Raw genomic sequence first — 89,401 nt, 5'->3', positions numbered from 1 at the left:
TCACGTGACGGCGGCAGTTGCTTATGGCATTTATAATTATGTGAAAATAACCAGAGACATAGATTTTTTACTGAACGAGGGAGTGGAGATTTTAACAGAAACAGCAAGGTTTTGGGCCAGCCGGTGTGAATATGTCGCAGAAAAGGACCGCTATGAGATTAACCAGGTAACCGGCCCTGATGAATGGCATGAACCGGTAAATAACAATCTCTATACCAATTACCTGGCGAAATGGAATCTGCGCTATGTGATTGCCTTAATTGATACCCTTAAGAAAGAACATGCCAAAGAATATGATACGATAATCCGGAAAACAAGATTAACAGCCGGAGAAATCAAAAATTGGGAGATCGTCCAGGAAAAGATGTACCTTCCGAGAAAAGAAGGCGGGGGCCTTTTAGAGCAGTTTGAAGGTTACTTTAAGCTGGATGATGTGGTGATTGAAAAATACGACGAAAATGACTGGCCGATTCGTCCGGAAGCCTTAAAGACCAAGAAGGCAAGACAGACACAGATTATTAAGCAGGCGGATGTGGTCATGCTTCTTCACTTAATGGGAGAAGAATTTTCAGAAGATGAGATAGGTCAAAATTACGAGTATTATGAGAAACGTACCCTTCATGGATCTTCTTTAAGCCCAAGCATTTACTCTGTTATGGGGTTAAAGGTTGGAGACGATTCCAAGGCGTACCGGTATCTGAAAAGAGCCGCTTTCCTGGATTTACTGGACTTACAGAAAAACACGAGGGAAGGGATCCACGCTGCCAATACCGGAGGCGTATGGCAGACCGTGGTATTTGGCTTTGCCGGGGTTTCCATTGGGGAAGACGGTATGCTGACTGTTTGCCCTCACATACCAAAGGAATGGGAGGGGCTGGACTTTAGCCTCCACTATCTGAATTCCTGGTTAAAGATCACCATCAGCAGGGATAACAGCGTCTTAGTGAAGGTACTGGACGGGGAAGCCCTGGAAGTAATGGTGAATGGGCAGATTATAAAGGCATCCAGGGAATAGAAAGGACATATTCATGAAAAAAAGGCTTGCAATCGGGGGGCTTATCTTAGTAACCATCATATGGGGCGGCGGCTTTGTTGCCAGCGACATGGCGCTGGAAAGTATGAGACCATTTCAGATTATGGCGGTCCGTTTTCTGTTCGGCACTATTTTAATGGGGATGATCAGCATCCGTACCTTAAAAGGAATCACAAAATCAGAAGTTAAGGCAGGGGGGCTCATGGGACTCGCCCTCTTTGCCGGATTTGCATTTCAGATTGTGGGGCTTCAATACACCACACCCTCTAAAAATGCTTTTTTAACAGCTTTAAATGTGGTGATTGTTCCGTTTATTTCATTTCTGATCTTAAGAAAGAAGATAGGAGCAAGAGGGATAGTCGGGGCAGTGATGTCCATAGCAGGCGTGGCCCTTCTGTCATTAGACCGAAGTTTTACCTTAGGCCTTGGAGACGGACTGACTCTTATCTGCGCTGTTGGGTTTGCATTTCAAATATTTCTAACAAGTGAATTTATAAAAAAATACCGTGGGACTGTATTGAACTTTATTCAGATGATAACCGCATTCTTTTTATCTTTCATCAGCTTAATAGCTTTTGGAGAGACACAATTTCACGTGACTGGGAAAGGAATATTAAGTGTTCTTTATTTAGGAGTAATCAGCACAACGGTATGCTACCTGCTTCAGACAGCAAGCCAGAAATATGTAGATGAAACAAAAGCAGCCATTATTCTGTCCCTGGAGTCTGTATTCGGAACACTGTTTTCTATTATGATTCTTGGGGAAATGGTTACCCCCCGCATGTTGGTGGGCAGCTTGATCATCTTAGGAGCAGTTGTAATATCAAACCTTTCAGAAGCCGGGCAGGTAGAATAGGAGGAATCCCTTATGAAATATAAGGCAGTTATTTTTGATTTGGATGGGGTGATCTGCCATACGGACAAATACCATTATCAGGCATGGAAGCAGATCGCAGATGAACTTGGCGTTTATTTTGATGAAGAAATCAATAACCGGTTGCGGGGAATAAGCCGCATGGAAAGTCTTGAGATCATTTTAGAGAATTATCACGGGAACTTAAATCAGGAAGAAAAGACGTTTCTAGCAGAAAAGAAAAATGAAGTCTATAAGGAATTATTGAAGCATATGAGCCCGAAGGATCTTTCCCGTGAAGTAAAGACAACACTGGATGCCCTCCGCTTACAGGGACTGAAGCTTGGCATTGGCTCTTCCAGTAAGAATGCAGGATTTATCTTAGAGCGTCTCGGACTTTTTGGGTATTTTGATGCTATTTCTGACGGAAATAATATTACTAATTCCAAGCCTGACCCGGAAGTGTTCCTAAAAGCAGCCAGGTTCCTTTCAGAGGACCCGGAAGGCTGCCTTGTGGTAGAAGATGCCAAAGCCGGATTAGAGGCTGCCAAAGCCGGAAATATGGACTGTGGGGCAATTGGGGATGGGATATCCTGCAACATTGCAACTTATCAATTAAATACATTCTCCGATCTGCTGAATATCGTAGAACCTTGATGGATCACAAGGCCGGACCGTAACAGATTTGGCATTGTAACAGAATATGATGATAGTTGCGGCACGAAAACAGATATGATAAAATTAGGACAATATAAGAAGCGAGGAAGGAAAAAATAGTGGCAACAATTAAAGAAATAGCTGAAATGGCAGGTGTTTCTGCTGCGACCGTATCTCGTGTCCTTAATTTTGATGACACGTTAAATGTACAGGACGAGACGAAACAAAGGGTGTTTGAGGCCGCAGAACGATTAGAATATCAGATGCGGGACAAGAAGAAGTATAAAAAGAAATTAAAGCTTGGCATGATATCATCCTATTCCCTGGAAGAGGAATTAGAAGATACCTTTTATCTATCTGTACGCATTGCAATAGAGAGGAAATTAGAAGAGGAAGGGTTTAAAAAGTTTCCGGTCAATTTAGGGGATTCTGTGGAAAGCACATCGAATCTGGACGGATTGATCTGCCTTGGGACATTTAGTGAATCCATGGTAAACAAGGTGAAATCCTTTCATAAGCCGGCTGTTTTTGTGGATGCATTGGGTGACTTGGATTTGTTTGATTCCGTGGTAACAGATTTAAGACACTCTGTAAAGAAGGTGCTCAGCTATTTTTTACAGGAAGGCCACAAAAAGATCGCATTTATTGGAGGCCGTGATGTGGATGTGGATGGGAAAGAAGTGGTGGATTTAAGGGTTCCTATTTATCGTTCTTTCATGGAAGAGAGAGGGATTTTAAATGAGGAATATATTAAAATAGGCGGCTATACCCCCAAGCATGGATATAGGCTTGGAAAGGAACTTTTGGCTATGGAAGAAAGGCCAAGCGCTATCTTTACAGCAAATGATTCTTTAGCCGTTGGTTGTTATAAAGCCATACAGGAGGCAGGGCTTTGTATTCCGGAGGATATCAGCGTGATTGGATTTAATGATATCTCCATTGCTAAATATTTGGTTCCTCCTCTTACGACCGTTCATATTTATATGGATTTTATGGGCTCTCAGGCGGTAAGTATACTGGCGGAACGGATATATTCCGGCCGTGAGATCAGTATGCATATTTCCTTACCTACAAAATTGATGGTTCGGGGAAGTGTGAGTAAATGGAAAGGTGAGAATTAAGGGCTGCCAGCTCTTTCAAGATGCTGCTTCTCCGCGTTTATGCGGGAGGAACAGCATCTTTTTTTGGATTTTATTAATCTGCTTGACAAGTATCTGAACTCAGACTAATCGTTAAATGTCCGAAATCGGATACTTTATGATAGAGGAGATTCTGGAATGAATGAAAGGATCAAAAAGCAACAGGGAATTTTAAACCAACAGGAAAAGGAACTTACAGCCATCTATCGCAGTGCTGCTATAAAATACGGGATTTCTGACAGTGAACTTTGGGTATGGTATGCCCTTCTGGTTTTGGGAGGAGAGTATTCCCAGCAAAACATCTGTGATATATGGTCTTTGCCGAAACAGACCGTCAACTCCGTGATCGCAAATTTAACAAAAAAAGGCTATGTATTTCTGGAAGCAGTTCCTGGAACACGTAACCGGAAAATCATCCGTCTGACCGAAGAAGGAAAAGCGTTTGGTGAAAACAGGGTACTGCATATATATGAAGCAGAAACGAGAGCCATTGAAAAGATGCCGGAGCAGGAGCTTATGACATTCATCGCATTGATGGGGAAGTATATTACCCTTTTGCGTGAAGAAATAAATAAAGAGTAATGAAAATAAGCAGAAAGGAGAATTATGAATCGAGAACCCCATACCGTTATTACGGAGATAATGAATGATATCAGTCGTGTAAGGCTGGGTACCGAGCATGACTATTACAATACCGGGCGGTTCTTCATTTCTGCGGAAAGAGAAAACCCTGGGCAGCATCCTATTCCCATCGCTTTGGGGCTTTGTATAAGCATTATATGCAGGCTGCCGCCAGATAACAGTTAGAAACCGCAGGTGTGATTGTGCGGCATAATATCAGCGAATACAACAGCAAAACGGCATAGTCAAAACTGACTATGCCGTATGATGTACGAACACTTCTTTCACTTATTCTTCAATGACCTGAATTTCAAGAAAATCAAAATCAATATGTTCTATAAAATTATCCTGGGTAAACCGGGCCTTGGAATGTTTTTGAAATTCATGAACGGTAGCATCAAGCCACATAGGTTTTCCAAGATCGAACTGGAGGCAGATGTCGTCAAGCGCCTGAAAGACCATAGTAGTTCTGGAAAGGCTGTAGTCGGAGATACAGATGACAGTGTCTTTCATGATCCTGGTATCTTTCATTATTTTTGCCCACATGCGAAACATAAACGAATTTTCCTTTCTAAAATAAGGGGATGCCATCAGTTGCTTTTATAATGCAACGATTATAGCATTATTGCACAGAAAAAGGCAAGAAGGAAAATGGCGGACATTGTAAAACAATGAAAAATATGATAGAATCTTTGTAGGAAAAACCGAAGGAGGAAGACTTAAGATGGCGCAACCCATAACAGATCAGGTTGGTTTTCTTGGAGAGGCCTGCAGGGCTGTCCAGGAGCTATCTGCAAGCAGGAGTTTATTAGAAAAGTTCCGTCTGGAGGAGAAACGTCTGGATAAGGAACTGGATGCAGAAAGGAAGGCTGTGACAGATGCCATCAGCCTTACGGTGAGGAAACGGATCGAGGAAATTAATGATACCTATGACAAGGAAATAGCCAGGGAACAGGACCGCTTAAAACGGGTGAGGGGAAAGCGGGAGAAGGCAAAAACCCAGGGAGTCAGGGAACGGATCGAAGAGGAAACGGCAGAGCTTAAAGGAAATAACCGGGAGTTAATGCTTCAGATGAAGTCAGTTTTCCAGCAGGACAGGGTTCCTGGCCTTTGTAAAAGCGGCTGGTATTATGCTCTGTATCTTCCCAGAGGATTTTCAGAGTTCTTTGTGCTGCTATTAAATGTTTTCTTGTTCTTTCTTGCAATCCCCTGCGGGATCTATCTGTTGCTTCCAGAGAAATCTCCTTTTTATCTAATGGGGATTTACTTTGTGGCCATCTTGTTTTTTGGGGGCCTTTACATCCTCATCAATAATCTTACCAAGGTGAGGCATCAGAGTGCATTAAGGAAAGGAAGGTCCATCAGAGACCTTATTAAGTCCAACAAACGAAAGATCAAGGTTATCGTCCATTCCATAAAAAGAGACCGTGATGAAGCTGTATACAATCTGGAGAAATACGATGATGAGATCGCCCGGATCGATCAGGACTTATCCAATATTGCCGATAAGAAGCGGGAAGCTTTAAATACCTTTGATAAGGTGACAAAGACCATCCTGTCCGATGAGATCGCCGGCAACAGCAGGGAAAAGATTGCAAAGCTTGAGGAAGAATATGAAGCGGCAGCAGCTAATGCCAATGAGGCGGAAATCAGGGTAAAGGAGCAGACCCTGTTTATCAATGATAACTATGCATCCTATATTGGAAAAGAATTTATGGTTCCGGAGAGGCTTGACGAACTGGCAGATATGATCCGGATGGGCAGGGCTTCCACCATCAGTGAAGCAAAAACTCTTTATAAGAGTATTAAAGAATAAAATCAAGGTGCAGGATAAAAGCGTTTGTTTTCCTTTTTCCTGCGTCTTTTTTAATATAATCACTTTCATGAAGGCAATTTTCCAATGATATTTCATGTCCCTGTAAATGAATAATTCCATAAATGGCGGCTTATAATAGAACAGAGAAAATATGGACAGCAAGGCAGGATATTATGAAATTATGGGAAAGAATTGCGATTCGCGGAAACCGGGACGTTTTTTATTATGATACAAAGCAGGTATTCCAGGCAGAGGAGTTTGCTTCCAGGCTTTACGACATGATACGTATGGAACAGGAAAACGGAAAGGCGGCAGGAGTGCTGTTCTTGTGCATTGGAACCGACCGCTCTACGGGAGACAGTCTTGGACCGCTCATTGGCTACAAGCTGAAGGAAAAGGAGTTGGAATATCTGGAAATTCTGGGGACACTGGAACGTCCGGTCCATGCCATGAATCTGGAGACTTACCAGACCATTTTAAAGCTTCGCTATCCGAATCATGTAGTGGTGGCAGTGGATGCTTCTGTGGGAAGTATGGAGCATATCGGCTATATAACACTGGGAAAAGGAGCGTTAAAGCCAGGCCTTGGTGTCAGCAAGGAGCTTCGGGCCGTAGGAGATATTTTTATTACCGGGATCGTAGGGAGCTGCGGAAATTATGACCCTCTGATGCTGCAGAGCATCCGGCTTTCCGTTGTTATGCGCATGGCTGACTGCATCAGCTATAGTATTTATCTTGTCGAAAAGTTATGGGAAAACACTGCCCTGCTTTGACACGATTTTCACCTGTTTCATGCTATGATTCATTGGATTAAAAAGAATAGCGAGGTGAGCCAATGGGTGAATTATATAATCCGTTCCCGAAGCTGCCGAAGAATATAAGGCAGATCGGGGAAAGGGATCAGATTGTAAAATTGTATATGGAAGATTATGTAAATACGTATTTGAAACGTCTGTATCCTGCGGGTGGACAAGAACTCCGGGTTGGTCTTCTGTTAGGCGGCATGGAATTCAATGACGGAACGCCATATATCTTCATTGACGGAGCTTTGGAAATGGAGGATGTGACGGAGGCCGGAGGCCGGGTGGTGTTTTCGGAGCTGTCCTGGAAAAGGGCCTATCGGAATATGGAGCAGCTTTTTCCAAAGCGGTCCATTCAGGGCTGGTTTTTATGCGGCAGGCCGGGAGATGATCTAAGTCCCATCAATTATTGGAAACAGCATATTCAGTATTTTGGGGGACCCAACAGGCTGATGTATTTAAGCAATGGATCTGAGGTCGACGAAACAGTTTACATAACTTCGGAGGACGGATTTTACAGGCTTAAAGGATACAGCATTTATTATGAGCGAAATCAGATGATGCAGGACTATATGGTGCTGCGAAAGGATGTAAAACGTATCGAAACCGATACAAATGATAAGGTAATCGAAGAATTCCGCAAGCGGATGGACGAGCATAAGGTAGAAGTTACGGACCGGCATCAGACGGTAGGGCTTCTCCGGGGCATGTGTATGGCCATGTCAGTCGTCATATTAGCTGGCGGAATTGTTATGTTTAACAACTATGAACGGATGCGGAGTATGGAAAGTGTGATCGCATCGGCCATTCCGGCCAAGGCGGAACAGATTTTAATTGGGAAAAAGGGCACGGAAAAAGGAGGTAACGGCGAATCAAAGGTAGTTGTGGAAGAGGCAGAGGGAGGCGTTTATCCTACTACTGCAGTAAGTAAGGAGACTATGTCTGAAACAATGCCGGAACAATCCCAGGCAGAGACCATGGCCGAGAGCAAAGCAGCAGAAACGATGCCTCAGGAGACTCCGGCGGCGACACAGGCGCCGACTCAGGCAGAAACTCAGCCGGCCGTCCAGGAAACAGAGGCCGCTGCAAATGGAACTCCGCGGGTCCATGTGGTACAGGAGGGAGAAACTCTTTACGGTATCTGTATAGCCGAATACCATACGGTAAATAAATTAAAAGAAGTCTGTGAGCTTAACGGTCTGGATGATGAAAATAAGATTGTAGCTGGCCAGAAATTACTTCTTCCATAGAAAAATATAATGCGTTTATTCCTGAAATGATGTATACTACCAGTATATATGGGCATTTTTGGGAGAAAAGAGCATGATTGACAGGAACTCTATGAATAGAGAGATTAAAAAAAACCAGCTTCGGCGGCAGATTGTTTCATCTTCTCCTCAGGAGGGCACAGACAGCCAGGAGATCATAAAAAAAGCCCTCACCAGGGTGAAGAAAAGAAGGATCAGGATCGCTCTGGTGCTGCTTTTGGTGTTTATAGCAGGAGCCATAGGTGTTTATGAATATTTTACCCATTATCAGTATACCCAATATGGCGTAGCCTGGAGCAAAGATATAAATGAGGGAAGCTATGTGGGATATCTTAGCTTTGGTTCTAATGTGTTAAAATACAGCAAGGACGGTGCCTCCTATCTGGATTCCCAGGGGAAAGAAGTCTGGATACAAAGCTATGAAATGAAATCTCCCAGGGCATGCGTAAACGGGAATTATGCGGCTATTGCGGACCAGCAGGGAAATTCCATTTACATCTTTGATAAATCAGGACCTACTGGTGTGGCGACTACGGTGCTTCCTGTTGTGAAGGCAACGGTGTCCTCTTATGGAGTGGTGGCCGCAATCCTGGAGGACTCCACATCAAATTATATTTATTTCTTTAAGCGGGATGGAAGCGTCCTTGATGTAAAGATCAAGGCCCTTTTAGGAGGGGATTCCGGTTATCCAGTGGATATCAGCTTGTCCCCTGACGGCACCCAGCTGATCGGTGCATATGCATATTTGAAAAACGGAACGTTAAACGGCAGGGTGGCTTTTCACAATTTTGCGGAAATCGGCAAAAGCGATCCTGACAGACTGGTGGGCGGTTTTGATGAGCCTTATGACTCTTCCCTTGTTGCCCAGGTCCAGTTCCTTGACGATACATATTCCTGTGCCTTTGCTGACAACAGCGTATCTTTTTATTCCACTAAGAATGAGCTTTCTCCGGAACTGATCCGGCAGGTGGCTGTGGAAGAAGAGATAAGGAGTGTGTTTTATTCGGAAAAATATGTTGGGCTTATTGTAAACAACCCGGATGGAGAAAATCCCTACCGGCTGGATGTGTACAAGCCCAATGGGAGTCTTGTATTTTCCAAAGGTTTCCAATATCAGTACACCCATGCGGATATTGACGGGGACCATGTAATTTTGTATAATGAAGATTCTTGCAGAGTCTATAACATGTCCGGAAGGCTTAAGTTTGCCGGGACATTTGATTTTCCGATATCTAAGATTCGAAACGGCAGGTTCCCTAATACTCTGATCGTAACCGGCACCCAAAACATGAAAGAAATAAGATTACAAATAGGAGGACAATACCAATGAGCAACATCGATACCATGTCAGTCAATGCAATCCGTGTCCTATCAGCGGATGCCATCCAAAAAGCCAATTCCGGACATCCGGGACTTCCCTTAGGCTGCGCATCAGCAGCGTATGAATTATGGGCAAACCACATGAACCACAATCCAGCAGATCCAGACTGGGCCAACAGAGACCGCTTTGTCTTATCCGGAGGCCATGGTTCCATGCTTTTGTATTCCCTGCTCCATTTATTTGGTTATGGGAATTTATCGAAAGAGGATGTGATGAATTTCCGCCAGCATGGCTCCAAGACTCCAGGACATCCGGAGTATGGTCATACCGTAGGCGTGGAAGCTACCACAGGGCCTTTGGGTGCAGGTATGGGTATGGCAGTTGGTATGGCCATTGCCGAGAAACATCTGTCCTCCGTATTCAACAAAGAGAATTATCCGGTTGTTGACCATTACACCTATGCACTGGGCGGAGATGGATGCATGATGGAAGGCATTTCCTCTGAGGTATTTTCTCTGGCTGGTACCCTTGGCCTTGGAAAATTAATCGTTCTTTATGACTCCAACCAGATCTCCATTGAAGGAAGCACTGACATCGCATTCACTGAGGATGTGAAAAAGCGCATGGAAGCCTTCCATTTCCAGACCATTACGGTTGAGGATGGAAACGATTTAGAAGCCATTGGACGAGCCATCGAAGAAGCGAAAGCAGATACCGAACACCCCTCCTTTATTACCATCAAGACCCAGATCGGCTATGGCTGTCCTGCTAAGCAGGGAAAAGCCAGCGCTCACGGAGAGCCTCTGGGAGCTGACAATGTGACAGCCCTGAAGGAAAACTTAGGCTGGCCTTCCATGGAGCCATTCTATGTTCCTGAAGAAGTATACAGCCATTATCAGAAGCTCGCAGAAGATAAGGCAGAAACAGAAGCGGCATGGAATGTGATGTTTGCTGCATACTGCCAGGAGTATCCTGATATGGAAGAACTCTGGAACGCTTACTATGACCCGGATGCAGGAGAAAAGGCCATTGAAAAATGTGAAGACTTCTGGAAACGGTCTGAAAAGGCGGATGCAACCAGGAATTTATCCGGACAGGTTTTAAACCGTTTAAAGACTTATATGCCAAACTTAATCGGCGGTTCTGCGGATCTGGCTCCTTCCAATAAGACTAATATGTCCGATATGGGCGATTTTTCAAAGGATAACGGCGGCGGCCGCAACCTGCATTTTGGCGTAAGAGAGCTTGGCATGACAGCGATCGGAAACGGAATGATGCTTCACGGAGGCCTTCGCACCTATATAGCAACCTTTTTCGTGTTCAGCGATTATACAAAGCCAATGGCACGTTTATCCTCGTTAATGGGCGTTCCGCTGACCTTTGTATTTACCCATGACAGCATCGGCGTTGGAGAGGATGGACCAACCCATGAGCCGATTGAACAGCTTGCCATGTTAAGGGCAATGCCTAATTTCCATGTGTTCCGTCCCTGTGATGAGACAGAGACAGCTGCAGCCTGGTATTCTGCACTGACCTCTAAGAAAACACCTACCGCTCTTGTTCTTACAAGACAGAACCTAACTCCTATGCCGGGAAGCAGCAAGGAAGCTTTAAAGGGAGGCTATGTGATCGATGACTGTGAAGGCACACCTGAGATCATTCTGATTGCAAGTGGTTCTGAGGTGGAACTGGCAGTCAATGCGAAGAAGCTTCTAGCCGACAAAAAGGTACGTGTGGTTTCCATGCCTTGCATGGATCTGTTCGAGGAACAGACCGAAGAGTATAAGGAATCCGTCCTTCCAAAAGCAGTTCGCAAGCGTGTGGCAGTAGAAGCATTAAGTGATTTCGGCTGGGGCAAATATGTAGGCCTGGACGGAACGTATGTGACTATGAAAGGCTTCGGTGCCAGCGGTCCTGCAAATCTTTTATTTGAGCATTTCGGATTTACAGCAGAAAACGTGGCAAAGGCTGCACAATCCATATAAGCAAGGACCATATAAGCAAGGTCCACTGCGGACTTACGGTACGAAAGTAAAAAGGAGTGTATATAAAATGGGAATGAAATGTGTCGGTGTTGATGTAGGCGGTACATCTGTAAAAATCGGAATATTTGAAATAACAGGAGAGCTTATCCATAAGTGGGAAGTTCCCACCAGACAAGAAGAAGGCGGGAAACACATCCTTAGCGATACCGCCGCTTCCATACTAAAAACCCTTAAAGAGCTGAATATTCCCCTGGAAGAGGTAAAAGGAGCAGGCATGGGAGTCCCAGGCCCAGTCATGCCCAGCGGATATGTAGAAGTCTGTGTAAACCTAGGCTGGCGTGATATGTATCCAGAAAAGGAACTGAGTGAGATGCTTCACGGCATCCCAGTAAAAAGCGGCAATGATGCCAATGTTGCAGCACTTGGTGAGATGTGGCAGGGAGGCGGAAAAGGCTATGATGATATCGTTATGGTCACCCTGGGCACCGGAGTAGGCGGCGGCGTAATCATTGACCAGAAGATCGTTGCCGGAAAGCATGGCCTGGCCGGAGAGATCGGACATGTCCATATCCGTGACGATGAAACAGAAAGCTGTAATTGCGGAGGCGTAGGCTGCGTGGAGCAGATCGCCAGCGCAACAGGCATTGCAAGAGAAGCCAGAAGAAAAATGGCTGCAAAGGATACCCCATCCATTCTCAGGACATATGGGGACAATGTAACGGCAAAGGATGTGCTGGATGCCGCCAAGGAAGGGGACGCGCTGGCTTGTGAGGTCATGGAGGTTGTAGGCCATTACCTTGGCCTTGCCCTGGCCCAGATTTCCATGGTAACAGACCCAGAAGTCTTTGTTATTGGAGGCGGCGTTTCAAAAGCCGGATCCTTCTTAATTGATATCCTATATAAACATTTTGACAAGTACTCACCTATTTCCAAAAATAAGAGCGGAATCGTCCTGGCGAAGCTGGGAAATGATGCAGGAATTTATGGAGCAGCAAGGCTGATCCTGGATTAAGAGTGAAAAGGCGGATTCTTTCGAATCCGCCTCTTTTTTAATTAACGAATACAAACGTTACTGGCAAAGAGCCCTGGCAACCTCCGCCGCCTTATGAAAATCCTCTTCTTCCGGATTCCAAAGGCATTTGGCTTCGGTCTCCACCACTGAGAAGCCGGCATCCGTCAGCCGTTCCCGAAGGACTTTTGTTCCCTCTCCGCTCCAGCCATAGCATCCGAACACCGCCGCCTTTTTGCCCTTATACTTCAGTTCCTTCAGGAAATCAAGCCATCCTCCCACAGAAGAAAGGATGCTGCCACCTACGGTTGGGGAACCAAGGGCAATGGCTTTTGATTTAAACACCTCTGTCATAATATCATTCTTATTTATCTTGGAAATATTATAAATCTTCACCCTGGTATCCGGTGAAATCCGTGCAATTTCGGCACTGATCTTGTGGGCCAGCTGTTTTGTCCCATCCCACATCGTATCATAAACAATGGTGATTTGATCCTCCTGATAATTTTGTGACCATTCGTAATATTTTTCCACGATCTGCAAAGGATTTTCCCTCCAGATGGAACCGTGGCTGGTAGCAATGATATCGATGGGCAGGTTAAGCCCCTGTATTTCCTCAATTTTCTTTTTCACAAGAGGAGAAAACGGAGTCAGAATATTGGCATAATATTTGATAGCCTCCTCCCAAAGCCTGCATTGGTCAGCTTTGTCATTAAATAATTCCTCCACAGCAAAATGCTGTCCAAAAGCGTCATTGGAAAAGAGGATATTATCCCCTGTCAGGTAAGTAGCCATGCTGTCAGGCCAGTGGAGCATTTTCATTTCCACAAAGACCAGCTTCTTTCCATTTCCGATATCAATGGAATCCCCTGTCTTTACCACCTGATAATTCCATTCCGGATGGTGATACTGACCGGTAAGAGATTTCACTCCGTTTGCCGTACAGTAAATAGGTGTGCCCGGTATTTTCTCCATCAATGCAGGAAGGGAACCGCTGTGATCCACTTCTCCGTGGTTGGCAACAATAAAATCAATTTCCTTTAAATCAATCTCTTTTTCCAGATTATCTATAAATTCCGTGGAATGCGGCTTCCATACCGTATCGATGAGTACTGTCTTTTCTTCTCTGATTAAATAGGCGTTCTGGCTTGAGCCATGATTAATGGAGTAATCCGCTCCATGAAAGGATTCCAGCTCCCAATCCATGATACCAACCCAATCCACATTATTTTTCACAAGTTTTTTCATGATCAATTTCCTCCTTCATATTTTGGAAACAGCAGTGAGTTTTCAGTAAATATATGAATATACACATCATTAATCAGCTCCTGCAGCTTTTGAAATGCCAGGCGGTAAGAAGCACAGCCGTCTTTTGGCGCAGTAAAATCATTGGTGCAGGCTGTGATTTCTTTTATCAGGTTTCCGGCTGCTTCATGTTCATCCTCTAAATCCTTCACATATCCGGCGCTCATGTCACCAGCAAAGCTTTTTTTCATATAAGGGAAAATAAGCTTTTCTTCCTTTGCGAAATGCTCCTGGAGCTCCTTTCTCAAGTCTGAAAAAAGCCCGTGTAAGGGAAGAAGCTGTGCTTCATGATGCTCGTAATGAGCCAGCAAGACCTTGTTGATCAGCTCATCGATTTCTGCCAGCAGGATTCTTTCTTTCAAATGATGAGTGTCAATAATATAATCAATCAGGTCCGGGACATCCATTTCTGTCAACCGTTCCACGGCCAGCACTTGTCCCTTATTTGATCTATTAGGTTGATTCACAATCTTTTTATTCAGCAGTTCGATAAAGCTCTTTGATTCGATTCCCAGCTTCTGTATGGCTTCTTCCAAGGAATCCTTTCCGCCGCAGCAATAATCAATATGAAAGTCATTAAAGATCTCAATGGCTTCCGGATAGGCCTTAACCACATCGGTCACTTTCATTTTACCTGTAATCATATTCTCCTCCTCTTTTCTGAATTTTATGTTATTCAGAAACGTTTGTTTTTGTTTGTAAGGCCAGTATATCCGGAAAAGAGAATAAAAAATGTGATTTAAATCATTATTTTAAAACTTTTTATTTTTTATGTTTCATTATCAAAAATATCTCTTAAAATATCCTTGTTTCTGACGTGGATCTTACGATTCCCTTCTAACTCAATAGCGCCTTCTTTGCGAAGTTCTCCAAGCTTTCTGCTTATGGTTTCTCTTCTGACATTAATATAAGCGGATATATCGTCCCTGGTCAATTCAATGGTTTCTCCCTTGATCCGGCTGCTTCTGAATAAAAGAAAACCAGCGACACGGGCCTTGGCATCGTTGACAGATAACAGCTGCACCAGCTCATTTGCCGCTGACAGCTTTTGTCCTACCACGTTCAATAGTTTGACTCCGATTTCAGGTTTTTTTAATATCAGTTCCTGGATATCTGTCAAGGAGATAAGACATACCCCGCATTCTCCCAGGGCAATGGCATTTGCTTCAAAGGCTGTTCCGCCGAATATGTTCTGCTCTCCATAGATATCTCCTTCTGCCAGTATATCAAGAACGTATTCTTTTCCTTCCAGGGAATAGCGGCTGACTTTAACCTTTCCGTAACGGATGACCAGTATTTTGTCTGCCGGGTCATACTCATGAAAAACCGTTTCTCCTCTTTTGTAATCCAGATGCCGGGCCCTTGATACCAGTTCCTTCTGCTCTTCTATAGAAAGTGGCTCAAAAAGAGGGATTTTTGAAGTGCACAATTTATTACAGCAACTACACTTAAGTTCCATGCCATTCTCCTTTCGGGTATTTGACTATTATATGGATAATTATATTATAATAAACAAAGAGAGTATGGCAAGAGGGATGACGCTTTTAACTATGAAATATGGTACCGGATGGTCCTGAAAAACGGCTGTTCCGGGGTGGTGAGCCGGTAATTGCCGGGCAGCAGATGCATCACATCAGGAATATCCTGTGCCTCCAGTGCAATGGCGCAAGAAGAAGAGGATTGCGCACCGCCGCACAAAGTCATTCCAGGGGATAAAAACCCTCCGGAATACAAAACCAGGGCAGGTGCATCCGTCATTACTTTCAGGGTTCGTCCGGTCCTCCTATCCCGCAGGATGCAGGCCTTATTAATCTCTGCCGTCCGTTTCGCAGACCGCAGCGGACGGAACGTCTGATTTCTATTAAGGATGTAGGCGTTATTGTATCCCCTTCCAATAGAAAGCTGCTCCTTGCAGACAGGGCTTTTAACAGAACGGATAAGGGATAGAAGCTGCCTGGAAGACCGGAAGTCAAAAACGGTATCTGCGGCATGAATGATATCGGCGGGCAGATGGTCTTTAGTATTTAAGCACACGTTATTTGCAAATATCTGGATCTCCTGTTCCAGCCCGGAGACAGAAAAATCACCGGAAAGATTCCAGTAGGTGTGGTTGGACATGTTGATATAGGTGGGAGCGTCCGTCACCGCGGTGTATTCTATGGTAAGCCAGTTAGTGTCTTCCAGGGTATAGTTGACGTGATAGATCCTGTTGCCCGGATACCCATCCAGGCCGTCAGGCTGGACTGCAGACAGAAGGATAGAGGCCGATTCCAGGCCGGAAGCCACAGAAGCTACCTGCCAGAGTTTGGCTGATAAGTGATTAATCCCTCCGTGGAGCTGATTTTTTCCGTCATTTTTTGAAAGCCGGCATATCTGCGGCCCTACAGGAAGTAAGGCTTCCCCAATTCTTCCGGCATTAGGTCCAAGGGTGGCTCCTGCATAGTAGATACAGTTTTCATATGGTTCCATATTCTCAAAGCCCAGGGTGACTGGCTGATCCCTGCCGCTTTCCTCTCTTAAGGAAATCCGTTGAATGGCCGCTCCAAGCGCCGTTACGGAAACCGTCATGCCCAGGCTGGTGCTCATATCATAAACCGTATAAGCGGTTCCCGCCTGATTCCATAATTCTCTGGTTTTGATTTTCATACGCATATCCTCCATTAAAACCAGTATAAGGATTTGCCCCTGAAAGGGAAAGGGCAAAAAAATAGAAGAGCAATTTTTCAAAATGACAGAGCAAGAGAAAGCAATGGGATCCAGATAATAAACGGTCAGAAAGAACAGGTGCGGAAAGAGAGCCCGGGTGCAATTTGTGGTAAAAAAGAGGATTGATGGCAAAATTTTGAACGGAAGTAAGCCGTTTCATCATATTGAAAGGAGGGACAGGAATAAATGAGAGCAATTTTTCGCAACGATAGAGCAAACCTACATAATGATGAATTTTGGTTCGATGATATAATGAACTTATTAAAACGTAAAGCTGGAATAAAAAAGAGGAGGTAAGACATGGGGAGCGTATTGGAATTCCAGAATATATCCAAATATTTTCCCGGAGTAAAGGCGCTTAACCAGGTATCCTTTCAGGCGTATTCCGGGGAGGTTCTGGCATTTTTAGGGGAAAACGGGGCCGGCAAGTCCACTCTGTTAAAGGTGCTCAATGGGGATTACCAGCCTACCGGGGGAAAATATCTCCTGGATGGAGTCCAGAAGCATTTTCAGTCTCCACATGAGGCCATTGAGGAAGGGATTTCCGTCATATATCAGGAGCGTCAGATTCTATTGGAATTATCCGTGGCGGAGAATATTTATCTGGGGAGGATGCCTGTGAGCAGGCTGGGCTTCATCGATATCCGCAGAGCAAATGAGATGACTGCAAAAATTATAGAGGATTTTGGCCTTCCCATCAGTCCAGCCACTAAGGTAAAGGATTTAAGTATCGCCTATCAGCAGATGGTGGAGATTATGAAGGCCTATTCCAGAGAAAATCTAAAGGTGATCTGCTTTGACGAGCCTACGGCCTCCCTGTCGGATTCGGAGATCGAATCCCTGTTTAAGATCATAGGGAAGTTAAAGGAAGAGGGAAAAATCATCATCTATGTATCCCACCGCATGGACGAGCTTCGGAGGATTACGGATAAGGTGGCGATTTTTAAAGACGGGCGCTACGTGGCAACGGTGGAGACAGGAACGGTGCCGGAAGCGGAACTGATCCGCATGATGGTGGGCCGTGACCTGGGAGATATTTATAGAAGCTTAGACAGGAATAAGGTGATCGGAGATGTACTTCTGGAGGTGAAAAACTTATCCTCAGACTATGTGAAAGAGAATTCCTTTGTACTGCGAAAAGGAGAGGTGCTGGGCTTTTCCGGCCTTGTAGGGGCGGGAAGGACGGAACTTATGAGGGCCGTCATTGGAGCTGACGAGGTAAAAAGCGGTGAGATTTATCTGGAAGGGAAGAAAATACGCAACCGCTCTCCTCACGAAGCCATGGAGCATGGGATTGTTCTGGTGCCGGAGGACCGGAAGCTTCAGGGGATCCTTTCGAATTTAAGCGTCAGCGATAATATGAACATCGCCATGCTGGATGCCAATTCCAACAGGCTGGGGTTTGTAAACGGGGAGAAGGAAGAGGAGCTGGCACAAAAGGGAATCCAGGATTTTAAGATCAAGACTCCGTCTCCTGACAAAAAGATCGTAGAGCTTTCCGGCGGAAACCAGCAGAAATGCATTGTGGCCCGCTGGATCAGCACGAATCCAAAGGTGCTCATCCTGGATGAGCCAACCAAGGGAATTGACGTAGGCGCCAAATCGGAGTTTTATCATATGATCTGTAAGTTTGCCAAGGAAGGACTGGGGATCATTCTGATATCCTCCGAGCTTCCTGAGGTGATCGGTCTGTCGGACAGGATCATCGTCATGAAATCACTGAGAATCACAGGAGAAATAGCGGCAAAGGAAGCGACCGAGAGCAAGCTTCTGAGTCTGGGTATGATTGGGGAGGTACAGGAATAATGGGAACAAATAAGAAAAGCAGAATCAAAATAAATGGTGACAAGATCGTACTGCTTGCGGCAATCGTGGTGGTATTTGGACTTTTTACCTCCCTGAATAAGAACTTTCTTTCGGTTACGAACTTAATCAATATTCTGGTGGCGGCTTCCCTTGTAGGGCTGGTGGCCGTGGGCCATACATATTTAATCATTGCAGGGCAGAATGACTTGTCCCCCGGATCTGTGGCTGCGTTTTCCGGCGTTATGGCGGCTCTTTTGGTAGGCAAGGGAGTTCCTTTCGGGGTTGCTCTGATTCTTACCATTGGCTGCGGGGTCCTCATCGGATTTTTCAATTCCTTTATGGTGAACCGGATTCATCTGGAGGCCTTTATTGCAACCCTGGTGACCCAGTCCATTATCAGAGGCTTTGCCTATATCGTATGCGGCGGTAAGCCGGTTTCCATCAGCAACAGGACCTTTCTCATCCTGGGAAAAGCAAGGATCTTGAACATTCCCCTTTCCGTATGGATCATGGTGGCCTGTATCATTATCTTTGGCATCATTCTTTCCAAAACAAAATTCGGAAGAAGCGTATATGCCATCGGCGGCAGCATGGAAGCTGCCAGACTTGCCGGATTAAATCCCAAAAGGATCATTACCACCTGTTATGTGATGATGGGAATCCTCTGCTCCATCGGCGGAATCATTTTCGCGGCCCGTATGAATTCCGGCCAGCCGGCGGCTAATGTGAACCTGGAATTTGATGCTATTACGGCGGTTATTCTGGGCGGAGTATCCTTTATCGGGGGAGTGGGAAATATGGGAGGAACCATCCTTGGAATCATACTGATCCAGTCCTTTAATACAGGTCTTACTATGGTAAATGTCCCCAGCTTCTGGCAGTTTGTGGCAAAGGGAGGGCTTCTCTTATTCGCCCTGGCAACAGACTATTTGAGAAAGCAGAAGAGAGAGCGGGATTTACTGGCAGCATCCATGAAGAATTTATAACGTTCCAAAGGAAACCGTCAGGTTTTCTGAAGATAGAGCAAAAATTAAAACAGGAGGGTTTAAATCATGAAAAAAACAGCAGCGGTTATTTTGGCAGCAGCAATTGCAATGGGGTTAACAGCCTGCAGTGGATTTAACGATGAAAAGCCGGCGGAAACCACGACAGCAGGTACGGCAGAGACAACAACAGGCGGGACCCAGACGGAAGCAGGGGCAAAGGGTGTCGTTTATGGAATCTACAAGGCCGGGGATCAGACATGGTTCATAGACGAAGGAGCAGCGGCCCAGAAGGCAGTGGAAGAAAAGGGAGATGAATTTATCTATGTGGATGCAAAAATGAATCCGGAAGAATACTTAAAGGCCATTGACAATGCCATTGCAAATAAGGCAAAGGGAATCGTTACCTGTATCCCGGACCAGACCATGTCCCAGGCTGTGGTTGACAAATGCAAGGAAGCTGGCATCCCGATTGTATCGGCCGATGATGCGCTCCAGACGGAAGCGGGAGAAAAGATCGCTCCATGGGTGGGCATTAATGCATATGTAATCGGACAGGCCAACGGCCAGTGGCTGGCGGATTATGCCAATAAAAATGATCTGGCAGGAGATCCGGAATGTGGGCTGATGATTCTGACCATGGATACGGTTTCCTCCTGTGTTCCCAGGGCAGAAGGAGAATTCGACAAGTTTACGGAGGTTTGCCCTGATTTTCCGAAAGAGAGGATTTTCAAAGCCGATCATGACGGAACTACCGATAAGGGAAATGTAGCCGCTACATCAGTCATCACCGCCCATCCGGAAATCAAGAAGTGGCTGGTGACGGGAGCCAATGAGGAAGGAACTGTGGGTGCAGTCCGCGCTTTGGAAAGCGCAGGATTAGACGCCAATGCAACTGCAGTAGGCCTGGGAGGTTATATGGCAAAGGATGAGTGGAACAACAAGGGAGCCGACGGAACCTGCATGAAGGCAGCAGCCTATTTCTCCTCTGATTCGGTAGGAGCCGGCTCGGTCAATGTTTTATACGATGTGATCAGCGGGAAAGAGGTTCCTATGGAGACAGCCGTAGACGCGGTGATCGTTACCCCCGAAAATTACAAGGAAGTGATGGGGAAAGCAGCGGAATAAACGGATTGCCTGGTGATGAAAAAAAGCAGCCTCTGCAATGCAGGGGCGCTTTTTTCAGTTCCTGATAGAAAAACGGTATTCGGAAGGTGTGATTCCCGTCACCTTTTTAAAGGTGGTGCAAAAGCTGCTTTCACTGGTAAAGCCTGTGCTGAAGCAGATGTCCTTGATGGAGATGTCCAGGGACTTTAGAAGGAACTTGGCATTGTTGACTCTGGCAGCGATCACATATTCGTGAGGTGAAAATCCGGATTCCTTTTTAAACAGCCGGCTGAAATAAAAGGGGCTTAAGGAAGCCTGGTCCGCCAAATCCTTCAGGGTAAGGGGATCGGTCAGATGTTCGTTGATGTAGGCAATGGTGTCCTCAATGATGCTGGAGGAGACGTTTTCTGAATGCTCAAAGTCCCTGTTAACCAAAAGCTCTGTTAGAATATTAACAATGTAATTGTTCAGCCAGGCCTCCTTGACGGAGATACATTCCCGAAACTGCAGATAAATTTTGTGTAGATATTTTTCCAGACGGTAGGTATCCCTCAGGGTAATGACCGGAGGGCCGCCATCCAGGATTGCATCATAATATCCTGCCGCACTTATGCCGTCAAAATGGAGCCATTCCGCTTCCCAGCCCGTTGTCGTCCAGTAGGCGTGAGGCTCAAAGCAGTTTAGTATCACTACCTGCCCTTCGCCTGCATGAAAGACTCGTCCGCCTGTTTCGACCTGGCATTCTCCTCTCCGGATGAACATGATGAGGAAGCTGTCATAGGAATTCCGATGAAGGGAATATCCGGATTCATACCGGAAAAGTCCCATGTTGATGGGATATAGGAAAATTCTTTTTGCCTGGGCACTGGGCGTATAAACATAATAATCCGACCCTGAGATGACCCCGCGTTCTGTAGACAGCATATATGGGCCCTCCTTTTTTTTTATGAAACCATTATAGAGAATAAACGGTAATTCGTCAATTGAATTAGAGCAATTTTTATAAACTAGTAAGCAACTAAAGCTAATGAAAACCATGATAAAAGATTATATAGTATAGGCAAGAACTTAAAAGGAGGTCTAAGTATGGAAGCAGTTAAAATATGGGAGGAGTCCATCGTCATACCCACCTATGAGGTGGGGGAAGCGGATAAAAATCCGATGTTTCTGGAAAGCCGTGTTTATCAGGGAAGCTCGGGAAAAATTTACCCTTATCCTACCATTGAGAAGATCCATGATACCAGGACGGACAAAGCCTATCAGGCAGTCTGGCTGGAAAATGAATACTTAAAGGTAATGATACTCCCGGAGCTTGGCGGAAGGATCCAGCGGGCCTTTGACAAAACGAATCAATATGATTTCGTCTATTACAACCATGTCATAAAACCCGCCCTGGTAGGGCTCTGCGGGCCCTGGATCAGCGGCGGGATTGAATTTAACTGGCCCCAGCACCACCGGCCAACCACCTATTCCCCTGTGGACTATATGCTGTTAGAACATGAGGATGGTTCTAAAACCTGCCGGATCTGCGATGTGGACCAGATGTACGGAACCAAGGGGGAGGCCAGTTTTACCCTGTATCCCGGAAAGGCTTATATCGAGATAAAAGGCCAGCTTTACAACCCCACTCCAATGCCCCAGACCTTTTTATGGTGGGCAAACCCGGCGGTTCCGGTCAATGATTACACTCAGTCCATCTTCCCGCCGGATGTCCATGCCGTTATGGATCATGGAAAAAGGGATGTATCCCGTTTCCCCATTGCAACAGGAGTTTATTATAAGCATGACTACAGGGAAGGCATTGATATTTCCCGTTATAAGAATATTCCGGTTCCTACCTCTTACATGGCTGAAAAGAGTGAGTTTAACTTTGTAGGCGGCTATGATTACCAGGTGGGGGCGGGAATCCTTCATGTGGCAGACCATCACATTTCGCCAGGAAAGAAGCAGTGGACCTGGGGCTGCGGGGATTTCGGAAAGGCCTGGGACCGGAACCTGACCGATGAGGACGGTCCTTACATTGAGCTGATGACCGGTGTTTACACGGATAACCAGCCGGATTTCACCTGGTTAAAGCCAATGGAGGAAAAGACTTTTACCCAGTATTTCATGCCTTATAAAGCCGTTGGTCCCGTAAAAAACGCCTCCATTCACGCCGTCATAAACCTGGAGACAAGGGAAAATGAGGTCCATATAGTTGCATACGGAACCCAGGAGTATCCGGATGCGAGGATTCTGCTGACTTACGGTAAGGAGACACTTCTTGATGAAACCACCCTTCTTTCTCCGGTCCATACTTATGAAAAGACGCTGCATACTGGTGTGGAGGATGAGACAAGGCTGACTCTTAAAGTACTTTCCGGCGAAAGGGAGCTGGTTTCCTATACCCCCTTAAAGAAGGAGGTTCCAAAGCTTCCAAGCCCTGCAAAAGCGGCCGATGATCCGGAAAAGCTCATGACAAATGAAGAGCTGTATCTTACCGGGCTTCATATCGAGCAGTACCGCCATGCTACTTACAGACCGGATCCTTATTACATAGAAGGCTTAAAAAGGGATCCTGAAGATATCCGCATCAATAATGCCTATGGCTCCCTGCTCATGCGCAGAGGCTGCTTTGAGGAGGCAGAGGAGCATTTCAGGAAGGCTTTAAAACGGGCCGTGAGGAAAAATCCCAACCCTTATGACTCTGAACCTTACTACAATCTGGGCCTGGCGCTTTTGTATCAGGGAAAGACCGGGGAAGCCTTTGAAGCCTTTTATAAGGCTACGTGGTCAGGTGAGCAGCAGGAAATGAGCTTTTATTATCTTTCCTGCATCGAATCCATGAGAGGAAATTATGAAAGTGCCTTGGAATTTGCGGAAAAGGGACTGGTGAGAAATTCTCATAATGTAAAGGCCAGAGCCTTAAACGTCTATCTCTTGCGCAGGCTGGACAGGACGGCAGAAGCCAGGGCTCTCGTTGCGGAGAATTTGAAGGTGGACTCCTTTGACTATATATCCCGTTTGGAAGCAGCTTATCTGGAGCTAGAACGTCAGGAAGAAATCCGGCTGGAGATAAGCCGGCTGGCCAGAGGCTTTCACGAAAACTACTTAATGGCAGCCAGACATTATGCGGAATTTGGTGCATACGAAGCCGCCGTCCAGACTCTGGACCAGTGTTCTAGTAAATGGCCCATGCTCTATTACTATAAAGCCTATTATCTGATGCTTATGGGAAAAGACAGATCGGAAGCTGTAAAAGAAGCGTTAAAGCAGGCGGAGGATTGCAGCACGGATTACTGTTTCCCTAATAAGCTGGAGGATATCTCAGTGCTTAAGTTTGCGGCGGAAAGGAATCCGGAAGGAGCCAACGCCAATTATTATCTGGGAAATTTATATTATGATAAGCTTCAGTACCGTACTGCTCTTTCTTATTGGGAGCAGTCCGCCCGGTTAAATCCCCGGTTCCCAACCGTGTGGAGAAATTTATCACTGGCTTATTACAACAAGGAAAAGGACAGGGAAAAGGCAAGAGAGGCTATGGAAAAGGCCTATGGCTTAAACCCGGCCGATGCAAGGATCTTTCTGGAATTGGATCAGCTTTACAAAAAGCTGGATATGCCTGCGGCTGAACGTCTGGAAAAATATGAAGCTGCTAGAGACGTATTTATGAAGCGTGACGATCTGATGATTGAATATGCAACACTTTTAAATCTTTTGGGACGTTATGGAGAGGCATACGAATTCATTATGAGCTATCAATTCCATCCATGGGAAGGCGGAGAGGGAAAAGTGACCGCCCAGTATGTGGTCTCCCTTGTGGAGCTTGCCAGGCAGGCCATGGATGCAAAGGAATGGGACAGGGCGGAAGAATACTTATCAAAGGCCCTGAAGTATCCGGAGAATCTGGGAGAAGGAAAGTTAGAAGGAACAAAGGACAATCATATCAATTATTATCTGGGCGTGGTCATGGAGAATCTGGGGAAAATTGAGGCAGCAAGAGCCTGTTATGAAACGGCCAGTGTAGGAACGGATGAACCGGCAGGCATGATGTATTACAATGACCAGCCTGCGGATATGATCTATTACCAGGGGCTGGCTAAGGAAAAGCTGGGAAAACCGGTGGAGGCCAGGGCCAGGTTCTATAAGCTGCTGGATTACGGAGAACAGCATATGTTCGATCACATGAAGATCGAATATTTCGCCGTATCCCTGCCTGATTTCCTGATTTATGAAGATGACCTGGATAAGAAAAACAAAGCCCATTGCAACTATCTTATAGGGCTTGGAAAAATGGGGCTTGGAGATATAAAGGGGGCGAAGGCGGCTTTCATGGAGACCATACGGCTGGATAACGCTCATTTAAATGCGATCAGGTATTTGAATATGATATAAGCCTTGCCCATTATAATAGAAAAGTAAAAGCGGTCCCTGTGATTTTGCAGGGGCCGCTTTTGTAACTTTAAATCCGGATATGCTATGTTTCATTTTTAAAAGGTTATGAGGCGGTTTATGGAAATCAGAAAGTCGCTTTTTTTCAATACGAAAACAGGAAAATTACATTTCCATATTATTTGATTTCATATAAAATAAGAAATAGCAGGCTTTTGCCGGAAAAACCCTGGGGGTATACCCTTATTCCCAGAAAGCGTGGGCTGGAAAGTTGAAAGGAGTTAATTTGTGATGAACGGATTTATTTTAAACCATGAAACAACCATATATTCAAACTATAAAAGTGAGCCGGTTATCCGTGGAATAAATCGTTTTTACAGGGACATGGATATGACTTTAAGACCACCTCTGGATAATAATACGGAACCCGGTCAGGGAAAGATCATTTTAAATAAAGGTCCTTTGGGAAGAGAGGAGTTTGTGATCCGGGTTAATAGCCAGAATGAACTCGTCATTGAAGCAGCAGATGATTTGGGGTTCCTCTATGCACTTTTCCATATCAGTGAACATTATCTGTGCATTCTCCCCTTCTGGTTCTGGAATGACCAGAAGTTCACAAAAAAGGAGAGTGCCGTAATTCCTGTATCTGAATACCATTCCGCCCCTAAAAGAGTAGCCTTCAGAGGCTGGTTTATCAACGATGAAGTCCTGTTAAGCTGCTGGGATGGGGGAAAGGATGCAGCCTATCCCTGGGAAATGGCTTTTGAAGCACTGCTGCGCTGTGGCGGAAATGTTGTGATCCCAGGAACGGACAGGAATTCTAAGGTGTATGCAGGATTGGCCTCCTCCATGGGGTTATGGATCACCCATCACCATGCAGAACCCCTGGGAGCGGAAATGTTTTTGCGGGCCTACCCGGATAAGAATCCATCTTTTAAAGAGAATCCCGAGCTTTTCCGCCGACTATGGGCGGAGGGAATTAAAAGGCAGAAAGAAGAGCGCATTATCTGGAATCTTGGGTTTAGGGGACAGGGAGACACCCCTTTCTGGGAACAGGACCCTTACTATGATACCCCTGAGCGGAGGGGAGAGCTTATAAGCAGCATCATGAAGGCGCAGGCCGACCTGGTAAAGGAATACGTGGAAGATCCCATCTTCTGCACCAACCTCTACGGAGAAACCATGGAATTATACCAACAGGGCCATTTGACCCTGCCGGATAACGTGATTATGATATGGGCGGATAACGGCTATGGGAAAATGGTATCCAGAAGGCAGGGAAACCACAACCCCAGGGTGACGGCGCTTCCGGGAAAAAACCTATGGGACCAGCGCCACGGCGTCTATTATCACGTCTCCTTTTATGATCTTCAGGCTGCCAATGTACTCACTATGATTCCCAATTCCATGGAATTTATTGAGAAGGAGTTAAACCATGCTTACAACTGCGGTATAAAGGATATGTGGCTGATTAACTGCTCCAATATAAAGCCTCACGTTTATCCTCTTGATTTCATTTCCTCCCTTTGGAATAGCGGACCGGAAACCATGGAATGCCATTTAAAGCGGTATTTAAAATCCTACTATATAGACGAAGCTTCTTCCAGCCGTCTGGAGAAACCGTTATTTTTGGAAATGGAGAAATGTTTTTATGAATATTTCAACAGTACCATTCCCTATGGAACCAGAGAGGATGAGCACGCAGGGGAACAGTTTTACAACTATGTGACAAGGGTTTTCATCCACGGCTGGATGAAGGATGGGGGTGTAAAGCCCTGTGAGGAATTAAATTGGTGTATCCCATCGGAACGATTTTCCTATCAGGTCATATGGTATCAGAAAAAATGTGAAAGTGGATATCCTCGCTTTAAAAAGCTTTTGGAAACCTGCACCAGGCTAAAGGAGGAAGCCGGGAGGCTGTGGGAGGATTCCCTCCTGCTTCAGGTCAGGCTTCATACGGAATGTCTGGCCGGGGCCATCCATTTCACGAAGGGGTATGCTTCCTTTGAGAAGGAAGATTATCTAGGGGCCTTTTATGAACTGGGACAGGCTGCGGATTGTTATCAGGCGGCTGATGAAGCCATGAAAAGCTGCTGTCACGATAAATGGAAAGGCTTTTACGATAATGACTGCCAGACGGATATCAAGGAAACGGCATACCTCTTAAGGCTGCTTATGGGGTATGTGAGAAACTTAGGGGATGGACCATATTTTTATGAGTGGCAGAGGCTGGTTATTTACCCGGAAAAGGACAGAAAAATTCTTCTTCTTACGAATGAAGAAAATCATTTGACGGACGAAGCGCTATATCTGGCTATGAAAGAGAATGGTTTTCCCTGCCCGGTGTGAATGGGTATGGTATAATAAGATTTCTTTGGAGGTGGGTCCTGCATGAAGATAAAACGCGGTTATTGGTATGAAAAATACCGGGATTTGAAATTGGCGGGGAAGATGATCGCCATTTATGTCATAATGCTGGGAATCTGCTTTATCATAAGCATAACGGCCCTTCAGTACAGCTTTGATATCTATGATGGGAAGCTGTACGAAAAATCCTTACAGGAACTGGATTACTTCACACAGCAGGTCAACAGAAGCTTAGATGAAGTTGAGGGCCTTTCCTATTACATTGCCATTGACACAAAGATCCAGGAGCAGCTTTCTAAAATCCAGAGTCTGAAGCATTACACGGCAGAATATTCCTATGAAACTTACCAGCTTCGGATGCTTATGGCGAATGAGCTGGCTAATTCCAACATTATTACCAATATTCTTTATACGGATGGGGAGGATACCCAATTTCTGGTGGGGACGGCAGCCGGAGAAATTGATAAGGACTTATATGAATCGGTTATGGAACGGATCCATGAGGCCAAAGGGGCTTATGTGGTCCAGCCTCCGGCCAGAGGCTACCCCTATCTTTTATCCGGAAGAGATATCCGAAAGCATATTGACGTCAGCTTAGACTATTTGGGCACCCTGCTGATTACCAGCAATGTGTCAGGAATGATTGAGAAAAATATTGATGAGCTGGAGGCGGAAAGCACCGCCCTCTGTGTTTATTCCCCTGAAGGAGTTATATATGAGAACCAGGAAAATATGATGGAAAGCATTCCTCCCGTTTTGGGGGATAAGGGATACCGGATCATTAAAAACCAGGGACAGCGGTATTTTCTATGTTATTTAAGATCCTCGAAAACCGGCTGGACCTATGTGAATATGTTTCCCTATTCGGAAATTTATGGACAGAACCAGAACTTAAGGAACATGATGTTAGGTGGATTCATGACCTTATTTCTGGCCGCCGGTTTAATCTTAAAAAAATTGGCCCATATGATAACAAAGCCCCTGGAAAACCTTACAAAGAGCATGGAAATCGTGGAGATTGGGGATTTCAGCGGAGCTAAAAGCTTTCTTCAGACCAGCAAAAGAGCTGATGAAATCGGGCTGCTGACCCAGGAATTTCAGGTCATGCTGGACAAGATCAACAACTTAATCCATGAAAATTATGAAAAACAGCTTCTTATTAAGGATACAAAATACAAGATGCTGCAGGCTCAAATCAACCCTCATTTCCTATATAATACCTTAAACAGCATTAACTGGATGATCCGCGGGAATAAGAATGACGAAGCGGCTGAAATGACGGTTGCCTTAGGTGTGATTCTCCGATCAGCATTGAGTAAGGAGCAGTTTTTCACCCTGGAAGAGGAGTTGGACATATTGAAGCGGTATATTATCATTCAGGAGTTTCGTTACCGGAAACGGGCGGTATTTCATGTCAGCTCCCATGTCTCCGGCTCTTATCTCATTCCCCATATGACAATACAGCCCCTTGTTGAAAATTCCATTTATCATGGAGTGGAAAAGATGCTGACGCCTTGTACCATTTCCGTGTCCTTAAGAGAGGAAATAAATCGCATCCTGATCCAGGTTTCAGATGACGGCCCGGGAATGACTGCAGATGAGCTTCAGGCTGCGCGTACCTTTTCCATAGAATCCAAGGAGCATGGGATCGGACTTAAAAATATTTATGAGCGGCTGAAAATGGCATTTGACCAGGAAGCGGAGTTTGATATAAGCAGCAGTCTGGGAAAGGGAACGACAGTAACTATAAGGATTCCAAAAGCAGAGGCTGGTGAGAAGAATGTATAAGGTATTACTTGTAGATGATGAAGATATTGAGCGGGAGGCCATGGCTGAGATCATTCCATGGAAGGCCCTGGGCATGGAGCTGGCGGACATGGCCTGGAATGGGATAGAGGGCCTGGAAAAAATAAAAACCCATTTGCCGGATATTGTGATCACGGATATTAAAATGCCGGTTATGGATGGAATTGAGCTTATCAGAAAAACCCATGAGCTGTATCCTGGCATATTTTTTGTAGTCTTGTCCGGCTATGGGGAATACGAATACACCAGTAAAGCCATGGAGCTGGAGATCCGTCATTATATATTAAAGCCCTGCGATGTGGATAAGATTGTGGAAGTACTTTTGAACGTAAAGAATGAGCTTATGAGCAGAGAAGAGAAGCTTAAGTCAGAACGGGAATATCAGAGCAGCATTCAGCGCATGGTTCCTCATATTAAAGAGCGGATCCTTCATGAGCTTATGACAAAAAAGGAGCTTTCAGTTTCGGATAAGTTCCTTCTTGCCAATTTTACGGAAGATCTTGAAGGAGATTTTATCCTTTTATCTGTCAGGGGGCAAAAGGAGTTTGATCAGCTGGACCGCTTTGCCCTGACGAATATTTTAAAGGAGTTGGTGGGGGAAGATCAGGTTTATATGAGTGCAGGATTAAAAAAGGAGATGGTCTATCTTTTGCCCGGAGCATTTTCAGCTTCGCTTCCGGCTTTGATGACAAAAGCCCATAAGGAGTACTATAAATATAAAAAAGTCAGGCTTTGTTCCGCCGTCAGCAAAAGAGGGGCGGTCAAAGAGTGCTTTCAGCTTTATTGCCAGATTCAGGAACTGTTTTATTTTCAGGAGCTGGAAGAAAACCGGGAATTTCTGCGGTATGAAATGTATGAGGATGAGTCTGAAAGCTCTTTTCTCATGGTGAACTATGCCAGAATACGGAATGCAAAAAGTCAGGAAGAGCTGATGTTTGAAATATACAGCTCTTTCGTTAAAATGGAGATCCGTCAGATCCCGCCAGAGCGGATGGCAAAGGTGTTTGGTTTTGCTTTGAAAATCCTGTTTGGGGAAGAGGAAAGGAACCTGGACCTGGAAAAGAACGAGGCGTGGGAACTGCTTAAGGAGGTCATAGAACGGTGCTCATTTCATATGAATCTTGCCTTTCCAGACACAAAGGATGGGAGGCGGATGAAGGAAATCCTGTTCATGATTTACCGGAATATTAAGAATCCGGATTTAAATCTTCAGTACATGGCTCAGAATGTTCTGTATATGAATGAGGATTATTTAGGCCGTTTTTTTGCCAGGAATATGAATGAGAGGTTTTCTGCCTTTCTTGTGAGAATCCGTCTTTCTTTGGCATTGAGGCTTCTGGAGAGTCAGCCGGATATAAAGGTATCGGAGCTGGCGGAAGTTACAGGTTATCCGGTTGACGGGCAGTACTTTACAAAGGTCTTTAAAAAGCATACGGGAATGGTGCTGTCGGAGTACCGCAGGTCTGTAAAAGGAAAAGGAGAGGAAGGCGTGGAATAAAAGGTACCGCGCCTATTCTTTTGGGTTTTAGTCGGATATTTACTAAAACCTGGTCTGTTAATTCCATTCAGTTTCCCATTTAAAGTCTTTATAATAAACTTATCAGTACGAAACCACATGAAATTCAGTAAATCCAAAAGGAGAGGTATCATTATGAAAAAGGAATGGAAGAAATTGGCGGCACTGGGCATAACGGCTGTAATGGCATTATCCGCAGCCGGCTGCAGCCCCGGAGATAAGGCGGCTTCCCCGGATAAGGAAGCATCTGCGGCAGGAACAGAGGCAGCAGGTGCAGGAAATGAAGCCAAGGGTACAGAAACCTCCGTCGGGGACCCGGTCACTATTAAAATCACCTGGTGGGGCGGCCAGGGGCGTCACGATTATACCCAGAAGCTTCTGGACCTTTATACCCAGTCTCATCCAAATGTAAAATTCGAGGCCATTCCTGCAGGCTGGGATGGATATTTTGATAAGCTGGCAACCCAGGCCGCATCGGGCTCCATGCCGGATCTGGTGCAGATGGATTACCTGTATATAACGACTTATGCAAAGAACAATTCCCTGGCTGATTTACAGCAGTTCATTGACGACAAAACGATTGATGTATCAAAGATTGATGAAAAGCTTTTAAATACCGGAAAAATTAACGGAAAAGTAGCCGGGCTCGTGCTGTCCAACTCCTATCTCTCCGTGGGATATAATCCAGAAGTGCTGGCAGAAGCAGGCGCAGCCGAGCCGGACAGCGGCTGGACCTGGGATGAGTTTATAGCCACGGCAAAAATGGTAAAGGAAAGGACCGGAAAATACGGACTTTCCATGGGTCCGGTAGATGATACCAATCTTTTCAATTACTGGGTAAGACAGAAAGGGGAAAGCTTGTTCAGCCAGGACAAAAAGTCCCTGGGCTATAAGGATGACAAGATATGCTCTGATTTTATCCAGATGTGGGCGGACTTAATGAAGGACGGCGTGGTTCCAAACCCCGATGAATATGCAGCCATCCAGGCTCTGGGCCAGGAAGCAGGCCCTGTGGTGACCGGAGACGGAGCAATGATGACGGAATGGAACAACTATGCATCAAAGGTAAGCGGTGTTAATGATAAGATCAAAATGGTCACTCCCCCGTTATCCGCAGATTCCAAAAACAAAGGCCTTTGGTTGAAGCCGGGCATGTTTTTCTCCGTGGCGGAGACCTCCAAGGTAAAGAAAGAGGCGGCAGAATTTATGGATTGGTTTGTAAATTCGAAGGAAGCAAATGACATAATCATGGCAGAACGCGGCACTCCGGTTTCCTCTGAAATCCGGGATTACATGGTCGATTCCGGCAGGCTTGCCCCTCAGCAGTTGGCAATGTTTAAGAGTGTGGAAGCTGCCCTGCCATTTTGCGGAGAAACACCTGAACCTGATCCTGTAGGAATGTCAGAGGTCAACGAAGCCTTTAAGAATGCGGCTTACAGCGCATTTTATGGGCAGATCACTCCCGAGGATGCTGCAGCCAAATTCAGAAAAGACGCAGATGCCATTTTATCCAGAAGCAACTGATGAATAAAAAAGCAGAGAGGCCTTGTCATGCGGGCCTCTCTGATGTTAAAAAGAGGAGAAATCATGAAAAATAAAAAGAAAAAAGCCGTGTATAAGCCCATGGATAACCTGGTGGGTTATCTTCTTATGAGCCCATGGATCCTAGGCTTTATCGGCATGTGGCTGATCCCGGCGTTTATTTCCCTTTATTACTCCTTTACGGATTTCAACCTGTTAAACACTCCGAAAATCATTGGATTTTCCAACTATACCCGGGCATTTACACAGGATGATACATTTGTACAGGCCTTAAAGGTCACGTTTACCTACGTTCTTATACTGGTTCCTTTACGTCTGGCCTTCGCCCTGTTCGTGGCTATGCTGTTAAATAAAAAGCATAAATTCCTGGGGCTGTACCGGACCCTGTATTATGTTCCCTCCATTATAGGAGGAAGCATTGCCGTATCTGTGGTGTGGAAACAGATTTTCGGGAATAAGGGTGTTGTGATGACTCTTTTATCCGTTTTCGGCATTCCGCAGACCCTATCCTTTTTGGGGAATCCAAGGACAGCTTTAAGCGTCATTATTCTCATGGGTGTCTGGCAGTTCGGCTCCTCTATGCTCATATTTTTATCCGCATTAAAGCAGATTCCTTATACCCTCTATGAATCGGCTATGGTGGACGGAGCCCGGCCCCATTACACGTTTTTAAAAATCACTCTGCCGATGTTAACGCCTACGATTTTCTTTAACCTGATCCTGCAGATCATAAACGGCTTTCGGGTGTTCACGGAAAGCTTTGTCATCACGGACGGAGGTCCCTTGGACAGCACCCTGTCTTACGTGCTTTATTTATACCGCCGAGCATTCACTTTCTTTGATATGGGTTATAGCTGTGCTCTGGCCTGGATTCTTGTAGCCATTATCGCAGTCTTTACAGGTGTTCTTTTCAAGACGCAGAAAAACTGGGTTTATTATGAGTCAGAGGAGGGTTAAACCATGGGAATGAAAGCAAAGAGAAAGATCAATTCCGCAGGGTTTCATATTGTAGCATGTCTGATCGGGTTTTTAATGATTTACCCTCTGCTCTGGCTTCTGGCCAGTTCTTTTAAGAGCAATGAAACCATGTTTTTAGATACATACTCTCTCATCCCCAAGGTATGGGCTGGGGCAAAAAACTATCAAAGCGGCCTGGCAGGTGTGAGCGGCGTAACGTTTGTCACATTCTTTATAAACTCTCTGACAGTAACGGTAATAGGGACCGTTGGCTGTGTAATAACTTCCCTGCTGGCTGCCTATGCCTTATCCAGAATCAAATTTAAATTTTCCGGTTTCTGGTTTGGCTGTGTGATGCTGACCATGATGATCCCAGCCCAGGTAATGGTGGTACCTCAGTATATTATTTTAAAAAAGCTGAACCTAATCGATACAAGGGTGGCCCTTATTCTGCCCTGGTTCTTCGGCGGCGCGTTTTTTATATTTCTGATGGTCCAGTTTTTTAAGGGAATCCCAAGGGAACTGGATGAGGCAGCTGAAATTGACGGCTGCGGAAAAATAGGGATACTGTTCCGCATTCTGGTGCCGGTGGTGAAACCTGCCATCATTACATCGTCTATTTTTGCATTTTACTGGATCTGGCAGGATTTTTTCCAGCCGCTGATTTTCATGAACAGTGCAAGGAAATTTACGATACCTCTGGCGCTTAATATGTATCTGGACCCAAATGCCTATAATAACTATGGCGGCTTGTTTGCAATGTCCGTGATCTCCTTGCTTCCTGTGATCATCTTCTTTATTATTTTCCAAAGGTATCTGGTGGATGGGATTGCTATGGATGGGATTAAGGGATGAGGGAAAGCTTACCTTGGAGACAGGGAAATGGATAGGGATATTTCGTTTTAAGAGAGAGAAACGGGAGGGAAGGATGTTTTTGTGACATCCTTTCCTCCCGTCCTCTTATTTACAATTTACTAAATTATGATATAATGGGAATACTTCACAAAGAAAAAGCCTCATAAAATGAGGAGACCCCGATTGGCAGGCAATCGGGGCAATTATGAAAAATCTATGTGCAATTTGACGATTAAATCAATTTGACTCATATATTTTCTATGTATTTAGTATAAAAAATATATATGAACGGAATATGAACGACCTGTAAACACATTATGAAAAAAGGAGGAAAGTATGGGAGAAAATTATAAGAACAGAAAGACTATCGTAATAGGCCATAAAAATCCAGATACAGATTCCATCTGTTCTGCCATCTGTTATGCAAATTTAAAAAGAAAGCTGACCGGAGAAGAATATCAGCCAGGCAGGGCTGGTCACGTCAACGAGGAGACACAATTCGTGCTCCATTATTTTGAAGTGGAAGCGCCGGAGCTTGTGGAAAATGTGAAGACACAGGTCCGTGATATTGATATTCGTAAAACAAAGGGTGTAAAGAAAAACCTGTCCTTAAAAAAGGCCTGGAAACTGATGCAGGAAGCAAACGTAGTCACCATTCCGACGGTAACCGAGGATGGGATGCTGGAAGGACTGATCACGGTAGGTGATATTGCCAAGTCTTATATGAACGTTTATGACAGCAGCATTTTATCAAAGGCAAATACCCAGTATGAAAATATTGTGGAAACCTTGGAAGGGGCCATGGTAGTTAGTGGTAAGAGTGAATATTTCAACCATGGCAAGGTCCTTATCGCAGCGGCCAATCCTGATATGATGGAATATTATATTTCCAAGGGCGACTTAGTGATCCTTGGGAACCGTTATGAATCCCAGCTATGCGCGATTGAGATGGAAGCGGCCTGCATCATTGTATGCGAAGGTGCAGCGGTATCCATGACGATCAAAAAGCTGGCTCAGGAGCGTGGATGTACGGTCGTGACCACCCCTTACGACACATATACGGCCGCCCGTCTGGTAAATCAGAGCATTCCTATCAGCTATTTCATGACTACCGAAGGGTTGATTTCCTTTGAGGAAGACGATTATATTGATGAAATAAAAGATGTCATGGCAAGCAAGCGCCACCGGGATTTCCCGATTCTTGATAAGGACGGAAAATACATGGGAATGATTTCCCGCCGGAATTTACTTGGTGCAAAAGGTAAACGCCTGATCCTGGTGGACCATAATGAGAAAACCCAGGCGGTTGAGGGCATGGAAAGTGCGGAAATTCTGGAGATCATTGATCATCACAGGCTCGGAACCGTAGAAACCATTGCTCCTGTATTTTTCCGCAATCAGCCGGTTGGCTGTACAGCTACCATCGTATATCAGATGTATATGGAAAATAACGTAGAAATTGAACCGAAGATTGCGGGCCTTTTATGCAGCGCCATTATCTCTGATACCCTTTTATTCCGTTCCCCTACCTGTACGGAGTCTGATAAAAAGGCAGCTCTTATCCTTGCGGATATCGCAGGGATCCAGGTGGAGAAATACGCTTCCTCCATGTTCGCGGCAGGAAGTAACCTAAAGGGAAAGACGGATGGGGAGATCTTTTATCAGGATTTCAAAAAATTCACACTTGGCAAAGTATCCTTTGGAGTCGGACAGATCAGCTCCTTAAACGCCAGCGAACTTGAGGAATTGAAGGACCGGATGCCTCATTACATGAAAAAGGCAAGAAAAGAGCATGGCGTTGACATGATGTTTTTCATGCTTACCAACATTCTGACGGAATCTACGGTATTGTTATGTGAGGGTCAGGGAGCAAAGCAGATGGTTCTCGGAGCTTTCCGCGCAGAGGAAGAGGAAGGGACGGCCGAAGACCATATCGTAAGTCTGCCCGGCGTGGTATCCAGAAAGAAACAGCTGATTCCTGGTATTATGCTGGCGGTTCAGGAATAGGAGGCTGTCGTCAATGAAGAAGAAAGAAACCAATGATTATAGAAAAGCAAATGAAAATATAAAGACTGTAAAAAACAGCAGGGTCACCTGGAAGCCTGGAAACATGCTTTACCCGGTTCCGGCGGTTATGGTAAGCTGCCAGAGGGAAGGGGAAAAACCCAATATCATTACCGTGGCATGGGCAGGAACCATATGCTCCACCCCGGCCATGCTGTCCATATCCATCCGTCCGGAACGGCACTCCTATGGAATTATAAAAGAAACCAGAGAGTTTGTGGTAAATCTGGTGACAAAGGATCTGGTGCGGGCTGCCGATTACTGCGGGGTGAAATCCGGCAGAGAGGTGGACAAATTTGCAGAAATGAGGCTGACGCCTTGTTCCCTGGAACAGGTAAAAACACCCGGAATAGAGGAAAGTCCGGTGAATTTAGCCTGCAGAGTTGTGGAAATCAAACACTTGGGAAGCCATGACCTGTTTTTGGCAGAGGTGGTTGGAGTGACCGTAAACAGCCGGTACATGGACGAAAGAGGGAAGTTCCACCTTAATGATGCAGGGCTTATATCCTACTCTCATGGGGAATATTTTGAACTGGGGAAAAAGCTTGGAAGTTTCGGCTATTCTGTGAAAAAGGCAGGAAAGAAGGCGCCGGGCAGGAGGAAGAACAAATGACGAGTAAGCTTAATAACATTACGCTGATCGGTATGCCGGCTTCAGGTAAAAGCACAGTAGGCGTTTTGCTGGCGAAACGCCTTGGATATTCTTTTGTGGACGTGGATATTGTAATCCAGGAGCAGGAAGGCCGCCTTTTAAAGGAAATTATCGAAACAGAGGGCCAGGATGGCTTCCTGGCTGTGGAAAACAGGATCAATGCCGGCCTTAATGTCCGTCATAGCGTCATTGCCCCTGGAGGAAGCGTGATCTATGGAAAAGAAGCTATGGAGCATTTAAAAGAGATCAGTACAGTAGTTTATTTAAAGCTCAGCTATGAAAGCGTGGAAGAACGGCTGGGTAATCTGGTAGACCGGGGAGTCGTCTTAAAGGATGGAATGACCTTAAGAGACTTATATGAGGAACGGGTCCCTTATTATGAAAAATATGCCGACATAACCATTGATGAAAACGGCCTTGATGCAGGAAAGACGGTAGACAGGCTAAGATCCATTATGGAGGAAAGGTTCGGCCTGACTACATAATATCCGGTTTTCAATCGACCTGAATATTTACGGAAAATTTAAAAGGTGTCTCAAAAGTCAAATCTCGACTTTGGGACACCTTTTTTGTTTTAGACTTTTAACTGAAACTTTCCAATTAAAAGCTTCAGCATCTGAGCCTGTCCGGCCATTTCCTGACTTGCGGCAGCACTTTCTTCCGATGTGGCGGAATTGGTTTGAATTACGCTTGATATCTGATCAATTCCCTGAGTTACCTGGGCAACTGCAAATGCCTGATCCTTTGATGCGGAGGATATCTGGTATGCTAAGTCTGCTGCTGTTTTGGAAGACTGGACAATGCGGTCTATGGATCTTGCAGTCTCCTTGGCAATATGATTTCCGGCCTCAATGGAAGCCAGGGTATGCTCAATTAATGCAGAAGTATTTTTGGAAGCTTCCTGGCTTTTATTGGCCAGGTTGCGGACCTCGTCTGCCACAACTGCAAAGCCCTTTCCGGCCTCTCCTGCCCTTGCTGCTTCTACGGCTGCGTTAAGGGCCAGGATATTGGTTTGGAAGGCAATGTCCTCAATGGTTTTGATTACTTTTCCAATTTCTGAGGAGGCATTGCTGATATCCTCCATGGCATTTGTCAGATCCTGCATCTGAGTTTTACCAAATTCCAGCTCTGATGCGGTATTGCTCACCTGCTGGTTTGTTTCCTTTGCATTTTCCGCATTATGGTTTATGTTATTGGAAATATCATTGATGGTGGCGGCCAGCTCTTCAATAGAGGAGGCCTGTTCGGTCGCACCCTGGCTTAGAGCCTGAGCGCTGCTTGCCACCTGTTCAGCTCCTGAGGCCACTTGGTCTGAAGACTGGGTTATTTTAGCCATGACATCATTTAAGGAATCAGTAAGATTTTGTATGGAGAGCTGTACGGAACGAAACTCCCCTTTAAATTCCTCCGGGTCATGAGGAATATCAAAATTTCCCTGGGCCATCTGGCTTGTGGTGGAAGAAATATAATCCATATAGTAGGATAAACGCCCCATCATCGTCCTCATGCTGTCTGCAAGATGTCCTAGTTCATCTTCTGAACGATATTCCAGAAGGCATTTTAAATCTCCCTGGGCCATCCGGTCTGCAACCACTTTCAGTTCGTCAATGGGTCGGGTGATCCCCCGTGTAATGGCAATTGCAATGATAACGGATGTAGCAATGGAAATAAAGATGATGATGCCCATAATTGCTATGAATACGGAAGTCTGGCGGGAAAGCTGGGCAGATTTTATATCTCCGGTTGTTGATTTATCCAACAGCATGGCATTGATGGTATCTGCGATTTCCCCTGCTAACGGTGCGGCATGGCTTCGGAAAAAAGCCATAGACTCCTGTGAAGATTTTGATGCAAGTTCGATCGTCTGGCTGCGGATACCTTCATAGGATTTCATCTTCTCTGAAAGCTGGTTGTAAAGCTCTTTTTCCGAGGTTGTCTTCATCCTTGCCTGTACTAATTGCATCTTTTCGTTTATCACATCGATCTGTTTGGTTAAGTTTTCCTTCTGCTTGGCGGTTTCCGCGGCGTCTTCTGAATAGATTATGTATAAGACTGTGGCGCGGTGGGCCTGAAACGCCTGTCCCAGGCTTCCGATATCGCCCTGGGCAAATCCATAATCCTGCAGCTCCACATGATATTCCTTATTAACGGCCCGAATGAGCAGGATCCCAATGGTTCCGGCTAAACCTGAAAACAATACAGCGATGAGAAATGCAACAAGAAGCCGGTTCCCAACCTTTAGTTTTTTTAACATACAATTTCCTCCCAGTTTTAAAGTTAAGTTTCAGTAAGTTTATTCCCATGAATTTTTGGATAAATGTCAGATTTGGCGCAATATTAAGTAATTATGTAATATTATGTCGTTTCGTGAATTTCCTGAATATGGAATTACTAATAATTATAGTTATCTTTTCTATTTTAGTCAATATGGTAGATGGATACGTGCAAAATTTACTTCAAAAAGCATACAGAAAAAAATAACAGGAGGTTAATGAGGAAGTTTCTGGAAGAAAGAATTCTATTAAAATCAGCATATTTTTCCATCCAAAATTAACTAGGGGACAAAGGTTGAAGTTGAGTGTATATTTAAAACACATGCTTCAATTTTTTTTGAATGAAATTAATTATAAAAGAAACGGGAACTGAGATGAAACAAACGATTGTATTGATTCCCTCTTTAGAACCTGATGGAAGGCTTCCGGTTTATGTAAAGGAGCTGGGGGAATACGGACTGTCCCACATTGTAATTGTAGATGATGGATCTGGAAACGATTATCAGGATATTTTTAAAGAATTAGAGGAGTTCGGTTGTACCTTACTCCGCCATAGGGTAAACCGGGGAAAGGGCCTTGCGCTTAAAACTGGATATGAGTATATCAGGAGGAATATGCCCGGCTATACATGCATCGTAACTGCAGATGCTGACGGACAACATGCCCCGGAGGATGTTTATAGGCTGGCAAATGCAGCCGAAGGCCATCCCGATACGCTGATACTTGGGACAAGAGACTTTAAAAAAGCCGGCATACCTGTCAAGTCCTTCATTGGAAACCGTGTTTCATCTGCAATATTTGCTGCGCTGTACGGAAGATCTCTTCCCGATACCCAATCAGGACTCAGAGCCTTTGGCCCGAAGCTGGCCGACCGGATGCTCGGTATAAAAGGAGAACGGTTTGAGTATGAAACCCAGGTCCTGATCACCTTCATACGGTCTGAGATACCCGTCCTTACGGTTCCTATTCAGACCATCTATGAAGATGAAAACAGAGGCACACATTTTAATGCCGTAAGGGACAGCTTAAAAATTATGGGTATCCTTGGCGCTGATTTTATGAAGTTCCTTTCCTCTTCCATCACCTGTTCTTTTATTGACATTGGGATAGCCTGGGCGCTGCTTGACTGGTTAAAGCCTTATATGCAGGGAAAAGACTTACTTAGAATCATGATAGCCACAGCGTTTGCCAGATCAGTTTCAATCGCTGTGAATTATTTACTTAATAAAAATTTGGTGTTTAAGAGCAAGAATGCTGCTGGACACAGCCTTATCCGTTACCTGGGTTTGTGCGTATTTAACATACTACTTTCAGCTGCCGGTGTGTACATATTACATATAAACCTGGGATTCAATGAGAAGATGGCAAAGGTCCTCTGTGATGTGTGCCTGTTTCTCCTTGGTTATCAAATACAACAGCGCTGGGTATTTTCCCGCGCAGGGGACTGGTTCCATGAATAAAGAAGAGAAAAAACAAAATACAATTTTTATCCTCAGTATGGCCCTGATGACTATTTATCTGGGCTGGCGTATGATATTTACCTTGCCGTTTCATGAGGGGATACTGAATCTGATATTTGGATTATTGCTGCTTGTGGCAGAGACCGTAACGGTATTTACTACCTTTGAGTTATTTTATCTAAAGATGCAGATGAATAAGTTTCATTTGGAGTGTCCTGAGATACCCGATGAATCTTATCCGGATGTAGACGTTTTCATTGCAACCCATAACGAACCAGCCGATATTCTGTATAAAACAGTCAATGCCTGCACGTTCATGACTTATCCGGATAAAAGCAAGGTACATATTTATATCTGTGATGATGGAAACCGTAAAGAGATTGCAGAACTGGCCGGGCAGTTTGGAGTCGGATACCTGGGGCTTTCTGATAATAAGGAAGCAAAATCAGGTAATTTAAATCATGCTTTAAGGAAAACCTCATCTCCCCTGATTGCTACCTTTGACGCAGATATGATTCCGCAGCATACGTTTCTTATGAAGACGGTTCCATATTTCCTGCTCTCCAGGTTCTTAAAAGAAGACGGGAAGTGGAGGCTGAGAAAGGAAGAGGAGATTGATCAGAAGTTTAAGCTTGGACTAGTTCAGACGCCTCAAAGCTTTTATAATCCCGATCTTTTCCAGTTTAACTTATATGCGGAAGGAAACATCCCCAATGAGCAGGATTTCTTTTCCAGAGAAGTGAATATCATGAGAAATACTTCTAACGCGGTTGCCTATACCGGCAGCAACACGGTCATTTTAAGGAAGGCCATGGAGGAAATAGGAGGTTTTCCCTTAAAAACCATAACAGAGGATTTTGAGACAAGCATACGGATACAAAAAGCAGGATACATAACCTATGCGACGGATGAGATTCAGGCCGCAGGATTAACCACCACAACGGTAAGGAGCATGATCAGGCAGAGGGTGCGCTGGGCAAGAGGAATCATTCAGAGCCTTCAGAATACCCATGCCATTATTACTCCAAAGCTTCCCCTGCTTGCAAGGCTTACTTATTTAAACAGCTTTTTATACTGGTGGTCTTTTTTTAGCAGGCTCATATTCATTATGTCCCCCATCCTGTTCGCCCTGTTTGATTACCGGATCGTAAACAGTCATTTCTGGGATGTGATTGTGTTCTGGCTTCCTGCGTACTTTTTTTACAGCATGTCCATGCGTTACCTTTCAAGTAACGTGAGAAACCAGAGATGGAGCCAGATCATAGATACCATATTTATGCCTTATTTGATTATACCGGTATTGCTTGAGACCTTTCACATCCATCAAAGGAAATTTAAGGTTACCAATAAAAAGAAGGAAGGAAGCGGCATTGGCATTGAGTTTGCCGTTTATGCGATCCCTCATCTGGTTTTGCTGGCGCTTTCCGCAGCAGCCATGATACGCTTTGCCCATGGGAAATATGGCTGGGCTTTATTTTACAGCAGCATTATCCTGTTCTGGATCACCTATAACATGGTTTCGCTATTCTATGCCGTATTTTTTATGCTGGGTAGGCGTGCTTACAGAAGCAGCGAGCGGATCAGGGCAGAGGAAGATATTACCATACAATATAAATCCTTAAGCTATGAAGCGAAGACGGCAGACGTTTCCGAAAACGGATTAGCCTTCTGGACAGAGAAGCCCATCTATCTTCCGGAAAATAAGACTATGAATTTTGCGGTCAACACGCCTTTTTATAAAGCCAGACTTAAGGGCAGGATTGTTTATGTGAAAGAGCAGGATATGGGCTGGCGTTATTCCGCAGCCGTCCGGGCAATTGATGATGATAATAAACGTCAGTACTTTCAGGTTATATATGATAGGACCCATTCCCTCCCAAAGCAGTTGGATTTGTGGGTCACCGCTTATGACGATATGCTGAGAAATATAAAAAGACGGTTAAAACAGCCGCTTTCAGACAAAAGAAAGATGCCTAGGATCCATCTGGGCAGACAAATCTCCTTTACAAACGGGGCTGCCTGCAAATTGATTGATTTCAACTACCGCTATTTTTCTGTTTCAGGTTTTAATGCCAATGAAAGCCAGGATGATGAATTCATTTACAAAACAGAAAGCGGGATTCCATTGATCCTGAAACGGACCGGAATATACATACGGCATTCATCGGAGGAGCTTTTGTCCGTTGTGAACCTAAATGATCTTATCTGGAAAAATCAAATGGATCAGATTTTGGTTGACATAACAAATACAGAAGAAATAGAGGGTTAAAGGATGAGTGGAGTGATCCATATGATAATGGTGGCGGCACTTTTGTGCTCCCTTTCCGGCTATATGATGTTTACAAAGGAAAAGCTTAAGCTTCCGGCAGAATTCGCTCCTGTTTTTGTCTGCTCAGCCATTGCCTGTATCGTTTATTTTTGCGGGTTGGCCGGCTTTTTGCTGCCAGGATCAGCATCAGTGCTTGTTGCAGGAGTTATTCTGTTTTTCTTCTTTTTAATATGGAGGATCAGGAATCGGTCCTATGAAAGTTTTCGCCTTTCCCTGTTCCAGGCGGGGTTTGCTGTTGGAAGCTTGTTCTTCTTTCAGCTGCTGCTGACCAGCAGGCTGATACACTACGACAATTTTTCGCATTGGGCCATCGTTGTTAAGCAGATGCTCAGCACCAATGCATTTCCTGATGCTTCATCTGCTTTGATTGACTTTAAAAATTATCCCTTGGGTTCTTCCTCGTTTCTATATTTTATTTGCCGTTTCGCTGGAAATTCCCAGGGGATTATGCTGGCGGCCCAGGGACTTCTTATCTTTGCCTGCTTCTATGCCATGTTCGGAGTGATCACGGAAAAAAAGCGGTTTCTGCTGTTTGCTTTTATGTCTGCAGGCTGTTCCCTGCTGTCGATATTTAACATTACCATACGGGTCACCAATCTGTTGGTTGATTTTCTACTACCCATATATACCTTTGTGTTATTTGTGATGATATACAGATATCAATGGGAAATAAAAAAGGCCTGTATCAGCATCATACCCGTAGCGGGGCTTCTAATGATAATAAAAAATACCGGAGTCATATTTGGGGGGATCGGATTTTTCTTTCTGATCTATATCTGGCTAAAGAACAGGTATAAACCTTTTTGGAAGAATGGAATGGCTGTAATATTATCCATTGGAACTGCGTTCCTTCCATATCTGTTATGGAACATCCACATGGCAGTAAAATTCCAGGGAGTAGAAAACAAGTTTGAAGTTTCCGCAGACAGCCTCCGCAGCATTTCCGGTGGAAAAAGTCCGGAAGAGGTACATCAGATCGTTGCGCTGTTTGTTCAATCAGTCTTTGATATCACCAGCCGTCCAGCGATGGGAATTCTGGGTTTTCATGTGGCTGCCATAACAGCCAGTGTATTTGCGGCCTTTCTATTAAAGAAAAGCTGGAATCTATGGAAGGCTCTGATCGCATTAGATGTTGTTCTTATGGGCTACTATCTTGGTATACTCGGGCTTTATATTTTCTCCATGCCGATTGACGAAGCCCTCCGGTTGGCAGGGTTTGAACGTTACGCATCCAGTATCGTGGTTTTGTTTGCCGGGGGGCTGGTGCTTTGCGCAACCGTTGATATTGAAACGTCTTTTTATTATAAAACCGGTGAGCTGCCGGCTTACCAGGCGTTTAAAACCGTGGAAAGCAAGGACCGGTATCAAAAGGGTGTCATTATTTTTATAGCGTTAGCCATAACCATTCTGTTGTCAGAATACAATGGCATGCAGACGATCCGGCGTTCTTATAAAACGACTTTGCCTTACAAGGTATATCAAGTGACCGGAGACCGCTGGTATTCCCGCGGAAGGGTGGATGAAAGCAGGTATTTATTCTATGCATCGGATGCGGACAGCCAGGTAACGGATTATTATCTGCAATACATTGGGAAATACATGCTTTACGCCTCCAATGTAGACGGAATTTGTGCGTTTTATGAGGATAATCTGATCAATCTGTTAAACAGCTATGATTATCTCGTTATGGTTGAAAGCGATGGGGAAGCAAAACATCTGCTGAAAAAATATTTTGGCCTTTCCGGACAGGAAGGAATCTACAGGATCATTCATTCTGATAAAGGATTGGCCCTTGAGCCGGCAGAGTGAATATCCGTATAAAAAAATACCGTTTCATAATGAATGATGATTATTAATTTGCCTTTAATCATTCATTATGAAGCGGTTTTGTGTGAATTAGAACCGGAACTGGTCCATCAGACCATTTAAGATCTGGGCCTGACTGGAGAGCTCTTCGCTGGTGGCTGCGCTCTCTTCTGCCGTAGCGGAATTGGTCTGCACAACGCCGGATATCTGGTCGATTCCCAGGGCCACATGGGCAATGGAGCTTGCCTGTTCCTGGGAGGCTTCGGTGATATCATATATCAGGGAAGCCATTTTTTCGGAAGAGGCTGCGATCCGTTCCAGAGAATCCGCTGTTTCACCGGCGATTCCCGTTCCCTTCTGCACCGACTGGGCAGAGCTTTCTATGAGGAAAGCGGTATTTCTTGAGGCCTCTGCGCTTTTTGATGCAAGATTGCGCACTTCGTCGGCAACGACGGCAAAGCCTTTTCCTGCTTCTCCGGCACGGGCGGCTTCAACCGCTGCATTTAAAGCCAGGATATTGGTCTGGTAGGCAATATCTTCGATGGTTTTTATAATTTTACCGATTTCACTGGAAGTATGGTTGATTTCGTTCATCGCATCGGTCATTCTCTTCATCTGTTCTTTACCGTTTTCCAGCTGGGCTGAAGTCTCCTTAGCCTGGAGCGTGGCTTCCTCTGCGTTTTTGGCATTTAAATCCACATGAGAAGAAATAAGGCTTATGGTAGCCACCAGCTCTTCTACGGAACTGGCTTGCTCTGTCGCTCCCTGGGAGAGGGCCTGCGCCCCTGCGGATACCTGTTCCGCACCGGATGCTACCTCCTCAGAGGACTGGCTGAGCCTTAAAAGAGTATCTCTGAGCCTGGACTGCAGCTGGGTCATGGCCTGAAGAATCCCGCCAAATCCTCCTGCATAGGCGGATTCGCAGCTGGAAGAAACTGTTAAGCTGCCTTCTGCCATCTCATTGAGAATATGATCTACATCTCCGATGATCATTTTAAATCCGTCCACCAGTTCCCGGGTAGCTTCTGCCAGCACACCAGTTTCGTCTTGGCTGTTGATTACAGGAACCGGAGATTCCAGATCGCCCTGCACCAGCCTTTTTAAGCGTTCGGCACAGGCTTTTACGGGATTTCCGATTTTTCCGGCAAGGACAACAGATATGATTCCGGCCACAGTCAGTGCTGCGAGGAGCAGTATTACCGATATGACGATTCCGGTTATGGTCGCTCCCATAAAGTCCGTCATGGGAGCTTTGAGGCCGAAGCTCCAGCCATCGGTCCCTTCAATGGGTGCATATGCAAGAAATTCGTTTACTCCCCCCTTGTTGTAACGGCCAAAGCCGCTCCCCCCTTCGGTCATTCCTTTCTCAAGAGCGGCAAGGGCGGCCAGGCCGGGATCTGCCTTTGCGATTTCCTGGGTATTTGTCACATTGATTACTTTCTCCATATCCACATCGGCTATGATACCGCCGCTTCTGTTCAGTATGTAAGAACTGCTTCCTTTGCTTATCTTTATGCTGGCAACGATGTCATTTAAAAAAGTCTCAGTAGGGACAAAGTACACGACGCCTACTACTTTGGAATCTGGAATTCCCTTATCCCACAATGGGGCGGATATTATAATGGTAAGCTGTCCAGTGACCTTACTGATTAAAGGATCGGATACCGCTGTCTCGCCCTTTAGGGATTTTTGGAAATAGTCCCGGTCAGAATAGTCTTTTCCATCAAATAAGCTGACTCCGTCTGCTCCCAGTATGTTTCCCCGCTGGAAGTCGTGGGCTTTTGCCTTCTGGTCCATGATGGCTTTTTTATCTGCCACACTGGTTCCCGGGCTTGAAAGACGGTCAATGCTGCCGACTTCATAGGCAATATTTTTATAGATATCCAGTTCTTTTGAAACCCGCTGTGAGGCGGTGCGTGCCAGTTCCGTCATGGTCTGGTTCATTGTCCCGATCATGCTGGAATAGTTTAAATAAATGCTGGTACCTCCCACTGCACATAGGGAAATAAATACTGTCAAAGCCATGCTAAGCAGTATTTTAGTTTTTATACTTTTCATTATCACTTCTCCTTTGTACTTCGCTTAAGTCTGCGAATTTAAGTATACTTTATGTTGGGAAAAATGTCTAATTCCTTTTCTGGAATATGATGTAAAATGTCAATAGACAAGTCACTTGGTATACTCTATATGGAAAGGATCACTTGATAACCAAATTTTTTTAGGTAGACTAAATAAATTTTTTATGTCAGTTGATATTTTAATGTAGATATTGTATAATTTAGAAAAGAATCGTTACTTGTTGTTAACGATTATATATTTTTTCTTTCGTTATTCTTAGGTGAGAATAACGAAAAGTTAAAAAGCAGGAGGATTACATATGAGAAAAACAGACCGCCGGTATTTTGCGGTGATTCTTTTATTTCTAAGCATGCTGCTGCTGGCGGCCTTCTCCTTATCCTTTTTGGTGGGAAGGTATGCCATACCGCCTAAAACGGTATGGGAAATAATTCTTTCCCGTATATTCCCGATTGAACCTGTTTGGGAAGAAACACTGGAGACTGTAATTTTACAAGTGCGTCTGCCGCGTATCTTGCTTGGAATCCTTGTAGGAGGAGCACTTTCGCTTTCAGGAGCAAGCTATCAGACATTGTTTAAAAACCCAATGGTATCTCCGGATATTCTGGGCGTATCTGCCGGCGCAGGCTTTGGGGCGGCACTGGCAATGGTCAATGATGCATCCTGGTGGGAAATTCAGCTATGCGCGTTTGCTTTCGGAATGGCGGCAGTGGTATTGACCTATTTTATAGGCTGTGCAATCGGACGTCAGGCAATTACGGTTCTGATTCTTGGAGGACTTGTGGTCTCCAGCTTGTTTCAGGCGCTGCTTTCTATTGTAAAAACTATGGCCGATACCGACAATGCGCTGCCCTCCATTACCTTTTGGCTGATGGGCAGCCTCGGAAGAGGATCCGGTCGTGAGGTCTTGTTTTTGCTGCCGGCCGTTATTATCTCATCGGTACTGCTGTTTTTGTTCCGCCACCAGATCAATGCGCTATCCACAGGAGAGGACGAAGCGTCTGCTTTGGGCGTGAACGTGCCTCTTACCAAGCTGGTTGTGGTGGTTGCTTCCACGCTGATGACCGTTTCAGCTGTCAGTATCAGCGGTATTATCGGATGGGTGGGTTTGGTGGTGCCGCATATCGCCCGTATGATCAGCGGTTCCAGCTTTTCCAGACTGGCTCCGGTTTCCTTTTTAATTGGCGGTTGTTTCTTGTTGGCAATCGATGATGTTGTACGCGGAATTGAAGGAGTCGAACTGCCCCTGGGCGTACTGACCGCTTTAATAGGTACACCGATTTTCATATTGCTTCTCTACCGCGTGAGAAAGGGGTGGGCGTAATGCTTGAAGTGAATGGCATCAGCTTTTTTTATAAGCCGGAGCGGATGATTTTGGAAGACATTACTTTTCAGGTGAATAAAGGGGATATTCTTTGCCTGCTTGGTCCTAACGGAACCGGGAAGACCACATTGTTGCGGTGCCTGCTGGGGTTTGGCAAAATGAAATCCGGAAGCATACGCATTGACGGAAAAGAAATGTCATCGTCCGTTTCCCCGCGCCGGCGCGCACGCATGATGGCCTATGTGCCCCAGTCCAGCGGTATCACATTTCCCTACGAGGCTTTTGAGGTTGTTTTGATGGGAAGGCTTTCCCATCTTTCTTTGGGAGGCTCGCCCACCGAAAAAGACCGCTCCGTTGCCCGGGAATCGATGGAACGCATGGGGATTCTGGAACTGGAACATACGCTGTTTCAGGAACTGAGCGGCGGCGAGAGGCAGATGGTGCTGGTTGCGCGCGCTTTGGCACAGCAGTCTGATATCTTGGTTATGGACGAGCCTACTGCCAATCTCGATTACGGCAATCAGGTTAAGATGCTGCGTGTGATCAAAAAACTCTCTGCACAGGGGTATACCGTTTTGATGACCTCTCATTTTCCCGAGCATGCTTTTCTTGCCTGCAGCCGGGTCGTGATGATGCAGGACGGATATATTATGGCCCAGGGAACACCGGAAGAGGTGGTCACCAGTGATTCCCTTTCCGCGCTCTATCAGACACCTGTTCGTGTCACCGAAACAGACATCAACATGGACGGACACGCAGTTAAGGTTTGCGTTCCGCTTATGCTTTGATAATTAAATTTAAATCAGGAGGAAGTAGTTATGAAGTCAGTAAAACTAACAGTTGCATCACTTTTGGCGGGGGTGCTTCTGCTGGGCAGCATTACGGGCTGTTCACAGAAAGCGGTCCAAACAGAACCGACATCTTCTGCAGCAGCGGTCACATCGGAGGCTGCATCTTCAGAGGCGGTTACAGCCGAATCGGCTGCGGATGCCGAACGCACAATAACAGATATGGCAGGCCGTACGGTTACTATTCCGGCGCAAGTTGAAAAAATTGGTACCTTTGGATCCGTTGGCGTCCTTAACGCCTTTGTGGAGCTAATGGGAGATGGCTCTAAAATCTGCAATGATATGCCGGAAAACTTTACAAAAAATGATAGCTGGAAGCTGCAGTACGAGTTTGCGCCTCAAATTAAGGGTGCTCCTCTTTTCGAAGCCAATAAAGAGATTGCGATGGAAACTGTTCTTGCAACGAAACCGGACGTTTGCTTTACCATGACAAAGGAAACCGCAGAGCTGCTTGAGAAGAACGGAATCAGCGCAGTTTATCTTGCGTGGTCGGAGATAGACGATGTAAAAAAGGCAGTCTCACTGATGGGCGAGGTGCTGAATAAACAGGAAACTGCTGATGATTACATAAAATATTTTGACGAGAAGTTAGCCAGGGCCCAGGAGCTGACCAAAGACATTACGGATAAGAAAACGGTACTATACGGCAGCGTTACCACACTCACCCAGCCACATAAAATTGCTGAGTGGTGGATTGCGCAGGCGGGTGGTATCAGCGTAACTGACGACGGACGCAAGGAGGATACACTGACCTATACATTGGAAGATCTGCTGAAATGGAATCCTCAGGTCATGATTCTTACTGCTAAATCACAAATTGCAGAAATTGAGGCGGACAGCCGTTTTGCTAATATTACCGCGGTAAAGGATAACGCTCTTTATGTGACACCTACCGTTGCACATGTCTGGGGAAACCGCACGGTAGAGCAGCCGCTTACCATCTTTTGGGCAATGAATAAGCTCTATCCTGAAATTATGAGCCGGGATGAGCTATCCAAGGAAATCAAATACTTTTACAGTCATTTCTTCCTTTATGAGATGAGCGATGCACAGGTTTCAGAAATTATTGACGGAAAGTAAGAGGGGGCGGGATGTATTTAGACAGCGGAGACTTTATAACAAGGGCTGAGGCGATTCATGCTTTAATGGCACGATGGACTCCGGATATTGCAACGGAAATTTTACCGTTGGAGCAATCGAGGGGCAGAATCTGCGCGCGGGATGTTTTTTCACAGAATACTCTGCCTGTATGCCGCAGTGCGCAGGCGGATGGAATCGCCGTACGCTTCGCGGATTTTACGGACGGTGTCCCGGACACTTCTGCGTGGAAAAAAGATTTAGATTATGCAATGGCAGATACCGGCGACGATTTTGACGATGAATTTGACACTGTTATTCAGGTCGAGGACCTTGTTTATAACGCTTCGGGCACATTTTCCATTGTGCCTGAAGCGCCAATCGTGAAAGGGCAGCTGGTCAGCGCGCAGGGCTCTATGCTGTGTACCGGGGAACTTATACTTAAAAAGGGGGCTGTTGTGCATCCTCTGCAGCTATGTATATTGGCGGCAGGCGGCATCTCACAGCTTGAGGTGGTAAAGCAACCGGTGGTCGCTTATATTCCTACAGGAAACGAGCTGGTCCGCCCTGGGGAAAAGCCGCAGCGCGGACAGAATGTGGAAACCAACGGTCTGATGATCAACGGATATCTGGAGGAATGGGGCGCGGTTATCCGGACTTATCCAATACTTCCCGATGATCGGAAGCTGCTGGATGAAACGTTAACCAATGCGTTGCAGCATGCGGACATTATCCTGATTAACGGGGGATCTTCCAAGGGAAGCGAAGACCATACCGTTTGGCTGCTTAAAGAGCGCAGCAGTTTTCTGCAGCACGGTATAAAGTCCATTCCGGGAATTCCGGTCGCATTGTCTATTGTAGACGGTAAGCCGGTTATTAACCTGCCAGGTCCGCCTTTTGCTGCGTTCTGCGCATTGGATTGGTGTGTCCGGGCACTGATTTACCGGGCACAGGGACGGGCTATGCTGCCCCCGCAGAAGGTGACGGCGGTTTTGCTGCAGGAGGTGCATAAACCTGCACCCTATGAGTTTTACCTGCGGCTAAAGGTATATAAAACTGCGGACGGATTCTGCGCAGAGCCTCTGTCATGGGGCAGCCGGTTTTCACAGGCAATGAATTGTAATGCAAGAATGGTGATACCGGTAGGCCTGGAGGGTTATCAGAAAGGCGATGTGATCGAGGCGGATCTGCTGTATGAACTGCCGGATGAGGAGAGGAGAAATTAACGTGGAACACGGCCTTACTCCTACGGAAGCATTGGCATTGATGCAGAATGCACGAAATTTAAATCAGCCTGAAGCTGCATTTGACCTGTTTCGGCGTGCATGTCAAAACAGAAAGCAGATGCTCGGCGATCAACTATGGTGGACTTCCGGTTCCGGTGGTATTTTTCCTTGTCATGTGGTTCCGCGCTGTTCTTATTGCAGCTTTTTTACGGAAGATCATTTTCCCATAGACGCTCTTTTAAGAGGATTGGAGCTGATTGAAAATATGGGCATCCGGCAATTTCATATCAGCGGGGGAACCGATTTAAACGGTGGTTTTGAGGAACCGCTTCTTGCTATGGTGCGGACAATCCGCGAGCATTCCAGCTTACAGCTTGAAGTGAACCTGGGACCTTCTTTTTCTGATCAAGCGGTCCTGGAACTAAAGCGCTTAGGGGTAGAGAGTGTTACCAGTTCACTGGAATGCACCAATCCTGAAATATTTGGCGTCGTGAAGCCCGGTGACAGTCTCGACCGGCGTCAGCGGCTTCTTGAAACCTGCGAGGAGCTTGCAATGCCTAGCCGCACTATGATGCTGGTAGGACTGGGAGAAAGCGATGAGGACCGAATTGCCCAATTGTTTTATCTAAAGCAGTTTCGTGAACTATATCAGGTTAGGATCTCCCGCTTTATGCCTTTTGCGGGAACGGCACTTCAGGCACACCCACGTTGCTCTCCATGGGAAACTGCTCTTGTAACAGCAATAGCAAGGTTGATCTTGCCCGACCGAGAAATCAGCCTTGCGGCGGGCAACAGCCCGGAAGATATCCCGCTTTGGTATTTGGCTGGCGGAGGTAACCAGCTGTTAGGTGTTTCTATTACAAGGCGTGCGCCTAAGGAATCTCCGGAGGTTTTTGTACATGAAATCGGGGAACATATATATGTTGTGGACAAAAGAAAAGAAATCGAACGCATACTCGAAGGAATGCTGCTGAAGATTTAGAAACTGCTGATTGTAATAAAAAATATAAGGGTGTATTTTATGGGAAATATTTTGTTAAAAGAAACTGCTTGGCTTGTGCAAAACTACTTGGGCAGTGATTTGGAAACTATTACTGTGGAACGAGCGGTATTCGGACTGTTTTTTTCAGGAGTAAAGCTAAGTAATGGTATGGGAGGACTGTGTTTCACACCGGTTAAGGAAATTCCTGAGGCTGTGTGCTGTCCCAGTTCTGCCAAGGCAATGCCTTTATCCGGTAAGCTGAGGGGCCGAAGCGCAGCCGATTATCTATCCGATTTGGACCATTCCAATATTCTTCGAAAGACATTGGCAATTGCAGCCTTGAATGCGCTGTCCGCAACCTGCTGGCAAAATGGAGCGGCAAAAGGATATCAACTCCAGACAGGGGTGGATGCCTTTGATGACGTACAGATTCCCCAAGGAGGAAAGAGTGTAGTCGTGGGTGCTTTGGTTCCCATTTTGAAAAAACTGATTGCCGCCCAGGCCGACTTCAAGGTACTTGAAATGGATAACCGTACGTTAAAAGGAAAAGAGCTTGAGCATTATGCGCATCCGGAAGATGCATCAAGCTATATTCCTGAGGCTGATCTTTTGGTTATTACAGGTGTTACCGTACTAAATGACACCTTGCCGGATTTACTTAACATGATAAAACCGGGTGCCCAAGTGATTGTCACAGGGCCGACGGCCAGCATGCTTCCGGATGCCTTTTTTCAGCGAGGGGTCACGACAATGGGCGGTGTTTTGGTTACGAAGCCCGATGAAGTGCTTGATATCATCAGCGAGGGTGGTTCCGGCTATCATTTCTTTGGAAAAAGTGCGGAACGGCTCATTATAAATAAAAAAGATTACCCCTAAGAAGATCCCGCCGTTGGTTATACGCAACGGCGGGATTTCTGAAAAGAGTTTGCTATAGCATTAACAAACGGTCCCCTTTGATTTCTTCGGCACTCCATGTAATTAATGCAAATTTACCGCCGGCATGTTCATCAACACGATTAAGCCATTCAACCTCATTTGCCGCCTTTGCTGCCAACATGGGATTGGCGGTATCCGCGCCGTACAAGGATTGATTGATAATCCACCACTGAGCGGATATGCCTGCCCGCTTCAAATCGTCCTCCAAACGCAATGCTTCATAAACAGGTGTTGCTTCTGGCAGGGTCACAATAAGGACTTCGGTTTCATCAGATTTAAGCCTTGGCAGAAGCTTCTTCACTGATTCCGGGATTTCACCTTTTGTCCGCTCGATCTCATGATTGTAACTTTGGGTGGATTCCAGTAAAAGCAAGGTATGACCGGTAGGTGCCGTATCAATTACCACTACCTGGTCGTCAGCTTTATCTACTATTTCTGCAAAGGCACGAAACACAGCAATTTCCTGTGTGCAGGGGGAACGCAGATCCTCCTCAACATAGGCAATATCCCCATCGCTCATACCAGATGAACGAGCTTTATAAAGTACTTCAGACTGGTATTTCTTCAGTTCTTCGGCTTCGTCGATATGGCTCATAGAAACGCCGCAGTTTTCGTCCAGTACAAATTTCAGATGTGCGGCGGGGTCGGTGGTCGTAAGATGAACTTTTTCTCCACGCTTTGCAAGGCCCAACGCCACTGCAGCGGCAACAGTAGTTTTTCCAACTCCACCTTTGCCCATGGTGAAAATAACGCGCTTGCCGCTTGCTGCCAGTTCGTCGATCACATTAGTTAACGCAGGAACATGAACGCAGTTCAGCGTTTCATTGTGTACAGTTACATGGTCGGTATTCAGTAAGGCACGCACATTTTCAAGTCCTGTGACGTTATAGGCACGTAAGGGCACCATATGGAGCGGAAGCGTCTGCAAACGTTCCGGCATTGCATGAAGTGCGGTTTGCTGCTTCTCATACAGGCTGGAAGAAAGTGAGTCGCTGTGTTCAGTCAGCACCCCATTGATAACCAGCATTTGATTGAGAACCCCTAGTGAAGAAAGTTCGCCGGAAGCCCGCGCCGCTTCTTTAAACGGTGCTGTCTCAGGGCGTGTCACAAGGATTAATGTGGTCAGGTTCCCGTCTGCCAGAGTTTCCACAGCCTGCTTGTAAATCGCCTTTTTGCTTTCCAGACCGGAAAGCTGGCCCAAACAGGACGCACCATGAGTGCTTTCGCTGATAAAATTACTCCATGCGGACGGGAGCTGGAGCATACGCAGAGTGTGGCCCGTGGGTGCGGTGTCAAAAATAATATGGTCATATTCCTGTTGTATCTTACCATCTGTGATAAAATTGGAAAATTCATTAAACGCAGCAATCTCCACGGTGCAGGAGCCGGAAAGCTGTTCCTCCATGTTAGCGAGAACAGCGCCAGGAAGTTTGCCGCGGTAAGGGGCAATGACGCTTTCCCGATATTCAGCAGCAGCCTGAATCGGGTCGAGATTCGCCACTGCCAAATTAGGCACGACGGGAATCGGAGTCCCCTTGTTTGTTAACTCCATGGAAAAAACGTCCTGCAAATTAGATGCCGGGTCGCTACTGATCAGCATCACTCGTTTTCCGCTGTCTGCCAGCGAAACAGCGGTGGCGCAGGCAACGCTGGTTTTTCCAACGCCTCCCTTGCCGGTATAGAAGAGATACTTTGTAAGTTTTATAGTATAAGGGTCAAATAATTTCACTCTAGCAGCAGCCTCCTTTGCAGCAGCAGCCATCATTTCCCTGCGCTTTTTTCACTGGTTTTCCCAGCAGATTGGCAGGCAGGCCCAGCCACTCTGTAAATTCCTCATTGGTGGGATATTTTCCGGTCAAAATGATTGTTCCGTCCATCACGGTAACGGGCAAGCCGTCTGGACCTTTTTCGTTGATGAAGTCATTCACGGCCTTATTATTCACAAACTCCATTGGTGCACTGCTGAGATTGAAACGATCAACGGTTACGCCATGTTTTTTCAACGTATCGAGTACAGTAGAGATACGAAGCAGTTCGGGGTCAACCCCTACTCCGCAAAGCCCAGTCGAGCAGCACATAGCAGGTTCAAAGATTTGCATTGTTTTCATAAAGTTACCTTCTTTCATTGAATTTATTTAGAATCGCGTCTCGTGAAGAAGCGTTCCATATTCATATCTGTTTGCTTATTAGTTTCATAGAATTTTGCTTTTGTCATATAGAATATTTTCTATGTTTCGATTACTTTTTTTGTCGATGCCAAATTTCCCTTTGGGAACATGACACCGACAACAGCGGTGACAGCAATGTATTATATATCACTGCTTTTACGATGGCATATGCAATCGGGGCTTGAAGTGAATATCTTTCCTAACTGCTGATAAAAAGTTTTTAGGTGTTCCTCATTTAATGAATAATATATCCATTTGCCTTCCGGCCTTGCTTTTACCAAACCAGCGTCTATCAATACTTTCATATCATGGGATAGGGTCGGTTGGGTAATATGAAACTTTTCTAAAATCTTGCAGGCACAAAGTTCTCCGCAAGAAAGCATATCAACAATGCGCAATCGTTTTGGGTCGGACAAAGCTTTTAAAATTTTGGCATTCTCAATGTATTTTTCTTCCATAGTACAACCTCACATAGAATATTTTCTATGTATTATCATATGCCTTAAATAAAAAAATGTCAATATCATTTACTTTTATATATCATCCATTTGTACTTTCATACATCCTCTGTAAAATGGACTATTTCCGTTACAAATTTTGAGTCATTACTTGCCTTTTAACGTATTTTGTGCTACACTTTTTTATGCAATAAGGTCGCAGACCCCTTGATTTTTCTACATATCAAGGACCATCTGCATTCAACGACCGGTGTGTTCGAGACCTTCCACACCTAAAACAAAACTAAAGGAGAAATGAATATGCATTACAAAACTTCAGAAAAAACCTATTTTATGGTTTTTTCAGCGGCGATTGCTGCAGTCTACACTGTGCTGACCATGGTTTTCGCACCTATCAGCTTCGGCCCCATCCAGTTTAGAATTTCAGAGATCCTCTGTATTCTGCCATTTTTTACTCCGGCAGCAATTCCTGGACTGTTCATTGGCTGCTTTCTGTCAAATTTATTATGCGGAGCGGCAACCCTGGATGTGATTTTCGGAAGTCTTGCAACCCTGATCGGAGCAATCGGTTCCTATAAGCTTCGGAAAAACAGGTGGCTGGTATGCCTTCCGCCGATTTTGGCAAATACCATTATCATCCCATGGGTTCTGCGGTACGCTTACGGCTCAGAGGATATTATCTGGTATGCGATGCTAACAGTGGGAATAGGAGAGATTCTTGTAATTGGAATCCTTGGCAACATACTGCTTGGCGTGCTGAACAATTACAGGCATGTAATATTCGGGCGTTTCTTGTCGGATAAATAAGACCTAGAGATTTTTAGGTGCCGCAGCATTGCTTCATGCATTTAAGAGCTACATTTGAGCTTGTTCAGGTGTCTTGTAATAAGCAGCCTGAATAAGCTTTCTTTTTATACGATAGCAAAAATATTCCATAGATGTATATTCATAGAGAGTGTTTTCTTCCCTCATAACATTAGATCAAAAGGCAGGTTACAATCGTTGTATAAATTTTAATCAAAACTGGAAAATGTGACCAAATTGTAACCGCCTTCATTTATAATTATATCATAACACAAGGATGATGGTGGAAATTATGACAAAAGGAAGAGTGAGTGTAGTTCGCGGTACCGACCGGTATATCACTGTAGCAGTGGATGAATGCGACAATTGGAGCGTTAAGGGAGTTATGTTTCATTGTGATGATTCTCAGGGGATCCAATACGGCAGTATGCTGGAGATGATTTTAAATATGGACCGTATATTTGATTCCATGAGTTGTCCGAAACAGACATTTCAAATGCGTCACTTTCCCGGGACAAATCCTCCAGATTTTGTGACGAGGATCAGCAAAGAGAAAGAACGAAAGGGAAAACGGAGTACCTTCCGCATATATGTACAGTATCGTTACCATGCCAGCTGGCAGGGATTGATCCATTGGGAGGATGGAGACAGGCAGGAGTCATTTGAAAGCATGCTTCAATTAATTCTCTTAATGAACAAGATGTTAAGAGGAGACTTCCTGATGGGACAGGAAGGGGAACCATTGAATTCCTTCCATGTGGCTATTGATGCTTATGAGTCCGGACGGGTCATGGGAAATTATCAAAATATACCTGCTGACTTAACGGAACGGCATGATGTTCTGGCTGATCTGGCAGGAACCCTGGGAAATTTTATGGATATCAGGGCTTCAAAGGAAAAAATTCCAAGGTATGGAGTCAAGTATGGGCGTCTGATTTCCAATGAGGCCTGTTCCATGTGCAGAAGAGGCGGGCAGACTGCAACTTTTTCAATTAAAGTCATGTTTCGTGAGCATTCTACATGGCAGGGCATTATTTACTGGCGGGAAGGCAGGGTGGAGCAGCCTTTCCGAAGCTATAAGGAGATGCTTTACCTGATGGTATCAGCAATCGGAATGCCGCAGGTAAGCAGCGGCAACATGGTGGAAGAGATGCCAAAGATTGCCCTGGGATCATAAGGACTGTGTCATAAAGTGCACTTTACAGAACATAAAATCTGTAAGGTGCATATTTTTTGATTGTAATTAAATTGTAGATTTTCTCTGTGCTTTCTTATATAATAAGAAAGGACGCAGTAAAAGAAGGCATTCATTAATACAGAAAACAAAATTAAGGATGGAAAAAGCATGTATCAAATTGATTTTCATAAACCAGAGGCAATTCATTTTATTGGAATAGGCGGAATCAGCATGAGCGGTTTGGCGGAAATTCTCATTGACGAGGGATTTACCGTTACTGGGTCAGATTCCCAGAGTTCAGGGCTGACACGCCATTTAGAGACAAAGGGTGCAGCGATCGCATATGGACAGCGGGCAGAGAATATTAAAGAAGGAATTGACGTGGTTGTCTATACCGCTGCCGTCCATCCCGATAATCCGGAATTTGCAAGGGCTAAAGAAAAAGGACTTCCCATACTAAGCCGTGCAGAACTCCTTGGACAGATGATGAAAAATTATGAGAACTCCATAGCCGTATCAGGAACCCACGGAAAGACCACCACCACATCTATGATCACTGAGATTCTTATGGCAGCTGAAACAGACCCCACCATATCAGTAGGCGGAATCTTAAACTCCATTGGCGGCAATATCCGGGTAGGAGGCCCGAGACTGTTTGTAACAGAAGCCTGCGAATATACCAATAGCTTTCTGTCTTTTTTCCCTACCATGGAGGTGATCCTGAACATAGAGGCAGATCATCTGGATTTCTTTAAAGATATTAAGGATATTCGCCACTCTTTTCGCCTTTTTGCAGAAAAACTTCCCCCAAACGGTTCTCTGGTGATAAACAATGACATTGAGAGCAGGGAGGAGATTACCCAGGGGCTTCCATGCAACGTGATTACATTTGGTAAGAAACCGGGAAGCAGATATCAGGCCGAAGCCATCCGTTTTGACGATTTGGCAAGGGCTACTTATGATTTAAAGGTGGACGGAATGATTGTGGATACCGTAACACTTGGTGTTCCGGGAGAACATAATGTGTATAATTCCCTGGCGGCTGCAGCCGTTTGCACAGAGCTGGGAATCGACCTGGAGCTGATTAAAAAAGGACTGAAGCGTTTTACAGGCACCAACCGGCGTTTTGAGAAAAAGGGAGAAATGTCAGGCATCACCATCATTGACGATTATGCTCACCATCCTCAGGAAATCAGGGCAACTCTGGAAACGGCAAAGCATTATCCCCATAAAAAGCTGTGGGTGGCATTCCAGCCTCATACGTATACCAGGACAAAAGCATTTCTGGATGAATTTGCAGAGGCGTTGTCTCTGGCTGATGAGGTGATCCTTGCGGACATCTATGCGGCCCGTGAAGCGGACGATTTAGGAATCAGTTCCAGGGATATTGCGGAGAGAATCGAGAAAATAGGTGTAAAAGCCCATTATTTATCATCCTTTGATGAGATAGAAACATTTATTTTAGAAAATTGTATACACGGTGATTTGTTGATAACTATGGGGGCCGGAGACATTGTAAAAGTGGGGGAAAAGCTTTTAGGCTTATAGTTATCCACATTATCCACATAGTTTTCAACATTTTATGTTAAGAAGCTATGTGGATTTTTTAATTTACATAATTTATAGTCTCACAATTTAAGGAATCTCGGTTTTATCAGCAAATCGACATGATTCGGAAGAGAAATCCTATTTATGTATACCTGGTTTCCACATTATCCACATTATCCACAATTCAAATAGTGGATAACTACCGCTATTTTCTTTTAATAAGACCTGTGGTATGATATTCACGAAGGCAATGAGCAGTGTGAGATAGGGCACGGGAAGATTTTCGTTGTGCTTGCATATTAGAAAATCTTCCCATTGCCTATTTCATAGGGCGAAAGCCCGTGAGCGAGAGAAGCCACAGGCTTCTCTCGCTGCACTGCGGACCAGCTATATAAAAAAGGTGAGGGTTATGACATTGAATATTAAAAGCAGTTTCAAGATCAACGTTACAGTCATTACCAATGAGTTCATTGACGAATACATGGCAGCGGCCAATGGAGAATACATAAAAGAATATTTATATTTAATGCGCCATGAAGGAGAAGAAATTACCGTTTCCATGATTGCGGATGCGTTAAACCATACAGAAGCAGATGTAGCGCGGGCCTTATCATACTGGAAGAATGCCGGAGTCCTAAAAGAAGGCGTTCCAGTCAAACCGGAAGTATCCCCAGCAGCATCAGAAACAGCCTGTTCCGGAATGACCGCAAAGGAACAAGCGAAACCTGCACCATCCGGCCGCCGTATGGTCTACTCCCCAGAAAAGATAAGCGGTCTGGCCGGAGATGAGGATTTTTCCCAGCTTCTTTATATTGCCCAGAAATACATGAATAAGGTATTTACCCAAAGGGAGTGCGAGGTGTTCGCCTATCTGTATGACGGCCTGCACATGCCGTCTGAGCTTTTGGAATACGTGGTAGAATACTGTGTGCAGGGCGGTCACAGCAGCATCCGCTATATTGAAACGGTGGCGATCAGCTGGCATGAAAAAGGGTTTCGGACCGTGGAGGATGCCAAGAGCTTTGCCCTTACCTTTACCAAGGATTCCTTTGCTGTTATGAAAGCCTTTGGATTAAATGACAGAAAACCGGGAGATCTTGAGAAGGACTTCATAGACAGGTGGTTCCGTGCCTATGGGTTTGCCAGGGAACTGGTCGTTGAAGCCTGTAACCGGACACTGGCGGCCACTCATGCGCCCAGCTTTCAGTATGCGGACAAAATATTAGAGGGCTGGAAAAAAGCCGGGGTACGCTCCATGGAAGAAGTCAGGAAGCTGGACGAACAGTATGCGGACCGTATGAGAAGCGGAGAACATAAATCAGGAAAAAGCGGTGATAATAAGCAGGCTCAGAGCTCTAAGGGGAGAAGGGGACAGAACCAGTTTCAGAATTTCCCTCAAAGAGAGATTGATTATGATGCCCTTGTTTTAAAGCAATTAACGGAGCGGCAGTAATATTACATAAGGTCAGCAGGATGAATGGAGGTAATTATGGCGCTGAGCAATTCACAGTACGATGCTATCATGCGGGCATATGGACAGCAACAGTTTAAGAACCGCCATGAACAGGAAGAGCGGATTGCGGAAGTATACCGCAGGATTCCGGTTATTAAAGAGCTTGATGATTTCATCAGCACCAGTGCAGTGGCCAGTGCGCGCAGGCTGCTTGAAGGGGACAAGGGAGCCCTTAAGGACTTAAGAAATGAAATTGCAGACTTGAGAGAACAGAAAAGTGTACTTTTAAAGGCGGCCGGTTATTCAGCGGACTATATGGAGATGCGTTACCGGTGCCCGGATTGTAAAGATACAGGATACGCAGATGGTACCAAGTGCCACTGTTTCCGCCAATCTGAAATGAAATATCTTTACGCGCAGTCAAACATTGAACAGATTATTGCAGTGGAAAATTTCGATACATTTTCCTATGAATACTTTGATGATACCAGGGTGGCTCCGGTTCTTAACAGGACCGTCAGACAGTATATGGGACAGGTTGTGGAGACTTGCAAAAGCTTTGTAAAGGGATTTTCCGAGGAACATGGAAACCTGCTGTTTACAGGCCCTACAGGAGTCGGTAAAACGTTCTTAACAAACTGCATCGCCAAGGAACTGATTGACCGGTATTATTCCGTGATATACTTATCGGCCAATGACTTATTTGAGGTATTTTCAAAGAACCGGTTCGATTACCAGGATGAAGAAGATATGAAAGGGATGTACCAGTATATTCTGGACTGCGATCTTTTGATCATTGATGATCTGGGTACAGAGCTTAATAACAGCTTCACATCTTCCGAATTGTTTTACTGCATCAACGAACGGCTTAATTCTTCCAGGTCCACGATCATATCCACCAACCATCCCATAAATGAGCTGAGGGACCGGTATACGGAACGTGTGACCTCAAGACTGATCAGCCGCTATACGGTAATCCCTCTTTATGGAGATGATATTCGCATCAGAAAGAAAGAAAAATATCCCAATAAATAAAAGCCAGGAAGCCCTTATGCGTCATCGGGCTCCTGGATTTTCTATGTTTCCTGTGGTTTTTAAAGGCTGGCTAGCCGCTCAAAAAGTCTGTTTACTTCCACCTGCCCATATCCCCAAATGTTATTTGGATAAACTAAGGAGCTGCTGCGTACTGCACCGCTAATTAAGAGGCGGTTCACATTATTTCCGGTCATGCGGGGGTAATTGCCTCTGACAATGGCCCATTCAAGCACCATGGCAACGATTCCGGCCGCATGTGCCGTCGCTGCTCCGGTACCTGTTACCGTTCCATATTGGCCGCCACGGACCGCACAGGTGAGCTCGAAGCCCGGTGCGGCCAGATCAGGCTTGATCTCACCGATTCTTGTATAGCCTCTGCTGGATTCCGGCAGGATGCCGTTTGTCGCATCGTTATAAGCGCTTACCGTCAGCTGATGCCTTCCATTTCCAGGAGAGGTTATGGTGGTATCAGGGTTTGAATTGAGAAAATATGTATCTCTTGAGATCAGATCTCCGGAAGGCAGCCAGGAATGAAAAGCAAAGCCTTCACTTTCAATATTCTGTACCCGCAGGTACCAGATTCCGGGAATGAGGTTGTTAAAACGCAGAAGGATGAGTTGATCTCCATTTGCTTCCTCAAATATAAAGTTGTTGACATAGATGACAGTCTCGTTAAATATGAAACTGAACCTTCTGCATTGATTGAAGGTAGGAAATACAGGCTGTGTGGATTCACGGTTCGGAGAAGAGATGTCTACGGACAGCCTTGCCGGAGCGTATGACCAGATCTCCATGGAAAGCATTTTATCATTGGCCCCCACTCTTAGTTCAAAATCATTATAGTAAGGAGCTTCGTTAGTGGCGTTAAAGTAGTGCCTCTGATTGTTCCCTTCGTTGCCGGCGGAGACGCATATATCGATTCCAGGCAGCAATGTGAGGTAATCGATATAGCTATCAATGGAGGATCTGCCGTCATGGCCTCCCTGACTGCTTCCTAAAGCAACGCATACTACAATGGGGCGGTTAAACCGTACTGAAATTGAAAACGCATAACGGATGCCAAGTATGATATCGGATTCCTGATAGCAGAGAGTGCTTTCCGGAACAAAGAAGATATTTTTTAAGTTTTGTTTTGCTTCTTTCAACTTGATGATGACAAGATCAGCCTGAGGTACGACACCACTGAAGGCTTCGGCCTCATTTGGGGTACCTGCTAAAACACTGGCTATAGCCGTTCCGTGTCCGACGGGGTCCGTTGTGGGGACAATGGCCAAAGGATCCTCTGAACTTAATGCGGCGTTGATTTGATCCCTGCTGTATTCGGAACCGAATGTAAAGGTATCAGGAATCGTACCTGTTTGTTCTGTCTGGTCCCATATCGTGAGAATGCGTGAGGTTCCATCATTATATTTAAAGGCAGGATGACTGTAGTCAATTCCGGTATCAACGACAGCCACCAGGACGCCTCTTCCAAACAGAGCCAGAAAAGGATTTCTCTGAACGGTTGTGATGCCGGATTTTTCCAGGCTGGTCGTAGCAGTTGGTGTGTAGAGAAAGGGAAAACTCCTATAGGGCTGACGGCCTAAATCACAGGGATCAACGGTAGTGACAGGTACGTGCAGAAGAGAATCCCTTATATCTAAAAAGGTGATATTATTTCCAGTATCATAGGAAGGAACCAGGGTATTACTAATTATTAAGTCATAATAATTATTATCCAAAATTTTTAACAAGATAAATCCTCCCTGTATTTATTGGGTACATAATACATTTTATGCGGAAAAACATCTATTATGAGGATATCCTGGTGCATTGTATTGGATTATAAACGTAAGAAATTAACAGTTGCATCATGTTCTTTCAAAGGTTACAATGAGAGATAAAGAGTCCTAAATGCATCGATTAACTTGACTATTTCCGCACATAATGTTATAAAAGAACCGTTGCGTTGTATTAGGATACGTTGGAGGAGAAAAGAATGCTTTACGAAGAAAAGACGATAGAAACCATCCCAGTAGGTCCACTGGGTCTGATACCGTTAAAAAGCTGCAAGGAGCTGGGAGATAAGGTCAATGACTACCTGGTGTCATGGAGACAGGAGCGGGAGAGCGAACATAAGTCAACCATCGCTTTTTCAGGTTATCAGAGAGATTCCTATATGATCGGAGCCAGCACGCCAAGGTTCGGATCCGGCGAAGCTAAGGGTACCCTGCAGGAATCTGTACGGGGTGATGACCTTTATTTCATGGTGGATGTGTGTAATTACAGCCTTACCTATTCCCTGTGCGGGATGACCAATCATATGTCCCCTGACGACCACTACCAGGATTTGAAGCGTCTCATTGCAGCATCAGCAGGAAAAGCCCGCCGCATCAATGTGATCATGCCATTCTTATACGAGAGCAGACAGCATAAGAGATCCAGCAGAGAATCCTTAGACTGTGCGCTGGCCCTTCAGGAGCTGGTGAATATGGGCGTTGAGAACATCATCACCTTTGATGCTCATGACCCGAGAGTACAGAATGCGATTCCTTTAAAGGGTTTTGAGACTGTTCAGCCTATTTACCAGTTCATCAAGTACTTACTAAAGGAAGAGAAAGAACTGGAGATTGACAGCGAGCATATGATGGTCATCAGCCCGGATGAGGGGGGCATGGGACGTGCAGTATTCTTTGCCAATGTTCTTGGCCTTGACATGGGTATGTTCTATAAACGCAGGGATTATACTCAGATCGTTAACGGACGCAATCCCATCGTTGCCCACGAATTTCTGGGAAGCAGCGTAGAAGGCAAGGATGTGATCATTGTTGATGACATGATTTCTTCCGGCGAAAGCATGCTTGATGTAGCGAAGGAGCTTAAGAGAAGAAAAGCCAGGAAAGTATTCGTTTGCTCTACTTTTGGCCTTTTTACCAACGGTCTTGCAAAGTTTGATGAATATTATGAGAATGGATTTATTGACAGGATCCTTACAACCAATCTGGTCTATCAGACCCCTGATCTCTTATCCAGACCATACTATATCAATGTTGATATGAGTAAGTATATTGCGCTTATCATAGATAATTTAAACCATGACGCCTCCTTAAGCGAGCTTTTAAATCCAACGAAAAGAATTAACCGGCTTTTAGAGCGTTACCGCGCAGGCGACAGGTAAAAAGGACATATGGAACGATTAGCGAAGCAGAAACTGGTTTTAGTAGGCCTTACACTTTTCTCCATGTTTTTTGGGGCGGGAAATCTTATTTTTCCGCCCTATTTGGGTGCATCCGCGGGAACGAATACCTGGATTGCCATGGCAGGCTTTGCGGTGACAGCCATCGGGTTTCCGGTTCTTGGTGTGGTTGCAGTGGCTAAGTCCGGCGGCCTTAATAAGCTGGCCGGCCATGTTCATCCCAGATTTGCATTTATTTTTACACTGCTCATTTACTTATCCATAGGACCGTGTCTTGCAATTCCAAGAACTGCCAGTACCTCCTTTGAGATGGCGGTGGTTCCCTTTATAAAAGAAGGGGGCTCGGGAGCGCTCGCCCAGTTCCTTTATTCCGCCGTGTTCTTAACCATTGCTTTTGCCGTGTCTTTGAAACCGGATAAATTGACAGACCGTCTGGGTAAGATAATGACTCCCTGCCTTTTGGCTCTGATCGTGGTGATATTTGCAGGCAGCGTAGTCCATCCGGCAGGCTCTTACGGGATTCCGTCAAAGTCCTATGGGTCCAACCCTTTTGTAAAAGGATTTCTTGAAGGGTATCTGACCATGGACACCATTGCTGCTTTAAACTTTGGAATTATTATCTCTTTGAATGTTCAGGCAATGGGAATCAGGCAGGAAGCTTCCGTCGTAAAGGAAACCATTCAGGCCGGTTTCGTCGCAGGAGGCATTCTTTTAATGGTTTACAGTGCTCTGGCCCATGTGGGAGCCGTAACCGGCGGCGCAATGGGGCTGGGAGAAAACGGAGCTCAGACCTTAAACCAGGCGGTACGTTTTTTGTATGGGAATGGGGGGCTTGTGATGCTGGCTGCTATTTTCTTCATTGCCTGTTTAAATACCTGCATCGGCCTTATCAGTTGCTGCAGCAGGTATTTCTGCACCATTGTACCCAAAGTGGGATACCGTATATGGGCATTCACTTTCGCATTGGTGAGCCTGGTGATCTCCAATATTGGTCTTACCAGGATATTAGAAGTCTCTGTACCGGTGTTAAATGCGATTTACCCCATAGCCATCGTCCTCATTCTGCTGTCCTTCGGTTTTCCGGACGGAAGGAAGTGGAAGGCTGTTTATGTCTGTTCCATTAGCCTCACAGGAATCGCCAGTGTGCTTCTGGCCCTGGAACAGGCAGGTCTTAGCTTTTTGAATCCCGGGCTTTCCAGGCTTCCTCTTTATGATATGGGACTTGGCTGGATCGGGCCGGCTGTTGCAGGGCTTTTGGCTGGCGTTTTAGCCGGTTTTGCCGGATATAGGAACAGATCATAGGATCTATAGTAAAAAGACTGTCATGAGGCTTAAGAGCCGTCATAACAGTCTTTTTTAATTGGAACATTATCATGAGTTTAAATTTCTATCAGGTGATAGGGGATCAGGTTTGCAGTCAGCATCTGGGCCTCTCTCTGATGGCAGGTGAAGATAATGACTTGGTCGGAGTAAGTGTTCACCAGCCATCTTAAAGCAGTCCGAAGCCTGTCATCATCATATAGTACAAAACTGTCATCAAATATGAATGGCATCCGTTCGGTGCCCTCCTGAATCAAGGTGGCAGCTGCCAATCGAAGGGCCAGATAAACCTGGTCCATGGTGCCGCTGCTGACTTGTTCTAGGGGAACCAGCTTGGTTTTTGTATTCAAAAAAACATTCAGGTTCTCATCGACACTCATGCTGGTATAGATTCCCCCTGTGATCCCGGCAATAAGGTCAGAAGCTGTTTTATTTAAATATAGGCCAAAGGAGTCCCGGATAGAGGAGGAGAGGCTGGTCATGGTTTCCAGTGCTAAGTCAATGGCGGATATTTCTTCCCGGATCCGGTCGTTCTCTGCCAGGATGTGCTTAAGTCCTTCTGCCTGGGTTTTGCAGCTTGATAAGTGCTCCAGCTTTTTCTCAAGCTCCCACTGGCTTTTCTGCTGCTTTTCAATGGATTCCCCGCAGTTCTCCTGCTTTTTTGAAAGCTCCTCAATTTCTTTCGCTTTCTGAGCGATGACGGCTTCTGATTTGGCTACCGCTGAGCATAAGCGGGTGAATTCTGCCATCTTTGTCTGGAATGCACGGATCGTTTCTGAAGATATCTCAGTTTTTCCCAAATGTCTGGACAGGATCTCCTGCAGGATCTTTGCACTCATTTCCATATCCTTTTGGCTGTGTCTCAGCCGTAAAAACAGAATCAGGCCGATCAGGTAGAAAATCGTGGCGGTCCCGATAAAAACACCCAGCAATAGGAGGAGGTCAAGCCCATAGTAAGCGGTGAAATAATTTGCTTCTCCCAGGTAATAAAGCACTCCCGTGCCGCATAACAGCAAGGTGGCGATGACCAGGGAAAGGACAGAAAAGATCTTTCTCGGTTTTTTATTGCAGGCCGCCATGGCTTCCATATACTCGTCATAGTTTTCCTGGGCCTTTGCCTGGCAGGCGTTAATAGACGCCTGGTCGGAAAACTGGTTGCTGTTCAGGACCTGCCTGCCTCTCGCGGCTTTTTGGAGAAGTTCTTCCTTTTCCTTCTGCTGTTCCTCCATGGATACCCTGATATGGGAACGGAGTTTATGGTATTCCTGTATCTGGTTTTCATATTCCGGAGAAGAGATTTCTTTTTCAGTGTTACGGATTTCGCTTAATAACGAGGTATAAGTCCGGGCCGCTTCCGGAACCATCTGGGATTCCAGCTCCTTTTTCTGTGATTTTAAAAAGGCGGCAGACTTTGTGATGTTAAGGGCCAGGTTTCCCGTGGTGTTTAAGTTGGCTATGTAATTTTTAAGTTCGGAAACCATGCCCTCATCAGTAGCGCTTTTAAGCTGGCCGATACTGACGGTGTTAATGTATGCCGATTCGCTTAAACCGCATAACAAGTCATCTAAAAATGCCTTAGTCGGCTCTATCTCCCGTCCGGCGGTTTCATCTACGATCTTAAACTCTTTTTTATTTTTCTGGAAGGTGCGTTCGATCCGGTAAATGTGATCCTTATGCTCCAGCCGTATCTGACCCTCATAAGTGCCGCTGTTTTCCCAAGGCTCGAATTTTGTGTATAGATCATTCCGGGATGCACGGCCTCTCTGGCGTTCAATACCGAAAAGCATTCCCCGGATGAACGTATGAATGGTGGATTTTCCGGCCTCATTTTTCCCATATACAATGTTCAGACCATCCCGGAAGGTAAGGTTTCTGCCATGGAATTTCCCAAAGCCATTGATATAGATATCAATTATTTTCATGGGATCAGCTCCTTTCGTCCGTTGTACGAAGCAATGCGTTGATGCCGTAATGAAGGGCCTTTTTTTCCACCGGGCTCATCTCTGGTTTCTGAAGAGCCTGGATAAAGAATCCGATCATATCGCTGGGATGTTCGGCAAACAATGCGGGAAAATCATACTGAGGTTCAGATTCGTCAATGATTTCCATGATCTTAAAACGGGTGGAAAGCATCTCTAGGTCAAAGGAAATGTCAGGATCCCTCATGCCTCGGATTCGAAACCGGAATATGTTCTCTGATCCCCGGTTCTGGATTTCCTGGGTGATTTTCATGGCAAGTTCCGTATTGGTAGTGGCAGTTGTTACATTAACCGCCAGTGAGATGTATTGGAGCCTTGCAAGGGGAATGAACTTTAAGGAAGTCACCATACGGGTCACCTCATTGATCTCCCCAACCATCATGCCATGCTGGCCGGATTCCGTCTTATCAAGCGGCTCTAAAGAACCGGCAAATGCCATACGGTTTTCCATTAAGATCTCCGGCCGGTGGATATGCCCCATGGCGATATAGGAAAAGTCCAGATTGGACATGGCACCCTTGTCAAAGGGGATGTGGTTGGCATCGCCCCCATGACCAAGAAGGACATGAATGCGCCCGTTGTTGGGAACCTTTAAATGATCAAGGCGGTTTTCCGGGATTTCTGCTGAGTGGTAACTGAAACCGTAAACCTCGGTATTGATGTCCTTAAAGTAAACGCTTTCCAGCTCCCCTCCCATGAGATAAGATACATTGGGAGCCCAGGTAAAGCTTAGAAGGGCAGAGTTGTTCCGGATGCGGTCATGGTTACCGGCAATGATGACCACATGGACATCCGGTATGGTGGTAAATAGAAAATTTACTTCTTTCAAATCTCTGGCCAGGGGCTGGCGGTGAAATAAGTCTCCGGAAATAAAGAGGCAGTTGGCTTCCAGGGCCTTTGCCTGGCTGACCGCCTTTGCGAAGGTGTCCTTGATGTCCTGATACCGTTCCTTACTCCATGGCTTGTCGCTGTCCGGGCTCATGCCCCAGTGAACATCTGCAATATGTATGAATTTCATTATCATTACCTCGCTGGTCCTCTGCATGGCTGAACTGAAACCACAAATTCCCTGCCGTTTGGGAAGGGAATTTGTGGTACAGGCTTAAAGCTCGCAGTTGTTGACAGTTCTTGGGAATGGAACTACGTCACGGATGTTGCCCATTCCGGTAAGATACATCACGCAGCGCTCAAAGCCAAGGCCAAAGCCTGCATGGCGGGTAGATCCGTATTTTCTTAAGTCAAGGTAGAATTCGTAATCCTCTTTCTCAAGGCCAAGCTCGTCCATACGTGCCACAAGCTTGTCATAGTTATCCTCTCTCTGGCTTCCTCCGATAATTTCGCCGATTCCGGGTACCAGGCAGTCTACGGCAGCCACGGTCTTGTTATCCGGATTCAGCTTCATGTAGAAGGCCTTGATCTCCTTTGGATAATCTGTTACGAATACAGGCTTCTTATAGAGCTGCTCGGTTAAATAGCGCTCATGCTCGGTCTGTAAGTCACAGCCCCAGAACACCTTATAGTCAAATTCCTCATTGTGCTTTTCCAGAAGCTCTATGGCCTCGGTGTAAGTCACACGGGCAAATTCAGAGTTAAGAACATGGTTTAAGCGGTTAAGCAGCTCCTTGTCCACAAACTGATTGAAGAAGTTCATTTCTTCCGGTGCATGTTCCAGGACGAAACGGATCACATATTTAAGCATGGCTTCCGCCAGCTCCATATTGTCATCCAGATCGGCAAAGGCCATCTCCGGCTCGATCATCCAGAACTCTGCCGCATGGCGGGTGGTATTGGAGTTTTCTGCACGGAACGTAGGTCCAAAGGTATAAACATTGCGGAATGCCATGGCGTAGGTCTCCGCATTGAGCTGGCCGCTTACGGTTAAGTTGGTAGGCTTTCCAAAGAAGTCCTGGGTGAAATCCACAGACCCTTCCTTAGTTTTTGGAATATCGGTTAAATCCATGGTAGTAACCTGGAACATCTCACCGGCTCCCTCACAGTCGCTTCCGGTGATGATGGGGGTGTGTACATATACAAAGTCCCTTTCCTGGAAGAACTGGTGAATGGCATAAGCGATCAGAGAACGCACGCGGAAAACAGCCTGGAAGGTATTGGTTCTGGGACGCAGATGGGAAATGGTTCTTAAATATTCAAAGGAATGGCGCTTTTTCTGAAGGGGATAGTCGGGTGTAGAAGTTCCTTCAACAATAATTTTATCCGCCTGGATCTCAAAAGGCTGTTTTGCATCAGGAGTGGGTACCAGGGTACCGGTGACGATAACAGCGGTTCCTACATTTAGTTTGGATATTTCAGGGAAATTTTCCATAGTGTCATGATAGACGACCTGAAGTGTCTCAAAATAAGTTCCGTCATTTAAAACAATGAATCCAAATGATTTGGAATCTCTTAAACTTCTCACCCAGCCTCCGATCGTAACCTGAGTGTTAAGAAATGATTCTTTGTCTTTATATATTTGTCTTACAGTGATTAAATCCATAGTGGCTTCTCCTTTTACATGTTCGCATACTTAGTAAGATTATACTGTATTTCGAGCATTGATTCAAGGGGGAAGGGTGTAAAAACGCTAGATATGGCTTAAAATGTAAAAGAATCGGAAAAAGCATGAAAAATGTCGGAAAATGCACAAAAAATTATCCTAATAATTCAAAATTTTGTTCACTATTTTCTGAATATGTGTTATAATGCTAGTACAATAAAATTACAACAGCGAGAGGTGATAACGTGATCAAGAAAGAAATGATTGCCATGCTTTTGGCAGGCGGGCAGGGAAGCCGGTTAGGCGTGTTAACGCAAAAAGTGGCCAAACCAGCAGTATCATTTGGCGGCAAGTACCGTATAATTGATTTCCCACTCAGTAACTGCATCAACTCAGGAGTAGATACAGTGGGAGTTCTGACTCAGTATCAGCCATTGCGCTTAAATACCCATATCGGGATCGGCATCCCCTGGGATTTGGACCGGAACGTTGGCGGCGTCACGATCCTTCCTCCCTATGAAAAGAGCAAGGGCAGTGATTGGTATACTGGAACGGCAAATGCCATCTATCAGAACCTCGAATATATGGAAACTTACAATCCGGACTATGTCCTCATATTATCAGGGGACCATATCTATAAGATGGATTATGAGGTCATGCTGGAATACCATAAAGCGAATAATGCTGATATCACCATTGCTGCCATGCCGGTGCCGATTGAGGAAGCCAGCCGTTTTGGAATCCTAATAACCGATGAGAGCAACCGTATCACGGAATTTGAGGAGAAACCGGTAAACCCAAGAAGCAACCTGGCATCCATGGGTATCTACATATTCAGCTGGAAAGTATTAAGAGATGCACTTATCAAGATGTCTGAAGTCCCGGGCTGTGATTTCGGCAAGCATATCATTCCATACTGCTTCGAGGCAGGGGACCGGGTATTTGCCTATGAATACAATGGTTACTGGAAAGATGTGGGAACCTTAAGCTCCTACTGGGAAGCCAACATGGAGCTGATCGATATCATTCCGGAATTTAACCTTTACGAGGAGTACTGGAAGATCTATACAAAGAGCGACATCATACCGCCTCAATATGTGTCGGAAGAGGCTGTTATAGACAGAAGCATCATCGGAGAAGGGTCAGAAATCAGCGGAGAAATCCACAATTCTGTTATTGGTGCCGGTGTCACCATTAAAAAGGGAGCCGTGGTCAGGGATTCCATCATCATGAGGGAGTGCGTACTGGGAGAGAATGTTAAGATCCAGAAGGCCATTATCGCTGAAAATGTAAAGATAGGAGCGAACTCTGAGCTTGGTTTCGGGGAATTTGCCCCCAGCAAATATGATCCCAAGGTCTATCAGTCCGATCTGGTAACAGTCGGTGAGAATTCAACCATACCGGAAAATGTGAAGGTAGGTAAGAATACGGCAATTGCCGGTGAAACAACAGCAGAAGATTATACTGACGGTGAGCTGGCTGGCGGAGACTACATCATAAAGGCAGGTGGCATACGATGAGAGCGATAGGAATTGTATTAGCAGGCGGAAACAGTAAGAGAATGCGGGAATTATCCAATAAAAGGGCGATTTCGGCCATGCCCATTGCAGGGAATTACCGAAGCATTGATTTTGCCCTCAGCAATATGACGAATTCCCATATTCAGAACGTAGCGGTTTTGACTCAGTATAATTCCAGATCCCTTCATCTGCATTTAAGCTCTTCTAAATGGTGGGATTTTGGAAGAAAGCAGGGGGGATTGTTCGTATTCACTCCAACCATAACCGCAGAAAGCAGTGACTGGTACCGGGGAACTGCAGATGCGCTTTTCCAGAACCTTACATTCTTAAAGAACAGCCATGAACCCTATGTGGTCATTGCGGCAGGTGACGGCATCTATAAGCTGGATTATGGAAAAGTTCTGGAATATCATATTGAGAAGAAGGCTGATATTACCGTCGTATGTACGGAGCTTCCCGAGGGAGAGGATATCACACGATTCGGTCTGGTGAGAACCAATGAAGACGGAAGGATCACGGACTTTGAAGAAAAGCCTATGGTCGCATCTTCTAACTTCGTATCCTGCGGTATTTATGTCATCCGCAGACGGCAGCTGATTGAGCTCATTGAGCGCTGCGCCATGGAAGACCGTTATGATTTTGTAAACGATATTCTGATACGTTACCGGAACCTAAAGAGGATTTATGCTTATAAGATGAACACGTACTGGAGGAATATCGCTTCTGTTGAATCTTATTACAAGACCAACATGGATTTTCTGAAATCGGAAGTAAGGGATTATTTCTTCCGCCAGTACCCGGATGTTTATTCTAAAATAGATGATTTGCCCCCGGCAAAGTATAATCCGGGAGCAGCAGTTAAGAATAGTTTGATATCCAGCGGCAGCATTGTCAATGGAGTGGTCGAAAATTCTGTTCTGTTTAAAAAAGCATATGTAGGCAATAACTGTGTCATTAAAAATTCTATCATTTTAAATGACGTTTACATAGGTGATAATACGGTTATTGAAAATTGTATTGTGGAAAGCCGGGATACGATCCGGGCGAATACCACCCATATTGGAACACCAGACAATATAAAAATTGTCTTAGAGAAAAACGAGAGATACACATTATAAGGAAATGCGGGGGAAAGCTTGACATGCAGATTACAGACGTGAGGGTTAGACGTATCGAAAAAGAAGGAAAGATGAAAGCAATTGTATCGATTACTCTTGATAATGAATTTGTAATTCATGATATCAAGGTAATCGAAGGGGAGAAGGGGCTATTTATTGCTATGCCAAGCCGCAAGGCTGCTGATGGGGAATACCGGGATATTGCACATCCCATTAATTCCGACACCCGTGATATGATCCAGAGGGTCATTCTGGATAAGTATGAGACCACGGCATTAGAGATGCCGGAGGTGACGGCATTTGCTTAATAAGACTTTTATCCGCAGGCAGGGGTGACTCTGCCTGCGGATTTTTTTGTGGAGACTCTTCATAAATACAGGATTTACACGGGACTCTTTTTGGGGTTATAATAAAAAGTAATAATTTTGGAAAGGTAGATGAAAACATGACGATAAAAATAGGTATTGCAGGCTACGGGAATCTGGGAAAAGGGGTGGAATGTGCCATCCGGCATAATCCGGATCTTGAGCTTTCTGCCGTATTTACCAGAAGAGATCCGGCATCATTAACCCTTCTTACTCCGGGTGTAAAGGTGTATTCCATGGAGGACGCTGTTTCAAAAAAGGATTCCATTGATGTGATGATCCTCTGCGGCGGAAGCGCCGTAGATCTTCCGGTACAGACTCCCCTTTTAGCCAGACATTTCAATGTAGTGGACAGCTTTGATACCCACGCACGGATCCCCCAGCATTTTGAAGCAGTGGATGGGGCGGCAAAGGAAGGAAACAAGGTTGGGATCATATCCGTTGGCTGGGATCCGGGCATGTTTTCCTTAAACCGCCTGTATGGAGAGTCCATTTTACCAGGCGGCCATGATTATACGTTCTGGGGCAGGGGCGTAAGCCAGGGCCATTCCGATGCAATCCGCAGGATAGAAGGTGTCCGGGATGCCAGACAGTATACCATTCCGGTTGAAGGAGCCCTCGAGGCGGTCCGCAGCGGGAAAAACCCAGAACTGTCCACCAGAGAGAAGCATACACGCGAGTGTTTTGTAGTGGCGGAAGAGAATGCAGATTTAGACCGGATCAGGAAAGAAATCGTATCAATGCCCAATTATTTTGCAGATTATGATACTACGGTTCATTTTATCAGCGAAGAGGACCTTAACCGGGACCACAGGGGAATTCCCCATGGAGGATTTGTCATAAGGACCGGAAAGACAGGCTGGGAGGATGAAAACAGCCATGTGATCGAATACAGTTTAAAGCTGGATTCCAATCCGGAATTTACTGCTTCCGTGCTGACGGCTTATGCAAGAGCCGCTTATCGTTTGAATCAAGAAGGCCAGAGCGGATGTAAAACCGTGCTTGATATTGCTCCGGCATATTTAAGTGCCTTTAACGGAAAAGAGCTGAGAGGACGTCTGTTATAATTTAAAGGCAGGAGGAATAGAGAATGGCAGCGAGAAAAGAGATGGTCCTGTATTATCAGCCAGAAAAGGACAGGCAGAGCGGAAATGATACAAAGGCCGCGAAGCTGAAAGCAGTGCTTGTCCGTATGGGAATACGGATTAAAAACATTTCTCCGGAACAGGTGAGCCAGACCGTAGGATATCTGGCAGGCTTTGACGGCTTTGAAGAAAAGGAGCAGGAGGATTGCCCTGATGTGGAAGAGGAGATCCTGGTAATGAAAAAATTTTCAAACCGCCGGATTGACGAACTGCTCTTAAACTTAAGGCGGGCCGGAGTTCCTAAAATCGGCTTAAAGGCGGTAATTACCGATACCAACTGTAAATGGAACTTCTATGACCTGTATCTGGAGCTTAAGAAAGAACATGATACCATGTCAGGAACGAATGAGACAGATACGAAGGAAGCGGAAGCGAACGAAACAGAAACGGTTTAAAGTGCCGGACAGAATGTTGTAAGCTTGATATATTGAACAATTGAAAAACAGTACGTAAAAACGCGTCTTGATCAAGGAGTAAAATCCTCTCAAGACGCGTTTCTCTTCTTTATGCTGCGAATTTACTGATAATCACAAACAGTGGCCCACTGCTGCAGCAATTCTGCCTCTTCCGGTCTTCTCTTTGAAAGCTGGGCAGCAGCAACCATGGGAAGCCAGGTCTGCACATATTTCTTTGCAGTACCGGTCTTCTTACAAAACAGGTTCATATACATATCTGCCTTATTCTGGTCCTGCAGACAGAACAGCAGGTAAGTTCTTGCCACATCCGCGCTGGCATTTCCCTGGGTCGCGTGTACCCAGTCCAGAACAAACATGGTTCCGTCATCTGTTACCACAATATTGCTGGGATTAAAATCCCCATGGCATAATTTTGTATGTTTAGGCATACTGTCCAGCTGTGTCCGCATATCGTATCTGGTCACATCCTCTAATTCTTCCGTATCCAGAATCTGCCGTGACATTTTGTCCTTCAGCTTATTAAGAAGCGGGCACTGCTTTGACAGAATACTCAAATGAAGATCCACCATATTCTCCATGTATTCCGGTAATTTATCAGGATTTTCATCCATGAGCTGTTGGAGAGTCTTGCCTTCAATGAAATCAAAAGTAATGGACCACTTTCCTTCGAAAACACCAACTTCCAAAACCTTAGGAACATTGATTCCGCCGACTTCTTCCACGCGGGCTGTAATCAATGCTTCATTCAACACATCTGCCTTTGGGAAATCAGCGTTAAAAACCTTGATCGCTTTATCTCCTTCACGAAAGACCTTTTTTGTTGCAGTTGTAGCAATTAATTGTGCTGCCATACGAATCTCTCCTTCCATCCAACCATTAGTCTGAACCGTTATGTAGTGATTCTGTACTTATATTTTACTACAAAATCCATAAAAAGTATAGCTTGTTTTGAGATTTATCAGGATAATATTACTGAATAAGTCTGCAATTTAAAAGCGGAAAACAGCCGCGCCATAAGCCGGAAGCTGGTAAGGGAAAGAGTATTCCTGCCCATCCCATTCCATTTTTTCAGAGCGGAACGAAGGCGCTTTCTCTCCCCGCTTATACAGCCCGTGATCCTGGTCTAAAACAAGAGTATAAGTTCCACGTTTCGGAACTCCTACCCGGTAATCAGAACGGTCTACGGGAGTGAAGTTTAACACAAACAGCAGGCTGCGCTTTTTATCTCTGCTGTACCTGATAAAACTGAAGATGCTTCGTTCCTTGTCATTGGCATTGACCCAGAAGAAGCCTTCCCAGTCGTAGTCCTTCTCATAAAGAGCCGGATATTTTTTGTACAGGTGCAGAAGATCACTTACATAGTCCTTAAGGCTTTTGCCGAAAGGCTCCTCAGACAGATACCAGTCCAGGGAGGTTTTTTCGTCCCATTCATGAAACTGTCCAAAGTCCTGTCCCATGAACAGCAGTTTTTTACCGGGATGGCCCAGCATAAACGTATATCCCAATTTTAAGTTAGCAAATTTATCTTCCAGAAGTCCCGGCATTTTGTTGATCATGGAACCTTTCAAATGCACCACCTCATCATGGGATAATACCAGTATATAATTTTCACTGGTGAAATATGTAAGGCCAAATGTCATTTTGTGGTGGTTGTATTTACGGAAATAAGGATCCACCTTCATATATTCCAGAAAGTCATGCATCCAGCCCATATTCCATTTAAAGGTAAAGCCAAGGCCCCCCTCTTCCTGATTTCCGGTAACTTTTGGCCAGACGGTAGATTCCTCGGCTATGACCATTGCTCCATTTCCCCGTTTTTTAATGACGCTGTTTAAATGCTTAAAAAACTCTACGGCTTCCAGATTCTCGTTTCCGCCGTACTGGTTTGGTGCCCAGTCCCCGTTGTTTCTTCCATAATCCAGATAAAGCATGGAAGCGACCGCGTCGACCCGAAGCCCGTCAACATGGAATTTATCCACCCAGTAAAGGGCATTGGCAATAAGGAAATTATCCACCTCATATTTACTGTAATCAAAGACTTTTGTTCCCCAATCAGGGTGTTCTCCTTTCCGGGGGTCCGCATATTCGTAGCAGGCTTCTCCGTCAAAGTCCGCCAGGCCATGAGCATCCTTTGGAAAATGGGCCGGAACCCAGTCGAGGATTACCCCGATTCCCTTTTTGTGCATGTAATCAACGAAATACATAAACTCCCTTGGAGTACCAAACCGGGAAGTTGGGGCAAAATACCCAGTCACCTGATATCCCCAGGATCCGTCATAAGGATGCTCTGCAATACCCATCAGCTCCACATGGGTATAACCCATTTCCAGAATATAATCTGCCAGTTCATGAGCCGCTTCGATATAAGTATAAAAGCCATCCTTTTCATCCCTGTTTTTCTTTCGCCAGGAGCCTAAATGTACCTCATAAATGCTGATAGGTCCATCTAAGGGGTCCTTGGCCTTCCGCTTTTCCATCCAGGCCAGATCCTTCCACTGAAATCCTGAAAGGTCTGCGGTGACAGAGGCGGTCTGGGGACGGTATTCTGCCTGGAATGCATAAGGGTCCGCCTTGAAAAGAATCTTGCCGCTCTTTGTGGTGATTGCATATTTATATAGCTCCCCGACGCTTAGATCCGGGACAAAGGCTTCCCAGATTCCGGAATCAGCAAGGGATTCCATGGGATTCGCTTCCGGATCCCAGCCGTTAAAATTTCCCACCACGCTGACCTGACTGCCATGAGGCGCCCAGACTGCAAAATACATCCCATCGTTTCCTTCGAAATTTTCCGGATGGGCGCCCAGCTTTTCGTAGATCTCATAATGCCTTCCATTGTTATAAAGGTATCGGTCAACCTCTGTGATAAAACCCATTCCGATTTCATTTCTGCCACGTTCCATTCGCTCATCCCTCCATGATCTTTAAGATTACACCCCGGTTTGCGGGTATGTTTAATCCGATTCTATGCTCAATCACTGGAAATACTTCTCCGTTCAGAAGATTGACAGCAGTGTTTCCCTCACAAGGACAGGGGATTCCGGTAAATGCGTCGGAATCATCATTGTTTACTGCAGTAATGATGGCCTGCCTTTCATGAAACCGTGCAAATGCATACTGACGGTTGGTAAGTAGAAGCTCCTGGTACCGGCCTCCATGATACTCCGGGTTTTGTTCATGGATATGCCCCAGCTTGCTGATAAAATCCTCAAGCGGACAGGAAAACTCCTTTACTTCAGAAATGGAAACCAACGGACGCAGCATGGAGTCATCCGTATTGGTTCGTCTGCCCTCCATCCCAAACTCGCTGCCATAGTAGACGGAGGGGATTCCGGGAAGGGTAAATAACAGGGTGTAAACTGGATAGAGGTGCTGGATATTGCATAGCTTGCTTGCGATCCGGTTTTCGTCATGATTGTCCACAAAGGTATAAAGCTGTGATCCGATGGATTCCAGCCTTTTTACATTGTGTGCAATCTCAAAATAATTGTGGTCATTATGACCCGAATAAATGCTCTTATGTAGTTCGTAGTTCGTGACGGAATGAAGCATACCGGGACCGACCCATCTGCCGTATTCTCCATGGATAACTTCCCCCATGAGCCAGAAATCTTCTTTCATTTCCGCCGTGTGCCGCCGCAGCTCCTTCATAAATCCGAAGTCCAGCACATTGGCACAGTCAAGACGTATTCCGTCAATGTCAAAGTTGTTGATCCAAAACTGTACGGTGTCAAATAAATACTGCCTGACTGCTGGATTAAAAAGATTAAGGCAAGGAAGCTCAAAGTGTCCCTGCCACGCTTCGTAACCAAAGGAATCTCCCAGAGGACTGCCGCCGGCAAAGTTGATTCCCCGGTACCAGTCCCTGTAGGGAGAATTCTCCCCATGGTTTAAAATATCCTGAAATGCAAAAAACTCCCGCCCCGTATGGTTGAAGACGCCGTCAACAACTACCTTGATACCTGCTTCATGGCAGCGGGACACAAACTCCTGAAAGCCTTCTCTGTCACCAAGACGGCGGTCCACCATCCGGTAATCACGCGTATCGTACCCATGGGTAGAGGATTCAAACAGTGGCCCGATGTAGATCGCATTGCACCCCAGAGACCGGATATGGGAAATCCACTTACAAAGTTCCCCAAACCGGTTCACAACAGAAGATTCCCTGTTCTCTTTCGGAGCGCCCACAAGCCCCAGGGGATATATGTGATAAAAAACTCCCCTTTCATACCACTTGTTCATATACTTATCCTCCAGATTAAAGTAGTTTATACCTCCCGGCTTTTAAAGCGTCGCAGAAGGAACTGGTAACGCAGCTGTGCCGCGTTAAGTTCGTAGATATAACAATCAATAAGCGTTGGGTCAACCACCTGTTCAAAGTGATTTCTGGCGGAATCAATGGCGGTTTTGGAACGTTCGATCTCATGCCTTAAATTCCGCTCTTCCTCTGACAGGACCAGATGTTTTTTTAATAGACCATGTTTCATTTTATCATCTCCAGATTTTATAATTTTTACCGAATGCTATAATTTCAGTATGTCTGGAAAATGGCACTTTATTCATATATTCCCTGTATATCTTTTATTACTTATGTAACTTGGTTCATCAGTTCCTGTAAATACAGTCCCAGAGAACAAAGCTTTTTTGTGCTGTCGCCAATGGTCAGGTAGTAATAATTAGCTGTCCCCTCCTGGCGGACATTCACAAGACCTGCCTTTTTTAAAATCTTTAAATGATGGGAAATGGCAGGGCGGGACAACCGGGTCATTTCCGTGATTTCCTTTACATTCATTCCCTGCCTGGGTCTTATGCTTAGGTCATCTTTGATGTTTGAAACGTCGTTTCCCAGGTCATCATAAAGACCTGTATTGGCCAGAACCTTAATTATGGTCAGGCGCACTTCGTCTCCGAGAGCGATAAAAATCGGCATGCAATTCTGGAAAAGTTCATTAAAATCCTCGGCATGCATGGTTGGATTCCTCCTTTGGTTTAAAAAATTAAACTAATATTATTTTATCATCCCAGCAGGATAACGTCAATGTTTTACTGCCAGAATTTTGTGATTTATGCTGCGATAAAAATAAAATATTGAAAAAAATTGTTGAAATATGACAATAAAATAACAGAGGGGCCTTTGCAGTCAGAAAACCACATAAAAGAATGTATACAATATTTCTTATAAAAAACAGTTGACATTTCATATTCCCTTGTGCATAATAAAGGCACATTCTTATATGCGTTCCGCATACAGCATTTCAAAAGTTTTTCATAATCCATAGCTGATTTTCCAGCGTGAATTCCAATGTTAAAATTTTATGTAAAGAGGGGGGATTGTATCGTTCGGTATGTTATTTTGCTGCTTATTTTAGGGGCAGGAGCTTTTTATGATGTCCGGGAACACCGTATCCCTAACTGGCTGGTGCTTTCAGGGATCATCCTTGGCATTCTGCTTGAGATCCCTGGATCAGAGAATCCTTTTGGGGGCCTTCTGTTTTTACTGAGGCTAGTAATTGTGACAGGGATATTCTTCTTACTATTCCTGTGCCGGATGATCGGCGCGGGAGATATCAAGCTGGCTGCACTCATATGCGGTTTTCTAGGTTTTAAGGCAGGCGCTTTGGCAGTTGGACTTGGTTTTCTTATAGGGGCTTTCTGGTCCTTTATCAAAATGGCATGGAGTGGCAGCCTTTTCGCCCGCCTTTCCTGTCTTCTTGCCTATATCAGGCACGTATTTCAAACAGGGATACTTACAACCTACTATGATCCTGTCCGGGATGGATATGATGTGGTGATACCTTTGGGCTTGTGCCTGTTTTTAGGGACACTGGGTTCTATGTTTATTTGATCAACTGGATATGAAAACATATCCGCTTGATTTATTAGTATACAAAATAAGGAGGTTTGGTTTTGGCAAAGAAAGTGATGGCGGTTTATGATACGGACCCTTTGTATACGGAGAGGTTCACGGAATTTGTAAACCAAAAGGAGCAGGTCGGGTTCTCGGTTATGGCATTTACGGCCCTGGAACGGCTGAAGGCTTATGGGGAAGACCATAAGATAGAGCTTTTGCTCATTAGTTCCTCCGTTTCCAGGGAGGATATAGAGAAAATAGATGCCGCCGTTGTGATCATGCTGGCTGACGGTGAGGCAGTCCCTCCGGGAGGACAGTATCCATGTGTTTATAAATATCAGGCGGCTGACAGCCTGATGCGTGAGGTGATGAGTTATTATTGTGACGGTCCCGGAGATCCGGGTTATTCCATGGTTTCAAAGACTGGGAGGATCATAGGAGTCTATTCTCCCATCAACCGGTGCTTAAAGACCTCTTTCGCCCTTACCATAGGACAGCTGCTGGCCCGGGATTTAAAGGTTCTCTATTTAAACTTTGAAGATTGCTCGGGATTTCAGCGGCTGATCGGAGAAGAGTACAGGGGAGGTTTGTCTGATCTTTTATATTATTACAGCCAGGAAGGTTTTCGCTGGGTACGCCTTGGATCCGTCGTCTATACCTGGGGGGAGCTGGATTATGTGCCGCCTGTGCAATATCCTGAGGACCTTTGCCAGACGACCGGACAGATGATGGCTGAGCTGGTAACCCACATTGCCAGGGAAAGTGTTTATGAATCCATTATTCTGGATTTAGGCCAGTTCGGCAAGAAAGCTGCGGAGGTGCTGGAGATATGCGATGCAGTCTATATGCCGGTAAAGGATGACTGCGTATCTGCAGCAAAGATAGAAGAGTTTGAGGAATATCTGGTGTCATCAGGCCATGAGTCTCTGAATAACCGGATACAGAAAATAAAGCCTCCCTATCACTGCAGCTTTGGAAGGAAAGACAACTATCTGGAACAACTCTTATGGGGAGAATTGGGAGATTATACAAGACAGCTATTGAGGAAACAGCCATAAGCGGTAAAGGAATAGTACAAGGAGGAACAGTCATGGACGATGAGGAGAGAAGGAAGCTTCGGGAAGAAATCATGATAGAGCTGGATGAACGGCAGCAGGTAACGGATGAGGAGCTTTATGACATCATAGACCGCAGAATTTTGGAGTATGGGCAGGACAGTTTTCTTCCCCTGAAAGATAAAAAGGAGCTTCGGGGCCGGCTTTTCGATTCCTTCCGGCGGCTCGGGGCCCTTCAGGAGCTGGTAGATGATGAGGATGTGACGGAGATCATGGTAAATGGAGCAGACCATGTCTTTGTGGAGAAAAACGGACGTATGGAGCAGTGGGGCAGAGCCTTTGACAGCCAGGAGCAGCTGGAGGATACCATCCAGCAGATCGTCAGCAGAGTAAACCGTACGGTAAATGTATCAAGGCCCATTGCGGATGCCAGGTTGTCTGATGGTTCCAGGGTCCATGTCGTGCTGCCGCCCATTGCCTTAGACGGCCCCGCAGTGACCATCCGTAAGTTTCCAAAGCCCATTACCATGACAAGACTGTTAAAACTGGGCTCAGTTACGAAAGAAGCAGCGGATTTTCTAAAATGCATTGTAGAGGCAGGATACAATATTTTTATCAGCGGAGGGACCAATTCGGGAAAAAGTACGTTTCTCAATGCCCTGTCCGCCTACATCCCCAGGGATGAGCGGATCGTGACCATTGAAGATTCTGCAGAATTGAAGATTGCTCATATTCCTAACCTGGTACGGCTTGAGACGAGAGAGGCCAATGGGGAGGGAGATGGGGAAGTTTCAATTGGTGATCTGATCCGGGCAGCACTCAGAATGAATCCCAGTGGGTGCATAGTAAAAATGAGAATATAACTATAGTTTTACTACCAACTTCTCGCCATCCCATATGCATTCCGAAATTGCATTTTTCATAAGGTTATTTATCAAATCATAGTCTTTTGTTTCTAATGCTTCAACAATTTCACATACCTTTTTGTATTTATCTAACTTACCAACTTCTTTTTCTTTTAATTTTTCTTCTATGACTGTAATATTATATAGCTCATTTTTTAATGTAATTACTTGCTTATCTAATTTTTCAATATTTGATATAATATATTTAGCAGCAGCTGATCCGTCCGAAGTTTCTAATGCAGATGTTAGATTTGATATTTTCATTTCTATACTTTTAATTTCACGTTCTACGCTTGAGCGCTTTCTTATTCCGCATGGCTGATTATTTTCTGGTATGTATTTGTCTATCATATTACAATCTAATGCAATTTCTTTAAACTTATTAATAACTTCATTATCAATATCATCTAAATTAACCATTCTTGTATTGCAGTATTCAGTACCTAATCTTACTCTTACCGGACAATAGTAGTGTCTATATTCAACTTCATATTGTTTGTCATATTTGTATTTTGTTATCATTAATCTGCCACATGAACATCGCAATACACCTTTCAAGATTCCGATTTTGTGTTTCCTGGTCTTGTTAATTGTATTATTACCAAATCTTTCTTGTATTGCTAAAAATGTTCTACTATCTATAATAGGAGAGTGGTGCCCAACTGTTATTATCCACTTTTCCGGAGGATTAAGTATTCTTTTACGTTTATGGGTCCCTTTTCCACTTCCCCGGCCTCTTCCGTATGCAAGTATCCCATGTTTCCCGTCAAATGCTTCTCTTGGTTTCGCCATTTTGCATCCCATCGCAGCAAAATAATCATAAGTCAACCCGTCTGCAGCAACATAATTTGGATTAGTTAATATAATCCAGATTTGTGATGATGATAAAGCAGCACCTAGCGGTGTTTTAAAATTTTCGTGCTTATATTTTGTCTCTAAACCGTTAAGACTCATACCTCCATGTAAGAAATCGTCTACTAAGCGTTTAAAAAAAGGAAGTGTTTCTGAATTTTCCACCAAAATAGAATGAGTTCGCATGTTATCAGAAACTATTTTTTTTAATTTGAATCCGATTGGGGGTCTGCCTCCACACCAATAACCTTTTTCAGCAAGCTTTATCATATTGTCGGTAACTCTTATTATTGTATTTTCACGCTCCATCTGCGAAAAAACAGCATTAATATACATCATTCCTCGTTCAGTAGGTGTCATATCTTCTTTAATTTCGATATTATCCCTAACAGGAATAACGGTAATATTGTATTTTACGATTTCACGATAAAATAATGCGAGATCACCAACATCACGCCCAACTCTATCTAATTTATAACAAACTATTATATCAAGGAATCCATTTCTCATATCATTAAGTAATCGTTCCCAGTCAGGCCGATACATATCACCACCTGATTTATCTTCATCTATGTAGTATGTGATCTGTTTGTCGGATTCCTGATAATATTTATTAACATATTCTTCTCCAAGCAAAACTTGGTTTTCTATACTGTCAGATTGCTCACTATTCATTGATTTCCTTGCATATATACCTATCTTTGGCATCGTTATCCTCCCTTAAACTTTTTTCAACTTTCGGTTTTATCCTCATAATTTTTCTCTTTTGTTGATCTTAATAGTTGCATTTTACTAATAGCTGGTTTATAATACATAAAGAACGTTTGTTCGATTGATATTTTAACTTTCCCTTTAATTTCAATTTAACACCGTTCTTTTTCACAAACATTTCTCTTAAACTTTCAGTGAACACATCATATTTCTCAGCAAACGTTATAATCGACTGTGGAAATGTACAAAAATGTGTGTTTTTGAATAAAATTATGGAAAATAATTCCATGGAAATTACCATATTATAATTATATAATCTATTTACAATAAATGGTTATAACTGGCAGATAATAACTTCGAGGGGGTACATAATTATGGATTTTAAAGAAATGCTGCACAAACTTATTGAAACTTTGAGTGAAGACGAAGCAAAAAGTATATATTACGTTGTCTTGGGGGTCTTAGGGAGAGTTTTTTAACTCTCCCCTGGTAAATCATTCTGATTATTTGCTATTTCAAGACAATTATTAAATTGTTCAAATACATAATTCCATTTGTCATCAGGAAAATGATACATCATTTCAATGAGAGCGGATAATACCGCTTTTTTTTGTGCGGAAGCATTCCCCATCAAATAACCAAAGTGATTAAATGCAATATCAGCTTTTTCAGGATTTAAAAATACATCTCCATTTCCTGTACGTACCCAATCCTCATTGATTTTAAATTCATTCCAATTGCGTAACATTATAATATGCTGTTCTGTTACTCTTCTTCTTCCATTCTCTATATCAGATACACCTGATTTAGATATACCAAGGGCTTTCCCAAACTCTTCCTGGCTTTTATTACACTTTTCTCTTAATAGCTTAAATCGCTTATTTATATCATCGGGCATGTTAAGTCCTCCTTTTTCGTTATTATAGCACAATGTTCGGAATCTGTAAAGAAAAAGTTCGCAAACCGAACAAAAACCCCTTGACAATGTTCTGGATGCGGGATATAATGAACGCATACAGAACGGAAAGCGAGGTGATAAGATGACGAACAGGAGAGATAACACACGTAAAAATGAAGCAAAACGTCTGGAGCAAATCAAGTTTATCATGGAACATTGGGATGAATTGCCTGAACGCATTCAGGGCCGGTTTGAAGGTACGATTTTAACTGCATCTGATTTTATCAATCAAAAAACAGGATAGAGAGGTAAATAATTAGTGAGTAAAAAAAAACATGAAAAACCGCAGGTAGTATTTATTCTAACACCCGGTTATCAGCAGCGTTGGACTAAAGCTGTCCTAGATGCCTATGAAGAGAATGAACGTAGACTTTCTGAACAGCAAACACGTGAATTAATTGAAACAGAAAAGCTCGGATAAGGAGGACACATGAACGAATTAACAGTAAAAGGAAAACAGAATTTTATGGGACTCAACATCCCGGTAGTGCTTGGAGGATTTGGGGAGGACAAGAAATGTTTGTCTGATAAGACGATTGCAGAGATTCATGGCATGAATGCATTTGATGTAAGAAGAAGGATTTCTGACAATATCAACAGATTCAAAGAAAACATTGATCTTATTGATTTAAAGCAACGTATGCATCAGGCGCAGACGTTGGAAATTCTCCTAAGTTTAGGCTATGCGAAGCAGTCTATCACTCAAGCCGATCACATTTACATCTTATCAGAACGCGGCTACGCAAAGCTGATTAAGATAATGGATTCAGACTTGGCCTGGGAGATTCACGACAAACTGATTGATGAGTATTTTATGCTTAGAGAAGAAAAAAAAGAAGCCAAAGCCCACGCCGAACGTTTAGCCAGCGTCAACAATGCGGTAAAGATTCTTACCCCCATGCTGGAAAAGGCAGGTTGCAGTAGTCAGATCCAATTATTAACTGCTAAGAGCCTATATGAAAAAGCAGGGGTATTAATCCCGATTGAGATTCAGGCAGATAAGCAGTATTGGGATACGGTCCATATTGCAAGGCGTGTTGGTATCTATTATAAGACATCTGGCAAGCCAGCGGATAAGGCTGTAAATGAAATCATTCGCAGGATTGGCATTTCCGAAGCAGACTACACAGAAACATGGGAATCTAAAGGAAACTGGCAAGGAACAGTCAGGAAATATTCCGATGAAGTGATTGATCGTATCGCTTGTTGGCTGGCTGACAATGATTATCCTGATAAAATCCAATATGAGCAGAGTGACGGTCAGAAAAAGCACTATCATGTTGTTTGTAGGCGAGAGGCGGCTTAGACTGATAGGTTGCAATAGAGAGGAGGACAAGCCATGCAAAACACCCCCCTAGACGACTACACCGACCACAGCCCATCGCTGGCCCTAACAGAATACATAATACTCCCTATAGCTACAGTAGTGGTCATCGGATTGATAGTGGCAGCGTGTACATACTTTAAACTGCTTTGAAAGGAGGACAAGCCATAGGACTGGATTTTCTACCGCAGGCTGTTCCACATAGCTCACAGTGAGTGCAAGCGTTACCGATTAATATCTGGAATAAAGTCCATTATCATTGCTGTTTTGGTGGCGGTGGTGCTTTGTCAGATGAGATAGGAGGTGAGAACGTGGAAGATTGGAAAAAAACACTTGCAGAGGCCGAAAAAAACAACCGCCGAGCAGAAAAGATAAATAAGGTGGTTACTGTATTGCTTTTTATTCTTGTGATTGTAAATCTCATGGCGTATTTAGATAAGATAATACTTTTTGCACGTTATGTACTATCCTATCTAAATTAGCAAGAACAGAAACAAGAATGGCGGTGAAAGAGGCTATCGTGGCAATATTTGACCTAACTATAGCTATTATGGATTTTGATTCTGCAGCTTTGGAAATTTCGAGAGCGTTTGCCTGATTGATGGAATCTATAAATGAAAGCCCCTTAAATGTGACACACGGCTGAAATACACGGTCATAATGTAGGCTGCCTCCACTTACACGATAGGATTCAAGGCCTATGATAAGTTCTTCTTTAATACACTGTTCGAGAATTTGATCAAAATCTTTTTTATCACATTCAGGGAATATCTCTGGAACTGGGACTTGTCCTGAAATTACAGAATTCAAGATTTTAATGGTCATATTTTCATACTCAATTTTATTTGAAATCACAATAATCACCCTCTTATATTTTTCCAGAAGTGGCCTGGTGATTTCATTATAAAGAGAAATGGAAATTTTTACAAGAAAGGAATGATAGTATGAATGATTTAAAAGTAATTGAGTACCGGAATACCCGGGTACTAACAACGCAGCAGATTGCGGATGCCTATGAAACAGAGGAACGCAGGATTTCAGAAAACTACAATGCAAACAAATCCAGGTATGAGGAAGGAAAACATTACATCAAGCTTGAAGGCGTTTCTCTGAAAGAGTTTTTGCAATCCGCAAATTCCGTAGTGCAAAATCCTGGCAAAGTAAGGACTTTATACCTCTGGACCGAGAAGGGGGCTTTCCTCCAGGCGAAGTCCCTGAACACGGACAAGGCATGGGAAGCCTACAGCAATTTGATTGACAGCTACTACAAACAGAAAGATGTACTGGAAGGACTGTCCCAGGAAATGAAGGCGATTATCTCCATCGACCGGAAGCAAGTACATATGGAAAAGCGTATGGACAAGCTGGAGTATGATATTCCTCTCTACGGAGCCGAAGCGGACGAGCTTTCCAGCCATGTAAAGCGAAAAGGAGTGAAGGTCCTGGGCGGTAAGCAGTCAGAGGCATATAAAGACAGTGAAATCCGTTCCAAGGTTTACCGGGATATTTACGACCAGATCAGACGAGAGTTTAACCTCTACGACAATAGCGGAAAAGCAAGATCATATAAGGCCCTGAAAAGGAAGTATATCGCCGATGCTCATGAACTAATTGACTGCTATGTGGTGCCTACATATCTTGCAGAACTGATTGAGGCGGCCAACGCTCAAATGAACTTAGGCGTTGCGTGAGGAGGCGATAAAGATGTGTAATTGCATGAATGAAATGGAGCAGAAACTTGTTGATAAATTAGGCTGTGACGATGCATATGGACCAATTGAGTTATTGTCTGGACGGGTATATCTTACATTCACAGTAAGAAAAAACGGAAAAAAAGACAAGGAAGTACCGGTTATGCTTTCAAAATGCCCGATTTGTGGCAAGGAATATGAAACTAAATAACGAAGCTAACGCCGCAAAGGTGGCGTAAGGAGGAAAATAAGGATGTGTAGATTTAAGTCAGGAGTTATTTTGAAAAGCAAAGTAGTAGTAGCACCAGGAGCCAATGACAGCCATTCGGACTTACTGGAAAGTTTAAAGATTGAGGATACCCGGTGGAATGCGGAAAGAGTGTTTGTCCGCGCTGAATTGGTCCCCGAAGATAATGAGTGGTGGGTAAGCCCCAAAGAGCAGCCAGACAGATGGACCTTCATCGTAGATCAGGATATCGTACCTGATTGGTTTGACAAAGCAGAGCATGAAAAGGTATTTCGTGAGTATGTGTGTGATTGGTGGGACAAGCATGTACTGGTAGATAAGAAGTTGGAGGAATTGTCATCTGGATTCTACAGGCTGAAACGTTGCGAAGTTAAGAAATTATGTAATGATGTTTTGGTATTGTTGGACAGCTCCCAGGTAGGCAAGATGTGGGGCAGCTCCCAGGTAGGCGAGATGTGGGGCAGCTCCCAGGTAGGCGAGATGTGGGGCAGCTCCCAGGTAGGCAAGATGTTGGACAGCTCCCAGGTAGGCGAGATGTTGGACAGCTCCCAGGTAGGCGAGATGTTGGACAGCTCCCAGGTAGGCAAGATGTGGGGCAGCTCCCAGGTAGGCGAGATGTGGGGCAGCTCCCAGGTAGGCGAGATGTGGGGCAGCTCCCAGGTAGGCAAGATGTTGGACAGCTCCCAGGTAGGCGAGATGTTGGACAGCTCCCAGGTAGGCGAGATGTTGGACAGCTCCCAGGTAGGCAAGATGTGGGGC

The 89,401-nt window shown here is 44.9% G+C and carries 76 protein-coding genes and 2 pseudogenes; 55 read left to right on the top strand and 23 right to left on the bottom strand.

The window, feature by feature from the left end; all coding sequences use genetic code 11:
* The 6 genes from RT269_RS06385 to RT269_RS06360 all read left to right on the top strand — a co-directional run.
* Nucleotides 1-1,015 (top strand): glycosyl hydrolase family 65 protein (locus RT269_RS06385; protein WP_313181335.1); only part of this gene is annotated, 1,015 nt, incomplete at its 5' end.
* Nucleotides 1,016-1,028: 13 nt separating this feature from the next.
* Nucleotides 1,029-1,889, top strand: a complete 861-nt coding sequence (locus tag RT269_RS06380; RefSeq protein ID WP_313181333.1) for a DMT family transporter — start codon at nucleotides 1,029-1,031, stop codon at nucleotides 1,887-1,889.
* Nucleotides 1,890-1,901: 12 nt separating this feature from the next.
* Nucleotides 1,902-2,543, top strand: a complete 642-nt coding sequence (gene pgmB, locus RT269_RS06375; protein ID WP_313181331.1) for a beta-phosphoglucomutase — start codon at nucleotides 1,902-1,904, stop codon at nucleotides 2,541-2,543.
* Nucleotides 2,544-2,662: 119 nt separating this feature from the next.
* Nucleotides 2,663-3,664: a LacI family DNA-binding transcriptional regulator gene (locus tag RT269_RS06370; protein WP_313181330.1), complete on the top strand. Its 1,002-nt coding sequence runs from the start codon at nucleotides 2,663-2,665 to the stop codon at nucleotides 3,662-3,664.
* A gap of 156 nt (nucleotides 3,665-3,820) precedes the next feature.
* Nucleotides 3,821-4,264 carry a MarR family winged helix-turn-helix transcriptional regulator gene (locus RT269_RS06365; protein ID WP_313181328.1) on the top strand — a complete coding sequence of 148 codons (444 nt, stop codon included), beginning with the start codon at nucleotides 3,821-3,823 and terminating at the stop codon, nucleotides 4,262-4,264.
* Nucleotides 4,265-4,288: 24 nt separating this feature from the next.
* A complete protein-coding gene (locus tag RT269_RS06360) occupies nucleotides 4,289-4,489 on the top strand; it encodes a hypothetical protein (protein WP_313181327.1) in 201 nt (66 codons plus the stop codon).
* A gap of 102 nt (nucleotides 4,490-4,591) precedes the next feature.
* On the opposite strand, the gene RT269_RS06355 is transcribed toward RT269_RS06360, so the two are convergent.
* Complete coding sequence (locus RT269_RS06355) at nucleotides 4,592-4,858, bottom strand: hypothetical protein (protein WP_313181326.1); 267 nt, start codon at nucleotides 4,856-4,858, stop codon at nucleotides 4,592-4,594.
* Between the two features lie 169 nt (nucleotides 4,859-5,027).
* On the opposite strand from RT269_RS06355, the gene RT269_RS06350 reads away from it, so the two are divergent.
* The 6 genes from RT269_RS06350 (at nucleotide 5,028) to RT269_RS06325 (ending at nucleotide 12,505) form a co-directional block, all read left to right on the top strand.
* Entirely contained in the window at nucleotides 5,028-6,119 is a 1,092-nt protein-coding gene (locus tag RT269_RS06350; protein ID WP_313181325.1) for a hypothetical protein, read from the top strand.
* Between the two features lie 173 nt (nucleotides 6,120-6,292).
* Nucleotides 6,293-6,892, top strand: a complete 600-nt coding sequence (gene yyaC / locus RT269_RS06345; RefSeq protein WP_313181324.1) for a spore protease YyaC — start codon at nucleotides 6,293-6,295, stop codon at nucleotides 6,890-6,892.
* A 62-nt stretch (nucleotides 6,893-6,954) separates the two neighbouring features.
* Complete coding sequence (locus RT269_RS06340; protein ID WP_313181322.1) at nucleotides 6,955-8,169, top strand: LysM peptidoglycan-binding domain-containing protein; 1,215 nt, start codon at nucleotides 6,955-6,957, stop codon at nucleotides 8,167-8,169.
* A gap of 73 nt (nucleotides 8,170-8,242) precedes the next feature.
* Nucleotides 8,243-9,517: a DUF5711 family protein gene (locus tag RT269_RS06335; RefSeq protein WP_313181321.1), complete on the top strand. Its 1,275-nt coding sequence runs from the start codon at nucleotides 8,243-8,245 to the stop codon at nucleotides 9,515-9,517.
* A complete protein-coding gene (gene tkt / locus RT269_RS06330) occupies nucleotides 9,514-11,493 on the top strand; it encodes a transketolase (RefSeq protein WP_313181319.1) in 1,980 nt (659 codons plus the stop codon). The genes RT269_RS06335 and tkt overlap by 4 nt, the downstream gene beginning before the upstream one ends.
* Nucleotides 11,494-11,560: 67 nt before the next feature.
* Nucleotides 11,561-12,505 carry an ROK family glucokinase gene (locus RT269_RS06325; protein ID WP_313181317.1) on the top strand — a complete coding sequence of 315 codons (945 nt, stop codon included), beginning with the start codon at nucleotides 11,561-11,563 and terminating at the stop codon, nucleotides 12,503-12,505.
* Nucleotides 12,506-12,562: 57 nt separating this feature from the next.
* Here the strand turns inward: RT269_RS06325 and RT269_RS06320 are convergent, their stop codons facing one another.
* The 4 genes from RT269_RS06320 to RT269_RS06305 form a co-directional block, all read right to left on the bottom strand.
* Nucleotides 12,563-13,750: an MBL fold metallo-hydrolase gene (locus RT269_RS06320; protein ID WP_313181316.1), complete on the bottom strand. Its 1,188-nt coding sequence runs from the start codon at nucleotides 13,748-13,750 to the stop codon at nucleotides 12,563-12,565.
* A 2-nt stretch (nucleotides 13,751-13,752) separates the two neighbouring features.
* A complete protein-coding gene (locus RT269_RS06315; RefSeq protein WP_313181315.1) occupies nucleotides 13,753-14,451 on the bottom strand; it encodes a DUF542 domain-containing protein in 699 nt (232 codons plus the stop codon).
* Nucleotides 14,452-14,576: 125 nt separating this feature from the next.
* Nucleotides 14,577-15,266 (bottom strand): Crp/Fnr family transcriptional regulator, encoded by a 690-nt coding sequence (locus RT269_RS06310; protein WP_313181314.1) that lies wholly within the window; start codon nucleotides 15,264-15,266, stop codon nucleotides 14,577-14,579.
* Between the two features lie 89 nt (nucleotides 15,267-15,355).
* A complete protein-coding gene (locus RT269_RS06305; RefSeq protein ID WP_313181313.1) occupies nucleotides 15,356-16,453 on the bottom strand; it encodes an aldose epimerase family protein in 1,098 nt (365 codons plus the stop codon).
* A gap of 360 nt (nucleotides 16,454-16,813) precedes the next feature.
* On the opposite strand from RT269_RS06305, the gene RT269_RS06300 reads away from it, so the two are divergent.
* From RT269_RS06300 to RT269_RS06290, 3 genes are all read left to right on the top strand, one after another.
* A complete protein-coding gene (locus tag RT269_RS06300; protein WP_313181311.1) occupies nucleotides 16,814-18,319 on the top strand; it encodes a sugar ABC transporter ATP-binding protein in 1,506 nt (501 codons plus the stop codon).
* Nucleotides 18,319-19,305: an ABC transporter permease gene (locus RT269_RS06295; protein ID WP_313181310.1), complete on the top strand. Its 987-nt coding sequence runs from the start codon at nucleotides 18,319-18,321 to the stop codon at nucleotides 19,303-19,305. Before RT269_RS06300 ends, RT269_RS06295 begins: the two co-directional genes overlap by 1 nt.
* 66 nt (nucleotides 19,306-19,371) lie before the next feature.
* A complete protein-coding gene (locus tag RT269_RS06290) occupies nucleotides 19,372-20,430 on the top strand; it encodes an arabinose ABC transporter substrate-binding protein (RefSeq protein WP_313181309.1) in 1,059 nt (352 codons plus the stop codon).
* A 54-nt stretch (nucleotides 20,431-20,484) separates the two neighbouring features.
* On the opposite strand, the gene RT269_RS06285 is transcribed toward RT269_RS06290, so the two are convergent.
* On the bottom strand, nucleotides 20,485-21,333 hold the full coding sequence (locus tag RT269_RS06285) for an AraC family transcriptional regulator (RefSeq protein WP_313181307.1): 849 nt from the start codon (nucleotides 21,331-21,333) through the stop codon (nucleotides 20,485-20,487).
* A gap of 162 nt (nucleotides 21,334-21,495) precedes the next feature.
* Between RT269_RS06285 and RT269_RS06280 the strand changes: the two genes are divergently transcribed.
* From RT269_RS06280 to RT269_RS06235, 10 genes are all read left to right on the top strand, one after another.
* Nucleotides 21,496-24,783 (top strand): DUF5107 domain-containing protein, encoded by a 3,288-nt coding sequence (locus RT269_RS06280; RefSeq protein ID WP_313181305.1) that lies wholly within the window; start codon nucleotides 21,496-21,498, stop codon nucleotides 24,781-24,783.
* A 288-nt stretch (nucleotides 24,784-25,071) separates the two neighbouring features.
* Nucleotides 25,072-27,129: a glycosyl hydrolase 115 family protein gene (locus RT269_RS06275; protein ID WP_313181304.1), complete on the top strand. Its 2,058-nt coding sequence runs from the start codon at nucleotides 25,072-25,074 to the stop codon at nucleotides 27,127-27,129.
* Nucleotides 27,130-27,171: 42 nt separating this feature from the next.
* On the top strand, nucleotides 27,172-28,935 hold the full coding sequence (locus RT269_RS06270) for a sensor histidine kinase (protein ID WP_313181303.1): 1,764 nt from the start codon (nucleotides 27,172-27,174) through the stop codon (nucleotides 28,933-28,935).
* Complete coding sequence (locus RT269_RS06265) at nucleotides 28,928-30,451, top strand: response regulator transcription factor (protein WP_313181302.1); 1,524 nt, start codon at nucleotides 28,928-28,930, stop codon at nucleotides 30,449-30,451. Before RT269_RS06270 ends, RT269_RS06265 begins: the two co-directional genes overlap by 8 nt.
* A gap of 153 nt (nucleotides 30,452-30,604) precedes the next feature.
* The gene (locus RT269_RS06260) at nucleotides 30,605-31,993 is read left to right on the top strand and encodes an ABC transporter substrate-binding protein (RefSeq protein ID WP_313181301.1); all 1,389 of its coding nucleotides are present in this window, start codon (nucleotides 30,605-30,607) and stop codon (nucleotides 31,991-31,993) included.
* 63 nt (nucleotides 31,994-32,056) lie between these two features.
* Nucleotides 32,057-32,968, top strand: a complete 912-nt coding sequence (locus tag RT269_RS06255) for a carbohydrate ABC transporter permease (protein ID WP_313181299.1) — start codon at nucleotides 32,057-32,059, stop codon at nucleotides 32,966-32,968.
* A gap of 3 nt (nucleotides 32,969-32,971) precedes the next feature.
* A complete protein-coding gene (locus tag RT269_RS06250) occupies nucleotides 32,972-33,823 on the top strand; it encodes a carbohydrate ABC transporter permease (RefSeq protein WP_313181298.1) in 852 nt (283 codons plus the stop codon).
* 336 nt (nucleotides 33,824-34,159) lie between these two features.
* Nucleotides 34,160-35,830: a putative manganese-dependent inorganic diphosphatase gene (locus RT269_RS06245; protein WP_313181296.1), complete on the top strand. Its 1,671-nt coding sequence runs from the start codon at nucleotides 34,160-34,162 to the stop codon at nucleotides 35,828-35,830.
* 103 nt (nucleotides 35,831-35,933) lie between these two features.
* Complete coding sequence (locus RT269_RS06240) at nucleotides 35,934-36,500, top strand: flavin reductase family protein (protein ID WP_313181336.1); 567 nt, start codon at nucleotides 35,934-35,936, stop codon at nucleotides 36,498-36,500.
* Entirely contained in the window at nucleotides 36,497-37,024 is a 528-nt protein-coding gene (locus tag RT269_RS06235) for a shikimate kinase (protein WP_313181295.1), read from the top strand. Before RT269_RS06240 ends, RT269_RS06235 begins: the two co-directional genes overlap by 4 nt.
* Before the next feature lie 89 nt (nucleotides 37,025-37,113).
* Here RT269_RS06235 and RT269_RS06230 read toward each other — a convergent pair whose 3' ends face one another.
* Nucleotides 37,114-38,793 (bottom strand): methyl-accepting chemotaxis protein, encoded by a 1,680-nt coding sequence (locus RT269_RS06230; RefSeq protein WP_313181293.1) that lies wholly within the window; start codon nucleotides 38,791-38,793, stop codon nucleotides 37,114-37,116.
* 393 nt (nucleotides 38,794-39,186) lie between these two features.
* Between RT269_RS06230 and RT269_RS06225 the strand changes: the two genes are divergently transcribed.
* The 3 genes from RT269_RS06225 to RT269_RS06215 are packed head-to-tail and all read left to right on the top strand — an operon-like array spanning nucleotide 39,187 to nucleotide 44,410.
* Nucleotides 39,187-40,272 carry a bifunctional glycosyltransferase family 2/GtrA family protein gene (locus RT269_RS06225; protein WP_313181292.1) on the top strand — a complete coding sequence of 362 codons (1,086 nt, stop codon included), beginning with the start codon at nucleotides 39,187-39,189 and terminating at the stop codon, nucleotides 40,270-40,272.
* Nucleotides 40,265-42,541, top strand: coding sequence for a glycosyltransferase (locus tag RT269_RS06220; RefSeq protein ID WP_313181291.1), 2,277 nt, complete (start codon nucleotides 40,265-40,267; stop codon nucleotides 42,539-42,541). The genes RT269_RS06225 and RT269_RS06220 overlap by 8 nt, the downstream gene beginning before the upstream one ends.
* 3 nt (nucleotides 42,542-42,544) lie before the next feature.
* Nucleotides 42,545-44,410: a hypothetical protein gene (locus tag RT269_RS06215; RefSeq protein WP_313181290.1), complete on the top strand. Its 1,866-nt coding sequence runs from the start codon at nucleotides 42,545-42,547 to the stop codon at nucleotides 44,408-44,410.
* Nucleotides 44,411-44,497: 87 nt separating this feature from the next.
* Here the strand turns inward: RT269_RS06215 and RT269_RS06210 are convergent, their stop codons facing one another.
* Entirely contained in the window at nucleotides 44,498-46,465 is a 1,968-nt protein-coding gene (locus tag RT269_RS06210; protein ID WP_313181288.1) for a methyl-accepting chemotaxis protein, read from the bottom strand.
* 319 nt (nucleotides 46,466-46,784) lie between these two features.
* On the opposite strand from RT269_RS06210, the gene RT269_RS06205 reads away from it, so the two are divergent.
* The 6 genes from RT269_RS06205 to RT269_RS06180 are packed head-to-tail and all read left to right on the top strand — an operon-like array spanning nucleotide 46,785 to nucleotide 52,816.
* Nucleotides 46,785-47,807: a FecCD family ABC transporter permease gene (locus RT269_RS06205; protein WP_313181287.1), complete on the top strand. Its 1,023-nt coding sequence runs from the start codon at nucleotides 46,785-46,787 to the stop codon at nucleotides 47,805-47,807.
* The gene (locus RT269_RS06200) at nucleotides 47,807-48,595 is read left to right on the top strand and encodes an ABC transporter ATP-binding protein (RefSeq protein ID WP_313181286.1); all 789 of its coding nucleotides are present in this window, start codon (nucleotides 47,807-47,809) and stop codon (nucleotides 48,593-48,595) included. The genes RT269_RS06205 and RT269_RS06200 overlap by 1 nt, the downstream gene beginning before the upstream one ends.
* Before the next feature lie 30 nt (nucleotides 48,596-48,625).
* Entirely contained in the window at nucleotides 48,626-49,735 is a 1,110-nt protein-coding gene (locus tag RT269_RS06195; RefSeq protein WP_313181285.1) for an ABC transporter substrate-binding protein, read from the top strand.
* A gap of 11 nt (nucleotides 49,736-49,746) precedes the next feature.
* A complete protein-coding gene (locus RT269_RS06190; protein ID WP_313181283.1) occupies nucleotides 49,747-50,958 on the top strand; it encodes a molybdopterin molybdotransferase MoeA in 1,212 nt (403 codons plus the stop codon).
* Nucleotides 50,927-51,940 (top strand): radical SAM protein, encoded by a 1,014-nt coding sequence (locus tag RT269_RS06185; protein WP_313181281.1) that lies wholly within the window; start codon nucleotides 50,927-50,929, stop codon nucleotides 51,938-51,940. The genes RT269_RS06190 and RT269_RS06185 overlap by 32 nt, the downstream gene beginning before the upstream one ends.
* A gap of 39 nt (nucleotides 51,941-51,979) precedes the next feature.
* Nucleotides 51,980-52,816, top strand: coding sequence for a DUF364 domain-containing protein (locus tag RT269_RS06180; RefSeq protein WP_313181280.1), 837 nt, complete (start codon nucleotides 51,980-51,982; stop codon nucleotides 52,814-52,816).
* Between the two features lie 52 nt (nucleotides 52,817-52,868).
* On the opposite strand, the gene arsA is transcribed toward RT269_RS06180, so the two are convergent.
* The 3 genes from arsA to RT269_RS06165 form a co-directional block, all read right to left on the bottom strand.
* Complete coding sequence (gene arsA / locus RT269_RS06175) at nucleotides 52,869-54,605, bottom strand: arsenical pump-driving ATPase (RefSeq protein WP_313181278.1); 1,737 nt, start codon at nucleotides 54,603-54,605, stop codon at nucleotides 52,869-52,871.
* Between the two features lies 1 nt (nucleotide 54,606).
* Nucleotides 54,607-54,984, bottom strand: coding sequence for an arsenite efflux transporter metallochaperone ArsD (gene arsD, locus RT269_RS06170; RefSeq protein ID WP_313181277.1), 378 nt, complete (start codon nucleotides 54,982-54,984; stop codon nucleotides 54,607-54,609).
* A 200-nt stretch (nucleotides 54,985-55,184) separates the two neighbouring features.
* A complete protein-coding gene (locus tag RT269_RS06165) occupies nucleotides 55,185-55,502 on the bottom strand; it encodes an ArsR/SmtB family transcription factor (protein WP_313181275.1) in 318 nt (105 codons plus the stop codon).
* Nucleotides 55,503-55,802: 300 nt separating this feature from the next.
* On the opposite strand from RT269_RS06165, the gene RT269_RS06160 reads away from it, so the two are divergent.
* From RT269_RS06160 to RT269_RS06140, 5 genes are all read left to right on the top strand, one after another.
* Entirely contained in the window at nucleotides 55,803-56,309 is a 507-nt protein-coding gene (locus RT269_RS06160; protein ID WP_312428463.1) for a QueT transporter family protein, read from the top strand.
* 289 nt (nucleotides 56,310-56,598) lie between these two features.
* Nucleotides 56,599-57,483: a hypothetical protein gene (locus RT269_RS06155; RefSeq protein WP_313181274.1), complete on the top strand. Its 885-nt coding sequence runs from the start codon at nucleotides 56,599-56,601 to the stop codon at nucleotides 57,481-57,483.
* A 168-nt stretch (nucleotides 57,484-57,651) separates the two neighbouring features.
* Nucleotides 57,652-59,031: a UDP-N-acetylmuramate--L-alanine ligase gene (gene murC, locus RT269_RS06150; RefSeq protein WP_313181273.1), complete on the top strand. Its 1,380-nt coding sequence runs from the start codon at nucleotides 57,652-57,654 to the stop codon at nucleotides 59,029-59,031.
* Between the two features lie 409 nt (nucleotides 59,032-59,440).
* Nucleotides 59,441-60,484 carry a DnaD domain protein gene (locus RT269_RS06145; protein WP_313181272.1) on the top strand — a complete coding sequence of 348 codons (1,044 nt, stop codon included), beginning with the start codon at nucleotides 59,441-59,443 and terminating at the stop codon, nucleotides 60,482-60,484.
* A gap of 36 nt (nucleotides 60,485-60,520) precedes the next feature.
* Complete coding sequence (locus RT269_RS06140; RefSeq protein ID WP_313181270.1) at nucleotides 60,521-61,519, top strand: ATP-binding protein; 999 nt, start codon at nucleotides 60,521-60,523, stop codon at nucleotides 61,517-61,519.
* 59 nt (nucleotides 61,520-61,578) lie between these two features.
* On the opposite strand, the gene RT269_RS06135 is transcribed toward RT269_RS06140, so the two are convergent.
* A complete protein-coding gene (locus RT269_RS06135) occupies nucleotides 61,579-63,252 on the bottom strand; it encodes a S8 family peptidase (RefSeq protein ID WP_313181269.1) in 1,674 nt (557 codons plus the stop codon).
* 245 nt (nucleotides 63,253-63,497) lie between these two features.
* Between RT269_RS06135 and RT269_RS06130 the strand changes: the two genes are divergently transcribed.
* Both RT269_RS06130 and brnQ read left to right on the top strand, forming a co-directional pair.
* Nucleotides 63,498-64,676, top strand: coding sequence for a ribose-phosphate pyrophosphokinase (locus RT269_RS06130; RefSeq protein ID WP_313181267.1), 1,179 nt, complete (start codon nucleotides 63,498-63,500; stop codon nucleotides 64,674-64,676).
* Between the two features lie 9 nt (nucleotides 64,677-64,685).
* Entirely contained in the window at nucleotides 64,686-65,996 is a 1,311-nt protein-coding gene (gene brnQ / locus RT269_RS06125) for a branched-chain amino acid transport system II carrier protein (protein ID WP_313181266.1), read from the top strand.
* A gap of 77 nt (nucleotides 65,997-66,073) precedes the next feature.
* Here the strand turns inward: brnQ and RT269_RS06120 are convergent, their stop codons facing one another.
* The 3 genes from RT269_RS06120 to asnS form a co-directional block, all read right to left on the bottom strand.
* Nucleotides 66,074-67,936, bottom strand: a complete 1,863-nt coding sequence (locus tag RT269_RS06120; protein WP_313181265.1) for an ATP-binding protein — start codon at nucleotides 67,934-67,936, stop codon at nucleotides 66,074-66,076.
* Between the two features lie 4 nt (nucleotides 67,937-67,940).
* Nucleotides 67,941-69,011: a metallophosphoesterase family protein gene (locus tag RT269_RS06115; RefSeq protein ID WP_313181264.1), complete on the bottom strand. Its 1,071-nt coding sequence runs from the start codon at nucleotides 69,009-69,011 to the stop codon at nucleotides 67,941-67,943.
* An 84-nt stretch (nucleotides 69,012-69,095) separates the two neighbouring features.
* Nucleotides 69,096-70,487 (bottom strand): asparagine--tRNA ligase, encoded by a 1,392-nt coding sequence (asnS, locus tag RT269_RS06110; protein WP_313181263.1) that lies wholly within the window; start codon nucleotides 70,485-70,487, stop codon nucleotides 69,096-69,098.
* A 245-nt stretch (nucleotides 70,488-70,732) separates the two neighbouring features.
* Here asnS and RT269_RS06105 point away from each other — a divergent pair, with 245 nt between their 5' ends.
* The 5 genes from RT269_RS06105 to RT269_RS06085 all read left to right on the top strand — a co-directional run bounded on the left by RT269_RS06105 (nucleotide 70,733) and on the right by RT269_RS06085 (nucleotide 75,030).
* Nucleotides 70,733-72,007, top strand: a complete 1,275-nt coding sequence (locus RT269_RS06105) for a glucose-1-phosphate adenylyltransferase (protein ID WP_313181261.1) — start codon at nucleotides 70,733-70,735, stop codon at nucleotides 72,005-72,007.
* Entirely contained in the window at nucleotides 72,004-73,125 is a 1,122-nt protein-coding gene (gene glgD / locus RT269_RS06100) for a glucose-1-phosphate adenylyltransferase subunit GlgD (protein ID WP_313181260.1), read from the top strand. Before RT269_RS06105 ends, glgD begins: the two co-directional genes overlap by 4 nt.
* A gap of 23 nt (nucleotides 73,126-73,148) precedes the next feature.
* On the top strand, nucleotides 73,149-73,433 hold the full coding sequence (spoVG, locus tag RT269_RS06095; RefSeq protein ID WP_054791292.1) for a septation regulator SpoVG: 285 nt from the start codon (nucleotides 73,149-73,151) through the stop codon (nucleotides 73,431-73,433).
* Nucleotides 73,434-73,570: 137 nt separating this feature from the next.
* Entirely contained in the window at nucleotides 73,571-74,557 is a 987-nt protein-coding gene (locus RT269_RS06090; RefSeq protein ID WP_313181259.1) for a diaminopimelate dehydrogenase, read from the top strand.
* A gap of 23 nt (nucleotides 74,558-74,580) precedes the next feature.
* Nucleotides 74,581-75,030 (top strand): DUF3783 domain-containing protein, encoded by a 450-nt coding sequence (locus tag RT269_RS06085; protein ID WP_313181258.1) that lies wholly within the window; start codon nucleotides 74,581-74,583, stop codon nucleotides 75,028-75,030.
* A gap of 122 nt (nucleotides 75,031-75,152) precedes the next feature.
* On the opposite strand, the gene RT269_RS06080 is transcribed toward RT269_RS06085, so the two are convergent.
* From RT269_RS06080 to RT269_RS06060, 5 genes are all read right to left on the bottom strand, one after another.
* Nucleotides 75,153-75,902 carry a phosphotransferase family protein gene (locus RT269_RS06080; protein WP_313181256.1) on the bottom strand — a complete coding sequence of 250 codons (750 nt, stop codon included), beginning with the start codon at nucleotides 75,900-75,902 and terminating at the stop codon, nucleotides 75,153-75,155.
* 138 nt (nucleotides 75,903-76,040) lie between these two features.
* Nucleotides 76,041-77,951 carry a 1,4-alpha-glucan branching protein GlgB gene (glgB, locus tag RT269_RS06075; RefSeq protein ID WP_313181255.1) on the bottom strand — a complete coding sequence of 637 codons (1,911 nt, stop codon included), beginning with the start codon at nucleotides 77,949-77,951 and terminating at the stop codon, nucleotides 76,041-76,043.
* 4 nt (nucleotides 77,952-77,955) lie between these two features.
* Nucleotides 77,956-79,290 (bottom strand): alpha-amylase family glycosyl hydrolase, encoded by a 1,335-nt coding sequence (locus RT269_RS06070; RefSeq protein ID WP_313181252.1) that lies wholly within the window; start codon nucleotides 79,288-79,290, stop codon nucleotides 77,956-77,958.
* A 26-nt stretch (nucleotides 79,291-79,316) separates the two neighbouring features.
* Nucleotides 79,317-79,535 carry a YaaL family protein gene (locus RT269_RS06065; protein WP_025230780.1) on the bottom strand — a complete coding sequence of 73 codons (219 nt, stop codon included), beginning with the start codon at nucleotides 79,533-79,535 and terminating at the stop codon, nucleotides 79,317-79,319.
* 101 nt (nucleotides 79,536-79,636) lie between these two features.
* Nucleotides 79,637-80,017, bottom strand: coding sequence for an ArsR/SmtB family transcription factor (locus RT269_RS06060; RefSeq protein ID WP_313181251.1), 381 nt, complete (start codon nucleotides 80,015-80,017; stop codon nucleotides 79,637-79,639).
* Nucleotides 80,018-80,350: 333 nt separating this feature from the next.
* Between RT269_RS06060 and RT269_RS06055 the strand changes: the two genes are divergently transcribed.
* The 3 genes and pseudogenes from RT269_RS06055 to RT269_RS06045 all read left to right on the top strand — a co-directional run.
* Nucleotides 80,351-80,893, top strand: a complete 543-nt coding sequence (locus RT269_RS06055; protein WP_313181250.1) for an A24 family peptidase — start codon at nucleotides 80,351-80,353, stop codon at nucleotides 80,891-80,893.
* A 62-nt stretch (nucleotides 80,894-80,955) separates the two neighbouring features.
* A complete protein-coding gene (locus RT269_RS06050; protein ID WP_313181249.1) occupies nucleotides 80,956-81,957 on the top strand; it encodes a hypothetical protein in 1,002 nt (333 codons plus the stop codon).
* Between the two features lie 71 nt (nucleotides 81,958-82,028).
* A pseudogene (locus RT269_RS06045) lies at nucleotides 82,029-82,802 on the top strand (CpaF family protein); the annotation flags it as partial.
* A 15-nt stretch (nucleotides 82,803-82,817) separates the two neighbouring features.
* Here RT269_RS06045 and RT269_RS06040 read toward each other — a convergent pair.
* Together RT269_RS06040 and RT269_RS06035 are read right to left on the bottom strand one after the other, a co-directional pair.
* Nucleotides 82,818-84,419: a recombinase family protein gene (locus RT269_RS06040; protein WP_313181248.1), complete on the bottom strand. Its 1,602-nt coding sequence runs from the start codon at nucleotides 84,417-84,419 to the stop codon at nucleotides 82,818-82,820.
* A 478-nt stretch (nucleotides 84,420-84,897) separates the two neighbouring features.
* Nucleotides 84,898-85,320: a helix-turn-helix domain-containing protein gene (locus RT269_RS06035; RefSeq protein ID WP_313181246.1), complete on the bottom strand. Its 423-nt coding sequence runs from the start codon at nucleotides 85,318-85,320 to the stop codon at nucleotides 84,898-84,900.
* Between the two features lie 142 nt (nucleotides 85,321-85,462).
* Here RT269_RS06035 and RT269_RS06030 point away from each other — a divergent pair, with 142 nt between their 5' ends.
* From RT269_RS06030 to RT269_RS06020, 3 genes are read left to right on the top strand one after another with little or no spacing between them, the layout of a single operon-like run.
* On the top strand, nucleotides 85,463-85,624 hold the full coding sequence (locus tag RT269_RS06030; protein WP_313181245.1) for a hypothetical protein: 162 nt from the start codon (nucleotides 85,463-85,465) through the stop codon (nucleotides 85,622-85,624).
* A gap of 15 nt (nucleotides 85,625-85,639) precedes the next feature.
* Nucleotides 85,640-85,801 carry a hypothetical protein gene (locus RT269_RS06025; protein ID WP_313181244.1) on the top strand — a complete coding sequence of 54 codons (162 nt, stop codon included), beginning with the start codon at nucleotides 85,640-85,642 and terminating at the stop codon, nucleotides 85,799-85,801.
* A gap of 9 nt (nucleotides 85,802-85,810) precedes the next feature.
* A complete protein-coding gene (locus RT269_RS06020; protein WP_313181243.1) occupies nucleotides 85,811-86,686 on the top strand; it encodes an ORF6N domain-containing protein in 876 nt (291 codons plus the stop codon).
* A 438-nt stretch (nucleotides 86,687-87,124) separates the two neighbouring features.
* On the opposite strand, the gene RT269_RS06015 is transcribed toward RT269_RS06020, so the two are convergent.
* Nucleotides 87,125-87,559, bottom strand: coding sequence for a hypothetical protein (locus tag RT269_RS06015; protein ID WP_310581074.1), 435 nt, complete (start codon nucleotides 87,557-87,559; stop codon nucleotides 87,125-87,127).
* Between the two features lie 89 nt (nucleotides 87,560-87,648).
* Here RT269_RS06015 and RT269_RS06010 point away from each other — a divergent pair, with 89 nt between their 5' ends.
* The 3 genes and pseudogenes from RT269_RS06010 to RT269_RS06000 form a co-directional block, all read left to right on the top strand.
* On the top strand, nucleotides 87,649-88,395 hold the full coding sequence (locus tag RT269_RS06010) for an ORF6C domain-containing protein (RefSeq protein ID WP_313181242.1): 747 nt from the start codon (nucleotides 87,649-87,651) through the stop codon (nucleotides 88,393-88,395).
* A 13-nt stretch (nucleotides 88,396-88,408) separates the two neighbouring features.
* Entirely contained in the window at nucleotides 88,409-88,606 is a 198-nt protein-coding gene (locus RT269_RS06005) for a hypothetical protein (protein ID WP_313181240.1), read from the top strand.
* A gap of 42 nt (nucleotides 88,607-88,648) precedes the next feature.
* A pseudogene (locus RT269_RS06000) lies at nucleotides 88,649-89,401 on the top strand (hypothetical protein); the annotation flags it as partial.

The organism is Lacrimispora sp. (assembly GCF_032078915.1).
Lineage (GTDB): Bacteria > Bacillota > Clostridia > Lachnospirales > Lachnospiraceae > Lacrimispora.
Note: the sequence above shows the minus strand (reverse complement) of the source record. Positions and strands in the feature narration are given on the sequence as shown.

Coding starts and splice junctions, on each gene's coding strand:
- RT269_RS06265 (WP_313181302.1), top strand. CDS start 28,928: ATGTATAAGGTATTACTTGTAGATGATGAAGATATTGAGCGGGAGGCC.
- RT269_RS06035 (WP_313181246.1), bottom strand. CDS start 85,320: ATGCCCGATGATATAAATAAGCGATTTAAGCTATTAAGAGAAAAGTGT.
- RT269_RS06355 (WP_313181326.1), bottom strand. CDS start 4,858: ATGTTTCGCATGTGGGCAAAAATAATGAAAGATACCAGGATCATGAAA.
- RT269_RS06225 (WP_313181292.1), top strand. CDS start 39,187: ATGAAACAAACGATTGTATTGATTCCCTCTTTAGAACCTGATGGAAGG.
- glgD (WP_313181260.1), top strand. CDS start 72,004: ATGAGAGCGATAGGAATTGTATTAGCAGGCGGAAACAGTAAGAGAATG.
- RT269_RS06080 (WP_313181256.1), bottom strand. CDS start 75,902: ATGGCAGCACAATTAATTGCTACAACTGCAACAAAAAAGGTCTTTCGT.
- murC (WP_313181273.1), top strand. CDS start 57,652: ATGTATCAAATTGATTTTCATAAACCAGAGGCAATTCATTTTATTGGA.
- RT269_RS06160 (WP_312428463.1), top strand. CDS start 55,803: ATGCATTACAAAACTTCAGAAAAAACCTATTTTATGGTTTTTTCAGCG.
- RT269_RS06220 (WP_313181291.1), top strand. CDS start 40,265: ATGAATAAAGAAGAGAAAAAACAAAATACAATTTTTATCCTCAGTATG.
- RT269_RS06280 (WP_313181305.1), top strand. CDS start 21,496: ATGGAAGCAGTTAAAATATGGGAGGAGTCCATCGTCATACCCACCTAT.
- RT269_RS06195 (WP_313181285.1), top strand. CDS start 48,626: ATGAAGTCAGTAAAACTAACAGTTGCATCACTTTTGGCGGGGGTGCTT.
- RT269_RS06360 (WP_313181327.1), top strand. CDS start 4,289: ATGAATCGAGAACCCCATACCGTTATTACGGAGATAATGAATGATATC.
- RT269_RS06005 (WP_313181240.1), top strand. CDS start 88,409: ATGTGTAATTGCATGAATGAAATGGAGCAGAAACTTGTTGATAAATTA.
- RT269_RS06270 (WP_313181303.1), top strand. CDS start 27,172: ATGAAGATAAAACGCGGTTATTGGTATGAAAAATACCGGGATTTGAAA.
- RT269_RS06320 (WP_313181316.1), bottom strand. CDS start 13,750: ATGAAAAAACTTGTGAAAAATAATGTGGATTGGGTTGGTATCATGGAT.
- glgB (WP_313181255.1), bottom strand. CDS start 77,951: ATGGAACGTGGCAGAAATGAAATCGGAATGGGTTTTATCACAGAGGTT.
- RT269_RS06040 (WP_313181248.1), bottom strand. CDS start 84,419: ATGCCAAAGATAGGTATATATGCAAGGAAATCAATGAATAGTGAGCAA.
- RT269_RS06030 (WP_313181245.1), top strand. CDS start 85,463: ATGACGAACAGGAGAGATAACACACGTAAAAATGAAGCAAAACGTCTG.
- RT269_RS06380 (WP_313181333.1), top strand. CDS start 1,029: ATGAAAAAAAGGCTTGCAATCGGGGGGCTTATCTTAGTAACCATCATA.
- RT269_RS06155 (WP_313181274.1), top strand. CDS start 56,599: ATGACAAAAGGAAGAGTGAGTGTAGTTCGCGGTACCGACCGGTATATC.
- RT269_RS06350 (WP_313181325.1), top strand. CDS start 5,028: ATGGCGCAACCCATAACAGATCAGGTTGGTTTTCTTGGAGAGGCCTGC.
- RT269_RS06130 (WP_313181267.1), top strand. CDS start 63,498: ATGCTTTACGAAGAAAAGACGATAGAAACCATCCCAGTAGGTCCACTG.
- RT269_RS06285 (WP_313181307.1), bottom strand. CDS start 21,333: ATGCTGTCTACAGAACGCGGGGTCATCTCAGGGTCGGATTATTATGTT.
- RT269_RS06250 (WP_313181298.1), top strand. CDS start 32,972: ATGGGAATGAAAGCAAAGAGAAAGATCAATTCCGCAGGGTTTCATATT.
- tkt (WP_313181319.1), top strand. CDS start 9,514: ATGAGCAACATCGATACCATGTCAGTCAATGCAATCCGTGTCCTATCA.
- RT269_RS06300 (WP_313181311.1), top strand. CDS start 16,814: ATGGGGAGCGTATTGGAATTCCAGAATATATCCAAATATTTTCCCGGA.
- RT269_RS06210 (WP_313181288.1), bottom strand. CDS start 46,465: ATGAAAAGTATAAAAACTAAAATACTGCTTAGCATGGCTTTGACAGTA.
- RT269_RS06090 (WP_313181259.1), top strand. CDS start 73,571: ATGACGATAAAAATAGGTATTGCAGGCTACGGGAATCTGGGAAAAGGG.
- RT269_RS06365 (WP_313181328.1), top strand. CDS start 3,821: ATGAATGAAAGGATCAAAAAGCAACAGGGAATTTTAAACCAACAGGAA.
- RT269_RS06185 (WP_313181281.1), top strand. CDS start 50,927: ATGAACTGCCGGATGAGGAGAGGAGAAATTAACGTGGAACACGGCCTT.
- RT269_RS06060 (WP_313181251.1), bottom strand. CDS start 80,017: ATGCATGCCGAGGATTTTAATGAACTTTTCCAGAATTGCATGCCGATT.
- RT269_RS06120 (WP_313181265.1), bottom strand. CDS start 67,936: ATGAAAATAATTGATATCTATATCAATGGCTTTGGGAAATTCCATGGC.
- RT269_RS06010 (WP_313181242.1), top strand. CDS start 87,649: ATGAATGATTTAAAAGTAATTGAGTACCGGAATACCCGGGTACTAACA.
- RT269_RS06215 (WP_313181290.1), top strand. CDS start 42,545: ATGAGTGGAGTGATCCATATGATAATGGTGGCGGCACTTTTGTGCTCC.
- RT269_RS06245 (WP_313181296.1), top strand. CDS start 34,160: ATGGGAGAAAATTATAAGAACAGAAAGACTATCGTAATAGGCCATAAA.
- RT269_RS06055 (WP_313181250.1), top strand. CDS start 80,351: ATGTTAAAATTTTATGTAAAGAGGGGGGATTGTATCGTTCGGTATGTT.
- RT269_RS06290 (WP_313181309.1), top strand. CDS start 19,372: ATGAAAAAAACAGCAGCGGTTATTTTGGCAGCAGCAATTGCAATGGGG.
- RT269_RS06275 (WP_313181304.1), top strand. CDS start 25,072: ATGAACGGATTTATTTTAAACCATGAAACAACCATATATTCAAACTAT.
- RT269_RS06070 (WP_313181252.1), bottom strand. CDS start 79,290: ATGAACAAGTGGTATGAAAGGGGAGTTTTTTATCACATATATCCCCTG.
- RT269_RS06260 (WP_313181301.1), top strand. CDS start 30,605: ATGAAAAAGGAATGGAAGAAATTGGCGGCACTGGGCATAACGGCTGTA.
- RT269_RS06115 (WP_313181264.1), bottom strand. CDS start 69,011: ATGAAATTCATACATATTGCAGATGTTCACTGGGGCATGAGCCCGGAC.
- RT269_RS06230 (WP_313181293.1), bottom strand. CDS start 38,793: ATGTTAAAAAAACTAAAGGTTGGGAACCGGCTTCTTGTTGCATTTCTC.
- spoVG (WP_054791292.1), top strand. CDS start 73,149: ATGCAGATTACAGACGTGAGGGTTAGACGTATCGAAAAAGAAGGAAAG.
- RT269_RS06335 (WP_313181321.1), top strand. CDS start 8,243: ATGATTGACAGGAACTCTATGAATAGAGAGATTAAAAAAAACCAGCTT.
- RT269_RS06240 (WP_313181336.1), top strand. CDS start 35,934: ATGCTTTACCCGGTTCCGGCGGTTATGGTAAGCTGCCAGAGGGAAGGG.
- RT269_RS06340 (WP_313181322.1), top strand. CDS start 6,955: ATGGGTGAATTATATAATCCGTTCCCGAAGCTGCCGAAGAATATAAGG.
- RT269_RS06295 (WP_313181310.1), top strand. CDS start 18,319: ATGGGAACAAATAAGAAAAGCAGAATCAAAATAAATGGTGACAAGATC.
- RT269_RS06020 (WP_313181243.1), top strand. CDS start 85,811: ATGAACGAATTAACAGTAAAAGGAAAACAGAATTTTATGGGACTCAAC.
- RT269_RS06180 (WP_313181280.1), top strand. CDS start 51,980: ATGGGAAATATTTTGTTAAAAGAAACTGCTTGGCTTGTGCAAAACTAC.
- RT269_RS06310 (WP_313181314.1), bottom strand. CDS start 15,266: ATGGAACTTAAGTGTAGTTGCTGTAATAAATTGTGCACTTCAAAAATC.
- RT269_RS06200 (WP_313181286.1), top strand. CDS start 47,807: ATGCTTGAAGTGAATGGCATCAGCTTTTTTTATAAGCCGGAGCGGATG.
- RT269_RS06255 (WP_313181299.1), top strand. CDS start 32,057: ATGAAAAATAAAAAGAAAAAAGCCGTGTATAAGCCCATGGATAACCTG.
- RT269_RS06165 (WP_313181275.1), bottom strand. CDS start 55,502: ATGGAAGAAAAATACATTGAGAATGCCAAAATTTTAAAAGCTTTGTCC.
- arsD (WP_313181277.1), bottom strand. CDS start 54,984: ATGAAAACAATGCAAATCTTTGAACCTGCTATGTGCTGCTCGACTGGG.
- RT269_RS06145 (WP_313181272.1), top strand. CDS start 59,441: ATGACATTGAATATTAAAAGCAGTTTCAAGATCAACGTTACAGTCATT.
- RT269_RS06305 (WP_313181313.1), bottom strand. CDS start 16,453: ATGAAAATCAAAACCAGAGAATTATGGAATCAGGCGGGAACCGCTTAT.
- RT269_RS06190 (WP_313181283.1), top strand. CDS start 49,747: ATGTATTTAGACAGCGGAGACTTTATAACAAGGGCTGAGGCGATTCAT.
- RT269_RS06065 (WP_025230780.1), bottom strand. CDS start 79,535: ATGAAACATGGTCTATTAAAAAAACATCTGGTCCTGTCAGAGGAAGAG.
- RT269_RS06085 (WP_313181258.1), top strand. CDS start 74,581: ATGGCAGCGAGAAAAGAGATGGTCCTGTATTATCAGCCAGAAAAGGAC.
- brnQ (WP_313181266.1), top strand. CDS start 64,686: ATGGAACGATTAGCGAAGCAGAAACTGGTTTTAGTAGGCCTTACACTT.
- RT269_RS06235 (WP_313181295.1), top strand. CDS start 36,497: ATGACGAGTAAGCTTAATAACATTACGCTGATCGGTATGCCGGCTTCA.
- pgmB (WP_313181331.1), top strand. CDS start 1,902: ATGAAATATAAGGCAGTTATTTTTGATTTGGATGGGGTGATCTGCCAT.
- RT269_RS06205 (WP_313181287.1), top strand. CDS start 46,785: ATGAGAAAAACAGACCGCCGGTATTTTGCGGTGATTCTTTTATTTCTA.
- RT269_RS06315 (WP_313181315.1), bottom strand. CDS start 14,451: ATGATTACAGGTAAAATGAAAGTGACCGATGTGGTTAAGGCCTATCCG.
- RT269_RS06325 (WP_313181317.1), top strand. CDS start 11,561: ATGGGAATGAAATGTGTCGGTGTTGATGTAGGCGGTACATCTGTAAAA.
- asnS (WP_313181263.1), bottom strand. CDS start 70,487: ATGGATTTAATCACTGTAAGACAAATATATAAAGACAAAGAATCATTT.
- RT269_RS06140 (WP_313181270.1), top strand. CDS start 60,521: ATGGCGCTGAGCAATTCACAGTACGATGCTATCATGCGGGCATATGGA.
- yyaC (WP_313181324.1), top strand. CDS start 6,293: ATGAAATTATGGGAAAGAATTGCGATTCGCGGAAACCGGGACGTTTTT.